The organism is Paenibacillus sp. Paensp111 (assembly GCF_059492195.1).
Genome location: NZ_CP168527.1, coordinates 280,343 through 395,685 on the forward strand (window position 1 = coordinate 280,343; position 115,343 = coordinate 395,685).

Consider the following 115,343-nt stretch of genomic DNA (forward strand, 5'->3'; position numbering starts at 1 on the left):
CTCATCCAGATAAATGCCATCGGCAAAGGTTCCGAGCCCATCGATCAAGCAGTACAGAATCGGGAAAATGATGGCCATAAATCCAATTTGATATTTGATGTCGATATGTACTGAACTGTTCAGGAGCGCTTTGTGCTCAGCTCTCTTTTCCAATATGGCGATCCCAATAACTCCGCAAGTAATGATCACCACGCCCATTATTTCGATGAGGCTCAGATCGTGGGTGAAGAATATGAACAAGAGGATGGCTGTAACGGCTCCTGAAGAATTCTGCACGGGAGACGCCAGTGAGAGCTCCATATATCTGAGCCCGATATAACCGATCGTCATCGACAAGATGTACAGTGCAGAGACGGGGAAATAGCGAATCAAGTCCACAGGATTAAAGCTTAATCCTTGAATGAACATATAAGCGGTGGCGTGAATCCCCATCACCAAGCCTACCATAATGACGATTCGGATATGACTGAGCCGGTCATGGCTGTCACTGCCTTTTTTATAAAATAAATCTGCACCTCCCCAAGTTAAAGCTGTCAGTACGGCAAATAAAAACCACATCGTTCACTCTCTCCTTGTTACTAAATTCACAATATAGATTGCCATGCTTCATACCTTTCCTTTCCTGTCTTTTCCAGTGTATCATGAAAAGATATGGAGCTGTGCAGCCATGTTTCCCTAGTAAATATCTCTGAATAAGCAGGAGGAATACATGATGGATTCCAAGGCTAAGAAAATTCTAATCAACACACATTGGACCTCCGGCCGCTGGAGAGATGGAGAGTTCGTCTGCTCGGACGAGGATTTCCAGTATGCAAAAAGCAAGGGGCTTATGTTCGATCCGGTGACGATATCGCATGACGAGTGCGTTCGAAGACTGAGAGAACTGCACGAGATGAGCATTACGAAGAAAAAGGTGGCCCGCGCCTTCCTCCATAGTCTATCTACACGCAAAGTTTACTGGCGGAGCGCCTTGTCCAGCTATGCGCTTACGCATGACTTATCTATACATACCTATGCGCAGCGGCAGCCCGAAGGGCCGTCTTACTCCGCTTGCGGAGTGTGCAATGATAACAAGCTGATGGCGGACGAGCAATACACCGACGAAGATTGGAATGTTCTTAATTTTGAGCGTGTGAAATGGGGCGGCGTTCGGCTTAACTATTTGATCTACTGCTTAATGGACCTTGAAATTCTCGCCAAGGAAGAAGAATTCGAGGTTAGCGAGGAGGACATTGCCATTCTGAAGCGGATGCTTGAGGCCGTGGAGGCCTGCGGCGATGGGGAAGCAGCCCGGCAGCTCGAGAAGCGCTGGAAGGAGATACTGCCGTCCAATCCATATGAGCGGGATACCGTGATGGAGATTTGGGGGTTCGCCGGACTGCTGCAAGCTAAGGATGATGATCGCCCGGATCGCGGGCGGGGGACGGATTTTGTATCGATGGCAGCCTGGAGGGGCGAGGATGGGTACAACCGTGAAAGAGTGGAGTTCTATTTCGGGGAGTATTTATAACGTACTAACTCTAAGGCTGAGAAGTGGCATCCAACGAGTGAGATTTTTTTTCATAGAGATATCGAATCTGTTCATAGTGTGTCTTAACCTTTTCCAGTGGGAGGGCGTTACCGTTGAGCGAAGCTGTAGAGACTTTTCTGAATGAGGTATGGAACGAAGTGATGGCAATTTACGCCAAGGAGAGCCGTAGTATGGGTCAGGTCAAGAACCGCAGCAGACTGCAGGCCGGGATAAGGGATTACCTGCGGGTAGCCTGGAGAAAAGGCAAATTCAACTGGGCAGAGGGGCACATCCACATCGACGTGTCTGAACCCTTCTCTTGGAGCGACAGCTCGTACCAAATTGAGGCGGGTCCTTATATCGAGGAGTTGACCAATGAGCAGCTTACGGACGAGTTGTTCCCGGCGTTGTGCGGGCGAATGGATGAGCTGCTTCGGTCGGATGAGTTCGGCGCGCAATTTTTCGACTACCGGCTGGATGTCGTGTTCTTATTTGAACGGGAAAATTCAACTATTACTCTTCATCGCAGGCTGGTGAATGAGTCCAAGCTGGCTGAGCTGCGGAAGTCGCTGGAGCATTTTATCGAGTCCAAAATCATGTCCGACTTGCCCGTGCTGCCGGGTGACCATGATCTGTTCTTTTTTGCCCGGTATTTGATCAATCCGGAATTGATGAGTCAGGACGAGAAGGTGATTGACCCGCTGCTTCGGCAGCTGTCGGGCAAGCTGCATAACTTCCCGAAGCGCAGAGACGCGTGGAACCGGCAGTGTGCTTCGGCTTTTAGACAGTGGGCGGAGGATTATTTGCTTCCGCAGTATTTTGAGCGTGAGGGCGATTATGGGCATGATTGGATATTGAAGGGAGAGCCGGATCCCGCCGGAGTAGACCCTGTGGAATTGGATTTCTTCCTGTATGCGGCCCTGCAGATTGGTCTCACCGAGCCGGATACCCGGCAGAAATATCTGGAGCTTGCAGTGAGTTTGGGCTCCAAGCGGGCCCAAGATTATCTGCAGACCGGCAGCGGCAAGTTCAATAGCATCCACGCTAGTGAGCGGATGGAAGGCAAGAACAATGACGTGACACAGACGATCGATATCCGGATTCTATCTGAAGAGGAGCAGGCCTACGGGGAAGCCCTGGATTATATAACCGGCCTCTTGCGGCAGGGGTTCCCTAAGGGTTACCAATTGAAGCTGAAGAGCAGCCAGAAGCATTTACTGCCCGTCAAAAAGCTGGCCAAGTCCAAGCTGCACCAGTTCTTTGCCAATGCGCTAAGCTACCCGGGGTTATATCCCAAGCTAGCAGAGTATGCGGACACCGCGATGGAGGAGTTCGCGTGGTACGGGGATGTGGAACCGGGCGAGAAGTCAGTGATGCCGGGAACCTACGCCGTAATGGGCCTTGGCCTATACAGCGAAGCTTATTTTCCATTGGTATGCCGCTACATGGAGCTGGTGGATACAGAGCACCAGATGGTGCAGGACGGTTATGCGGAGGCATTTATCCAGGCCCATGGTGTACAGGCGGAGCACATGCCGGTGATCGTATCGATCCTGCTGGGCGGGAACGAGGAGGGCAGGCAGGTCAAGAATTTGCTGATTGACCGCCCTGAGCTTGCGGATGCACTTGTCCAAGCGCTGCAAGGTAAGGAGGATCATCAAGCCCAGCTGGTGCTCAGCCGGATCTTCGGGAGCCCGAAGAAGCTGGCCGGAGCCGCGCGTCAAGCGCAGCCGCCGCTGCGGGAAGGACTGGAGGAGCTGCTGGGGTTTTGGGGTTAGGACGCGAGTTGCCTGAACGGCTGCTGGCGCTTTGAGGTTAAGCAAGAGGCTGGAGCAGCAGCTCCTTCTCTGATGTAAACTTTATTGAGACGGTAAAAGACAGGAGCCCGCGTGGTACGCGGGCTCCTATTGTAGTTGACCAGCAACGGGTTGACTAGCCAAGCGTTAGCCTAGCGCCTGTTCATGCAATTCAGGCCTGCTCCAGCTGCCGGATCAGCTCGGCTTCGGCCTCAGCCGTCAAGCTCAACCGGCCCTGCTCTTCGGCAATGCGTCCATCGCGTATACGCTGGTCCAGCCAGTCGGTAATCCACCCGGGCGCATAACCGCCTTGGCTAAATTCACCGCCGAAGGCAATCATTTTCGGATAGACATCCAGGTACTGCTGGCGTCCGGTATCCGGGTAGGACCTCGTATAGAGCCAGAACTGCACGTCATACATCAGATAGGACAGCGGATCGTTATGGAACGAGAAATGCCCTTTATCTTCAACAATGCGGGTACAGATACGCCGGATTGTGGACTCGATCTGCGGCACTTCCGTGACGTGAGCGCACAGCTCCTTCAGCAAGGGGGAGAAATCCCCGGTGGCCACCCTGTGGAGATCGGCCTCTTTATCCTCTTCAGCAGTATCGAATTCCTCCTCGCTCACCAATCCTTTGATGAACGTCTCGAAATTATCAGCCAGAAACGTGATTTCATAATCACTCTCCTGATCCACATGAATGACCGAGGGCTCACCATCCCGTCCGCAGGCTCTGTAGTCCAGCATGACCACGTCATGACCGGCAGATGGACAGTCGCAGATGACGACCCCAATGTCAGGATAGCCCCAGTCTTCAATCATGAACCGGCTGCCGGTGTCTCCGCATAGGGAATAGCTTTTCTCCCGGCCGATACCCATGATGCTGGTAATGGCAATATGATCCTCAGCCCAAGAGGTCGCTTCATCGGTAGGGAAGCAGGTATTCTTCGGAACCCCGCCGTTCTGCTGCTTCATCAAAGCGATATACGATGCGGGCAGCTTGTATCCCAGCTCTTCTTCAACCGAGGCGATCATCTCATCCGTTGGCGGTTCGCTAACGTAGGCCTTCCTTGCATAGTCGCTGTCTTCCCAGAACTCGCTCATGAACTCATCCGTAAAGGGAACAGCATCTCCATTCGCGCGCCCCGGCTCTACCGCAGCTGCAGCCCGTCTGGCTGCCATTCGCTGCTCCTCTCTGAGCTGCTTTCCGGCTTTTCGCTGGCTCGACTTCAGCATCCACTCGGTGTCCGGATCGCCAGGCTCCAGCTTGTCCGCAGCACCAAAAGCCTGCGCCGCCTCACCATACCTGCACAAATAATAAAGAGCATATCCAGCACGGTACTGCCACAGCGGGTCCTGCTGCCCCGCATCTGCTATGGTGGCCAATTGCGAGAGAGCTTCTTCATAGAGCTCCAAGTTGTTATAAGCCCTTGCCAACCGGCTGACCGCTTCATAATCCCGTTCCTCTTCGGGAATGGCCAGCAGCGTATCGACGATCCGCTGATGTTCGTCTTCTTCATGCCACTGGGTTAACTGATCGATTAGTGTCTGGTCCATTGGTGAGCCTCCGAATATAGATTTACTTGTCATGTTACTTGCGGATATCGCTTGTATATGTAGTTACATGGTGCCCATAAGGAAGTGCTAGCGGCGTCTACTCTCCAGCACACGGGCATGATCTAGGAGCACCCACTGATTCAGTTCGTCATAGCCTTTCACGGTCGCAGTGAGCTTATATCCGGGATACATCTGTTCCTGGGGAGTGGTGTGGTCAAGGGCAGTGGTATCCCAACATTACCCGTGTAGACAAGTCTATTGTATATGTCGCAGGTATGTAGGTGTCAAATGTTATGAATCTGGACGGACAGGACGATTGTTGTCTATCAATCTCTTAATAACTGTCTATTTTTCCTTTGGGGTATAAGTATGGTAAAACTTATATAAACATATATAGGAAAAGGAGGGACTATAATGAATTCGCATATGCAGGAAGAATTCCGTTTTCAAGTCGATCTCAGCGGAATGATTAACATATTATCCAATCATCTATACAGCAGTCCCAAGGTGTTCTTACGGGAGTTACTGCAGAACGCGGTTGACGCCATCACTGCCATGCGGGAGAGGGATGCCTCTTATCCAGGGCAGGTGAGGGCAGAAGTCATCGGAACAGGCAGCAGTGCAACGCTGGCTATGGAGGATAACGGGATCGGCCTTACTGAGGAGGACATTCACGAGTTTCTGGCGATGATCGGGCAATCCTCCAAGCGAAAAGACGGAAAGCTGGTGGGGGAAACCTCATTTATCGGCCGGTTTGGCATTGGCTTGTTGTCCTGCTTCATGGTTAGTGATGAGATTGTGCTTCTAACCCGGTCGGCCAAGGGAGGTCCCTCACTAGAATGGCGTGGGAAGCCGGATGGTACATATAGTATACGTAAATTGGAGAACGAGCTGTCGCACGGAACTAAGGTCTACCTAAGATGCAAGCCGGGTTGCGAGCTCTACTTCGATCCGGCCAATCTCGAAGAATGGCTTGGTGATTATGGGGCCCTGCTCCCTTACCCTGTTGTGCTCGAGTCGGAGGGCATCAGCAAAACGATCAATATCCCGCATCCGGACTGGATGAACGATTTGTCTCTTGTCCGGAGAAGACGCGAGGAGGTTCAGAAATTCGGCGAGCAGCTGCTTGGGGAGGCGGTTCATGATTTTATCCCTTTAGCCTCATCCTCCGGTCGGACCTCTGGAATTGCCTACATTCTGCCATACTCCGTTAATCTGAACGCCAAGCGTTCGCACCGTGTATACCTGAAGCATATGCTTGTCTCTGAATCGGCGGAGAACATTCTTCCGGACTGGGCCTTTTTTGTCAAATGCATCATTTGGACGGATGAGCTGCAGCCGACAGCTTCGCGGGAGCATTTCTATGAGAATGAGAAGCTGGAGACGGTTCGTACAGAGCTAGGGGAGTCGCTGCGCCGTGAACTTATGAATCTGGCAGAACAGGACCCCGAGAGGCTCAAGGGGATCATCCAGCTACACGCCTTGTCGATGAAAGCCTTGGCAGTCGAGGATGAGACGTTCTTCCGAATGATCCACCGGTGGCTGCCTTTCGAGAGCAGTTATGGCCGTAGGGATCTTGGCGAGCTGCTGGATGAGAACGATGAGCTGTATTTTACACTTACACTGGATGAGTACAGACAGATTATGCATGTCGCCGCCGCGCAATCGCTGCCAGTGATCAACGGGGGATATGTATACGATGCCGGGCTGCTCGAAGGTGTACAGAGGCTGTACCCGGGGAAAAAGATCGAGCGGCTGCTGCCGGAGGATGTCTCCTTCTCCTTTACCGACCTTACGCCAGGGGAGCGGAGGCAGTACTACGAGCTGATCAGGGAGGGAGATATTGCGCTGCAGCCATTCCGCTGCAGGGTTCAGCTTCAGCGGTTCAAGCCGGCCGCGCTTCCTTCTCTGTTCACCCTGTCGAAGGAATCCTCCGATCTGCGGAGCCTGATTGCTGCTGAAGAAGTGAGCACCACGGAGCTGTCGTCGATTTTAAACAGCTTGGGTGCCTCCCATCAGGAGCAGGTATACTCCACACTGTATCTGAATTTGGACAATGAGGTCATCGCACGGGTCTTCGGCTCTAATCATCACGGTATACTCAGGGCGGCGATCGAAATGCTGTACGTGAATGCGCTGATGATGGGGCATTATCCGCTGAACCGCAAAGAAATGCAGGTGCTGAATGAGGGCATATTGAGGTTTATTGATCTGGGATTATCGCAGGCTGACAAGGGAGGAGACAACGAATGAGTATGGAGCTTGAGTTTGAGGATTTGCTGGAGGAAGCCATGGACCTGCCGGATTCCCCGGCTAAGATTGATTTGTTAGAGCGGGCTATCCGGTTAGCCGATTCCGCGGGAGACATGGAACAGGGATATGAAGCGCGCAGCATGTTGGTGAATACGGCTTCTTTTAGCGGATATCCGATGAAGGCACTGGTTGCCTTCTCTTGGCAGCTGGGGCAATACGATAAACACCCTGAGCTGTTCGAGTATGATCTGCATAGCCTGTTATGGTCCTACAAATGGATTCTGGACGATCTTCCTTCGTTCCCGGACATTCAGCTTGGCCAGATTTATAATTTGCTGGAGGACTTCAAGCTCCGTATCAAGAAGGCGGGTCATACCGAGAGAACGTATGAATACTATCATTTCCGTGTGGCGATGTTGACGGGAGAGCTTGGGCAGGCCGGCGAATATCTGGACAAATGGCGACCGGTTGATCGCGATTCCCTGAGCAACTGCCAGGCCTGTGAGCAGGATGTGCTCGTTGAATATTATTTCATGTTGGGTGATTATGAGCGGGCACTGGCTGAGGCGAAGTCCATCATGAGCGGCCACATGTCCTGTGCTGAAGTACCCCATGTGACCAACCCTAAGCTGCTCATGCCGCTGTACCGTACCGGGCGGCGGGATGAGGCGGCCAAGCTGGAACGTGATAGCTTCCGGCTGATTAAAGGCAACCGCGACTTTATCAAGGCTGCGGGACAGCAGATCATTTACCTGACCCATGCGGATCCCTTCCGGGGGCTTGAGGTCTATGAAGCGTTCGCATCGCTGACTCATAATCATGAGAGCCCGATGTTCCGCATGGCCTTTGATATTGCGGCAGCTGTCCTGTTCAAGCGCCTTGCCCGGGAACAGGTGAAGTTCAATGTCCGCCTGCCCGCGTATATTACGGAGGCCGGTGCGGCAAGCAATGTGTCGCGCCTGTCAGAAATCTACGCCGGTCTGGCCTTTGACGCCGCTGGTAAATTTGATAAGCGCAACGGCAACCGCTTCTACACCGATGAGATGGAGTGCTTGTTGGCACAGGTGAAGGAGTAGGCTTGGGGAAGGGGAACTTGATCCCAAATAGCGATAGGGTAATGGTCTCATCTCGAGCTGATCCTCTGACTCGGGTGCCGGGAATGTTGGTATTAGGTGGAAAGCAAGAAGACGGCGGAAGAATTGAACAAGATTCCGAAGTAGACTTCGTTCCATTAAGGATTATTGACGGGCTGCCTCTCTGAGGCAGTCCTTTTTGTTTGAGAGCAAGCTCACCGAAAGAAAATGTAGAAGGGATGTGATAGGTTTAGACCTTTTCACTCGTATTACCTAATAGGTACCGGGAACAAAGTGAGGGAGGGCAGCTTTTCTTGAATACAATATCTGAGGACGACCTTGTAGAGCAAATTAAGAACCGCGATGAGAGAGCGATCGCTTCTATTATTCAGACCTGTGGAGGGCAGCTTTCGGCCATTATCAGGCGTTATGTCCACTACAATCAGCAGGAGTACGAGGAATGCCTGGACGATGTGCTGCTGGCGGCATGGCAGAATATTAGCTCTTTTGACCCTGAGAAGAATACGTTCAAGCAGTGGATTGCGGCGATTGCGAAATACCGAGCTATAGATTATCAGCGCAAAATAATAAGAAACCAGAGCCAAATCACCCATACTGAGATAACGGATGATTTATATAGGGCAGAGCTGGTGCCGACGCATCAAGATGTTGATGAGGTGCTGCGCCACTTGTCCCAGGTAGAGCGGGAGATTTTCGTGAAATATTACTTGGAGGGCGTGCCTTCCCGCGAAATGGCAACTGAGATGAAAGTAAAAGAATCCTGGATCCATAACAAGCTTTCGCGCGGACGGAAGAAGCTGAGACAGCTGTTCATTTCAAATAAAGAGGTGTAGTAGATGTCCTTATATGAAGATTTAAATAATGTACGGATCGATGTGTCGGGATATGAGGAAGAGACGCTAACAGAGATTGACCGGAAAAGATGGGAAAAGCGCGTGCTCCGCAAGCTTCCTAAGCGCAGAACGCCTTCCATGATCAAATGGGCGGGACTGGCAGGCGCCATTGTCTTAACAGCAAGTCTAGTAATCCCGCTGGGGAGTACAGCGCTGGCTAAAATGCCACTAATTTACCAATTAATCGAGAGTTTCATCCAAGTGGATCACCCGCCTGATCTATCCAATTATAAGACGACCGTTGGCGAAACGGCCGAGAATGCCTATGGCAGGATGACCTTGAACGAAGTGCTGGTCGATACGGATCGGCTGTTGATTAGTGCCACATTGGAGCCTGCAGAAGGTGTGAACACGGACTTGGACAAGGTGTTATCCCTAGCTCCTAGTATCTCCGTTAACGGAGAGGAAGCTCCGCATCCGTTTTGGAACCAAGGATTTGGCGAAGAGAACAATGACACTTATACGATATCTGGGGATGTGCCATTAAATACTCTGCCTCATTTTCCTAAGGGGGAACTGCTTCAGATTAAAATTTCTTATAACTTCTCGGGGAAAGAAATGCGTGCTCAAATGGATAAACCATGGGTATTTGATGTTAATGTATCCACAAAGCAAATGCAGAAGGATACCGTCACCTATGAAATCAATAAGCCTCTTCCTCTCAAGCATGGAGGAACGGTTACAATTAATAAGGTTGTGAGTTCCCCTATCTCGACAATACTTTATTACGATGTAAGCCAAGCTCAGCTCGGAACCTTCTGGATTAGACTGGTATCCAAAGGTGGAACGATAAAGGAACTTCAATCTTATGAATCCAAATTTAGTGGAGAACGCACCTATCATCGCTATGGCCCCCTGGATCTAAAGAAAGAGACATACTGGATCGTGGCCGAGGATAAGAACGGCAAGGAAATCAGCCCCCGTGTTCCAATTAAATAAGCACGAATAAGCCCGCTCCTAGAGCGGGTTTTTGCCATCTAATCGGCTAACTCTCTCTTCTCATATCTTTGGCCGTGTTAACAAATTCTCATTCAATTCTACCGAGGGTTTGCTATAATCTTTGAATGACAGAACATTTCAGCATGAGGAGGAGATTACTTGAGCGCGCAGAAGATAGGAGTTCCGTTGGAAGGTTTTGCTGATTTCAGTAGGCAGGTAGCCGCAGAAGGTGCTGTGCTGTTAAAGAATGACGATCAGGTGCTTCCGATACAGGAAAGTGAAAGCGTTTCAATTTTTGGCAGAACCCAAGTGAATTATTATCGCAGTGGTACAGGGTCGGGCGGAAGTGTGAACGTCCCCTACACTACGAATCTATTAGACGGCCTTCGGAGTAACAAGAAGATTACCGTTAATGAGAAGTTGGCAGCGTCTATGAAAAGTGGATCGAGCAGAACCCGTTCGATAATGGGGGAGGCGGCTGGGCTGCTGAGCCTTGGCACCAGAAGGAAATGCCGTTAACCGATGAGTTCGTAGCCCAGGCGAGGCAGGAGTCGGACAAGGCCATCGTTGTCATTGGACGTACAGCCGGCGAAGATCAGGATAATGCGAATGAGCCGGGGAGTTACCAGTTAACTGATGATGAGAAAGAAATGCTCAGACTGGTAACTACGAATTTTGAGCGGACCGCCGTAGTGCTGAACGTATCCAATATAATGGATATGAGCTGGTTGAACGATGAGCGTCATATCCATCCGATCGGATGTGTCATTTATGCTTGGCAGGGCGGGATGGAAGGCGGCAACGCGATTGCTGACGTCCTCTCAGGCAAGGTAACTCCGAGTGGCAAATTAACCGATACGATTGCCTACTCCATCGAGGATTATCCGTCCACCCGCAACTATGGACATGAACTTCGGAACTTTTATCAGGAGGATATTTATGTCGGGTATCGGTATTTCGAGACCTTCTGTCCCGATAAAGTTCAGTTCGAATTTGGCTTTGGCTTATCTTATACCGAGTTCAAGCTTGAGCCTGAAGAAGCCAAGCTGACGGTCAAAGACGGAGAACCGCATTTAGAAATCGGCGTTACCGTCACCAACGTGGGGACGAGCTATGCTGGCAGGGAAGTCGTGCAGGTCTACTATGAGGCACCGCAGGGAAAGCTGGGTCAACCGACTAGATCTCTATCTGCATTCGCAAAAACGAAACCGCTTTCGGCCGGAAAGTCACAGCATCTTTCCTTAAGCTTCGCCGTGCGTTCCATGGCCTCTTATGATGACAGCGGAGTGACCGGACATCCATCCGCTTATGTTTTGGAAGCTGGAACGTATAAGCTTTTTGTAGGGAGTAGTGTCAAGAACTTGGCTCAGGTCGGTGTGGAAGGAAAAGACGGGCACGAAGTGGCGCAGCTTCAGGTGGTGGAACAGCTGCAGGAGGCGCTGGCGCCAACGGAGAGCTTTACACGCATGATGCCGGGCGTACGTAAGGAAGACGGCACCTATGAGCTCATCTTTGCCGATGTACCGACACAGAAGACCTCGCTGGCGGAGCGGATCGAGAAGAATCTACCGGTGACGTTGGAGCAGACCGGGAATCAAGGCTACACATTAAAAGATGTGTATGACAGCACTGTCACGATGGAAGCATTCATCGCCCAGCTTAGCGATCAGGATTTAGCTGCCATCGTTCGAGGAGAAGGCATGAGCAGTCCGCTGGTCACACCGGGTACGGCCTCCGCCTTTGGCGGTGTAAGCGACAGTCTGCTGGGGTACGGCATTCCGGTCGGCTGCACGGCAGATGGACCCTCCGGGATTCGGATGGACACCGGGCAGCAGGCGACGCAGGTAGCGATTGGGACTTTGCTGGCTGCAACCTGGAACGTGGATCTGATCGAAGAGCTGTATGTTCTGGAGGGCCAGGAGCTGCTGAGCAACAACATTGACACCCTGCTGGGGCCAGGTCTGAACATCCGGCGCAGTCCGCTAAATGGGCGCAACTTCGAGTACTTCTCGGAGGACCCGCTGATTTCGGGAGCATTTGCCGCTGCGTGTACACGGGGGATGATGAGAGGCGGCTCTAACGCGACGCTGAAGCATTTCGCCTGCAATAACCAGGAGAAGCACCGCAGCAAGGTGGATGCAGTCATGTCGGAGCGGGCCCTTCGGGAGATCTATCTGAAAGGCTTCGAAATTGCAGTACGGGAGGGCGGAGCCAATTCGATTATGACCTCCTACAATCCCGTTAACGGGCATTGGGCCGCATCTAATTATGACTTGAACACGACCATTCTTCGCGGAGAATGGGGCTTTAAAGGCATTGTTATGACGGATTGGTGGGCGGTTATGAATGATGTGGTCCATGGAGGTCCGGCAGACCGCAAATTCACGAACTGGATGGTTCGTGCACAGAACGATCTATATATGGTTGTCAGCAACTATGGCGCTGAGATCAATGCCTATGATGATAATACCCTGGAATCCTTGGACAATGGTACGTTAACCCGTGGAGAACTGCAGCGTTGCGCCATGAATATCTGCGAGTTTCTGATGAAGGCGCCGGTATTCTCGAGAGACCAGATGATTGAAGAAGCGGTAAATGCATTCGTGGCGAATCCGGCTCTATCACCGGAGCAGGCGCAGTCCCTATCCAAGGAGGCACGGATCAAGCCTGTCCCAGCGGGTTCTACCCTCATCGAGGTAAGCCAGCCCGGACTTTACCGGGTTTTTGTCAGCATCATGTCTCCAGAAACGGAATTGGCTCAGAGTGCCTGCAACGTAATGTTGAACGGTCAATTGATGACGACGATTCAGACTAACGGGACAGATGGCCAATGGATCAAGCAGAAGCTCGTCAAAGTTGAGCTAGAGGCCGGTCTCTATGAGATGAAATTGGACTTCATCAAGCCGGGTCTGCAGATCGACTGGATCGAATTCAAACAGGTGTAAGACAGAAGATTCTTGAGCACGCAAAGATCCACAATCGCGCCTGATTGTGGGTCTTTTGCTTTCTATCCCAGCACTGTGAAGCTCTTAAGTATACAGAGCAGGGGAGTAAATATAACAAGTTACAAACTTTGTTCAAATGTTCGTTCTTAGGAAGGTTATTTCAAAATGAATACGCATTTGATACAATGTACATACGTAACAAAGTTATAACTTTACTACACTGTATTACTTATTATTTCCAGAACATACTATAGGAGGAGAAAATCAATGAATGGTGTGATTAAAATGAATGAAAACAGTCCCCAAAGGGTTCGTATTTCTCGAAAAGTTGGAAAAATGGGAAATAGTCTTGGGATTAGTTTGCCTAAGAAGCTTGCAGACAAGCTGAATATTGTACATGGGGATGAGATCGAGTTCATTGAAAACGATCAAGGGGATATTTTGATTAAAAAGGTTCGGCAAATAAAACTTCCCGAGAATGTTAGACCTGAAGTGCTTGAAGCTTTTTACGATGTTTTTGAAGAGGACCAAGGGATACTTGCTGATCTGAGGGACCGCTAACCATGATAACTTTTCTGTCGATAGAAGAAGTGGTCTCTGCCCATTACTTTATGATGAGGAGAATGAATGACGAAGCGCAAGCAGGGGTGAAAGATTATGCATTACTCGCCTCTGCGGTACATAGACCCCAGCAAAGTCTGTTTGGAGAAGATTCATATCCCTCTTTGTTCGATAAGGGGGCAGCCTTGCTGGAATCTCTAGTCAAGAATCATTGTTTCCACAATGGGAATAAACGAACAGCCTATCTGGCAACCAAATCATTTTTAATGGTGAACGGCTGGCACCTAAGACTCGAACGTATGTATGCAGTAGAGTTTGTTGTTGATATTGCAAAAGGGCTGTACTCATTGAATGCTATAAGCGGAATTTTAAAAGAACATTCTGAGAAAAAGGGTAATTAGACATCTCATGTTAGTAAATACATACCTTCAAATCCTAGAACAAGACTACCTCAGGGAGAATTAACATGCCAAAACGACTCACCCTCTCTATTGTAGTCATATTTATTCTTGTCCTCATACTGGACTATTCCAATAAAGGCGTCATCTCCTTTCAGCTCTTAAAGCCTAAATTGGAGGAGCTCCATACGACGATCACGCCCGCCGCAAATAATGAGCAAGCCTTCAATACATTGAAGAACCTGCCTGAAGGCGGACGGCCCCCGGATCTTATTACGCTCCAGGACCCCGCGAAGCTGGGTGATCCGTCAGGATACACCTTCGTAACCCTCACCCTGACCATAAGAAATACAGATTATATCAAGATGAAGAACCTGTATCTCGATCTGGAACACACCGCCGCCAATAAAGACCAGATTATTCTTTATTCCAGAGATCTGCAGTATATTGAAATATCTCCTTTCGGGGCGTCTTCGGTCTCGCTCACTGCGTTAGTGAAGACGAATAACTCAAGCAACAAAGAGAAAGAGATCAACCAAATTCTGAATCACAGCCATGTACGAATAAGGTGGGGGAACAATCATAATTTAGCAGTTGAATTGCCTTGGAATAGTTAGTTAGCACCTGCAACAATGGAGGAGGAACAATCTATGGAAATTTTGAGCTGGATTATTGGCATTATTCTATTTGTATTAAGCGGAATACATATCTATTGGATATTTGGAGGGCGATGGGGAACGACCGCTGCGATTCCGAGCAGGGGAGAGGAGCCACTATTTCGCCCATCCGCAATAAGTACAGGCGTGGTAGCACTCCTGCTGGCCTTGGCGGCTTGGCTGGTATTGGAACTGGGGGCAATTACGCCTGTCCTGTTCCCGGAAGTTTTGCTGCGGATCGGAGGATGGCTTCTTGGAGCCGTGTTCACGCTCAGGGCCATCGGAGATTTCCGCTGGGTGGGTTTCTTCAAGAAGACGAAAGGGACGACCTTTGCCCGCATGGACAGTGTTTTCTTTTCCCCGCTGTGCTTGTTCATAGGGGTGTCTGTTCTGCTTATAGCCGCATGGCGGTGACCGGCTTCTATCAGAAATAACAACTAATTCATATATATTTATCGAATAGATCGGTTAAATAGACGTTAAGGGGGCTGGCACATGTTGAATTTATTCATACGAAATGAATCCCAGCAGGAATGGCTGGACAAGCTGCATCAGAAGGAAGCTGCGTTCAAAGAGAGGGCGGACCGGATCGATAAGCAGGGGATTTTCCCCGTGGACAATATTCAGGAATTAACGGAGCTTGGGTATACACGGTCGACTCTGCCCGCTTCCTACGGAGGCTACGGGCTGGGGGTATATGATATGGTTCTTCTCCAGGAGACACTGGCGAGCTACGATGCTTCCACGGCACTGTCTCTTGGCTGGCACCTGTCCGTGGTGGGGGAGCTGTTCGAGAAGCGTCTCTGGACACAGGACAAGCTGGAATTCATCGCGCAGGAAGTCCAGAATGGGGCCCTGCTTAACCGGGCCGCCAGTGAGGCTCAGACCGGAAGTCCAACAAGAGGCGGGCGTCCGGGAACCACAGCGGTGAGGAAAGACGACAAGTGGGTGATCTCAGGACGCAAGATTTTCACGACCTTGTCTCCGGTGCTGACCTATTTCATTGTATCGGCCTGGATTGAAGAGGAAGGGACGATCGGACAGTTCCTGCTGCACAAGGACCTGGCTGGACTGCGCATCGAGGAGACGTGGGATACGATGTCGCTCCGGGGAACGGGAAGTCATGACCTCGTTCTTGAAGAGGTTACCGTGGGTGAGGATCAGCTTGTTGAGCTTGGGCCTAAGCGCGTACCAGCAGGTCCGGGAGGCCAGCTGAATGCCTGGCTGCTTCATATTCCGGCCTGCTACCTGGGCATTGCCCAGGCGGCTCGGGACTATGCGCTGAACTTCGCTAACGAGTATACGCCGAACAGCATTAGCGGACCGATCAGCCAGCTGCCGAACGTGCAGCATCTGCTAGGCGAGATCGATCTGGAGCTAATGAAGGCAAGGCATTTCTTGTATAGTGTGGCCGAGGCCTACGACGATGAAGCCCGCAGAGCGCATCTGAGTACGGAGCTGGGCGCCGCCAAGCTCGTCGTCACCAATTCGGCCATTTCCGTCGTGGACAAGGCGATGCGGGTTGTGGGCATTCGCAGCTTGCAGAATGATAATCCGCTTCAGCGCTACTACCGTGATGTAAGAGCCGGGCTGCACAATCCGCCGATGGACGATGCTACCTTGAACAAAATTGCCCTATCCGCCATTGAACAGGCGAGGAGATAGCGGATAGTAACCTGCGCTTAATAACGATGGGTTCCCTACCCCAATCACATTTGCTTAAGCACATACAAAAAGCTTGGAGATCTCCAAGCTTTTTGTCATTATTTTTTGACATCTACTAATTCAAAACGTTCACACACCAGCATCATATCCTCGGAGAATTCAAGGCCTACAGCTCGTAGTTCTTTGGTGAAAAACCTCTCGTGGGCTCCCCTCCAGTAGGCATAAGTCCTGTCTCCTTCACCTTCGGCCACAGCAAAATCCTCCGGAACCTCATTCATGGGCATAATCTTCACCTCAGTTGTTCTGATTATTGCCAAAGGCTCATCTGTACTGCTCAAGATAATGCTGTAATCCTCAGCGGAGGGCAGCGGTTCGTTATCAAGCTCGTAAAAGATCAGACCGGAACAGGTGGCTGTCTTCACCCCGTCTATAACCAACCCAGCCAAATGGTCTGGACTTCCCCCAAATTGCCAAGCGCTTACCTTTTCAGGATGCTCTTGACCCTGGGACTCCCAATATTTATTCCAATAGGTGTACGAAGCAGTATTCATATCTCCCCTCCTAAAACCACTAAGGACGAACGATCTCAAGTTAAGTATATCAGGTCCATTTTACAAAGAGGAAGGGAGTACGTGAAGGCAGCGGCTTTGCCTGAGACAGCTCAACATTGCCGCCACGGGCTTTTATACGGCTGGAATAAGGCTGTCCGGCACTCCGCGCATTACCTTCCGGGACGGGCCTTGCCGCAATTAAGGGGATAGGTACGCCCGTAGGCCTTACCATAAGCCACAATCCGGTTAATCAGGGACGAGTCCGGCAGCAGGGTAAAAGGGCAGGGGTCCGGGCGGGTATTGACTTCGAGAATCCACGGCTTCAGCCTGTGGTCCACAGCAATATCGAGACCCAGCTCGTTCATGAACGGGTACCTTTTGGCCATCTTGGCCGAGGTAAGCAGAGCCATCCGGTCCATTCGCCGCAGCAGTCTCCTCGCTCCGCGCCTGCCCGCCGGGCGGCGCAGCAGCTCTTTAGGGTCGTAGATGGTACCTCCTTGACTGCCGTTCGTCACGGCTTTGCGGGGATGCGCGACCCTGCCGGCTGTGCCTGTAGGTTCCCAGATGCGGTCAGGTCTGCGCTGAATCATCACACGGAAGTCAAAGGGTCTTCCATGGTGCCGGAGCACATGGATCCCCTTTTGGATCAGGTACCGCTTATGCCGGGTAATCCTGTGCAGCTGGGCGGCGAGCGATCTGAACGAGCGGCATTTCACGGGATGGGTCCCCTGATGGTAGCTGTAGTATCCTTTGCGGACTTCAACCCGGATAACCCCTACGCCCATCGAACCGTTGTCCGGCTTTACATAGACCATTCCATAGCGGTGAAGCATCTCCAGCAGCGCCCTCCGGGAGTAAGGACGAATCGCCGGAAGGTGACGGGCAAGCTCGCGGCTGGAGAGCAGAATGTGGTGTTTAAGCAGCTTGCTCTTAACACGTCTTTTTGATTGGCTCAAAAATGGTCAGCCCCTTTCCTGATCCTAACAAAATAAGTTGAACTCAACCTATATGGCTTAGCCGATTGGCCATTGTTCATCTTATGGGGGCGGCAGCTCGTATGTGTTAGACCAGAACCTAGCGGGAAGAGTCTGCATACGCTACAAAGTGAACGAAAGTGAGCCTTAAGGAGTGTTCAGTGATGAATATGCCCGCCTGGGTGGTGGAGACATGGAATACAATGAGCAGATCGTTCCCTTGGATTCAGGCGCGCCGGGGGAACCCGGATAGGAGAGACAGACCTTTTAGTGAATCGGAGCCTCCGCCTCTGGTGACGGCAGAGGATCTGGAGACGTACTACTATGGCCCGGAATTCCCCCTCCCGGTGCAGAAGCCGCTGCATATGTACCAGACGTCCGGCACAAGCTCCGGGCGGCGTAAGCGAATTTACTATTCAGACGCCGATGAAGCGGCCTATCTCTCCATCAAGGAAGATGTATTCCGGGCTGTGCTGCAGGGAAGGAGCTATCGGAGCGCGCTGTCGGATATGGGGACAGGTCATGCCGAGGCAACGGCGCTGGCTGTCTTCAGAGGACTTGGAATGGAGGCGGATTCAATCTCCTTCCGGCTGCCTGTAGCACTGCATCTTGAGAAGCTCTCGGCTATGAAGCCGGAAGTGCTGTACGCGATGCCGTCCATTCTTGACCGTATTCTGGATGCATCGGATAACCCTGCTTCCTATGGGATCCAGCAGGTCATCCTGGTTGGGGAGATCGCTTCGCCGGGCTGGATCCGAAGAACCGCACAGCAGCTCCGAATCCCGGTAGACCGGATTACTGATACGTACGGCTCCATTGAAGTCGGAACGATCGCTTATTACTCCTATGCCCATGATCGTTACCTCGTGACAGAAGGGTTATGGGCGGAGGGAATAGATACGGGAGAGCTAGGTGAGGATCTTCAGCCCCTGCCTGAGGGCGAACAGGTGCTGGTTCTGACCTCTTCAGTAAGGGAGGCTTTCCCGGCTGTACGGTACGTCACCTATGATGTGGTCCGGGATCTGCGGCCAATCCTGGTAGACGGGCAGCTTCGGCAGAGCTTCAAGAGCCTGGTCCGGCGAATCGGCCCGGATCTGAAGCACGGGGAGAAGATCAGTATCTATGACATTGAGAACGTTGTATTTGGCTATGCGGGCAAGGCAGGGTTAGCTGTAGAGGTTGCGGGAAATGCACTCCGATTGCATATTGATGGCCCCGAGCTTAGCCCGGCGCTTATGAAGCAGATCCGCCAAGAGGTCGAGGGCCGTATTCCGGAGCTTGGACAGATGATCCGATCCGGTATTCTCGGTGAAATTGAGATTATCCATGGCAAGGGCCCGGCCGCTCGCGGCAATAACAGTGCGGTAAAAGGCAAACGAATCTGGTACAGCTAAAAGGGGGCTTTGTATCATGAGGCTGAGTGGAGGTATTGCCGACATTATTGGCGGCACACCCCTGATTCATATGGATAGGCTGTTCAAAAATGAGCCTTATACAGTCTATGGCAAGCTGGAGTGGATGAATCCGGGCGGAAGCGCCAAGGATCGTCCGGCTCTGTTCATGCTGAGAGAGGCGATTCTTCGCGGGGACATCACCGAGGAGAGCGTAGTGGTTGAGTCGAGCTCGGGCAACCTCGCCATCAGCCTGGCCCAGTTGTGCGGTTATCTGGGAATCCGGTTCATCTGCGTGGTAGATCCGAGAACGACTGAGCAGCACAAGAAAATTATTCGCGCGCTGGGCGGCGAGATTGATCTGGTTACCCAGCCTGACCCGGCTACCGGGGAGTATCTGCCGGCAAGACTCCGGCGGGTACAGGAGCTGCTTGCGCAGATTCCTCATGCATACTGGACCAATCAATATGCCAATCCGGATAATGCGCTGGCCCACAGCAGGACTACCATGAAGGAGATCGCCGACCGGATTGGACCTATCGATGTTCTCTTTTGCGGCGTGAGCTCCTGCGGCACACTCCATGGATGTGCGGATTACATCCGTGAACAAGGTTGGTCCACCCGAATTATAGGGGTGGATGCGCTGGGCAGTGTAATCTTCGGAGGGGACAAAGCCCCCCGGAAATTTCCTGGTCTCGGATCTGGCATTGTACCCGGCCTGTACCGCAGTGATCTGGCGGACGAAGTCGTGTATGTGACGGATCAGGACTGTGTCCAGGGCTGCCGGGAGCTGGTAAGCAGGGAAGCCATCTTGGCTGGAGCTTCGTCGGGAGGCGTCATCTCGGCTGTCCGTAAGCTGAAGGCATCCATTCCCGATGGCGCTATCTGTGTATGTCTTTTGCCCGACCGGGGAGAACGTTATCTGGATACGGTATTCAATGAGGAGTGGGTGAAGCAGGAGCTTGGAATGCCTCCGGCAGGCTCCGGGGAGGCTGCGGCTCATGCTATATCTGAATGATGGCCATATCCGGAATATCGGATGGGATTGGTTCCGGCTGACAGATATCATTCGACAGGTGGTTGCCCTGCAGGATCAAGGGAAGACCGTGCATCCTCTTAAGCCGTACCTGCGGTTCGGCGATCCAAGCAACCGGATTATCGCCATGCCTGCCTATGTCGGAGGGGGGCTTCAGCTGGCCGGCATTAAATGGATCGCCAGCTTCCCGAAGAATCGTATAGCTGGCCTGCCCCGCGCCCACAATACGATCATTCTCAATGATACGAATACCGGTAAGCCGCGGGGATTCCTGAAGAGCAGTCTGCTCAACGGTACCCGGACAGCGGCCGTCAGCGGAGTAATGCTCCGAAGTTACCTCGAGGCCCGTGAGCCAGGAAGCGTCAGCATCGGAATCGTCGGGTGGGGGCCGGTTGGACGGCTTCATCTGGAAATGTGTGCGGCGCTGCTAGGCAGCCGGTTGAAGCAAGTCTATCTGTATGATCTAGAGCCTATTCAGCTGGACTCGGTTCCTGAAGACTTGCGCTCCCGAACGGTAATTGAATCCAATTGGCGTCAAGTATATCGGCAGTCGGATGTGTTCCTCACCTGTACTGTGTCCGATCACCGCTATATTGATGAGCGTCCGAGAGAAGGTATGGTGCTGCTCCACGTCTCGCTCCGGGACTACCAGCCGGAGAGTATCCGGGATCTTCAAGCTCTGGTTGTAGACGACTGGCAGGAAGTGTGCCGCGAGAATACCGATCTGGAACAGCTTCATCTGCGCTATGGCCTGCAGCAGCAGGATACGATGGACTTGGCGGATGTGGTTCTTCGTCAAGGCTTGAATAATTACACTGCGAGTGAGCCGATATTATTCAGCCCTATGGGTCTTGGGATATTTGATCTTGGAGTAGCCGGGTACTATCTTGAGCAGGCCGAGCAGCTTGGACTCGGAACGGTCCTGGAGGATTAGCGCTACCGCCTGATTACAGGCTTTGTGGAGTCCGTGTCTGTATAGGTAAACCAGGATGGTTCTGGTATAGTAGATATAGTCAAGAATCGTATTGGCTCGGATAAGGAAGGTTGTCCATCTATGCAGGTATTCGAGGACTTCAATTTAAAGGTGAAGAAGACTTTTAAAGCAACAAGTAAGGAAGACGTTCTTACCGTAACCGAAGCGGGGAGCAGGTTAGGCCTCTCCAAAGATCAAATGAAAGCTTATGCGGACAAAAACAATCTGACCAAGGTTCCGATTATGCGCAGCGTGCACAGATATCTTTTGCTTGAGCGCGAAGTGGATGATATAGTAAATAAACAATTATAAAACAATCTGTCTTACCTAAGCTAAAGGGGCCGCCCCGCAAGATTCTGTCTTGCGGGGCGGCCCCCTTTGTGCTGCTTCGAGACGCTGCGACACAAATATCCTTTTCTCCTGAGCCGCTGCTGTCCTGAAATCTGCTGAAGACATATTTCTATTTATAGCATGATGTACAGCTCATGCCTTCATGATGAACTTCTTCCGCGGGAAGAGGAGCTCAATCCGAGTCCCCTCTCCCAACCGGGAGTGGACCTGAATCACGCCGCCATGCACATCGACGATCCATTTGGCTATGGACAGACCGAGGCCTGTGCCTCCCTCCGTGCGGGATCTGACCTTGTCTGCACGGTAGAAACGGTCGAAGATATAAGGCAAATCACTCTCCGCTATTCCGCATCCGCTGTCAGAAATGCTGATGTACACCTGATGGGATTGATCATATCCCGTCACCCTAATCACACCCGAATCCGGCGTGTACTTTAACGCATTGTCCAGCAGGACGATCAGCAGCTGGCGTATCCTGCTCTCATCACCCCACATCGACAGAGGCTGTTGAAGCTCGATTTGCATCTCGATCTCCTTGGTGGCAGCCAGCAAGCTGAACTGACGGGTCAATTCCCTCAGCAGGACATCCAGCTGGAAGTGAGACGGCTGAATCTGCTGCTGATCCGAGTCTGAGCGGGCGAGGGTTAGCAGATCCTCCAGCAGCTTGCTCATTCGCTTGCTCTCCTTGAGGATTACGGCAATATCGGGGCTTCGCTGCTCGATAGAATCGGCTGGGTGCCGGAGCAGTAGCTCGGTCTGAGCCTGGATGATGGCGGTCGGCGTCCTCAATTCGTGTGAGGCATCGGCAACGAAGCGCTGCTGTTTGTCCCACGATCTCCGTATCGGAATCAGGGCCCGCCCAGCCAGGAATAAGCCGGCAAATACAAGGATCCCAGCACCTGCAGCCATTCCTGCGCCCAGATCCCACAGCAGGGAATCCAGGGTCCGCTGCAAATCATTCATGTTCTTAACCAAAGTGACCGAGACGACTCCGTCCTGCGGGTAAGCGAACTGAAGGATCCGATACGTGGAGCTGTGAACCTCAAGGGTCCGGTAGGCTTGTACATTCACAGGTCCTGCGAACTGACTGGCGATGTCGGGTGTGAAAGACTTCTCAGGGAGCTGACGGATCAGCTGGCCTTGGGCACCCCAGAACAAATAAGTGATGGTATCGTCCTGTTCGGGGTCCAGCTCATTAGACTTAACCTGCTGCGCGGGATCCTGGATGGAATGAATCCGCTCCTTGGATTCTGCCAAGGCTTCATCCGTGTCATGGAGTAGCCGGTACTGCATGTGGAAATACAGTATCGTGCTTAGAACAGCCAGCACGAGTAGGAATACCGCGGCGTTCAAGATAACTAATTTCCGGCGGATATTATTGAACATGAGGCTCACCCGTTAACATATAGCCGACCCCGCGAACGGTGCGCAGGCAGCTGTCGATGCCGTGAGGAACGAGTTTTTTGCGCAAATGATGAATGTACACGTCCACTGCGGAGTTAGCAGATCCCGAGTCAAAGCCCCACACCCGGTCAAAGATCTGCTCACGGGTTAGAATCTGATCTTTGTTGCAGATGAAAAATTCAAGCAGGGCATACTCGGTTGCGGTCAGATTCAGCGGGGTGTCCCCGCTGATGGCATCTTTGGCGGCCGGGACCAGCTGAATCGCTCCGTAAGTCAGCTCCCCCTCCTGGCCAATCGTGCCGCGTCTTCTCAGGACTGCCCTTGATCTGGCCAGAAGTTCGGAGACCGCAAAGGGCTTGGTGATATAGTCATCCGCACCCAAGTCCAGGCCGGCTACCCGATCCTCCACAGCATCCTTGGCCGTCACGAGAATAATGGGGATGAATATGGATCTTGACCTTAAATTTCTCATGAGGTCTACACCGCTTAGTCCAGGCAGCATAACATCCAGAATAATCAAGTCATGGATGCCCTGCTCTGCCAAGTAGAGCCCTTCGTCACCTGTCTCTGCACCATCAGTTATGAAGTTCTCGCTTTCGAAGATGTCCCGGATCACCTTGAGCAGAGAGATATCATCTTCCACCACCAGAATGCGCATAGGAATTCCGCCTTTCTTGTTATAGGGGCCTTGTGTCGATAGAGTTGATTTTAAGAAAATTTAAATAATACCTAATTATACTGAAGCTGTCGCAGGACAGATATAGAAATAAGCATGATGGAGGTATTAATTTGCCATGGCGAAAATGGACAAAAAATGGGTCGCTTTATGTTCAGCAGCACTTGCAGCCGTATATACGGCCGGGTACTATACAACCGAATCCGAAGCTTCCGAACCGCCGTTGCTGTCCGCTCAGGTGATGGTGCAATCCGGTCCCCTTGCTAAATCGGCAGCTCCAACAACAGCCTTATCCGGAGCCGGGGCGCAATCTTCATCCCATAATACACGAACCCATCAGACTCGAACAAATCGTCTCTATAAGGATGGAACTTATTCGGGAGAAGGAACCAATCGGCGCGGGGCGATCCAGGTAACGGTCACAACGAAGAACGACAAAATAACCGATGTGGAAATCAGCCGCTTTGCGATGCACTATTCAGAAAGTGATGTGGTGGATCTGCCTGGGGAAGTACTGAACAAGCAAAGTGCGCAGGTTAAAAATGTATCGGGAGCAACGTACAGCACAAGAGCTTTTAAAGCTGCCGTACAGGCTGCGCTGGCGAAGGCGCAGATCAGCTGATATGAGAAAAACCAAACTTTATATGGATACCGTAGTAGATATCCAAATCGTAATAGGCGATGTCCGCCGGCGTGAAGAGGCCGAAGCTCAGATGACCCGGGCCTTCGAGGCCTTTCGGAGGGTTGAAATGACGTGCAGCCGATTCAGCCCGGACAGTGAACTCATGAGAGCATGCAGACAGATCGGAAGTCCGGTCAAGGTGAGTGCACTGCTGTATGAGCCTCTCAAGTTCGCACTCGAAATGGCGGAGTGGACACAAGGTATATTCGATCCTGCCGTAGGCGGATGGATGGAGAAGCATGGCTTCAATATCCATTATCTCACGGGTGAGGCGATCCAGACTCCTGCCTCGCGTAAGGTTACCTATCGGGATATTATACTTGATGACCGTGAACATACACTGCTGCTCAAACAGCCTCTGGTAATGGATCTTGGAGCGGTGGCGAAGGGCTTGGCTATTGATCTGGCAGCCAGCGAGCTGAAGGGATTTCCTGGCTTTATGATTAATGCCGGGGGAGACCTGTATGCGGGTGGAGTGAATGCACTAGGGAAGCCGTGGACCATTGACATTCAGCATCCGGCTGACCCAGCCAAGACCATACACTCGCTAGATCTTACCAATCAGGCTATCTGCACTTCAGGCAGCTATGAGCGCATAAGCGCTGTGGTGCCTCATACTCACCATATTATATATCCAGAGACAGGAGTATCTCCCCGGGACTTAGTCAGCTGTTCTGTCATCGCGCCTTTCGCCATGATGGCGGATACGTTCTCCACCGCATCGTTTCTGCTTGGGGCAGAGGGTGGGAAGAGGCTGATCGAAGAAGCTGGCCTAACTGGAATCTGGGTTACAGATGATCTGCATATGGAGCAGACAGGAGGAATAAGGAATGACAATTAGACAATGGATCAAATCTCCAAAGGCCTATGTCATGGCGGCCATGCTGGTCTGTCTGATTCTGGCTTCAGCCGGGTCACAGGATTTGGAGGGTATTCGTAATGCGGGAATAGCCGTGGGGGTCTGTGGAGTTGTGGATGTTCTTCTTGGCCTCATTGAGAAAAGAAAAAGACTGCTGCCTGACGGCGCCGTGGTGACAGGCCTGATTATTGCCCTAGTCCTGAGTTCGACCGCGTCCTGGTTCGTCGTTGCGGCAACTGCCGGCATCTCGATCCTATCCAAGCATCTGCTGGTGTATCGCAGGAAGCCGGTCTTCAATCCGGCAGCCTTCGGTCTGCTCGTGTCCATCCTCATCTTCGATAGCGGACAGAGCTGGTGGGGGGCTTTTGGAGATCTGTCTCCGTGGGTCGTCCTTCTTCTTCTGGCCATGGGGTACCCTGTGGTCAGCCGGGTGAATAAATACCCCCAGGTGTTCTCTTTCCTCGGAGTAACCTTCCTGCTGTTACTTGGGATGGGCATGCTTCATACAGGAGATGCCTCGGATGCGCTGCGTGCTCCTTTTATCAATGCGACCTTGTTCTTTGGGCTGTTCATGCTTACAGATCCCCCGACATCACCGGCTAAAGTGAAGGACCAGATCGTCTTCGGCGTCCTTGCATCGGTTACAGGAGTAGTCATTTACGGACTTTTTGGCGGATTAATGTACTTGTTTATCGGACTGCTTATCGCCAATCTGTACCACTTGCTGAGAACCCGGACGTCCTTGAAGGCAGCCCAGCGGCAGAAGCCGGGCAGGAAGGAGACCGGGGGAATCACCGTGTAATTCTATAGACCTACCGAACATTTCCTGTTTGGCCCACCCCTCTTTTGGTTATTCTCTACTTAATACTGTGTTAACATATGTACGGAGGAGACAAGCTGATAGGGGGAGAGATAGAGTTGGATTTAAGAAAGTGGGTTAGGCAGGGGATACTGGGGTTATTAGGCTTTGCTCTTATATGTGGAACGTTCGTGGGAATAGGAGGGAAGCCAGCCGCAGCTGCAGATCAATATGGTGCTTTCAGAAATGCGTCGGTTAAAGGGCCGCCTATTGCCGGTCTGGGGAATGGAAGCACATGGGTGCCGCAGGGTCTTGCCCTTGTCCCCTCGAAGGACTGGGTGATCACCTCCCACTACCGCGGGCAGGAGAACAGCTGGCAGGTATCGGGGATTGTGATCACGAGCACCAAGACGAAGAAGCGGATCAAGACGCTGTATCTCTATGATAATCCGATCATTCCGCACATGGGGAATGTCGGAGGGCTTGCGGTAAGCAAGGACCATCTGTGGATCGTCTCGGGCTACACTATTTACAAGATCCCGCTCAGTACCCTTTCGGAGAAGAAGGACAACAGCCGGGTAATGATGACAGGTTACCCTGTGAAGCATAAGGCTTCCTATGCCGCATACTCGGACGGGGTGCTGTGGGTTGGCGAGTATATGGACGGCAAGGATAGTGGGAAAACAACCTGTGACGCTGGTCCAAGCGGCAGATTGTACGGCTACAAGCTGAATTCCAGCGACGACCTTCCGGTTAATCCGAAGGCTTCCTACACCCGGACTACCCCGGACCGGATCCAGGGAATGGCCGTCTCGAAGGATTACATCGTGTACAGTCAATCCTGCGGCCGGGACGTGTCCAGCAAGCTGTTGTTCTACTCGGCAAGCATGCCCGTTAAGAAGCTCCGCTCTGTGACTCTGCCTCCTATGGCTGAAGGAATCGCGTTCTTCGGCAGCGAGCTCTATACCCTGTTTGAATCTGGGGCGTCCAAATATCAAGGAAGCCCTTATCCGCTTAAGAATATATATCTGATCAATATTAAAAAGCTAAAACTATAGATATCAAACAAACAAAGGTGTTCCAAGGAGCCATGGCTATGGCTGCTTGGGACACCTTTTTTAGTCTGCTTTCAAATAGTCGATCATTATATTCTTCAAGATCACAAGCTGCCGGGTTGATTCCAGGTCGGACTCTAGCACGAGAAAGCTGGCTTTAAGTGAAAGCTTCTTGGAGAACAAGCCGAAGGCGTTAATGACGGTAAGCAGGGTCTCCTGGGTGGAAAGATCTGAACGAATGGAACCGTCCTGTATTCCAGCCTGAATAATTTTTGAGAACTCATCGGCAATTTTCTGGTTAAGTTCTTTGAATTTATCCATGTCCTCAAGCGGTTCGCTGGTGTGAGAAGCATAGCTTTCAAAGTCACTCATTAATTTAGTGCCGGGATTCTGATGATCTTCGATAAAATAGTCAAATAATTCACTCAGCTTGTCCAGACTGGATATGGACAGATTGGCAATTTCAGCGAATCGTTGAAGAGTCGGTTCAAGCAGCTTGGTGGCCACCGCGACAATGAGCTTCTCTTTTTTGGGGAAATACCGGAACAGCGTGGCAATCCCGATATTAGCCTCCATGGCTATGTCCTGCATGGTAGTCTTGTCGATTCCTTTAAGGGTAAATACCCGCTCGGCAGTCTCCAAAATAACCGCAGTGCGATTCTGCCTGCTGATTGTGCGTTCCTTCGCATATCTGGCTTTGGGATCCATTGGCTAGCGCCTCCGTTCATTCCTTATAGACAACTTATTATATCCACCCATTAATTCACATACAAGAGCAAATTGAGTTTAGCAACCCAGAATGATATGATGTATATCACAGTGATATTATGACTATCATTAAATTATAATTTTCCATTAAAGGGGATATTTAATATGGGTCGTCTTACGAATAAAATCGCGATTGTAACAGGAGCTGGAAGTGGAATGGGCCGCGAGGAGGCCTTGCTGCTTGCTGCAGAAGGAGCTACAGTGGTGGTTACAGATATCAATGAAGCCGCCGTGCAGGCAGTTGCCAAGGAAATTAAGGAAAGCGGCGGAAAGGCTGCAGCTTATGCGCACAACGTAACTCTTGAAGAGGATTGGAAGCATGTGGTGGAGGACAGCATGAAGTCTTTTGGGAAAGTGGATGTACTCGTGAATAATGCGGGTGTTTCACTTGCTGTGGGCCTGCTGGACACCAGCCTTGAGCAGTGGAACAAAGTCATCCACATTAACCTGACGAGCACTTTCCTGGGGATGAAGTATGTGGTTCCGCACATGATCGAGAATAACGGGGGATCGATTATCAACATTTCCTCGATTGCAGGACTTACAGGCAGCAGCGGAGCCGGCGCTTATACAGCTTCCAAGGGCGGAGTCCGTATGCTCAGCAAAGCAGCGGCTGTGGACTTCGGTAAGCATAACATCCGGGTCAACTCTGTTCATCCGGGCTTTATCGAGACGCCAATGAGCTCGGAATTTGTTCATAACGAGCAGATGCTGAAATGGTTCTTATCCCAGACTGCGCTGCCTCGCGTGGGCCAAGCCTCTGAAGTTGCTCAAGCGGTGCTGTTCCTCGCCTCCGATGAGTCGGCCTATATTACAGGGATTGAACTTCCTGTTGATGGCGGTGTAACTGCGAAGTAACCCTCGGTCCTGCGGGAAGCAGGCAGGAACAAGGGATGGAGACAAGCCCGGTATTTGGCAGGTGGCCAAGTACCGGGCTTGTCTCGTCTTATTAAATTACATAAGGAGTAGCTTCCATCGTCTCGGCCTTGGCTACAGCTTCCTCGAGTGACATGCCGGTGAAATTCTGTGCATGCAGGAAGCGGCCGCTCTTCTTGTCATCCACGAATGCGCCTACAGCGATCCCGGGGATAACGGTATCCACGGAGTTCGGAGCCTGAGGGCCTCCAAGATCCGTTCTGCACCAGCCCGGATCCGTCAGGCTGATTACGACATCGGTTTCGTCAAGCCGGGAAGCCAGGTCCTTCGTGAATTTATCAAGAGCCGCTTTGCTAGCTGCATAACCAGCCTGCTCAGGCTCATTCTTGATTCCACTGGTGGTATTGATCACCCGTCCGAAGCCGCGTTCAATCATCTTAGGAATTAAGCGGTTACAGATCGTGGCAATGGAGATGAAGTTAATCCGGAAGCTCATCTCGAAATCCTCGGTAGGTGTGTTCCAGTAGTCTTCTCTATAAGCAATTTGCACGGCAGCATTGTTGAAGACAATATCTACAGGGGTACCCTTGGCTTCTATCTCATCCAGCATGGCTACCACTTCATCGTGATTGGCAAGTTCAGCTTGTACACTATAGGCTTCTACGCCAAGCGCCTTCACCTCTTCTTCAACCTTGCTCGAATGCTCAAGACTTCGGCTGTGAAGGATAAGATTACAGCCCTGCTTGGCCATGAATAGGGCGGTCTGATAACCAACACCCCTGCTTGCTCCTGTAATAAGGGCCCATTTACCTGTTACATTTACCATCATTAAGATCTCCTTTGATATGGATTGAACTAAAGACTGAGTGATTGATGACTTCATTAGTTCATTCCAAATAGTTAGTATGGTTCCTGGCAGTCTAGATCTTTATAGATATTAGAGCAGTAAGTAAGCACTTACATTTCAATAGTATTGTAGCATATTTAATGTGTGGGATGTTAGGAAGGGGAGTAGGAAACCAGACTAGGGTTGACGAACTATAAGTATAGGCTAAATATGGAAAAGGCCCTATTCTCTCAAAGGATGTGCGAAATGAAAAAGGTACTGTTAAGATTGGGGATTTTAAGTATTGTATTAATGGTGAGTATGGGTGCAGCGAGTCCGAAGAACCCTTTGGATATTACCCAGAACCTGCCTATCAAGGATGACCGGGGTAAGCCGTGGGTCTTAAAGAATTCAAGTGAATACAAAATGAAATGGTCCATGACCGATCCAAGTCCCTTTCAACATTACGAATTAAACGAAGGACCTAAAGGCTTGGTGTATGTCAATGATTTTGATGAGTTAATGTTAGTTAATCCCTTGACTGGGTCTGTAGTATGGAAGAAGCCCTTTAAATGGGATAGTCAACTTCAACCTACAATCGGCAGTGATCATACGTACTATACAGTTTCTTCCACGGAAGGTGACCGCCTATCAAAAGATGTCTATCGCACAAATGTTACGCGATATGACGTTTCAGGTAATATGACAACACTATCCTCGGTTGATATGCGAGTCGTTCCATGGTTCGAGGATGAGTCAGCCTTTTCAATCATAGATGCAGGCGATTCCAAAGGGAATTATCTCGTCATTACAGATAAAGGCCTGTTATCTATTAAGCCAGACGGTAAGACCAACTGGTTGCTAGCAGAAGTTCCTACCAAGAATGGGAGTTTAGACACAACTCAAGCTCAATCGATCCTTACTGACAATGAAGGAAATATTTATTTGAAGATAGATGAGACTCTTGTGTCACTAAGTGTAAATGGAACTGTAAATTGGGCGCGTGATTATCAGTTGAAAAATAGTAATACATTCTACTATGCCGATGGAGCAAACATCTTGGGTGAATATACCTACTCTGATGACTTTAGTCTTCAGCACACGAAGCTTTATAAGATGACCGAACAGGGTCTCGTGCAGATAACAGACCCGGCAATTATCAACCAAAAATTATCACATAGTGATCGCCATGGTGGGAGTTATAAAATCAATGAGAAGAGTAATGTCCTCACCAACGAAAATTACTTCACAGGCAAGCCTAAATGGACTTACCAATTAGGTAAGTTTGAGAGAAATAGTGGGATGAGCTTATTCAGTGGCAGCTTGGATTCCGACAACAAGGGAAACGTATATTTTGGAACTAATGCGGGAGCGGTGTACTCGCTTGATTTTACTGGAAAGCCAAGGTTTGTGCTCTGGATGTATAACAATGATTTGTCCTACCCCGAGATTTATGCGGTTAATGAGAATCTGGTAGTCATGAGCATTAATAACCATGTCATATGTATCGAGAAGAAAACCAAGAAATAAGGATAACTAACAAAAGGGACGTCATCATGACGTCCCTTAGTTGTTCTGCATCAGATGCAGAACGGTCTGGCTTAAATCGAACCGGGTTCAGCTGACTCATTCTTCAAGCTTCACCCCAGGTCCGGTCGCCCGTAAGATACTTCTCGGTTAGTACGGACAGCAGCTGAATGCCGACTTCATTCTCCCCGCCTTCAGGGATGATCAGGTCGGCGTATTTCTTGGAAGGCTCGATAAAAGCCTCATGCATAGGCTTGACCGTAGCCAGATACTGCTGGTGGATCGATTGAATCGTTCTGCCGCGCTCCTCGATATCCCGCAGGACCCGGCGCAGGATTCGCACATCGGGATCGGTGTCGACGAATACTTTAATATCAAGCTGCTCGCGGAGCTTCTCATCAGAGAGGACATGTAGTCCCTCGAGAATGACGATATTGTTCGGCCTCAACTCCACAGTCTCTACAGTGGAACGGGCATGTACAGTGAAGTCATATACCGGAGCCTGCGCGGGCTTGCCCTCCTTCAGAAGAAGAAGATGCTGGGTAAGCAGCTCGTTATCAAAGGCGAAGGGATGATCATAATTGATCGCTTCCCGTTCGCTCATACTGAGATGCGAATGGTCCTTATAGTAGTTATCCTGAGATATAAAGGTGACTTTATCTGAGCCAAGACGGTGGATGACTGAGCGGGCAACGGTTGATTTGCCAGAGCCGGTGCCGCCGGCGATACCAATGATAAGCATGGTGATTCGATTACCCTCCCTAAGATGTTGCAATTCCAGTATTGTAGCACACCGCTGAGCTTTTTTCATCTCGTCAGAGACCGGGGAGCATGGCAGTTTTTTGAATATTATCGGTGACCTGGAGGATACTGGTTATCGGCTGCAGGAATAGGACCAGCGGTTTTGCTTATCGCTATAAGGTGATTTACGATATAGAGGAAGAGCGAATGATTAAGTTAATGAAGAGGGGATATAACCATGAGCGTTATAAGCTTGGCGGAGGCCTTTGCGAAGACAGCCTATCCGGTGCCCGGGCATGGCTTAAGGAACGTTGACGTGCTGAAGGAGGCACTTGCCCATATAGATGGAGACCTGGACAGTGATGTGTATGGGACAGGCGGAATTATAGAAGATTTCCAGAGTAAAATAGCGTCTTATCTCGGCAAAGATACTGCCGTATTCTTCCCAAGCGGAACGATGGCCCAGCAGATTGCCCTGCGGATCTGGTGTGATCAGAAGGGGCTTCGGCGGGTGGCCTATCACCCGCTTTGTCATCTGGAGATTCACGAGCAGGATGGCATGAAGGAGCTTCACCATATTGAACCGGTTCTGCTGGCGGATAAGGACAGGCTGATTAAGCTCGAAGATATCCAGAATATGAAGGAGGACATTGCCTGCCTCCTGCTGGAGCTGCCTCAGCGTGAGATTGGCGGAGAGCTGCCGGCATATGAGGAGCTCGAAGCGATCGCAGCCTACTGCAAGGAGAAGGGGATCAAGCTGCACCTGGACGGAGCCAGGCTGTTCGAGATCGTGCCTTACTATCAGCGGTCCGCGGCCGAGATCTGCTCGCTATTCGACAGTGTGTATGTCTCCTTCTACAAAGGTATTGGCGGCATCGCCGGAGCTATCTTGGCGGGAGATCAAGCCTTCACAGAGCGCTCCAAGGTATGGAAAAGACGCCACGGCGGCGATCTGATCAGCTTGTATCCTTACATCCTCAGCTCCGACTATTATTTCGACCAGCGCATCGGCCGAATGGAACAGTATTATGAGGAAGCCAAGGAGCTTGCAGCCTTGTATAACCAGTGCCACGGCATCTCAACCCGTCCATGCATACCTGTCTCGAATATGTTCCATGTACATGTAGAGCTGGACAAGGAGAGGCTGGAACCTCTGTTAATCAGTCTTTATGAAGAGACCGGGATTGGACTGACGGCGAATCTTAAGACTTTGCGCGAGAATGGCTGTTATTTCGAGATCAGTGTAGGTGACCGGTACCCGGGAGTGCCGAAGGAAAGGCTGTCGGAAGCTTTCCGGCTGCTGGATGAGAAACTAGAAGAAATCGGACGGACATGACACAGAGTCAGCTCAGAACGATAATATCCTCTTGTAAGGTCTAGATAGCAGGCAAAGGTGATCCAAAGTATATCGAATCTATAAAGAGAAGCCGTCTTCTTTCAAATGGTGGGTCGCAATTCCACTTTACTAAGATACGGTTTCTTTTTGTTTTATAATTTTGAGAACAGGGACAACCATCGTAAATTTACATTATTGTTATTATTTACAAAGTAACCTATAGGTTATATTATGGTAAATACAGGTTACATTATTAATTTGAAATTATGGAGGAGTTCGTACATGGTGGTAAGTAAAGAACAGCTGCACCGCAATCGGATGGTGATCGTGATTGGTTGTCTTGTTGGTTTTGCCTTGTGGCAGCTTCCCGACCTATTGAGATGGTTCATCCCGGACATAATTATTCATCCTGCTGTAAGAATAACGATCACTGTAATATCCTTAGCAGGCTGGTTAGTCTGGTTGGTATACCTGATTAAAGTAGTGAGGCTTAACTTTTTTTTAAGACGAAATCCTGAGTTAGCGCGTCAGATCAACGATGAGTTCATCCAGCATATCAGCTTGAAATCTTATGCGGTTGGATTCTGGGTTTTACTTGTGCTGCAAGGGATTTTATTAGTGGCTTTACCATTTCTGAGCATCCCGATTAATGCTGTTCCGTCGATTAGCATTTTTGTAGCCGTAGTGAGTTCGTCATTCGCATTCATCAAATTTGAGAGATCTTACAATTAGAATGGGGTAGTTGAAGTTGGCTAATGAGATTCTGATCAACACGATCAAGATAGAACGTGCCAAACGGAATTTGACGCAGGAGCAGTTATCCAATCTGGTGGGTGTAACTAGAAAGACCATTAACACCGTGGAGGTTGGAAAGTTTATCCCCAGCACGGTTCTTGCTTTAAAACTTGCTAGGGTCTTCGGAGTACCTGTGGAAAATCTATTCTCGTTACAGACGGAAGAACAATCAGAGTCCTACTGATTTTTGCAATTGCCCATTTATCCTGACTATACTATTTATACCAAGTCTTAACAGACATGGACTTTAGTAAATAAATCGTGTACGGGAGGGGAATAAGCGTTGAGTTCAAATGAATCCGTAGCCAGTTCTCTATTTACGAAAGAATTTACGAAGAATCCTTATCCGGTCTATGCCCAGCTGAGGGAGATGGACCCTATTTACAAATGTGTTTTTCCACAAGGCACTGAAGGCTGGATGATCACGAGATACGAGGATGCCGTAGAGGCCTTCAAGGACCCGAGACTCAGCAAGGATGTGGTCAAGCACGGGGGGCAGAATGGAGAGCAAAGTATCTTCTCCCGAAGTATGCTGTTCTCTGATCCACCGGATCATAAGAGGCTCCGGGGGCTTGTGCAGCAATCCTTCACCCCCGTCATGATCGAGGGAATGAGAGGGCGGATACAGGAGATTACGGATGAGCTTCTGGATGGATTTAGCGGAAGAGACGAGATCCATCTGATTGATGAATTTGCCTTTCCTCTCCCGATTATTGTGATATGTGAAATGCTGGGGATTCCAGCTGAGGACCGTGACAAATTCCGCCTCTGGTCCAACACCTTAATCGGAGGCTACAGTGAAGAAAATGCCGGCAAGTTGAAGCAGCACATGGATGAGTTCATTCAGTATTTGGGGCAGCTGTTCGATCGGCTGCGGACAGAACCGGGACAGGATATGATCAGTCAGCTTATCGCAGCCGAAGAGGAAGGCGACAGGCTTACGGAGCAGGAGCTGTACGGCGTTGTCGCACTGCTGATTATCGCTGGGCACGAGACGACAGTGAATTTGATCGGCAACAGCATCCTCTCCTTGCTTCAGCACCCGGATCAGCTTGAGCTGCTTGTTCGTCAGCCCGAGCTTATTCATACCGCAATTGAAGAATCCCTTAGATTCAATGGCCCGGTTGAATTTAGCACTGGGCGATGGGCAAGGGAGGATTTTAATTTCAAGGGGAAGGAATTCAAGAAAGGTGACCTCGTTATCATTGCGCTGAATTCAGCCAATCATGACCCAAGTCAGTTTGAGTCCCCGGATGTATTTGATATCACCAGGGAGAAGAGCCCTCATCTGGCGTTTGGGAAGGGCATCCACCTCTGTCTTGGAGCACCGCTGGCCCGGCTTGAAGGCGAAATCGCAATTAACAGTCTATTGCAGCGTTACCCTAATATGAAGCTGAATGCCAAGCCTAGTGAACTGGAATGGAGACCGGGTATGATTGTAAGAGGGGTACAGGAAATTCCGCTTTCGTTATAGCTCAAATACCCGTTATCCATTTTTCGCAAGCACTTATTATGCATACCAAGAGACACCCGGATTTCCGGGTGTCTCTATTTGTTATGAATGATGGCTACTCTATTATGCCTGTAGAGTCCCTGAAGATCGGCTCGGTCCGTACGTGAGTGATCTGGTAAGGATGAGAAGGATCCTTGACCCTGGATAACAGCATTTCCGCAGCGGTAATGCCCATTTCGTTATTGAAAATATGCACCGTAGTCAGGTGAGGCTCTACAATTCGCGACTCGGGCGCGTCATCGAACCCGCATACCCTAACCTCGCCCGGGATTTGTACCCCTCTATTCTTCAGCGCCTTCATTAAGCTCACAGCGAGGAAGTCATTGGCACAAATGAAAGCGGAGGGCAGTTCTTTCATGCCTTCTAATTGTTCACTTAGCCAGCTGTCACTAAAGAAACGGTCCTGATCAATAATGCAGTGAGACAAATTAAGCTGCCGCTGCGCTTCAATCAAAGCCCGGTTGTAACCAACCCATCTCTCATTGAAGGACTTGCAGTGGTTGTAGTCCCCTACGAACCCTATCGTATGGGAACCGCTTTCAATAAGCTTCCGGGTCATGAAGTAGGTACTATGCTCATTCTCCATGAGCAGCAGATCGGCTTTGAGATCAGGGTAAAAGATATCCGCAGCACAGTCTATAAAAATCGTTGGCAGCCCTAAGCTGCTAACGAGTTCGCTATATTTGCTGTTGAACATCTCAATGCAGATGATGCCGTCCACTTTGGAAGTCTCAAAGTTGTTGGGCAACGTGAGCGTATTGATTTCGGCTTCCCGAACAATATGAATCGATAAGTTATAACCTTCTGAGCTAATTCTCTTCTCTAGTCCGCTAATCAGAAATGAACCAAAGTGCGAGCTGTTTGGCAGGTTACATGTCAACAGGGCGATGTTACCGGGATTCTTAGGGAGAATGTTCTCCGTTTCTACATAAGCAAATTGCTTATATTTCAGCTCGATGGCCCGCTTGATCACCTTATTGCGGGTCTCGGCAGGGATACTGTCACTCCCATTCAGTGCTTTGGATGCGGTATTTCTGGATATCCCCAGAGAATCGGCAATATCCTGTATCGTAATTTTTTCTTTGGCCATAGTTAGATCTTCCACCTTTACTAATAGCAACCGTCGAGTATGGCTAACAATTATCTATGTTAAATGTATAATAGTTCAGGTTAAATAGCAACAAGAAAGTTACAAATGCACAATTCGATATTACATATAGAATCCATAATTATATAACCGGTTTTATTTTACAAATGTTTGCTTTGAGTCTCAAAAAATCTCCAAAACGGATGAACTGAACCATGTTAAAACCAAGAAATCTAGGTGTTTCTATCTAAATTTGAGTGAAATATAAGAAAATAATCGAGAAAATCTCTTATAAATGAACAAATCAACTTGTCAAATGTGTAAAAATAAATTTACAAAAATGTATTGACTGTTGAATTTATATTTGGTAAATTGTAAAAACAGAAGCGAAATGAAAGCCCTTTCTTGTGTTCAAATGTAAACCTGATGATGAAGATTGGAGGTAAGGGGATTGCAAAACTTGGTGGAAGTCGATAAAAGAGCGGCTGTACCTAAGAGTGAGAGAGCTGTCCGAAGTAAATTAGCATTTATCCGGAAGAACTATTTTCTGTATGTGCTGTTAGCACCCGCATTAATCCTTACGCTTATTTTCAAGTATGTTCCGATGTACGGGGCCATTATTGCGTTTAAGGATTTCAGTCCGATCAAGGGGATACTCGGGAGTGATTGGGTTGGACTCAAGTACTTCGAGAAGTTTTTGAACTCACCTAACTTTGAGGTGATTTTCCTTAATACTTTAAAGCTTAGCTTATACGGACTGATATGCGGGTTCCCAGTGCCCATTATTCTGGCCTTGATGCTGAATCAGCTTCGTAAATCCGGGATTAAGAAGAATGTTCAGCTTGTCCTTTATGCCCCGAATTTTATTTCGGTTGTGGTTATTGTCGGCATGCTGTTCATCTTCCTATCCCCAACGGGTCCTATCAATCAAATCTTTATATCTCTAACCGGGAAACCTGTCATGTTCATGACGGAACCTGAATACTTCAGGTGGGTCTATATCTTGTCAGGTATATGGCAGGCTGCAGGCTGGTCGTCCATCATCTATGTGGCTGCCCTGGCTAATGTGGATCCCGAGCTGCATAATGCGGCAAGCCTGGACGGTGCCAACATCCTGCAGCGTATCCGTCATATTGATCTGCCGACGATCAAGCCAATTATGGCTATTGTGTTTATCTTGGCTGCCGGGGGCATTATGTCGGTGGGCTTCGAGAAGGCTTACCTGCTGCAGACTTCAATGAACCTGCCTACATCTGAGATTATACCGACCTATGTATACAAAGTAGGTCTGCAAGCCGGGGATTATGCTTATTCCGCTGCAGTCGGCCTATTTAACTCGGTAATTAATGTGATTTTGCTGATGACGGTGAACTTTATTGTCAAGAAACTCAATGAGGGAGAGGGCCTTTACTAGGAAAGGAGCTGCCATATGAATATTAAATACTCCCGAATGGACCGTGTTGTTTTAACCATCAATAACATCCTGATTTGCCTGGCTGTTCTGATCGTTGTGATTCCCCTGATTTATGTCGTTATAGCTTCATTTATGAATCCGAATGTCCTGTTGACCCAAGGGCTTTCCTTTAAAATATCGGACTGGAACGTGGAGGGCTATAAGCTGATCTTGTCCAATCCGGCTATGGTTCGAGGATTTGTGAACGCGGTGTTCTACTCCGTAAGCTTCGCCTTGATTACGGTTACCGTATCTGTCTTTGCGGGGTACGCGATGTCCGTGGATGGACTGGTAGGCAGGAATCTTTTTATGACCTTATTTGTCATCACGATGTTCTTTGGCGGGGGGTTAATTCCAACGTACCTGCTTGTGAAGAATCTGGGTATGCTCGATACCGTATGGGCGATCTTGATCCCTGGTGCCGTGAACGTATGGGATATTATTCTGGCCAGAACGTTCTTCAAGGGTGTACCTAACGAGCTGAAGGAAGCGGCCAACGTGGATGGCGCATCCGAGTGGACGATCTTCTTCAGAATCGTGCTTCCCTTGTCCAAACCAATTATATTCGTCATTGCTCTATATGCGTTCGTCGGCCAATGGAACTCTTACTTCGATGCCATGATTTATCTGGAGAATCCGAATCTGCATCCGCTGCAGCTTGTTCTAAGATCGATATTAATTCAGAACCAGGCGGCTTCAGGTATGATTGGCGATCAATTGGCCATGGCCGAGCTGAAGCGTCTTTCTGAAATGATTAAATACGCATCCATTGTGATTTCAAGTCTTCCGCTGCTGGTAATGTATCCATTTTTCCAAAAGTATTTCGAGAAAGGTGTCATGGTAGGTTCATTGAAATAATGAACGCCTTAGACATAAAGCTTGAGTGTGTTGTTACTTATACAATTGGAGGTCATGGTATGAAAAATGTAAAAACAGTCTCCGTATCTGTTCTCGCAGCAATGCTGCTGCTCTCCGGCTGCAGCAGTTCGTCCAATGAGAGTGATTCCAAAGATCCGAATGGTAAAACAACGCTTAACTTTCTGACCCAAAGCTCAGCACTTGCACCTGCAGACCCGAATGAGAAGCTGATTAATCAGCGGTTGGAGCAGAAGACAGGGATCCATATCAATTGGAAGAACTACACGAATGATGTCTTCGTAGAGAAAAGAAATCTGGCGGTTGCCAGCGGAGATCTTCCGGATGGAATTTTTGCAGCAGGCTACTCAGACTATGATCTGCTTAAGCTTGCCAAAGACGGCGTGATTATACCGGTTGAAGATTTAATAGAGAAGAGCATGCCTAATCTTAAGAAAGTGCTGGAAGCAGCCCCAGAATACAAGTCCATGATGACAGCTCCGGATGGACATATTTATTCGTTCCCGTGGATTGAGGAGCTCGGTTCAGGGAAAGAAGCGATTCAAGCCGTGGATGATCTTCCCTGGATCAATGTGGAATGGCTTAAGAAATTAGGACTGAAGATGCCAACGACTACGGAAGAATTGAAGCAGGTTTTGATTGCCTTCAAGACCAAGGATCCGAACGGGAATGGAAAAGCGGACGAAATCCCGCTGTCATTCATCGATAAGCCGGGAGGCGAAGATCTGGCCTTCTTATATGGTTCATTTGGACTTGGCGAGAATGGGGATCATGCGGTTGTGACGAACGAGGGCAAGGTTGTATTTACTCCGGCTGAGGATGGATACAAGGAAGCCGTTAAGTACATCCATGATCTATATCAACAAGGTCTGATTGATGTTGAATCTTCCCAGCAGGACTGGAACACTTATCTGGCTAAAGGTAAAGACAATCGATATGGCCTGTACTTTACTTGGGACAAAGCTAATATCACCGGAATGAATGATAAATATGATGTTATGCCACCCCTCGCAGGTCCGGATGGCCATGTTAACGTAACAAGAACTAACGGAATGGGCTTTGACCGCGGAAGCATGGTCATTACAAGTTCGAATAAGAAGCTGGAGGAAACCGCGAAGTGGATCGATCAGCTCTACGATCCGCTGCAATCTGTTCAGGACAACTGGGGTACCTACGGGGATACCAAGCAGCAGAATATTTTCGAGTTAGACAAATCCAAGAACATGCTGAAGCATCTGCCTCTTAAGGGTACGGCACCGGTCGAATTAAGACAAAAGACAAGTATCGGCGGCCCGTTGGCTATCCTGGACGAATATTACGGTAAATTCACTACCAAGCCGGATGACGCTGCATGGAGAATGGATATCTTGAAAAAGGTTATGGTTCCTCATATGCAGGCTGACAACAATTATCCTAGAGTATTCTTCTCGATTGATGAGCTTGACCGATTGTCTGCAATCGAAACGGACTTGTTCGCCTATGTGCTGAGAAAACGCACAGAATGGTATCAGAACGGGAAGGTAGACGAGGAATGGCCGGCTTATTTGAAGGAGCTGAACCGTCTGGGCCTTCAAGAATGGCTGAAAATCAAACAAACGGGTTATGACAGAAACGCGAAAAAGGCATAATCCGTACGAAGGAGCAATCATACATGAGTGTTAGTTCAATACAGAAGTACCGCCCGGCGTATCACTATTCTCCCGCTGAAGGATGGATGAATGACCCAAATGGAATGGTGTATTTCAGCGGGGAATACCACCTGTTCTATCAGTATACGGCTCATAGAGCGACGCCGGACTTCGCTAATATGCACTGGGGACATGCGGTGAGCAAGGATTTATTGCATTGGGAGGAGCTTTCAGTTGCTCTAACGCCCGATGACAACGGAGCGATTTTCTCAGGTAGTATTGTCGTGGATCAGGATAACAGAACCGGCTTCTTTAATGAGGAGGGTTCAGGTCTGGTTGCTATCTATACGAATGCTGGAAATAAGATCATACCAGGAAAGGATCAGGTCCAAAGTATCGCTTACAGTAAGGATAACGGAAGAACTTGGTCTAAGTACGATGGAAATCCAGTACTGCTTCCGGCTGATACTGCCGATTTCCGGGACCCCAAAGTATTCTGGTATGCCCCGTCCTCGGAGTGGATTATGACGCTTGCAGTTAAGGACAGAGTGGAGTTCTATAAATCTCCGAACTTGAAAGAGTGGTCCTACGCCAGCTCATTTGGAGCTGAAGTTGCAGGTTCTCATCGAGGAGTGTACGAATGTCCCGATTTGATCCAGATTCCGGTTGACGGGAATCCGAGCAATACAAAGTGGGTGCTGATCGTCAGTGTAGGTGACCGCAATGGAATCAACGACAGTGATCCCGAGCCTCCGGCAGGCGGATCAGGCATTATGTATTTCGTAGGTGAATTTGACGGAACGACCTTTATACCGGACGATCAGGTGACATCAGGTGACGATATAAAGTGGGTGGATCACGGCTCCGATTGTTATGCCGCCGTCACTTGGAGCAATATCACTACTGAAAGAGGAAATCCACTCTGGTTAGGCTGGATGAGTAACTGGAGATATGCGAGCCTCACTCCACTCGTGAGTTGGAGGGGGGCTATGACGATCCCGAGAGAGCTTGCACTGGAGACAAGAAGCGGGAAGGTAACCCTCGTTCAGCGGCCTGTACAGGAACTTGGACAATTAGGGCCACCGGTTGTGTCACTTAAGGAAGTTAGGGCCTCCGAGGCGCAGTCTGCATTATCTGCACTGCAGCTGGACAGTTATGCAATTAAAGCTGTGTTCGATTTGAAAGAGTCCCTTGCCTTCAAAGTCCGGACTTCGGCGGACCAGGAGACGGTTGTCGGGTATGACTCTGGACTCAAGGAGCTGTATGTGGATCGGACACGGGCGGGTCAGTCCGAATTTCATGAGGACTTCGCTGGTCGCCATACAGCGGCGGTAGCTGAACCGGCAGACGGAAGGCTTGATCTCTTAGTGTACGTGGATCGCTTATCCGTGGAGGCATTTGCGAGCGGCGGGCAGGCGGTGATCACGGATCTGATCTTCCCGGATCCGAATGCTAAGGGACTCGGACTACTTGCAGAGAAGGGCGACTTCAAGCTGCACTCACTCGAAATTCATGCGCTGACTTCGGAAGCCTGATAGCAGCAGATGTATGAGATGGACTGCCCCATTAGCGGGCAGTCTGTTTCTATTGTTTCTTATATAGCGTTCGGTCACAATGAAAGAAAAGAATTAGAGAGCAGGAGGTATAGGGTATGCGTATAGGTGCTATTGAAGCCGGGGGGACGAAATTCGTCTGTGGGATCGGCAATGAAGAAGGGATTATCGAAGACAGCGTAAGTTTCCCGACGGAACGTCCAGAAGAGACCTTGGACCGCGTCATAGCTTATTTTGAAGACAAGCAGATTGATGCGATGGGGATCGGTTCCTTCGGACCGATTGATCTTGATCCAGCCAGTCCGACTTATGGATATGTGACAACCACCCCAAAGCCGGGGTGGGTTAATTATAATTTTCTCGGAAAGCTGAAGCAATCTTTCCCTGTACCTTACGGCTGGGATACAGATGTGAATGCAGCCGCATTTGGTGAGGCAAAATGGGGGGCAGCTCAGGGGCTGGATAGCTGTGTCTACTATACCATCGGTACCGGCGTGGGCGTGGGTATCTATGCGGAAGGCAGACTGGTCCATGGGCTGGTCCATCCCGAAGGCGGCCATGTGCCGGTGAGACGTCATCCAGAGGATAAATTTGAAGGAATATGCCCATTTCACAGGGATTGTCTAGAAGGAATGGCGGCAGGACCGGCACTTGAAGCACGCTGGAAGGTGAAAGGGCATGAGCTTCCAGAGGGGCATGAAGCCTGGGAGATGGAGGCCTACTATATTGCGGGGGCGGTAACCGGGACCATCCTGATGCTGTCACCAAAGAAAGTTATTCTAGGCGGGGGAGTCATGCAGCAGGCTCAGCTCTTCGGAATGATTCGGGACCAGGTCAGACATAACCTGAATGGTTATGTTAGCTCAGAAGTATTATTGAATCATTTGGACAACTACATCGTTCCTCCGGGTTTAGGGAATAGGGCTGGCTTGGTCGGGGCTTTGGCACTGGGGGCCGAAGCACTTAGACAGGGATAGGAGACGCTTGTCGTCCCTATTTAGTTCCAATAGTCCTGTTTAAATTTTCCTCTTCCGTATTAAATATAATAGGAAAGGGGAGAAGATTGTTGACAACTAAGAAATGGGTAAGACAACAACTGGCCGTTCTGCTGGGCATCGCCTTGATTCTCGGGGCATTCAGCGCATGGCCGAACACACAGGCGGAAGCTGCGAGCAAATACAGCACCTTTGACAAGGTGTCGGTAAAGGGACCTGCGATTCCCGGCTTATCGGGGGATAAGGAATGGGTTCCTCAAGGACTTGCCGTAGTGCCGAGCAAGAATTGGGTAATTACGTCTCATTACTGGGGTGGCAGCGGGAATACAGCTACTGCGATTGCAATTACCAGCACCACAACCAAGAAGCGGATCAAGACCTTATATCTCTATGAATCCAGCACCAAAAAGCATACCGGACATGCCGGCGGACTTGCAGTGAGCAAGAGCAATCTGTGGATCGCATCCGGCAAGACGGTATATAAAATTCCGCTTAGCACCTTGTCCAGCAAGAAGGATTACAGCAATGTGGTCATGAAGGGATATCCTCTGGGGCACAAAGCTTCCTATGCAACCTATGCGGAGGGTGTTCTGTGGGTAGGCGAATATATGGACGGCGAAGATGTAGGCAAAAAAATGTGTGATCCCGGCCCGAAGGGTCGTGCCTATGCTTATAAGCTGAACAGCAAGGACGATCTGCCGTCGAAGCCGAAGGCTGCCTATTCGTGGGTCACGCCTGACCGTGTACAGGGCATGGCAATTACGAAGAACCGCGCCTTATACAGCCAATCCTGCGGACGTAATAACTCTAGTAAGCTGCTTATCTATACACGGGGCGCGTGGGGCAAGCAGGTCAGCTCTTTGACCATGCCGCCGATGTCCGAGGGAATCGCTCTATATGGAAGCCAGCTGTACACGAACTTCGAGTCCGGCGCGCGCAAATATTCGAATGGAAGCATGCCGCTCAAAAACATGTACATTATCTACACCAGCAAATTGAAAATGTGAGTTGCAGCGTGTACATCCGTACCTAAGGATATGCTCAGCTGAGAACTCAAGCCCAAGAAGCTCCAGACCTGGGTGTCTGGGGCTTTCTTCTATATCTGTCCTCTCCAGTAGCAGGTTGTAAATGAATACAAGTTCGTTTATCATAAATGAATGTGATTGATCAATCACTAAAATAATCAATTACTCGAATAGAGTCGTTCACTTAGGAACGATCAATTCCAAGTGCAGGAGGATGTTAAGCTATGCCCAGAGCTGCAGCAGGTTCGGTTAACCGGCGCACGGATATTATCTCGGCGGCGATAGAAGTTTTTGCGGAGACCGGGTATTACCGGGCTACAACGGCCCAGGTGGCTGAGCGGGCGGAAATTTCCCAGCCGTACGTATTCAAGTTCTTTTCCACCAAGGAAGCTTTATTAGTAGAGGCGCTTGAAGTCTCCTGGACCCGGGTACTGGATGCGTTCCGATCCGTAATCGGGAAGGCCAACGCCGATCGTCTGGAGCAGGAGCTAATCGAGAGCTATCAGGCCATTATGGACTCGCACAGGAATGAAGTTTTGCTGCAAATGCAGGCGCATACCATCCAGGAAGAGTCTGTTATCAAGGTTATGCAAAAGGGCTTTCTCGACGTTCAGCACATGGTCTTGGAGGCATTCCAGCAGGCAGGGCTGCATAATCCACAGGAGCGTACTCTGATGTTCCTCGCCAGAGGCATGCTGTGCAATATATCGATGTCGCTGTCTCTGCCTCAGCTGATGTCTACGGAACAGTAGGCGCCTTAGGGGACTTATTGTTCTGCATTATGGTTCCGTTCTAATCCATTGACTGGGAAGCTGCCCATACTTGGCTGACTGTGTTGTTCTGCCTGCTGCTTTACGAGCAGGGCTCGGAAAGATGCTGACTCTAGTGCCCAGCAGCCCGAGTGCAAAATAAATAGGCGAACCTCCGGGTTAATCCGGGGGATCGCCTATTGTTGTGATTAAAGCTTAATAATTTGACCGGTTGCCTGGGATTCAAATGCCGCCAGAATAACCTTGAGTGAACGCAGGCCCTCTTCTCCAGAAATGCTTGGAGGGGTCTGAGTTAGAATCGATTCTACGAAAGCGTCAATGACGCCGCTAGGGACCTGCTTCTCGTTGGTAGCCATGGCGCCGACTTTGTAAGTCTCTACGGTGCCATTGGTCAGCTCCACGATAACCTCGTCACCGTCCACGGTACCAATCTTCATCACGCCATTCTCACACCAGAGCACGGTGCTGTTATCCCCGCCCCGATAATGAGTCCAGCTGGCTACAAGCGTACCAATCGCGCCGCTCTTCATGCGAAGAAGGCAGGCCGCATTGTCGTCAACTTCCGTTCCTTCCTTATCCAGGGTATCGATGAACGAAGCCACCTCAGCTACTTCGTCACTAAGCAGGTAGCGGATGAAGTCGGACTTATGAACGCCGAGGTCACCCATGGCTCCCAGGATCGCTTCATCCTTTTCGAAGAACCAGCTGTCCCGGCCGTCTACGCTCCACGCATCTGGGCCCGGGTGGCCGAATGCCGTGCGGAAAGTAATTACTCTGCCCAGCTTGCCCGAATCGAGAATTTCCTTGGCCTTCACATGCGGAGGCATCAGACGCTGGTTGTGTCCAACCATCAGGTAGACGCCGTTCTTCCGGGCGGCCTCGATCATCTGCTGCCCTTCTTCTTCGGTGGTAGCCATCGGCTTCTCTACCAGAACATGCACCCCGGCGTTCGCAAAAGCAATCGTCATTGGAGCATGCAGGTAATTCGGTGTACAAATACTGACAGCATCAATCTTCTCGTTAGCCAAAATCTCTTCATAGCTGGCGTAAGCCTTGCCTCCATGCTTATCCGCCATTTCCTGTGCCCGCTCGATCTTGGGATCTGCGAAGGCCACAAGCTCTACCTGCTCATTGTTCGCATACTCGGGTACATGACGGCGCTGAGCGATAGCTCCGCAGCCGATCACCGCTACTTTAATTTTGCTCATATATAGAAGTCTCCTTTGACCTGATTAGAATTGGTTAAGATAATTGAGCTTCAGCCAGTTCAAGCTGTTCGCAACGCTCTCTAGCGGCGGATTCTGGCAGAAATCCTGCTCGACGATCAGCCACTGCACTCCTGCATCCGCAGCTGTCTCAATGACAGCGGGAAGGTCTACAGAGCCTTGGCTAAGCTCCAGGGTAACCATTTGGCCCTGCTCATCCTTGCTGAAGTCCTTCAAATGAAGCAGCGGCAGACGGCCCGCATATTTTTGAATATAGGCAATCGGATCCTGTCCGGCAAATTGAACCCAGCATACATCCAGTTCCACTTGAACAGCTTCCGGAGTCGTCTCAGCGAACATGGCATCAAATGCAGTCAGATCGCCAACCTGATCCTGGAATTCGAAGTCGTGATTGTGGTAACCGAAGATCAGTCCCTGCTTGCGAGCCTCAGCTCCTGCCTCTTGCAGGAAGGAGAAGAGCTCTTTCCAGCCGTCGCCCTGCGGACGGTCTTCAGGAGCCAGGTAAGGACAAATGATATACTCGGCACCGATCGTCTTGAGGTAGTCAATTTCCTTCTGAAGGTCTGTACGCATCGCTTGAAGCGGAACATGGCTGCTAATTGCTTTGAGTCCAAGCTCGTCTAAGAGCGCTTTCATTTCATCGGCTGGAATATCGCCGTAGCCCGCAAATTCTACCCCTTCATACCCAAGCTCTGCAACCTTGCGAAGCGTTCCGCGGAAGTCCTCAGCCGTCTCATCGCGAAGCGTATACAGCTGTAAGCCAATACCTAATCTTCTCATGTAACACACCTCATTCTATGGAAATATATTAAGTGCCCTATCTGATTCCAGAATAATTGAAAATAGGCTAAAATGAACATACACAATCTACGCATAACCTGAACTATTTGATTACATTTTTAGGTAGGGGGACAGGAAACATATGGACACAACTCTACTCATCTGCGACTATTCCTATCACTCAAAGCCGTTTGTCCAGAGCTACCGGAGTGGATTAACCAATTATTTGTTCAGACTGCAGACGGAAGGCACCTGCAAGGTATACTTCCGCGGGCAGGAGTACAACATACAGGCTGGAGATTTGATTCTGCTTAAACCCGGGGAGGATTACGCTCTCGAAGTGAAGGACACGGATCATAGCGGCCGGATGTCCAGCGGGGACTATTATATCTTTTGTGAGGGTACATGGATTGATGAGTGGTGGAGCCGCACCACAAGACCTGTAGTCCATCATATCGGAGTCGATGAGAAGCTGCTTCGGCTGTGGCAGAACCTGCTGATCGAGAAGCGGCGGGGACCGCTGGAAGAGAACCCCGAAATCATGGACTATTTGCTAAAGGGACTGTGTCTCTATATGGACAGGGCCATTGCGGAGAATACACAGTCCAACCGGACGGGATTTGCGGCACTCAGGCTGAAGCGGTTCATCGAGGAGCATGCAACAGTCACCTTTAAGCTGGAAGAGGCGGCTAAATACGCCGGACTTAGTCTCTCCCGGTCGGTTCGACTATTCAAAGACTATTACGGAATGACCATGATCGGCTATGCGACCCAGATCAGGCTTAACGCGGCTCTGGAGCGGATGAAATACAGCTCGATGACGCTGGAGAACATTGCGGAGACCTGTGGCTTCTCCAGCTACTCCTACTTCCACCGCGTATTTCGGGCCAAATTCGGGATATCCCCGAATGTGTACAGATCGCAAGAAGGAGGGGGCTAGGGTTAGCTGCGAGATTACAGATCATAATCAAACATCTCAGCAAGGATCAGCGATGGATTATTAGCGAGGAGCCTTTCATGCGGATTCAGAGCTATCGTTCAGATGCATAACTGCTTGGAACGACAGCTCTTTTTTTCGTATTGACAATAATACACCTATAATATTATCATTATCAATAATGATAACAATCTAAAGGAGGTCTGGAGATGGCAAACGCAAAAATGGACCTGATTATGCATCCCATCCGGATGCGGATCATCCAGGCTCTCGTAGCCGGCAAGCCCATGACGACCCAGCAGCTGTCCGAAATGCTGCCGGATGTGCCGCAGGCAACCATGTACCGTCATCTAAATAAGCTGCGTCAAGCCAAGCTGATTCACGTGGTGGAGGAGAAGCAGGTTCGGGGTACGACAGAGAAGGTATATGCTCTTGCGGCAGGCGGTGCAGATGCAACTCCCCAGGATGTGACGAAGTTGTCCGCTGACGAGCATATGCAGCTGTTCATGAAATTTGTGATGAGTCTGCTCGCAGATTTCGATGAATATTTGCAGCAGGATGAATATGACCTTGTCAAGGATGGGGTATCGTTCCGTCAGACTCAGTTCTATCTGACCGATGAAGAGTATATGCAGATGCTGCTTGATCTACGCGGGCAGCTGGCCCGCTATATGGGGAACAAGCCAGGGGATGGAAGGCGCAGACGCATGATGACCACCATCGTCATCCCTGATAAGAATATGACTAACCGTACGCAAATGGAGGAAGAGAATGATGACAACCCAAGTTAGTCCTGCGAAGGAACCTATGGAGAAGTTGATGAAGAAAGGAATGCCTCTGCTACCGGTATATGTACTTGTTCCGGTATTGTTCTGGCTTGGCTTCAGCAGCTTTGGCACGGATATGGTCTGGAAGGCCTTCGGCCTGGGGGCCTTAGGATGGGTGATTGCCTTATTGCTGCGCGGGCCAGTCAGCGCCATAGGACTCAAGCTGCCGAAGGAACGGGCACAGAAGATTATTGTAGGCTCCTCCGGACCTCTGGAGGAAGGCGTTCGGCTTGGCATTCTACTTCTAACCGGCAGCGGCTTTTCTTGGGCGCTCTCTCTGGGACAAGGCTGGGCCGCCGTTGAAGTGCTGTACACGATGATTCAGGTTGTAGCCATCGCGTCGTTGGCCCGTCGTACGGATGAGAAGGCCATGCAAGCCAAGGCGATGCTGGAAGCGCAGGGAACGGTTACGGCGAACCCGTTATGGGGTATCGTCGAGAGAATATTCGCCAGCGCCTTCCATATCGGCTTCACCCTGCTCGTGGCGAGGTATCACTGGCTGGTGATTGCTTTGATTCCTCTGCATAGTGCGGTCAACTTGATTGCACTCGGGCTGGCTAAGAAATCTATTGCGCTGGTTGAGGTGACCATGGCTGTCGTAGGTACCGCAGCACTTGTGGCAGGCATACTCGTCTTTCAGTTATAAATGATGGCTGGCTGGCGGAAGACAGGCTTCTAATTTCGGAATTGAATGGAGACACCTTTCGGGGTGTCTTTTAGCTTTGTGCTAAGATAAAGGGGAAGTGGGCATAAGGGACAATCCCTGCCCAAGCCAACAAAGAAGCCGTGCAAGAGTATAACTTCAACAACAATAATGCAATGACTATATAAGTAGAAATAAATCCAGTCAGGGAGGGATTATGATGTCTTCTTATTCAACAAAGCGTGTGGAGACTGCGACGCTCGGTATGGGCTGTTTCTGGAGCCCGGATGCCTTATTCGGCAGCCTGCCTGGCGTGATTAGAACCCAAACGGGGTATGCCGGAGGAACAACAGCGCAGCCCTCCTACCGGGATATGGGCGATCATTCCGAGATGGTCCAATTGAACTTTGACCCGGAGATCCTCAGCTTTGAAGATATCCTGCGCATATTCTGGAATAACCATAATCCGGTTAATATCAACGATTATAAGGGGCGCCAGTACAGATCTATGGTGCTGTATCACAATGAGCAGCAGAGGGACAAGGTGGAGCAGATCATCAGGGAAAGAGTACAGGAGGGGAAAGGGAAGCCTGAAACGGAGATTTCGCCTTATGCAGCATTCTACCCGGCTGAGGAGCGGCACCAGAAATATTACCTTCACCGTTATCCAAATGCGGTGGATAAGCTCAGCTCTATCTACCCGTCCCACCAGGAACGGGTGGATTCAACTCTTGGAGCCCGGCTGAATGGATTAGCGAAAGGGTATACGAATCTGTCCCAAATTAAGCAGGAAATTGCCTGGTGGAGGATGGACCCAGGTGAGCGTGAAAAGCTGGTGAATCTGATCACGGGAATCAGATGGTAAGAAAAAAATGTGATTCTAATCATATTGTGAAATAAATCACAATATAGGGGTGAGGGGTGTGATATATTTAACTCGTAAAGAAGATAAGGAGTGATTAAGATGAGAACAGTCAATCAAGAAGTCGTAACTAGAAACCTTATGCAGTTCTGTTATACCTGTGAGGATGCACATTTGTGTACTACTGAAGAAGCTTGTCAGGAATGCTGGGCAGCCAAAGGATTGCTTCATCTCGAAGAACAGGACGGCGCTGAAGAGACACGCGCACTGCTACAAGAATACTATGCTTGATTCGTCAACAACCTCACAGTCCACAATAAGGCAAACCTGATCTTACCCGGTAGAGGGAGAGGTCAGGTTTGTTTTTTTATGGGATTGTTATGAAACTTTGCTTAAGCTCTCCTTATACCTTGGCCCGGAATGACTTCCCGAGAGGCTGCCCGAGACCGAAATAGTGCCGAAAGTTATAAATCAAAGGGCTCCATTTGTTCGGATCGATATGATTCTGCTCCAAGATGATCTCTTCGTGTACATGAACCTGGATAACCTCAGTCTCGATGATGGCAAAGTCCGGTTGGTCATCTGGAATGCGAATATGCCTGACTTCTGCCTCAAGTTGAATGGGGCACTCCGCTATTCGATCCGGCTGAACTGAGAACGACCGGACCGCCGTGAGTCCGCTTATAGAATACTTATCCTTCTCATATGTAAACCCTATCTTCCTCTTATCTTGTGGTACGCACTTTTTCCCCGTATATGAAGCCAGCCGCTCAACATGTTCCCACAGCGAGGGTCCTGGCACGTTAATCACACATTCAGGATGCTTTTGCAGGTTCTCGAATGCTTTTCCGCTGACGCCAAGACCCAATACGATACGGAAGCCCAGGGCCCAGGATGATGAGATTGGACTAATGTTCACGGTGCCGTCCCCGTTCAAGGTATTTAGCAGAATGACCGGTGTGCCGTAGTATAGAATACTCGGGTTAATGGTTATGGTCTTCATTGTATGTCCCTCCCAAATTAAGTTCCCCTTTATTGTAGAGCACAGAAGTTTCCATTATTATCGAAGTATGGATTGCACAAGGGAAGCGAAGTAGGAGGAACGTATACGGATCGGGAGCTGATAAAAATGAAAATGAATACGAATGGCAGCGTTGCTCTGGTAGCATCACTGGCAAGCGACCCATCGCGTGCTGCCATATTAACCGCATTGCTGGATGGAAGGCTGCATCCGGCAGGCGAATTAGCTTATATGGCAGGCATTAAGCCGCAGACAGCCAGCTTTCACCTGAGCAGAATGATTGAAGCGGGCGTGGTCTCTGTCACCAAACAAGGAAGGCACCGGTATTACGGCATATCGGATCAGCAGGTCGCCCAGGTGATGGAGTCCTTGTTGTCGATCTCAAGACCTCAGGAGATCAAATCGCTGAGGCAAGCTCAGCAGGATGAGCAGATCCGCAAGGCCAGAACTTGTTATGATCATATTGCAGGGAGACTGGGTGTGCAGATCGCTGATTCACTGCTGAAGCTGGGTGTTCTTGAGGCAGATCAGGAACAGGATCAATTCATATTGACGGAGAAAGGGGAGAATTTCTTCAGCCGCCTGCAGATTGATGTGGCTGAAGTTAAGCGGAGAAGGCGTTCCTTTTCCCATAAATGTCTGGATTGGAGTGAAAGACAGTATCATTTGGCGGGAGCGCTGGGTGAAGCCCTTTTACATAGATTGATTGAGGTGAATTGGATTCAGCGGTTACCTAACACGAGGGCCATCCGCGTTACGGATGAGGGCAGAAAAGGATTTCAGGAGATATTCCTTATCGATATATAAGAGAAAATTTATGCACAGCATGAATATTCTGCCGCCTTATAATGTGATACACTGTAGTGACTTGAGACTAAATGCCTATTTGTTGTGTTGAAGGGGATATATTTGATGAAATTGCGTGATGTTGCTGGTCCGGTTATGGCCGTAATCGTGCCTTTCGTACTATTTGAATTCCTTAAGGCACATCCTTCATGGGATGTCCTCCTGGTTGCACCCAAGGGACATTTCTATGTGGTCAGTTCGGTCGCCATGCTGGCCGTGATGGTAGCTATTGCTGTAGGAATCGCGGGACATCGCGTGCGAAATATAAAAGTAAGCTTCCTGGCACTTGCGTTCATTTCGCTGGGTGAAATATTTACGGTTCATGGATTGTCTACGCCTAATCTGATGATACATGCTTCACATCTTCCCGGAGTTGCAGCACAGGCGAGCACGCTGCTTGCGACGTTCTGGTTATGCCTGTCTTCCATGTCTACGGACTCGGCGCTCATTGTGAGGCTCTCCGGGCTGCAGGGCAGACTGATTCCGATATGGCTCGCCTTTATTGTAGTACTCAGCATTGTAAGCTTTATGAATCCGCATCTAATGAATCTAATCCCGCTGGATCAGAACCCTTTGAGGTGGCCGGTTGCCTGCCTGGTAGCTGCCATGAATCTGAATACCATATACCGGTACTTCCAATCTTACCGTTATTCCCGGTTCCCGCTGCAGAAGGCCATTATCTACAGCTGCTGCTGGCTTATTGTGGCCCAGTATATTATGGCGGCGGGAGAGTTATGGCGTGTTAGCTGGTGGATGTATCACTTCCTGCTTCTTGCATCGATGATTGTCATGATAACAGGACTTCTACGGCAGTATGCTTCCAATCCTTCATGGAATATGACCTTCAAAGGACTCTACTCCACCGATCCGATGGAGCGGATTACGAGCTGCTTGTCTCCGAGCGTAAGGAACCTGATTCATGCAACCGAAGAGAAGGACCTGTATACGGCTGGACACAACTTCAGGGTTACGATGTATGCGATGAAGCTGGGTGAGGAGATGAAGCTGTCACCCGAGGAGCTGCGGGCGATTTCCCAAGGGACCATCATTCATGATGTCGGCAAAATCCATGTTCCCAATGAAGTCCTGAACAAGCCGGGGCGTCTGACTCCGGAGGAAAGGGAGATTATTGAGCTTCATCCCGTCAAAGGTTATGAGATGTGCCGGACGCTTGGATTCATGAAGGATGAGCTGGATATTATCCGATCCCATCATGAGAAGTGGGATGGCACTGGATATCCGGACCAGCTAAAGGGAGAGCAGATTCCTCTGCTGGCCAGGATTGTAGCTGTCGCAGATGTATATGATGCGCTCACCTCAACCAGAGCCTACCGGAAGGCTTGGACCCATGAAGAAGCGATGGCGCTGATCACGAGGGACCAGGGAACTCATTTTGACACGGAATGTGTTAAAGCCTGGATCCGCGTATGCAAGCAGGACCCGGAGGTCTATGAATATCCAGCGCATCTGGTTGAAGACTGGGATCAACAAAGGATGCTGCACCAAGGGGCGGAGAATAAAGGAGCAGGCTCGGTTGGTTAGAGTTAGATCGGCAGCTTTTTGCTTATAAATCGAAAAAGGGGAATCGTCTCGGAATGAAGGATAAGCTGAAAGGGTTAATTGTAGGGATTGTAATTGGGACTATGCTGACGGGAGCTACGGCTGTGGCCTCTGGAGGTACGAGTATCAAAGCACTGCTTCAAAAGGTAAATATCTATGTGGATGGTGCCAAGAAGACAAGCACTGATTCTATTACGTATAAGGGCACTACCTATGTGCCAGTAAGAGCCATTGGTAATTCCATGAGCAAGCAGGTAGGACTATACGGCAGCAACCTTTATATTGGAAAGCAGCCAGCCATTAAGATTACCGAAGACCAAGCTATTGACCTGGTCTATAAGAAGATTAAGAAAGATGCTGACAAATACCATCTACATTTTATGATCGATTCGGATGACAACAATAAATATACCGTCCAGGTCTTTGAAGACATGCAGGACCATATCGCAACTTACGGGTGGTATTACGTTAATAAAACAACAGGGAAAGTAACGAAGATGGATATCGTTTCGGGTGAAGAGGTTGATCTGTAAGATGTGAGTTGCCGGCTAAGTGAAGCCGCTTTTAAGGTTGGAAAATTGAAGGGGAGTCCGAGGCCGGTTATTGCGGCTTACGGGACTCCCCTTTGTATTGTTACTTGGTCAGGTGATAAGGAACGGTGGATACAATGACTTTTCTCCGATACAGCAGCTTGGTGCGAATCACAAGGCCGGACTGATTATGCAGGATGTTGTGCCAGCCCTTCTTGGGAATGAACTGGGGAATCACCACGGTGACCTGATAATTCGATTCACCTGCCTTGCGCTGGACGGTATCTACGAATTTAAGAAGCGGTTGGATGATACTTCGGTAAGGCGAGTATAGGGTGACCAGTCGGACATCAGGCTGCCACTTCATCCATTTGGCCTCAAATTCGTTCTCATCCTGCCGCTCAAAGGATACATACACCGCAATAACCTGGTGCGCGTTAAGCGACTTGGCATAGTTCAGTGTATTCTCAACGACATGAGTAATTCCCGCCACCGGAACGATGATGACATTGCCCTCGATGGGCACCGCCGGCTCACAGGTTGTAAGACGAAGCTGGTCCCCGACAGCTAGATAATGCTTCTTAATCCGGTAAAAGATATAGATGATAATCGGCAGGAAGATCAATACAGGCCATACCTGCGCGAACTTGGTCAAGAAGAACATGATCGTAACAATCAAGCTGATCAGGGCGCCGATGCTGTTAATGATGAGTTTGGACATCCAGCCGCTTGGCTTCTCCCGAACCCATTTGAAGATCATCCCGGTCTGGGACAGGGTGAACGGGATGAACACGCCCACAGCATACAGCGGAATCAGATGCTCTGTCTGTCCTTTGAACACCAGGATTAGCAGGATGGAGCAGACTCCGAGAATAATAATACCGTTAGAGTACCCCAATCGGTCTCCGCGAACCGTGAACATTCTGGGAATGAACTTATCCTTCGCCAGATTGACAGCCAGCAGCGGGAATGCGGAATATCCCGTATTGGCGGCGAGAATCAAGATTAAAGCAGTCGTCCCTTGAATGAAGTAGTACATGAAATTCCGTCCAAAGGTCTGTTCAGCAATTTGTGACACCACAGTAACCTTGGCCTGAGGCGCAACCCCGTAATAGTAAGCCATGAACACGATCCCGGTGAACAGCAGGGCCAGCAGTGTCCCCATCGCCATCAAGGTTTTGGAGGCATTATTTGGAGCCGGATCCTTGAAGTTCGGAATCGCATTGGAGATCGCCTCCACACCGGTGAGCGCCGAGCTCCCGGAGGCGAACGCCTTGAGAAGCAGGAACAGGCTGATCCCCGCAACAGGTGTACCCACAGGGGTATGTAGCGCGGGAGATACATGGCCGGTCAGTATGTTGTAAATCCCTACTCCAATCAGAATGAACAGAGCCAGCACGAACAGATATACCGGATAAGCCAGAATGGAGGCCGACTCCGTCACACCTCGAAGGTTCAAGGTCGTAATGAGCAGCACGAATACAATGGCGATGATCACGGTAAAAGGATGCAGACTGGGAAAAGCTGAGGTGATGGCATCCGTACCGGCCGACACACTCACCGCAACAGTCAGAATGTAATCGACCAGCAGGGAGCCTCCGGCAACCAGGCCGTAGTTCATTCCAAGGTTCTCCTTGGACACGACATACGCCCCTCCGCCATGCGGATAAGCAAAGATAATTTGACGATAAGATAAAATAAGAGCCGCGAGCAATACCAGCACACCCACCGCAATCGGGATGGAATACCAGAAGGCCGCCGCACTAAGGGTAACCAGTACAATCAGGATCTGTTCAGGACCGTAGGCTACGGACGATAGTGCATCGGATGAAAGGATTGCTAGGGCTTTGGTTTTATTAAGCTTTTGTTCGCCAAGTTCGTTCGATTTAAGCGGGCGCCCAATTAGGAATCTCTTGAGAGATGACAATCTTTTCACCACCATTTACGTCAATAATTTTAACAACTCAAGTACACCGTACGAAGTATAAAATGCCCATCAGTCTTATCATAAATACCGTGGGCACCTGGATATTTTCACTTAACCTAAGCTCCACCTTCCTTCTCAAATAACGCTTACGGAGTTAGCTGTCGGATTCGGGCCCTTGAGTAGCCCTACCTTGATAGGATTCACCCCTTGGATTGCTGCGGCAATCCTCTTGAACGGTTCCCCCGTACTTAACAAGTTTCAGCGATTTGGAAATTGAAACCGATGCTTATATTACTCCCCTCCATCATCCTTGTAAACACTTTTTCATCCACATTAAACGGCCTTTCCCGGGGTTGAATTACCACGAATCCAAGCAAGCGGTTTCATTTGTTTGTACATAAGGAAACTTATTCCTCACACATTTTTGCCATAAATTAAGAACCCCTTCCGATAATCCGGAGGGGGTTCGCTTATTAGATATAAGATTAGTTCACTTTCGTAATCCGGTTCTCGATCTTCGCATCAATGTCCTTGCCTGCGAATTTCGTCTTAACATAATCGATAAATGCATCGAGATCCACGGCGCCCGCTTCACGGTTCGTGCCCTTAGTCAGCACGGTGTACCCGTCTCCGCCTGAAGCCATGAAGTCATTCACTGCGATCGTATAGTTAGCTGTATCTTCGAGCGGTGTACCATCAGCTTTCTTGATCTCAGTAATCTTGGAGCCATCCGGCTTGCTGCTATCGTATTTGTAAGTTAAGCCGGAGACTTGACCAATACGGATAGTAGTGCCGTTCCATTGCTGGTTAAGCAGCTCCTTGATCTGTGCTCCGGTCAAGGTTAGCTTCACCAAGGCATTACCGAAAGGCTCTATTCCGAACATATTGCCATAAGTGATATTGCCCTGCGGCAGGTCATTACGGATACCGCCAGAGTTCATGAATCCGAAGTCGGTCTTCATCGCATCACGCATGCTGTCTGCAATCAGATTACCGAGTGCTGACTCGCCGGAAGCATTGGCTGTGCGGGTAATTGCTGCCGCGGTCTTGCCTACAGAAGCGTTCAACACAGGAGCATTCTTCGCTAGATAGTCACTTACCATCTTCGTGATTTCCGCATCCGGAGTGATTCCTTCGTGCTTCGTATCCACGATAGCAGCTTTCTTGCTGATAATATTTTGGGAGGCACGGTCAATTTCCAGATCTAGATCAGAGAAAGCAACGCCGTAAGAATAAGATTCTACGATTAGCTTGCCGTCTACTACGGCGTTCAGGCCGCCATGGTCATGTCCGCCCAGAATCACATCGACCTCATCATCCACACTGTTCGCGAGATCAACCACTTCGCCGGTCGGCGCATCCTTGGAGCCGGAGAAGGGGTCGTGAGCCAGAATGACGATGGATTTGATGCCTTGTGCCTTAAGTTCAGCTACGGCTTTATTCACGGCTGTAGTCTGATCTGTGAAGGTAAGTCCTTTGACACCGGCAGGGCTGACAATAGTAGGTGTAGTATTTGTAACTACTCCGATAAAACCGATTTTTACGCCGCCCACTTCCTTGACCGTGTACGCCGGAAGGAACGGTTTGCCGTTCGCATCAAGAACGTTGGCTACTACATACGGGAAGCTGGCACCTGCAAAGTCATGCCCGTCTTTCGGGTTCTTGCCGCCATGAATTAGGCGCAGTGCTTCTGCTGCACCTTTGTCAAATTCGTGGTTACCTACGGTACCCACCGCGAAGCCGAGGCGGTTAAGGAAATCAATCGTTGGCTCGTCCTGCAGCAGGGCGGACACAGGAGAGCTTGCGCCAACCGCATCGCCTGCATGAACAAGCAGGGTGTTCGGGTTCTTGGCTTTGTACTGCTTCAGATAAGCCGCAAGGTAGTCTGCTCCTCCTACGGTGGAGGTCACTTTGCCTGTGGCATCCTTGTAGTCTTTCTTGTAATCCAGCTGGCCGTGGAAGTCATTGATACCCAGCAGCTGTACGGAAATGTTCGTAATGAGCGTGTCGACTACCTTGGCTGCTTCGGCGCGGTTCGAAGTGGCAGCAGGCTCGAATTTGCCTCCGCTGCGGCCGTTCATCACACCGCGGTCAACGATAACGTTGATATCAGCTTTGGCCCAAGCGCTGATCTTGGCACTGTCCGCAAACTTCGCTTCGGTGCTGACCTTGAGCTTCTCGCCAGCTTTGATATCCAGCGCATGCTTCGCCATAACAGCCATCTCTTCGCGAGTTACCGGCTTGTTCGGTTCAAAGGTGGATTTGCTTGTTCCATTAATGAGCCCGTTCTCGTAAGCGGCAATAACAGCGCCTGCGAACCAGCTCTTGTCAGATACATCCTTGAAAGTAGATTTCCCTTTGGCCTTCAGGTTCAGCGCCTTCACCAGCAGGTTGGCGAACTCGGCACGGGTTACCGAAGCGTTCGGATCAAAGGTGGTTGCGGTCTTGCCTGTTACGATCTGCTTGGCGACCAGGTTACGAATATAAGTAAAGGCCCAGTGTACAGCAGGGACATCCTTGAAGATTGGGCTATCTGGTGATGGTGTAGAGGTGCCCGGTTGTTCAGGAGCTGGTACTGGAGCAGCTGACTTGCTCAGATCCAGCTTGAAGATGCCAAAGCCCTTGTCATCGGTCTTGTTCGTATATTGAATGTTGTTCGTCAGCTTCGCGTACGTCTCGGCTTTGGGAGACGAAGTGAAGGTCACATTGACATCGCTACTTATCGGTGCGATAGACCAGTTGTTGTCCGCTGTAGGATTGATTTCTTTGTTGGCGGAAATGTAGTTCATCAGAATCTGGCGGTTCTCATCCGGGCTGTCGATGATGTACTTGCTTCCTTTGACACCAGGGAAGTTACCGCCGCCGCTTGCGCGGTAGTTATTGGTGGCCACGATGAAGTCCTGATTCGGATCCACCGGCTTGCCTTGGTACTGCAGGTTCACGATGCGGCTGCTGTTCGCATCATTCACCGTACCGTCGATGTTATATTTGGCCGGCTTGGTGACATCGACTTGGTAAGTTACGCCATCAATCACGTCGAAGTTATACACCTGGAAGCTCGGGTTCAGAAGCGGCTGCTCGTCCTTCTTGGCAGGATCGATCTGGTTGAACTTGCCTGCGGACATTTCAAGCCATTCCTTAACTACAGAACCCTTAACCAGGATGGCTTTCAGAGTATTGTCATATAGGTACAGGTCACCGGCACTCTTAATAGCCAGAGGACCCTTGGCGATCTCTGTGAATTCTTCAGGACCGTTACGTCCGGCCTTGAATGGAGCCCCTACTGACAGAATTGGAGTCTTGGCATACTCCGGCAGGTTCTTCTTCACATAGTCAGCAACATACTCTCTTTGGGCGTTCGTGACGATTTGAACCGAAGGGTCGTCCTGAACGAGTGCAAAATAGCTGTGGATTGGAGCCGTTGTGGTTCCGATCGGGCTGTTCGCATAGGCCATAGTTGCTTCGTGATCAGGTGTAATGGCATCCACCACAGCCTGGTCAGGCTCGGCGAGTGACTTCTTGTTCGCAGCATCATAAATGGCTTTGGTAGAGGACTGCGAGGAGGATACTTTCCATACCCCGTCTTTCTTCTCCAGAGTCAAATCGATAATACCGAGGTTGCTCCCGCCGTACCCGGCTTGAACAGCCGGAACGCCGTTGATGGTTCCCTTGGTATTGTCCACTTCAGGGAGGACATTGCCGGCCGAGTCCTTGAACAGGGCATCGAGGGCCTTGTCCGTAGCGGCCGGGAACACCTTGTGCGTGTGAGAGAAGGTAATGGCATCAATGCCAGGCACCTTGCTAAGTGGAAGGATGACATCTTCATCTTTCACGTAAGGCTTGGCCTTGCTGTTAAAGCCGGTATGAGCCATCGCGATGACGATATCGGCGCCCGCTTTTCTCATCTCAGGGACGAACTTCTCGGCCGTAGCCACAATATCCTTGGTGATAACTTTGCCTTCAAGATTGGCCTTGTCCCATTCCGTGATCTGCGGGGTAACTAGACCGAGGACACCGATCTTAACGGTCTGATCCTGGCCTGCTTCATCTTTATAGGTTTTGGTGATAATTTCATAGGGCTTGAAGCGGTTGACGTCATTATCCGGGTTGTTGTCTTTATCATCCTTGTAGACGTTCGCATTGATATAAGGGAAATTCGCCTTCTTCACCACTTGATCCAGGAAGTCCAGGCCATAGTTAAATTCGTGGTTGCCGAGTGTAGCTGCATCATAGCCCATCAGGTTCATCGCTTTATAGACAGCATGAGTCTGATCCGGCTTAACAGGGTTCACAAGCGCTTCATATGTACCCAGGGGTGTACCTTGAATTAGGTCGCCGTTATCGACGAGCAGGGTGTTGGGCTCCTCTTTGCGGGCTTCCTTTACTAGAGTTGCCGTTCTCGCCAGACCTACGGTAGGCGCTGCAGCACTCTTGTAATAGTCATAGGACATCAGATTGGTATGAACATCCGTCGTCTCCATGATTCTGAGCTTTAATGGAGAATTTGCTGTGGCTGCGGCATCCGCAGAGGCAAGCACACCGTGGAAAGGCAGTGCAAGCAAGCTTAAAGCCAAGGAAGATGTAATCACTTTGCTAAGTTTTTTTGGTAGTCCCTTGTTCACGTAATTCTTCATCCCTCTCATTGAGTAGTCTATGAATCTATTCATTCTAGTACACCCATATAATAATGGAGATTTATTAAAAGAGATACATATTTTAGATAAATAAGTCATCAGAATGTAAAATTATTGAACTGAGGTTAATTATAAGCTGTGAAAACAAAGCTGCCGGCCTAGATTGGAATCATCTGGAGTAAAATGGAAGTTAATTGTAAACGTCTGGTAATTCATATTGGTCAGGAGTATACATATAAAGAAATCGCCCCTTTGTAAAATGGAAGCACCACACAACCATCACAAAAGGGGCGATTTTTTCTAGAAATGATAAGCTTTGATTAAAAAAGTAACTTAACCCTGCTCTTTCTCCTTGTCACCGCCGAATTGAACGCCCAGATGGCCATTGTGGCTGCCGAGGTTGCCTCCAATGTCAAAACCTACCCCTTTGCCGCCGCCCAAATGGGCATCGCTGTGAATCCCTACGCCAAGATTGCCGCCCACCTTGCCGCCTACGTCATAGCCGACCCCTTTGCCGATGCCAAGGTGTCCGCCGGCGTGTGCGCCAATGCCGTTCTTGCCGCCTACATTGGCTCCGGCCTCAAAGCCGAGGCCCTGCTTCAGGCTGAGGTCCGCGCCGGCATGGGCGCCAATGCCATAGGTGCTGCCGCCTAAGTGGCCCTTGGCCTGGGCACCGATCCCTTGGCCGCCGATGTGGCCTTCGCCTTGAAGCCCAAGCCCGTGGCTGCCGCCAATCTTGGCTCCCGTGTCCACCTGAAGGCCCTGGCCGCTGCCAAGGCTGGCATCGGCATGAACCCCCACGCCGTAACTGCTGCCGCCCAGGTGGCCGCCAGCCTTGAGCCCGGCTCCTTGACCGCCGCCGAGATGACCGGCGGTCTGCAGACCCACCCCATGCTCGCCGCCCAGGCTTCCGGCTGCATCGAAGGCAAGCCCCTGGCCTCCGCCAACCTGGGCATCGGCATGGGCATCCAGCCCGTATTTGCCGCCATACTGGGCTTTGGACTGAAGGTTCAGCTCGAAATCGCGGGGCTTAATCTCGGTGTCATCATTTCTTCCGTGGTGCTGTCCGCCCCCGTGATGGTGCTCCTCCTCGTGATGGGGCCCAATTCCGCCCCCCTGGTGATATCCGGGATAACCTCCGCCAGGGAAATACCCTGGGTACGGATAGCCGAAGTAGGGAGGAAAGGGTGGATATGGAGGATAAGGCGGATATGACGGATAAGGGTAGGGCGGGTATAATTTTGGATAAGGATAGATGTAAAGATAAGGATTAGGGTAAGAATACGGATAAATGGAGCGATAAGCAGGATATCTATTTGGGACATGCTGCGGATACGCCGTCTGAACAGTCTGGCCGATACTCACGTCTCTTCTCATACAGGAACCCTCCAATAATATTGATGATGTAGCCTATTCACAAATGTGCGGAAATGACACCCGCCCAAGAGAACAGAGCCCTCTATTCATACAGGAGGGGGCTCCATTGAAGGATGACCCCAAATCAGATACCATGCTGTATAGGACTAGATCACTTAAGGAGCTGAGAAGCGAGTGGAAGTTACAGAGCAGCAGGTTGCCGAGTGGATGGTCCAGGAGATCAGACACCGAGGCATCCTTCACCAAGAAGAAGCGATTGGGTATGTCAGAGATCATTTCGGGGAACAGTATGTTTTTATCAATGAGAACGGCAATGCCTCACTGTCCAAAGAAGTGAAGAAGGCGTTCCGTAAGCTGCATGGCGGCCGGGTAGCCTGGGACCGGGACGGGTTCTTCTGGGCATGGACCTAAGGTTCGCAGGACCAAAGGACAGATTGGACAATTAAGGAGAGAGAATAGAAGCTATGGCGAGTCAGAAATATTATGTGGTATGGGAAGGCACGACCCCTGGGGTATACGCAACTTGGGCGGAGTGCAAGGCTCAGGTTGATGCCTACAAGGATGCCAAATATAAATCCTATCCTTCCAAGGCAGAAGCCGAGAAGGCTTACCGGGAAGGCTGGAAGAAGCACTGGGGCAAGTCTGCATCATCTGCAGGGGGAAGCAGCCACAGCCGGAGTACACAGAAAGCTGCAGGATCGGCAGGCGGGGCGGCATCCCGGGACCAGATCGACTATGACAGCATATCGGTGGACGTGGGAACCAAGGGCAATCCCGGTCCGATCGAGTACCGCGGGGTGAGCACGCGGACGGGCGAAGTGATCTTTGAACGGGGTCCTATTCCCAATGGGACGAACAATCTGGGCGAATTCCTCGCTATTGTCCATTCTCTGGCCTACTTGAAGCAGAAGGGCAGCAAGATGACGGTGTACAGCGACTCGAGAACCGCGCTCAAATGGGTCCGCGAGAAGCAGGTCGCAACAACACTTGCGCGGAGCGAATCCACCCGCGAGGTCTGGGATCTGGTGGATCGCGCGGTGACCTGGCTGAAGACGAACAGCTATGATAACAAGCTACTCAAGTGGGAGACCCAGGAGTGGGGCGAGATTAAGGCCGATTACGGGCGCAAATAGGCCGTTCCTATATGAAAAAGCTCAGGTTCCTTGTGGAATCTGAGCTTTTTGTAGATTTGGATTACCTGTTATCCTATTCTATTTGAATTTGTTCATATAAGCGGAGAGCCCTGTGCTGAACTGGGAGATTAACTTGCGCCCTGCGGTCAGCTTGTCGTTGGCCTGCTTGATCAGCTTGGAGTCGACTCTCGTAGAATAGAGAGCCTTCTTCACCAGATTCATCCCTTCAAGTTGAAGGGAAGCGCCCTTGATATACAGTCCATTCAGTCTTGCCAGCTCCGTGTTCGAGGTCTTGATGGCTTTAAGCCCGGCGACGAACTTGGTGTAGTTAGGAATAACTGTATTGGCATAAGCCAGGTACGATTCCTTGCGGTTTTTGCTGGTGAAGAAGCTGTACTTATTGGACGTATTAATAGCTTTATCCTCATAAGGCACAAGCTTTTTCAGGGCATCCGCATAATCGTTGATCTGCTGGATCGCCGGGTTGACTGGCGGTTTTGTGACATGAAATGGAATGCTGATAGGCTCATAGCCATATACCGTGATGATTACATTAGCATCGCCCGGGCCTTCTGCATAGACATCAATGCTGCCGAATCTATCATCGGTAGTGACCACTGAAGGGTTATCCGAAGTGGAGTCGACATCTATGGATAGAATACCATTGGCGCATTTGTAATAGATGGTTGTACCCACTTTATAAGGGTCACTTGAGACTACCAGATCATGGGTGTCTACCTGAAACGTACATACATCGTCAGTCAGTGGCTTAAGCTCTGCGGCAGCACTTACCGACGGGAAAGCCAGTACTGCAATCAGAATTGTGGCGAACAGCCACCGGGTGAATCGAAAGTTCTTCATTTCTAAATATCCTCCATAGTTATGTAATATTTCTCTCTACATGGATTGAACTAACGTCCATTTCTTTAGTTCATTCTATGTACATTGTTATTATCGGGAAATTAGTCAAGGTTTTACAGGAAATAATTAACTATTATCTACATAATCATTCTATAATCGAAGTATAGTCAAAAAAATTGCCTCTTGAGGAAACTTTTGACATAGGTCTCGCGTCCAATATTAGCGAACAAGCAACTATAGGTTTGATAGAGGAGGATATTATGAAAAGAGTCGTTACCCTGCTTACGGTTATCGCTTTAATGACTTCATTATCGTGGCAATCGCAGGCTCACGCGGCGGCTGCTTCGCCCATCCGCATTTATATGAACGGGATCAAATTAGCCGCAGACCAGGCACCTATTGAGAAGGAGGGACGCGTTCTGCTGCCGCTGAGGGCTATCTTTGAAGCGCTGGATGCGACAGTGGACTGGAACGCCAAGACGGGCGTGATTACAGCCAAGAAGGGGAGCACTACGGTGACTCTCAAGACGGGCTCGAAGTCGGCAACCCTTAATAATCAGAAGGTTACCCTGGATGTTCCTGCCCAAGAAGTCAATGGGCGCACACTGGTTCCGGTGAGGTTCGTCAGCACGGCACTGGGAGCCGATGTGGAATGGAGAGCTTCTACCCGCAGCGTACATGTTAGCCATTCGGATACTTCGGAGCCGTCCGAGCTGAGTCCGGTAGCTTACGTTACTCCGAGGATTATAAGTCAATATGGGGATGGACGGGATCTGAACGTCAGCTTCTCCAAATCCGCCAATGAAGCCATGGTGAGTCAATACCGAGTGCTCGTTGTCAAAACTAGCAGAACGGGTGCATTTGGCGAGACTACCGCGCGGCAGGTATCCTCAGCGAACTATACTGCAGTAGGGCTTCAAGGGTCAGAGCGCTCTGTGAATCTCTCTTCGAACACACGGGATACGGATGGAGAGCTGCTCCGCTCCGGCCTGTCTTATACCGTATATGTTCTAACGATGGGCAGCAAAGGCCAAAGTGTACTCTCCAATGCATCTCCGGCTGTGACCTTGGGGTCGGGTATGGCAGCCTCCTCCGTTAAAGGAACGGACATTGCTGATTACGGGGACGGCCGGGACTTGTCCGTCAGCTTCACCAAAGCACAGAATGAGTCTAATATTGCGAATTACCGGGTCTTTGTCGTGAAGACCAAGGACGTGAACAGCTTCAGTCCGTCTGCGGCAGGCAGTGCGGCGGTATCGAACTATACTACAGTGAACAAGACGGGGGCTTCCACCCTTAGCGTTACACTAGGCTCCTCGGCAAGGGATACATCCGGGGAATATCTCAAGAATGGCGTCTCTTATACGATCTATGTATTATCGGTAAGCAGCAACCTGAGCATGGCTTCGAATTCATTATCAGCGGGTTCGCAAGCGGTTACCCTTAGCAGCGGCACAGTCACGGCCCCGTATATCACGGCCGTAAGTGATGTTAGTGACTATGGCGATGGGCGCGACGTGCGGATCAGCTTTAACAAGGTCTCCGATGAATCCTTAATCAGTGGATACCGGGTCTTTGCGGTTAGAGAACAGAACGCTTCCAGCTTCACGCTGTCCTCTGCGAATGCGCTGCCCAGCAGCTATTACACTACAATTAGCAAGAGCGGCTACAATATCAGCCAGATGCTTAATTCCAATTCCAGGGATGTAAATGGTGCCCTTATCGCCAATGGAACAGCCTACCGTTTCTTCGTTATGGCTGTAGGCACTGGCAGTTACTCGGGTACGAATACCCTGTCCTCGATGTCCTCATCTCTGACCTTATGGAATAACAACAATGTGAATGCGGTGACGAACCTGAGCGTCAGCGATATGGGGGATTATAACGATGGCCGCGACTTACGGGTATCCTTTACCCGGGCAGCCAACGAGACCAATATCAGTCATTACCGGGTTTTTGTCGTCAGAAGCAGCAGTACAGGTAGCTTCGGTCTTTCTACGGCGAACAACTTGTCCAGCAGCTATTACACCTATGTGGGCAAGACCGGATATAACATCGACCAGCTTCTTCCAAGCAGTGCCAGAGATACGGATGGATATCCGATTCGCAGCGGCATCAGCTACAGGGTCATTGTCCTCTCTGTGGGAAGCGGCAGTTATGCGGGCAATAATGCATTATCCAGTTACTCCTCTGCCCTTACCCTGTATGACAATATGAATGTAAGTGCCGTAACCGGTGTGAATGCAGCAGATGTGAACAACAACAATAACGGCACAGATCTGCGAGTAAGCTTCAATAGAGTCAGCGATGAGTCTACCATTTCGCAGTACCGTATCTTTGTCGTGAATAATGCCTCTGCAGGCAGCTTTAATCTATCTAGTGCTCAGTCCAGCAGCTACTACACCCTGGTGAACAAGACGGGGGCTAACGTGAGTCAGGTGCTTGCTTCGGGGGCCCGGGATACGAACGGGAACTTGATTCAAAATGGTGTGGCTTACCGCATCTATGTTCTCTCGGTAGGCTCAGGCTACTATGCCGGCAGCAACGCCCTGTCTTCGGCTTCAGCTGTAATTACACTTGCCAATACCAGCGTTGCTGCGGTAACGGATGTGGCTGCAGCGGATATCAAGGATTATGGGGATGCCCGTGATCTAAGAGTCACGTTCAGTAAGGCTCCGGACGAGACGGGGTTAACGGAGTACCGCATCTTTGTAGTCAAGAGCCAGTATGCCGGGAATTTTACCAAGGCGGAAGCCGTCTCGAATACGAACTACACTTCTGTAAGCAAGACGGGAGCGGCAATTACCAAGGATCTTGCCTCCGGCGCGAAGGATACGGACGGGAATACGATTCGCAGCGGGATCAGCTACAAAGTGTTCGTCCTTTCCGTGGGAACCGGATCCAGTGCACTCTCTGCCAGTTCCCAGGCGGTTACCCTTATGGACACCTCCAAAGTTGAACCTGCAACCAATGTCACGGCGGCCGTGAACAAGGACGGAGCAGGTAAGGCTACTGGAATCGGAGTTACTTTTGAGCTCTCGGCAACCCCGGCGAATGTTAAGGAATACAGGGTCTTTGTAGTTCCTTCAGGCTCAGGGACGTTCGATTTGACGAAGGCGAATGATAATCCGAACTTTACGAAGAACAGCAGCGGGCAATTAACGATTCCCGTCTCTACTACGGATACTTCAGACCAGCCGATATCTAGCGGAAAATATAAAGTGTACATTCTCGCGGTTTCCTCGCTGCAGGGTATTCCTAATGCCCTGTCGGCTTCGTCAGCCGAGATCACGATTGATGACCCGCCAGCGCAAGTGCAAGCTGCGGTGTCAGTTAAGGCCGTAACCAGTGTTACCGCGGCTTTGGACCAGACCGTACCCAAGCAGATTAATGTGGCTTACACGTTGCCTAACGACAGCAATATTGCATCGTATACGGTAGCTCTTGTACCCGCAGGGGAGACTACTGTGACAGCAGCCAACGTATTATCCCTTGCCGTAGTAAGCCGCAGCGGGAACACAGGAGCCGCTGCGCTATTGGACGCTGCGGTAGTCCCGGCAGGAACATACAAAGTGTACGTTCTGTCTATAGCGGATGGCACGAACGCTACGATAAACGCCCTTTCAGCTCCTTCCTCCAGCGTGTCCATCACGTAATCAGACTAGAGGCTGCCTTGGCAATTGCGCCGGGCAGTCTCTTCATTATGGTATTCTCTGGGTTCTGGGTGATCGCTGGATTGGAGTCTGGATGGAGGAGCAGCTTCAGCTGCTTCCTTCATTCAGTCCTAGACCAAAGTCTAGGAACAATCTTCCCTCCAGATGGAGGTTGAAATTTCCAGTTCGTGTTATCCTGATAACAGATCATAACGGTTAAGGAGTGTTACATAAGATGAATTCAAAGTCGATTTTCGGACCTGTCTTTATTCTGCTGGGAACATACCTGTTTCTAAATAAGACGGGTTCAATGGGACCGGGAACTATTTTTGAATACTTCTGGCCCACCTTGTTCATTATTCCGCTTGGCCTGCTGATGCACTGGCTGTACTTCTCCATGACGGGCCGCAGAGGCGTTGGCTTGCTTGTCCCGGGCGGAGTCCTGTTCACGGTGGGACTGGTGTGCCAGCTGGCTACGTTGTTCGACAGCTGGGGTACGATGTGGCCGGGCTTCATTTTGGCCCCTGCGGTAGGTCTGTTCGAGCTCTACTGGTTCGGCAGCCGCAATAAATGGCTGCTCATTCCGATTAATATTCTCACTGTGATTTCGCTTCTGTTCTTCGCCGTATTCTCCATCGGTTCTATGCTGAGCCACATGGTGCTGGGTCAGCCGCTGATGGCCTTTGTGCTTATCTTGGCAGGAGCCGTACTGATGATGTCACCGAAGAGGAAGAAGGATTTTTAGATTAAGGCCGAAGCGCCCGGGACTCTCAACGAGACCCGGGCGCTATTTTTGTGAGAAGGACAGGGGCTGGATGTTGAAATTCCGTCATGAAGGGGTTCTGCCCGATCTCAGGTAGGGCGCTAGGATCAGGTGCGGGGGAAGCTTGCTGCTATCGGACTATACTCATGAGGTAGTGAATCAGGTATGCTAAATACAAATTGCCAAAATTGGCATATTTCCTCAAAAGGAGTGTTCCCATGAAGAAGAAATGGATTGCAGCCGGTGCGACCGCAGCATTATTAATGAGCACCTCAGCTGGTGTATATGCAGGCGCAAATCTGCAGCAGATCAAGGCTTTTCTTGATCCCTCGATCAAATTCAAGGTGAACGGGAAGCCGTTCCAACCGCAGAATGACAAGGGGGCTGCACTGGCACCCATCACGTACAATGGAAGTACATACTTGCCGGTACGTGCCATTTCTAATGCTCTTGGCGTAGCTATTGATTATGAAGGCAAGACGAATACGATCTTCCTGGGCGAGAAGCTGGACGGTGTTCCAATTGCCGATAGTGCTGGCGGGGATTTCCGGACGAAGGATCCTCAGTTAACAACGTATAACGGCAAGGATTATAAATATGTCTACTTCGATAATGAACCAAGCCGGCGTTCCAGCGGATTTATGTTGTATCCAAAAGGAAAGTACCAGAAGCTGTATCTGCAGACCGCGGCAGTAGGCAAGGATATTGAGGAGTTCTTTGTTAGTGACAGCGATACAGATGCGAAGCTGAAGATCGATAAGGTCAATGTCGCCGACGGACTCAAGACGTACGAGATCGATATCAGTGGGGTTCAAAGCCTATTCGTGCACGCAGACCTTCAGGAGGGCGGGAACTGGTTCGTACCGCTCACAACCTCCTACTTTAAATAAGCAATACACTCACAAGCTGAAGCCGGAATTTCGGGCTTCAGCTTGTTTTGGCTTGAACGGGACAATTCTATATAATTTGAATTTAAGAGTTACTCCCAGGCAAGAGTGAATAGAGTGCAAACGATCTACCCAGCTTTTTTAAATACAAATCTAAAAAAAACACACCTTTCTCCTGAAATCCCCAACTTGTTGGAAGCGCTGTTATCGCTAATAATTAACCATATACTTTTCAAATAAAAGGGGGCTACACAATGGTATACCAACCGTTAAAAAAGACGCTTTCCATTCTTATGGCAGGCGCGCTGACACTCAGCTTAGCTGCGTGCGGGAGCGGGGCCAAGTCCGACTCCGGTTCGGACAGCAATGCATCCTCAGGCGGAGACAAAGCAAGCGACAAAAAAATTACCATTACGTTCCAGAACATTTACCCAGACCCGACAACCCCAACTTATAAAACCCTTCATACGCTTGTTGAAGAGTACGAGAAGGCTAACCCGAACATTCATATCGAACTCGATACCTTGAACACAGACCAGCAGAAGATGAAGCTGAAGACACAGGCTGCTTCCAAGGAAGTGCCAGACATCACGATTGTTAACCCATCCGCACAAATGAAGCCGTTCGTGGATGCCAAATTGCTGGCTCCGCTGAATGATGTGATCGACAAGAACGGATTGAAGGAGACCTACCAGACTGGACTTCTGGACAACTACAGCTTCGACGGCAATGTGTATGCACTACCCGATGGCAACAATATCGAAGTCGTGTATTACAACAAGGACCTGTTCAAGCAAGCAGGGATCGAGAAGGTTCCTACTACGTTTGATGAGTTCCTGGCTGATGTGAAGGCGCTTAAGGCCAAAGGCATCACACCGCTTGCGATCGGGGAGAAAGATTCCTGGACGGGTTCCTTCTTGTTCATGAATATGCTGCTCCGCACGAACGGCGGTCCTGGCTTCTTGAAGGACGTAGTAGCGGGCAAGAAGAAATTTGATGATCCTGCTTTCATTGAAGCTGTTGACCGCTTCCAGGATCTCGTTCAAGCTGGCGCATTCCCTGACGGAGCAACCTCCATTGATGCCAATGCGGGCGGTAACATCTTTAAATCCGGTAAAGCTGCAATGTGGGTGATCGGAACCTGGGAGACAGGCGCCATTGACGCTTCTTCTGTAGCCGGTAAAGTAGGGGCGTTCCAGTTCCCGACGATTAACGGTAAAGGTGATCTGAACGATTTCATGCTCGCGCCAGGTAGTGGATTCGCCATTTCTGCTAATAGTGAGCATTTGCAGGAAACCAAGGATTTCCTCAACTACTTCACACTTAATTTCCCTAAGAAACAATTTGAAAATAAGAACGCTGTAGGTCTTGGACAAAAGGTAGAAGGTGACCTGAAATCTGGAGGTTACTCTGATCTTGCGATTGAAGTGGCTGGTCTGTTCAACAACATCAAGGGCGGCGATCTGGCCTTTGATAACACGATGAATCCGGCAACCGCACAGGTTCACTTGAGCAGCATCCAGAACCTGTTCGTTCAGAAGACAGACTCCAAACAGGTAGCCGATGAGCACCAGGCTGCATTTGAAGCGAACAAATAACTCAAATGGTGCGAAGTGGCCAAGTGCTTCTTCGCACCAAGCTTGTATTCATAGGGGGCGGAAGTCGTGAATGTGTTGAAAGTGCCCGGACGTACTATTGCCGTCTTCGTACTGCCTTGTCTGCTGCTGTATGTATGTCTGGTGTTTGTCCCGATCCTTGTATCGTTCTATACCGGACTCTTAAGCTGGGACGGCATTACGGACGCCAAGTTCATAGGATTAGCCAATTTCAAGAATATGTTCTATCACGACCCGGTCTTCTGGCCGTCGGTCCGCAGGACTTTAATCTATGCTGTTGCATCCATGCTCGAAATCCCTTTGTGTCTCTTCATGGCCATCCTGCTGAATCGCTATGTAAGAAGAGCAAATTCCTTGGTATCTGTGTATTTTACTCCAGTTATCCTATCGGTCGTAATTATCGGTCAATTGTGGAAAACCATCTATAACCCTACCTCCATGGGCGGGATGCTCAACGGCGTTCTGATCTCCCTGGGACTTCCAAGCTGGGTGCATAACTGGCTGACTGAGCCTAACCTGGCTATGTTCTGTCTGTATTTTGTCTCCTTGTGGCAGTATTTCGGCTATCATCTGTTGATTCAATTTACCGGAATTCAGAATCTGCCGAGTGAAATTTATGAAGCGGCCAAAATCGACGGTGCCGACGGCTTCAAGGCAGATCGGTATATTACCCTGCCGCTGATCGTACCGATCTTCAAAATATCCGTGGTATTAGCTTTCATTGGCTCTTTGCAGGCTTTCGATCTGGTCATGGTTATGACAGGCGGCGGCCCGGCTCATGCCACAGACGTGATCTCCACGCACATGTATAACAGTTCATTCCTGTCCATGAAATATGGTTACGGCAGTGCCATTGCTACCTTCCTGGTGCTCGTCTGCCTGATCTTTACCGTTATCATTAACCTGATCTTCAGCCGTATAGAGAAAAAAGTCGGATAGAAAGGAAGTGCACGAGAATGAGTAAAGTGAAAAAAGGATTCGTGTATCTTCTGTTCGCGATTCCGGTGATTACCCAGCTGTACCCGCTGCTGTGGCTGTTCCTGTATTCATTGAAGACCAACGAAGAGATCCTGGGCGGCAGCTTCTTCGCTCTCCCGAAGACATGGCAGTGGCATAACTATGCCGAGGCCTACAAACAGGGCAGTTATTTGAAGTATTTATCCAACAGTGTTCTGGTCACTGTCGTAACGATGGTCTGCGTTATCCTGCTAAGCTCCATGGTAGCTTACGCAATCTCGCGGTTCCGGTGGCGTTACGGGAATGTCATCCTGCTTATTTTCATGATGGGACTGATGATCCCGATGCAGGCCACCCTGCTGCCGCTGATGATTATTTTCAAGAATATCCATATTCTTAATACGCATTTATCGCTCATTCTGCCCTATGTGGCCTTCTCGACCCCGATCGCGGTGTTCATTCTGAGTGGATTCATGAAAGGGCTCCCGCATGAGATAGAGGAGTCGGCCTTTGTCGATGGGGCCAGCGTGTACCGGATATTCCGCAGCATTATTATGCCGATTTCGGTCCCGCCGATGATGACCGTGTGCATTCTGACCTTTATCACCATATGGAACGAGTACATTCTTGCCGCTACCTTCATCTCGGCCGAGAAGCTCAAGACCCTTCCGTTCGGGGTATACACATTCGTCAGCCAATTCTCTGTGAACTACGGAGATATCGGAGCCTTCCTGATCATGGGGGCGCTGCCTGTAATTCTTATCTACTTCATTCTATCCGAGCGGATCACCAAAGGCATGGTTGCGGGGGCAGTCAAAGGCTAATTTTGGAATTGCCGGACCCGCCCTGCCCTACTATAATGGAGCTATATAAGTTTAATTTAAAGGAAATTTAAAAGGACAGCAGGACGCTGGATGGGAGGGGGATAATCCTTTGAGAAGAGGTTTTCATTCCATAAACCACCGGTTGTTCCTGCTGTTTCTGTTTTGTATGTCAGGGATTGTGCTGGTGGTGAGCCTGCTCTATTACAACCGCAACACGGAACAGTTCCATGATAAGATAAGCAACCTGGCTCAGAAGAACGTGTCGCAGACGGTCGGACTCTTCGATCTCCTGTATAAAGGCTATGACAGTCTGTCGAAGACACTGAACAATAACTTCGACATGGTTCGCAAGCTGAGTGAGAATTATACAGAGCCCGCCATGGCTTATAGTACCGAGCAGTCCATTACGAATATGATCGGCGCTATATTTTATTCCCGCGATGATATGGTAGGGATACACATCATTACAGACAAAGGCAAAATATATAACTACGGCAACTACATCAACGTGATTGATCCCCATTACCGGGAGCAGGATTGGTACAACCAAATTCAGGCGTCTTCGGGTAAAATGGTCTGGCTCGGCGTATTTCCTCACTCGCTGATTGATGAGAATCAAAGCAGGCCTGTCTTTGCCTTCGGCCGTCAGATCTTCGACCTGGATGAACATAAGCGGATTGGCGTAGTGCTGTATGAGACGAATCCCAAGCCGATTATTGAGGCTTTGAACAATTTGAAGCTGGGGCAGCATTCCAGCGTATATGTCGTCTCCAAAGGAGGCCGGCTGGTCTCTACATCCATCACGCCTCAGGCTGGTCCCAAAGTGCCGATTCCAGACCTCGGAAATGAGAAGAATATGGTGGTACAGCAGGACAATGATCAGCTGCTGATTGCTTCCCGGCTGCCTTTTAACGATTGGTCCGTCGTCAGTATTACGCCGGATAAGGACCTGAATGTCGAGCTGGTGCAGATGAAGCGGTATTTGCTGATCGTCGTCTCTATTCTAATCATCGTCTCGGCCCTGATTGCCTCGATCGTCTCGAAGACGTTCTCATCTCCGCTGAAGCGGCTGATCCGGGAGATGAAGCAGGTCGAAAAGGGGAATTTCCGGGGTGAGCTCAATGTAACCTCTTATCTTGAAATTAACATCCTGGTAGCCTCCTTTAACCGGATGGTGAGGCGGATTGAAGAGCTGATTGAACGGGTGAAGATCTCGTCTGTCAGTGAGAAGAATGCAGAGCTGCATGCACTGCAGTCCCAGGTGAACCCGCACTTTCTCTATAATACGCTCGATATGATCTACTGGATGCTGGATGAGAAGGGAGACGGGAATGAGCAGCTGGGTGAGATCATTCTGTCGCTGTCTCATATGTTCCGGTACAGCAGCCACTGGGAGGAAGGGGCGGACGTCACCCTCGGGGAGGAATTTGAGCAGATTAATCATTATCTGAACATTATCCTGTTCCGGCTGGATGGAAGGCTGAAGGTGGAGACCGAGACAGATCCGCGGTGGATGAACATTCGGATTCCGAAGATGACGCTTCAGCCGGTGATCGAGAATGCAGTAAAGCATGGGCTGGAGTCGCTGGGCGGCAGACAGGGTGTGCTTCGGATAACTGCGAGGGAAGACGGTCGGAATTTGAAAATTATGATTGCGGATAACGGCTGCGGCATGGAGCCGGCTGTCCTGGAGAGGCTCGTGGCCTCATTGGATGAGAGAAGACCATCTGGCAAAGGACCGGGTGGAATCGGGCTGCAGAATCTTCATCTGCGGCTGAAGATAATGTTCGGCGAGGAATCTGGTCTGGGTATTTACAGCATACCCGGGGAAGGAACTACGGTGACCCTTATCATTCCACTGCCACAGAACCAAGGAGGAGAAGAATATGAACACCCTGAATATCCTGATCGCGGATGACGAACGCGCCATCCGGGAGGGGATTAGACGGACGATCGAGCAGATCTGCCCCGATTATAACGTTCATTTAGCCGCCCAGGCCACAGAGGCTGTTCAAATCATGGGGAGTCACCGGATTGATATTGTGCTTACCGACATCTTAATGCCTGGAATGAATGGACTTGAACTCATGAAGATCTCGAAGCACCGCTACCCGCTTGTGAAATGGGTTGTAATCTCTGCACATTCCGAGTTCTCCTATGCCCAGGAGGCGGTAAGATTGGGAGCTCGCGATTATCTGCTGAAGCCCATAGGCAAGAAACGGCTGGTTGAACTGATGGAAAGTCTGGAGACTGAGATCCGGCAGGATAGTGAGAGACTGAGAGAAGAAGAGAAGCTTCGCAAGAATCTGAAGTTCCTTCACGAAGGCATTCTTCGCCGATTGGCATCAGGCCTGGATACGGGGAATCTGGATATGAAGTCCTTCAGACAGGACTATCCGGAATTCTTCCTGGTGATGGTACAGCTCGAAGGGACGGAGAGTCATCACGCCCTGGAGCATTTCATCGTCGAGAACGTGCTGTCTGAACTGATTGATACAAATGGAAAAGGGTTCGTTATCAGCTTTGATTCCAACTGCCTGCTGGGCCTTGTTGTCCTTAACGAAGACCTTGATGTCTTCAGTGGACTGGTCAAGGGATATTTAACCCATTATTTGAAGATTCCTTTCCATATTGCAGTCTCCGGACTCAATCAGGACTTCAACACCATCCCGCAAATCGTCCTGCAGATGAGACAGGCATCCGCCGTACAGTCTATTGAGCGCGTTAAGGGCAGCGGGGAGAAGTCGATTGACGATGCACTTGAATATATTAGGGAGCACTATAACGAAGAGCTCTCGCTCGAGCGTGTGGCTTCCGTTGTCTACCTGAATCCGGCTTACTTCAGCCAGCTGTTCAAGCTGAAGACGGGGCAGGGTTACAAGGACTACGTCATTTCCTTGCGTCTTGAGCAGGCGAAGAAGCTGCTGCTGAACCCGAAGCTGCGGCTGGCCGAGATTGCCGAGCGTATCGGATACCAGGACATGCGGCATTTCACGCAGGTATTCCGCCGGAGATTCGGGGTGACTCCAACCGAGTTCCGGCATAAGCAGAATGTGAATGTGATCTGAACAGATGGTATGGCGGGAACAAAGACTGCCGGATGAATCCGGCAGTCTTTGCTGTGCATGAATTTAAGTTATTTCGCTGGAATTTGAGCCCTCGCTTTGGCGATGATTCCGCTGATCTTCAGCTCTAAAGCGTGAATCCCCTTCTTCTGTTCAAGAGTCTGGCGGGTTAGCGAGACAAGGACAGACAGAGCATCAGCGGTTCGCTTGGCTTCCTTCTTCTTCAGCAGCTGCTTAAAGTCACTCCACTCAGCGGAGTATCGCTTCTTGGGAATATCGGCAGCGCTTTTGGCAGCTTTGATCTGCACTTTGACTGAATCTGTGCCTGCAAGGATAGCCCGAATGTCCTTGATCTTCTTGGCCTTCTCATCTTTGGCGGCTTTCAGCTGCTTCTCCTTCTGCTTGATATCCTCTCTGGCGAGCTGAATGGCAAGCCGCATCTCCACGGTTGCCGATTTGGTGCCGCTGACGGAGCTGTAGAGCACGAACATCGGCTTGTATTTGTCCTTGGTCATCTGAAGCTGCTTCTCCAGCTGAGCGACTTTGTCCGCATCAATCGCCGTGATCCGCTTGCGAACGGCGCTCGCCGCTTCTTCGTTCCCGTAATGTACGTTCTTGATGGTTGCATCGAGTGAGGCTGCCTGCGCAAGCAGTGAGGATAATTCATTGAAGGATGCAGTAATCTGACTCTTTAGCGGCGCATCTGCCAAGGCCGCGGCCTTCTCTACAGATAGCTTAAGCGAATCGGTAAGCTGGGCGGTTGATCCCATTACGGATGAGGGTACCGAAGCGGCAAGTACAGCAGCAAGGACAATGGCCGCCATTGATTTGTTCAGGTTCATAAGTGGGTCCTCCTATAGATTGATGTACTTAAGCGGCAGGGCATGATGGAGAGCCTCTGTTCTGTGGTGGGAACTGCTGCCTTCTGGTGCAGACTGCGGCTCTGGGATACAAGGCCGTTGTTGCACAGAGCCTGATCACGCCAAAAAGCACCCGTAAGAAAAGGCATCTCGCCTGATCTTACGGGTGCTTCCACGTAAGTACATATGTTTGCATTGAATATACAAGATGGCAAGGGAAGTGTCAAGTGCCGACCGGAAACTCATTGAGAATCGGCTTAGGAAGCAGATGCATGACCTTCATTGTCCCAGGCCGGAATGTTGGGATGATCTCACTGAGATACCATAGGCCAGCAAGATTGACGCCCTACCTCAGGAGTTGCTAATATGAATGAACTAATATTCCAGCAGGGGTGTGCTATGACAACGACAATCCATATTGACCATTCAGATGTAAATCAGTATATACGTGCATCCATATCGAACTTAAGTGATACCAACGAGGTACATGAATTAATTTTGCAGACAGCCAGATGGCTTCACAGCAAAGGATCAACACAGTGGGGTGGATTGCTAAATGGACACGATGACCATAATCTTTCTGGTGCGGTCAAGCGTAATGAAGTGATTTGCTTCCGTGATACCCAGACCGGGGAACTGGCCGCATCAGTGATTTTGCAGCAGCAGCCAAGTGAGTGGGACCGCAATTTGTGGGGACTGACACAGGACGATCCCGGATTATCTGTATATCTTCACCGCTTGGTGGTTAACCGCCGCTATGGGCGGACAGGCCTCGGGCAGGACATCCTGACTTGGGTTGAGTCCGGGATTACTTATCCCGGCAAGGACCGGATACGGCTTGATTGCATTGCAAGTAACGAAATATTGAACAGCTTCTATCAGAGGTGCGGATACACTTATAAAGGAGAGGTTAACGGCTTAAATATCTATGAGAAAGTGTTCTCAGGGGAGCTGCATAGAGTCTAACAGGTTTAAGTTAACCAGCCAGAAGACCATCCATTCCGCGATCCTGCTATGCAGCAGCTGGACAAATAGCGGATAACAATTATATTGATAAAGGCAGATCAGGGAGTATCCCCGGTCTGCTTTTTTTATAATCCCCGGCTACTCTAGGGCCTCATTTTTGGAAATACTTAGCATAGTTAGGTGCAATTAGTTCCGTTCTCTTTGCAAAAGTGAAGAAATAACAAGGTGTAAGGGTAATTACATAAGTGGACTAACCGTAGAGGAGAGATATACATGTCTGTTAGGAACAAGAACCTGGGAACCGAGGATAAGCAGCTCGAGAATAGATCATTAGGTCAATATTTGTTCGATTGCCTGAGGGCGGAAGGGATCACGGAGATATTCGGGGTGCCCGGCGACTATAACTTTACCCTGCTGGATACGCTGGAACGATATGATGGAATCCGGTTCATCAACGGGCGCAATGAATTGAACGCCGGGTATGCGGCGGACAGCTATGCGCGGATGAAGGGAATTTCGGCTTTGATTACCACCTTTGGGGTAGGGGAGATGAGCGCCTGTAATGCGATTGCGGGTGCTTATAGCGAGAATGTCCCGGTCGTGCATATTGTCGGGTCCCCCAAATCGATGGTGCAGCAGGCCCATAAGCTGATGCATCATACGCTGCATGACGGCGACTACCAAGTGTTTCGTAAAATGTACAGCTCCATCACCGCCTACACGGCGGAGATTACCCCCGAGAATGCGGCCATCGAGATTCCGGCAGCCCTTCATATTGCCAAGCGCAGGAAAAAGCCGGTATATCTTGTCGTTGCCATCGATCTGGTGATGAAGCCGATCCTCGCCCGGCGGGCTCCGCTCCAGGATCTGCAGACCAGCGAATCCTCGCTGAAAGCGGCTGTTACTCATGCGCAGCAGCTGCTGGGCAGCTCGAAGCGGGCAGTGATCCTGTCCGACTCCATGGTCATGCGTCATAGACTCATGGACCCGGTTCGCGAACTGGCTGAGGGCCTGAGCGTACCCGTGGCCTCGATGCCGCTCGGTAAGGGCGGGTTCGATGAGCATCACCCCAATTATATCGGGATGTACGGGGGAGCCTTTGGCAGCCAGCAGGTCAGCACCATCGTGGAAGAGGCGGATTGCGTAATCGCCGCGGGGCTCATCTGGTCTGACAGCAATACGGCCAATTTCACCGCCAAGCTGGATCCTATGAGGACGATTAATATTCAGCCGGAATCCGTCAAGATCGGAGAAGCGGTATACATGAATATTAAGGCCGAGGATATGCTGCGTGAGCTGCAAAAGGTGGGGTTCAAGCATGAAGGAGATCTGCCAAGCCTCTCTTTTCCTTACGAGCAGGAAGCGGCAGATGTCGCCGCGGAGCAGCCCTTAACCGCCGATGCTTATTATCCGCGGATTCAGCGAATGCTGAAGGAGGGGGATATTGTGGTTGCCGAGACGGGAACGTTCATGAACGGAATCTCCCAGATCAGACTGCCGGAGGGAGCAAATTATATCGCTCAGGCGGGCTGGGAGAGCATCGGGTATGCTACGCCCGCTGCCTTTGGGGCATGCATAGCTGCGCCGGGACGCCGGGTGCTTCTCTTCACCGGCGACGGTTCGCTGCAGCTGACGGTACAGGAGATCAGCTCTATGCTGGTGAATGGCTGCAGCCCGATTATTTTTGTGCTGAATAATGACGGTTACACGATTGAGAAGTACTTGAATGTGAAGACCGAGCAGCAGCGGTACAACGAGGTGCCGATGTGGTCTTATACAAAGCTGGCTGAGGCCTTCGGCGGGAAGGCTTATACCGCACGGGTGCAGACCAATGGAGAACTGGATGAAGCCATGGATCAGGCAGAGGCGGCGCAGGCTCAGGGCCGGCTTTGCATCATTGAGATGATCGCGGCGGATCCAATGGATGCCCCCGAATATCTCCGAAGAACCAGGGACTATCTGAAGGAGCAGGAGAAGCAGCAGAAGTGAGCGGGCCCTCGCGGATAAGCGAGCTTAGTTAAGATAAAAAAACAGCCGTTCCAAGGTGAATACCTGGGGACGGCTGTTTTTTATGACCTTCATTCAATCTAGCTGCTGTGGCTGCTGCTGCGGCTCTGCTCCGCAATAATTTCGTTATCCTCACTGTTATCCCGGGTTACTTTCTGGGTCAGAATGGCCCCTACAGCTACCAGAATCATCACAGCGATATAGTATCCTTTTTCGTTGAGCTGCATGTCGGCATTATAAATCCCGATCAAGAACAACGCGACACCTGCAAAAAATGTGAAATAAGCTAGAAATGTGAACGCAGGCGTATTTCTCTTTCTGTACTTTTGCACTTTGAATCATCCCTTTTTCTCATTTTGATGGAGTTTGAATATCTGCCCTATAGGCTGGTTCTCCTACATGCAAGGCAAATATGGATATATCTTACTATGGCAGATGGCATATTTCTACATATTTTTGCTTCAAGGAGGGATTTGTCCCTAAAAGAATACTCTGTTCTTCTATAGATTGCTGTCCTTCATCAGCTTGCTGAGCTTGGTCTCGGTGTTGGAATCCTGGACCGGGGTATAGACGCTGCACCTTAGATCAGCGGTGCCATGAACCTGAAGGGAGGTCAGGTTGAACAGCATCTTGCCGGCCCGTGCATGCCGGAACTCAATCATCACTTCGGGCGCGGAGCTGACGTCACTTTCGTTCCAGAGCGCTTGAAAGTCAGGGTACTGGCGGGTCATTTTATCAATAAAATCCGAATACCAGGGATCAGCTACGTACTGTCCGTAGTATGCGCGGAAGATGGACAGGAATCCCCGAACAAAATGTTCCCAGTTCACGGCTAGACTGCGGAGCTCCTTCTTGTTGAACAGCAGCTCGATCATATTCCGCTCGGCTACGGGAATCAGGTCGAAATTAAGGAATACGTGCGAGGCCGCAGCATTCCAACCCACAATCTGGCACTTGCGGTCAGAAATGATGGTCGGACAATATTTCAGCTCCTGCAGAATTCGGCCGAGCGAAGGGCTGATGACCGTGCCAGCATCTTCAATTGCAGGCTTCGTATGTGAACCCGACTCCAGGGCCAGATCATATAAATATTTGCGCTCATCGCTGTTCAGCTGAAGTGCCCCTGCAATGGCATCCAGGACAGAGGCAGACACCTTGATATCCCGGCCCTGCTCAAGCCAGGTATACCATGTCGTGCTGACTCCGGCGAGAGCGGCCACTTCTTCCCTGCGGAGTCCAGGAGTTCTGCGCCGCGTACCGGGGGGAAGACCTACGGTATGAGGGTGAAGCTTGGAGCGCTGGGTTTTGAGAAATTCAGATAGAGCTTCGAGTCTTGCTTCCGGCTTCATGGCAATCGTCCTTTACAAGTTTATTCTAGTGCTAATTATACTAGGATAACCACACACTTGTAATAGGATAATGGATGGATAGAATAGAGACAAGATAAACTTAGATCGCAAGGGAGAGATGCCAAGATGGAAAGAGTAGTGATTACAGGAATGGGGATTATGTCGCCCCTTGGAAATGAATTGGATACATTCTGGAATGGTCTTAAGGAAGGGAAATCGGGTATCCGCACGATTGATACCTTTGATGTCTCAGCATACAAGACCCGGATTGCGGGCCTGGTCAGGGGACTTGATCCCGAAGGCAGATGGGGACGCAAGGAAGCCCGCAAGATGGACAGGTTCAGCCAGCTCGGGCTTGCGGCAGCGGAGCAGGCGCTTGAGCATTCCGGCCTGAAGCTGGATCAGATCGACCGGGAACGTCTCGGGGTCTATGTGGGCTCAGGCATTGGCGGCATTGAGACGCTGGTGAATAACGTCGATCTGCTGCGCGAACGCGGTCCGGGCAGAGTCAGCCCTAGCCTGGTTCCGATGATGATCTCCAATATGGCCGCGGCGCTGATCAGCATTCACTTCGGCGCGATGGGACCGACACTCTCGCCGGTCACGGCTTGTTCAATCGGAAATACGGCGATCGGTGAGGCTTGGCGCGTGATTCGCAGCGGAGACGCGGATGTGATTTTTGCCGGGGGAACGGAGGCCGCTGCGCACCCCATTGCCTTGGCCGGATTCGGGAATGCTACGGCGCTTTCCGTCCGAAATGAGGAGCCATCCAAGGCCAGCCGGCCGTTCGATGCGGATCGGGACGGGTTCGTAATGGGCGAGGGTGCGGGTATACTTGTACTGGAATCCCTGACCCATGCCCAGAAGCGCGGCGCGCAAATCTATGGGGAAGTGATTGGCTACGGGGCAAGCTCGGATGCCTACCACATGGTGGCTTCTCACCCGGAGGGCATCGGTGGTTATCTGGCGATGAAGAGCGCCGTCAAGTCGGCGGGTCTTACTCCGCAGGATATCGATGTGATCAGTGCCCATGCGACCAGTACGGAAGTGGGCGACCTGGCGGAGACGCAGGCGATCAAGAAGCTGCTGGGTGAGGCGGCTTACCAGGTTCCGGTCACGGCCAACAAATCCATGCTGGGCCACATGTTCGGAGCTGCAGGCGGGGCCGAAGCCATCGCTCTAGTACAGACATTGCGGGAAGGAATTGTGCCGCCAACGATCAACCTGGACCAGGCAGGTGAAGGCTGCGATCTTGATTATGTGCCGAACACGGCCCGGACGGGCAAGTTCGAGATCGGATTGTCGAACTCATTTGGGTTCGGCGGGCACAATGCGGTGATCGTGCTTAAGAAGTATGCGGGGTGATTAAGTTCTAGACTGTTACCAGATTGAAGCCAAGAAGCCACTCCAATGTCAAAGAAAGACATCGACCTCTAAAGGAAGATGTCTTCTTTTGTGTTACAAGCACCTATTACAAATCCTCATTCTTACTACAACGATCAGGGATTCGGCTATCCAGCTATCTAGAAAATTTCTGTATACTAAGGGTATAGGAAGTAGCTCGACAAATTAGGGGGATAACGGGATGGATAATAACGGATGGACATCTGACAAAATTACAAATCAAGAGGGGAAAATCATTTTAATAACAGGTGCAAACAGCGGGCTTGGACTTGAAGCATCGACTATTTTAAGTGCAAAAGGTGCAAAAATTATCCTGGCAGTTCGTAATCTTGAAAAGGGAAAACACGCAGTTTCAAAAATAATAAATAAAAATAATAATGCCCAAGTGGACTTGATGCATTTGGACTTATCCGATTTTGACTCCATTCATAAATTCTCGAAAGAATTTCACGCAAAGTATTCAAATTTGAATATTTTAATCAATAATGCGGGTATTATGTACCCTAAACAACGAGAAGTAACAAAGCAAGGTTTTGAAACACACTTTGGCACGAATCATTTGGGACATTTCTTATTGACTGGTTTGATTCTGGACGTCCTTAAGAAGACACCTCAATCAAGAGTGGTTACCCAAAGCAGTGCTCTCCACAAATATGGCGGGGATATTCATTTTGACGACCTAAACTTTGAAAAGAGGTATAACAAAGCCAAGGCGTATGCACAAAGTAAATTAGCAAATCTTCTATTTACATATGAGTTAGACCGACGTTTCAAAATTCATAAACAAGATAGTGTGGCTACAGCAGCACATCCAGGCTATACGGCTACCGAACTTCAAAGGTCACAAGGGCTGCTGGCAGCAGCAGCTAACAAGTTAATTGCGCAAAAGATTGAAATAGGAACTTTGCCCGTTTTAAGAGCAGCAACAGAAGAAAACTTAGCTGGGTCTGAATATTTTGGACCGACGAAGTGGTTTGAGCTCCGTGGCTATCCTGAAAAGGTGAATTCAAGTGATAAATCATACGACGCCAAGCTGGCTAAGAAACTCTGGGAAGTTTCTGAAAAACTAGTGGGATTTACGTACAATTTCTAATTAGCGCAGTTTGGAAATGGAGAAGATTTAAATGACCAATAAAAATTTTCAAACTATAAATATACACTCTATTTCGGAATTGCATTATGTACTTGGTATTCAGAAACCGGATCACCCGTTAATTAGTGTCATTAAAATAGAAAATATTCCACGTCTAAACTTTGATTCCGTTAGAGTCTCGTTTGAACTATTTAATATTTCATTAAAAAGAAATGTCAAAAACAAAATCAGATATGGCCAAAACTATTACGATTTTGATGAGGGCTTTATGTCCTTGATGTCACCCGGACAGACCGTTTTTATTGATGACCTTGATAATATGGAGGCTGCCGGGTGGTGGCTGTTTTTTCATCCCGATTTAATAAGGAACTATCCGTTAGGTAAAAGAATTAAAGAGTATGGTTTCTTTTCATACGAAGTAAATGAGGCATTGCATCTATCCGAGAATGAAGAAAAAATGATTGTGAATATTATGGATAATATCCAGCGAGAATACCATTCGCCAATAGACATGTACAGTCAAGATGTAATGGTGTCATATCTTGATGTGCTGCTCAATTACACGAATAGGTTTTATAACAGACAATTCATCACTCGAACAACAGCAAGCATGGATCTGTTGGTACAAATAGACGATCTGTTAACAGAATACTTTAATGGAGAATTGGTGCAGCAAATAGGACTGCCGACGGTGCAGTATCTTTCCGGCAAACTGAATATATCTCCTAACTATTTAAGCGATATGCTGCGAAAAATTACGGGACAGAGCGCACAGAAGCATATCCACAATAAGCTAATTGAGAAGGCCAAGGATTACTTGGTAACTTCAACATTGTCGGTTAGCGAAATCGCATACCTAATGGGATTTGAACATCCTCAATCTTTTAGCAAGCTTTTTAAAAGCAAAACGAATCGATCTCCAATGGATTATAGAAACTCGTTTAACTGAACATCTGATATCATATAAACTTTGCTCATAGCTATTTGGTGGGGTTCCTGTCTGTTAGTTGAAGAGGCTGCCCGTGTTATAGACAAAAGCCCCCGAGGAGCGGACGTTCTCCATGTCCGCACTTCGGGGGCTGCTTGGTCTATGTTGGTCTGAGGAGTGCCGGAAGCGGCGCGGCCTTCCGGCAAGCAAGCGTGGACGTGCCGCGCTCAGACCGGCACGTCCTTGCGGCCCCTGTGCATGGGCTTCCCGCACAGGGGGCAGACCTTCGCGGCGAGGCCATGGTCCCTCGCCGTCACCCGTGTCCAGGCGATACAGCCTGGACCTTGGCACAGCCAGGCGGCGACGCTCTCTGTTCGCGCCGCCGCCGCTGAACTGCCGCTTCGGGCGGGCGAAGCGCCCGAAGACCGGCCCCCGCTGCGGGCGTAGCCTGAGCCCGCAGCCACTTCACTTCGAGCCCGCGAAGCGCTCGAAGGGGTGACCGCGCCTTCGGCTGCCTCGCCGCCGAAGGCCGAGAGCAGAAAGCGGGAGACGGCCGCTTTCTTGCCGCGGTACCTTGCGGGGGAGCTGATGATCAGCTCCTCCTTGGCGCGGGTGATCGCGACGTAGGCCAGCCGCCGCTCCTCTTCCAGGGCGGCGGCCCCTTTGGAGGCACCGCCCGCTTCAGGATAGGCGGTATCCTTCATGCGGTCGGCCTCAATCGCCGAGCTGTGCGGCAGGCTGCCTTCAATGGCGCCGATCAGCATCACGACCGGGAACTCGAGTCCCTTGGACCGGTGGATGGTCATCAGGGCGACACGGTTCCCCTGTTCACGGGACTTGTCGCTGCTCTGCTCCCGGCTCTTCTGGATCACATCGCTGATGAATCCAAGGAAGCTCGCTACCGTATCAAAGCGTTCAGCCGAAGCCTCCAGCTCGTCCAGCATTTCCTTGATCATTTCCTTGTGCTGGGTCAGCAGCTTCCGTTCATCCGCCTCGACATAAGCATTATAGAATTTCTCCCTCATCAGGGCGATGGCCGCCGCAGGCTTCATTGAGGATAGAATGCGGATCAGCTCCAGCCTGTCCTGGATCTTGGTCAACTGGAAGTCCTTAAGCCCGGACAAGGTCAGCAAATGAACCAGCGGGCCTTTCTTGGCCCGGGCAGATTCCTGCTGCACAATATGGGACATTCCCCGTTCCCGGTTGATGTAGAGGGTCGGCAGCACACTCTCCATGGCGGTGAAATCGCGCCGGTTGAGTCCTAGTCTTAAGTGGTCCACCAGGGGAAGTACAAGGGCGTTCTCATAGAGAAGCTGGCCATCCCCATACTCAATATATGGGATTTCACGGATCATCAGCTGTTCCAGAATAGCCCGGTTGTTGCTGGTTGCCCGGTAGAGCACGGCGTAATCACCGTAGGTCCGCTTGCCGGCCCGAACCTCATGCTCGATGCGGTCCAGGGCCAGCCGTGCTTCCTCGTCACTGGTAAGCGGGCGCGTGTACATTGGCCCTGAAGCTCCTGATTTTACAGCCGCCAGCGTCTTGCTTCTGCGGTGCTTGTTATGCCGGATCACTTCATTGCCAAGGCCCACAATCCGGGTGCCGGAGCGGTAATTGATATCAAGCGTAATGACTTTGGCCCTTGGATACGTCTTCTCGAATTCCAGAATATACTCGCTGCGCGCTCCATTAAATGAATAGATCGTCTGATCATCGTCGCCAACGACCATCAGGTGGTCCTGCGGGGCGGCAATCAGCTTGACCAGCTCATACTGCAGATGGTTCGTATCCTGGAATTCATCGACCATTATATAACGGAAGCGATCCTGAATGGTGCGCAGCAGGTTGGGGTTCCCCTTAAGCAATCGGTAGGCCAGGATCAGCACATCGTCGAAGTCCATCTTCTCGTGATCCAGTTTCCATTGTTCATACTGTAGAAGAATCCGCTTGGTCTCCCGCTCGGTCACACTGTCTTCAGGCATATCAGGTATATCAATCAGATTGGTCTTGTACGAGGAGAGCATAGACAGCAACGTCTCCGGCTGATAGGCGTCCTGAAGGCCCATTTCCCGCATCATCTGCTTGAGCAGGATATGCTGTCTGCGGGTCTCACTCCAAATTTCCAGCTCATTGCCCTGCCTGCGAATCAGCTGCAGGAAGAAGGAGTGGAACGTCCGCGCCTGTAGGAGGCGGATATCCTGTGGATGAATGCCGGGCAGTACAGCAATCCGGTCCCGCATCTCCTGAGCAGCCTTGCTGGAGAAGGTTAGCAGTAGGATTTCCCGTGGATCGACACGTCTTACCGAGAGCAGGTAGCCGGTGCGGCAGATCAAGACGGAGGTTTTGCCGGACCCGGCTCCGGCGAGAGTCAGCAGCGGTCCCTTAAAATGGCGGACGGCAGCGATCTGCGAGGCATTCAGCAGGATGTCGCTGGCCTCCAGCGTGCGGAAATAGGCGGCATCCGGATCTCCTGTGCCGACCACCTCGCGGCTGGTCCGGGCTGCAGCCATCCTGGCTTCGGGAACACGCTGCTGGGCGGCGCCCGAAGGTATTTTATTAAAAATGGATTCTCCCATCACATTCACCTTCATTTATACGGTATATAAGTTCGACTTCTATATAAGTTGAATTTAAGAATTACTTATAGGCAAGAGTGTGAAATGATTCCGGAGAAGCGGAGCGTTCGCCTACAAGCTTTCTGAAAGAAAGCTACATCGGAAGCATATTCTTTATGATTAGATTTCCACCTATAAAAATTCAATTAAGAAGTCTGAGGACAACAGCGATCGTAGGAACATTTCATACGGCTGACTAGCATGTAAATCGAGTTCAACTTATATATAAAGTAATCGAATACATATTTTTACTCAGCTTAATAGCATACCTCTATTCTCCCAAACATACAATAAGTAGAGCACTGGGAAGTGAGGTTAGAAGACGGAATGAAGATAGCAAAAGATTGTAAATCTAGCATGGTTAGGTTAAGATGGTAGCGACAACTGCATATCAAGCGGGAGCTCAAGGTTTTGGGCTGAGAGGGTAGGAATTCCACTATCGACCGTTATACCTGATCTGGGTAATGCCAGCGGAGGAATTGAAATGGACGAAGTCTGTCTAATTCAAGAGACCCTTTTTATATATTAAGCGGTCTTGTTATGTCCATTTACACGCTCGGCCTTTCTCGGATAAATCACAGAGGAGGCTTTTTTTGTTATGACCAAAGAGACGATTCAGCTTCAACCTTCTGCCCTGCCGGGCAGCCGCAAGGTGTATGTAGAAGGCTCGCGTCCGGATATTCGTGTGCCTATGCGCGAGATTGCACTCAGCCCTACTTCGGACAGCTACGGCAGTCATGAGAATGCGCCGGTCCGCGTGTATGATACAAGCGGCTTGTATTCTGATGCCGAGGCACAGACGGATATTACGAAGGGGCTTCCCGAGAACCGCCGGGCCTGGATTCGGGAGCGCGGAGATGTCGAGGAGTACGAAGGAAGGCAGATCAAGCCGGAGGATAACGGTTATCTGTCCGATGACCCCCGGGCTAACACCCAGCAGTTCCCGGATTCAGGAAGACGTCCGCTTCGGGCGAAGCCCGGTCAGAATGTTACCCAGATGCACTATGCACGCAAAGGGATCATCACGCCGGAGATGGAGTATATCGCGATCCGCGAGAATGTGTCTGCGGAGTTCGTGCGTGACGAAGTAGCGCGCGGCAGAGCGATCATCCCGAGCAATATCAATCACCCGGAGAGCGAGCCGATGATTATCGGCCGGAATTTCCTCGTCAAGATTAACGCCAATATCGGGAACTCCGCTGTGGGCTCTTCCATTGAAGAGGAAGTGGAGAAGATGACCTGGGCAACCCGCTGGGGCGCCGATACGATCATGGACCTGTCGACGGGCAAGAACATTCATACGACCCGGGAGTGGATCGTCCGCAATTCCCCGGTTCCGATTGGAACTGTTCCGATCTATCAGGCACTCGAGAAAGTGAACGGCAAAGCCGAGGATCTGTCGTGGGAAGTCTACCGCGATACGCTGATCGAGCAGGCCGAGCAGGGGGTGGATTACTTTACGATTCATGCCGGAGTGCTGCTCCGTTATGTTCCACTTACCGCGAAGCGCCTGACCGGTATTGTCTCCCGCGGCGGCTCGATTTTGGCGGCTTGGTGCCTCGCGCACCATCAGGAGAACTTCCTGTATACGCATTTTGAAGAAATCTGCGAGATTATGAAGGCTTACGATATTGCCTTCTCGCTAGGCGACGGCCTTCGCCCGGGCAGCATTGCGGATGCGAATGATGAAGCGCAATTTGCGGAGCTTGAGACGCTTGGGGAACTCACGAAGATTGCCTGGAAGCATGATGTGCAGGTGATGATCGAAGGACCGGGCCATGTTCCTATGCATCTGATCAAGGAGAACATGGATAAGCAGCTGGAAATTTGCGATGAGGCACCATTCTATACGCTTGGGCCTCTGACGACAGACATTGCGCCGGGATATGATCACATTACTTCAGCCATCGGAGCCGCCATGATCGGGTGGTTCGGAACGGCCATGCTGTGCTATGTAACCCCGAAGGAGCACCTGGGTCTGCCGAATAAAGAGGATGTAAGAGAAGGCGTCGTCACCTACAAAATAGCGGCCCACGCCGCAGACCTGGCCAAGGGTCATCCGGGCGCCCAGGACCGGGACAACGCGCTCTCCAAAGCGCGCTTTGAATTCCGCTGGCGGGATCAGTTCCACCTCTCGCTCGATCCGGAGCGGGCGATGGAATATCATGATGAGACCCTTCCTGCCGAGGGAGCCAAGACGGCCCACTTCTGTTCCATGTGCGGACCGAAGTTCTGTAGTATGCGAATCTCGCATGACATCCGCCAGTACTCGAAGGAGAATGGATTTGAGAGTGAAGCTGCGATTCAGGAAGGCATGGAGTTGAAGGCCAAGGAGTTCAAAGAGACGGGCAGCGTAATCTATAAATAATTTTATTCTATAGAAGAGACATAGAAGAGTCCGATGGAGTCTAGCTGATCCTGGGGACTCTTCTTTTTTGTAATGTCGAAAATAATTGGAAATGTCGAAAAATCTACAAAATAATGGTTAAAAGTTCGATATAATAGAAAGTAGACATAGTCTATTAATATATAGCAGGGAATGAGGAGGTAGAGTGTTGAAGAGCAGCAAATTCACTAGGATACTGATGGTGATGCTATCCGCAGTCTGTATCTCGAATGGAGCTTGGGGCGTAGGCTCTGTTCAGGCATCTACGGAGAAGGTCCAGGCTGCCGCACTGAATAGTTCGGATGAAGGGCAGCGGGGCGAGGAGCAATCCCGATTTTATAAAGATATCACATCACCCAGTCTGGGAAGTGACAGCTCGGTGATGAATTTTTTGAAGGAGAACAAGGAGCTTACCGGGTTAACGGATCCTCAGCAGAGCCTCAAGCTGCTTGATAAGAAGCAGGATGATACCGATCAGACTCATCTTCTGTATCAGCAGCAGTATCAGGGGATCCCGGTCTACGGCAAGTACATGCGGGTGCATCTGGATGAGAACAAGCAGGTTGAGGAGGTTGCAAGCCGTACTGAACCGGAGGCGGCGGTTATGCCGGATAACCTCACAGCAGCCATCAGTTCCAGTCAGGCTGTGTCTATTCTCAAGAAGTGGATTGAAGATCAGGAAGGGACGAAGATTAGCTGGAGTCCTCTGAATGCCGGTCAGCAGGTACTTAATACCTCGGCCCCTACAGCCAAGCTGATCATCTATCCCGGTGATCCAGGGTACCGGCTCGCTTACGAGGTTAATGTGACCTACCTGATGCCGCATCCCGGCAAATGGACAGGATACATTGATGCCGCGAACGGCTCTATTTTGGATGAGTACAGCACTTCCTATCAAGCAAGAAGCATGAGCCCATCCAATGTGACGACGGGGGTAAGTACCGGATTTAATGGGGATGCAAAATCTCTTAATCTTTATAAAGATCCTATTTCCGGCAAATATGAGCTGCTCGATATTACCAAACCGATGTGGCAGATGTACACGGATAAGGACCGCGGAGTCTTCACTTACGCCTATGACGGAACGGATAGTTCCGGAAGCATTTACTATAAGGATATCGAAAGCTCTTCAACATCTTTTGCCGATCGTCAAGGGGTAGATGCCCATTTCAATGCGGGTAAGGTTTATGACTACTACTATGGAAAGTTTGGGAGAAACAGCATTGATGCTAGCGGCGGCTCCATTGTCTCCATTGTTCACATCCCTGATCTATGGAGCACGACCAACCAGGGCGGGGCTTGGGATAATGCAGCCTGGTTCGGCGGCTATATGCTGTACGGGGATGGAAGCGGGTCCGCAAGAGGAGGATTTGACTGCTTGTCCTGCGGGCTTGATGTCGTTGCCCATGAAATGACGCACGGCGTGACCGAGAATACAACAGCGCAGCTGGAGTACCAGAATCAATCCGGGGCGCTGAATGAGTCTTTCTCTGATCTGATGGGCGCGTTAATTGAATCGAATTATGATCCGGGTGATACGAAGTGGTGGTTAATAGGAGAAGACCTGAGACTGGACCACCGGGCTTTGCGGAATCTGAAAAATCCGGGCGATCAGACCGTTCTCTCTCCACAGCCCGATCAAATGAGCAAGTATGTGTATCTCCCTAATGACAGTGCCCATGATAATGGGGGTGTTCATACGAACAGCGGTATCCCCAATCATGCCGGTTACCTGATGGTAGCCAATTTGGAATCGCTGCTGGGAACAACAGGAGCCAAGGATGCTGTGGCTTCCATGGCCTATGATGTACTAACACACTATCTTGCGCCTAACTCAAATTTTGTTGATGCGGCTAATGGATACGAAAGTGCTGCACAGAACTATGTAAAGGCGCATCCTGAATATCAGTATGTTAGGCAGCAAATCATCCAAGCGGTTACGGGAGCCTGGAATGCGGTAGGCATCCAGACTGCGGACACCGCGGCACCTGCCTTTAATCAGGGCTATCCGCATACAGGAACGGTGACCGATGTGTCTGCTGAAGTGGTGCTGAGTGTAGATGAAGCCTCCAAGGTATATGCGAAGATTCAGCCCGCTGCTGATCCAGCGCCGACCGTAGAAGGCCTTAAGCAATCTGCATCCCAGACCGCCGCTGCCAATCAGGATATTACGCTGACCTTTGGCAATCTGAATCCGCAGACCTCCTACGCTGTGTACCTCGCAGCTTATGACACGACAGGGAACGTAAGCAGCGTGCCGGCCAAGTTGTCATTTGCAACCAAGCAGCAGGTTAAGCCGGCCGATACTGCGGCGCCGGTATTTGCGGCAGGTTATCCAAAAGCCGGCGTAGTGACAGACAACTCCCTTCACCTGCTCGTGAAGACGGATGAGAATGCGTCAGTGTATGCCCTGCCTGTTCTTGCAGATCAGGCCAAGCCGACCGCAGAGGCGCTGAAGCAGCTTGCACCTTCTGCCGTATCCGCGGGTCAGGAAGCGGATATCTATTTCGACAAGCTGAGTCCGAGTCAGGATTATATTCTCTATATCCTGGCGAAGGATACGGCTGGCAATACCCAGGCAGGTATTACTGAGGTGCCTGTTCATATGGCAGCGCAGTACAGCGGAGGGCCTGTTCTCACCGTGCTGAATCCTGTCATCCAGGAGGACTTAAGCAATGACGGCACCTTGTCCGCTACACAGTCCCTGTATGTGGATCACGGGACATTTGTTCAGGATATGACCGGGGGCGTCGTGCTCGAAGGCCTTCCAGCCGGTCTCGGTTATGAAACGATGAGAAGCAGTGATCAGCTTGTGCTGATTCATTTTACGGGAAAAGCACTCAGCCATACCCATGCAGATGATAAGGTTGTGACAGTGAAAGTTAAGCCTGGTTTCATTACAGGTGTAACAACAGAGACGACAGCAGGCTTGTTCACCATTGACTTCACAGATCCGGTAACTGTTCCGGCTGATTCTACGGGCGGAACTAGCGGAGGCACTTCCGGTGGAGGCACTTCGGGTGGAACTGGCGGAGGCACTTCCAGTGGCGGTACTTCGGGCGGAACTGGTGACTCTGGTGGCGGAAGTTATGGCGGCGGCGGAAGCTCAGGAGGTACTTCTGGCGGTGGAGGCGGTGGCGGTGTGCCGGCAGCTCCGGCAGATGGATCGCAAGCTGAAGGTTCCTTCAAGGATACCGCATCGGGCTTTGAATATGTGCCTGCCTCAGATGAAGTGAAGAGCACCCAGCAGGGAGGACAGCAGGAAGCAACGCTGGACGTGACTGCGGATACTGTCAGCAGCGCAGTGGGGCGGATGTCGTCCACAGATAAAGTCTGGTTGATCAGACTTGGTGACTCAGCGGATTCATGGAAAGTGACTTATCCTCTAAATGAACTGAGAAATGCACCTTCTATACCGGGTGCGGGTATCGAGCTTAGTACAAGTGCGGGAAGCTTCACACTTCCGTTATCGGTTCTTAAGCAGAGTGCGGTAACTGCCCAGGCGGGAAGCTCGGCTGAGGGATGGAGAATTGAAGTTACAGTCAAGAAGGCTGATCTAGTAGACAATGCCATCTGGAGTCAGGCGGTCTCCAAATTAGCAGCAGGTAACCTTCTTCAGCCGGTAGAATTCGAGGTAGCTCTGACTAACCCTGTTCAGAAAGTGACGCTCCAGGATTTCGGCCGGGAATATGCGGCTCGTACGCTAAGGCTTCCTGCAGGAATCGCACAGAACTGGACTGCGGTTACCTTGGACGCGAATGGGGAGCTTCAATTTGTTCCCGCTGTCCGGGTGAAGGAGGATGGCTATGATGCGGTTCAGATTCTGACCACGCATGCCAGCCTGTATGGCATCGTTACAGCCAGCAAGAGCTTCAGTGATCTTAACGGACATTGGTCGAGAAGTGATGTGGAGCTGCTCGCTTCCAAGCTGCTGGTCAAAGGCGTATCGGCAAGCAAGTTCGAGCCGGACCGTCAGATTACACGTGCTGAATTTGCAGCATTAATGGTGCGTGCACTTGGGCTGAACTTGGCACAGAGTCAGACAAGCTTTACCGATGTTAACTCGAGTGCCTGGTACGCAGCTTCAGTTGAATCGGCTTATCAAGCCGGTCTGATCAAAGGAACGGGGGCTAACCAGTTCAAGCCTAATGCCCCGGTTACCCGGCAGGAAATGGCGGCAATGCTTGGATCAGCCATGAATTTGCTGGGCAGACAGGCACCTAGTGGCGGAAGCGGAATCGAGATCTTCAAGGATCGAGGTACTGTAGCTTCCTGGGCGACCTCCTCGGTAGATACGGCTGTCCGCGCCGGGCTCCTGCAGGGAAGCGGCGGTCTGTTCAGAGCGGGCGCCGCGTCTACCCGGGCAGAGGCGTCTGTAGTTCTGAAGCGCCTGCTGGTGTTTGGGCAGCTGATGGAGTAATTTAGGCGACAAGCTTTAAAGTTGGGTTGGTTATAGATGTGAAAAACGGCAGGCCCCCGGTTATCGGGGGTCTGCCGTTTTTGGTATTTTATAAAATTATGACTGCTAAATAAATTTCAGCCACATCCATTTTAAAAAGCCATAAGTAAGGACAATCGCTGCAAACACGACCACGATCCAGAACAGGATGGCCAGCCTGGGTGTGTCTTCTAGAATACCGCGATATATAACAAAGTAGTTGTCTTGAAATGAGAAATCCTCGGTCTTCTTAACATTAAGCATACTGACGACCAAGGGATAATTAATGGCGAGTAAAATGATCTCCACAATAATCGCAAACACACTGCCTTGCAATGGGGTATTTCTAAAACTTCCTCTCACGACCAACGTCCTTTACATTGTTTGATTGTTCTCCTACCGTATTTTACCACAAAGCACGAAAGACTAGGCTGAATAACTGTCCATTTGAAATCATGAATGTATTGACATTAAACAAACGGAATTATAAAATATCTATAAATAAGCAAACGAATTGAGGAAAATAAAAATGAACTCGGAGTTGATTTGGAACTCGTCTTTACTGGAGCTGGAACGGGGTTATATCGAGAAGGATGATTTTTATATATGTATCTGCTGCGGCCGAAGCTTTGAGAAAGGTATTATCTATCCGGAAGATGACGTACTATATGAGACCGAGAAATATGTTCGTCTGCATATTCAGAAGAAGCATGGCTCTGCCTTCGAGTATCTCATAAGTCTGGACAAGAGCTTTACCGGGTTATCTGAAATCCAGAGCAATTTGCTAAAGTTATTTTACGGGGGCAAGAGTGATAAGGAAGTGCAGCAGGAGCTCGGGATTGGCAGCACTTCGACCGTGCGCAACCACAGGTTCGTGCTTAAGGAGAAGGAGCGGCAGGCCAAAGTATTCCTCGCCATTATGGAGCTGCTAAGAACGAAGGATAAGCATGCGCCAGCGATGCTAAAGGTTCAGGGCAGCAGCAAGGATGATCGCTACCGGATTACAGAGACCGAGAAGGAGAAGGTTCTCGCCAAGTATTTTCCTGCAGGAACGGATGGCCCATTGAAGAGCTTCTCCATGCGGGAGAAGCAGAAGCTGATTATTCTTAACGAATTGTCCAAGCGGTTTGAACCGGAGCGGATCTACACCGAGAAGGAAGTTAACGAGATTTTGAGCGCAGCTTTTGAGGATTATGCCCTGCTGCGGCGTTATTTGGTTGAGTATGGATTCATGAACAGACAGCCGGACGGAAGTGAGTATTGGCTTGGCGGGCCGGCGACAGAGCAGGAGGAGAATAGAGTGGATCGCAAACAAGAATTGAAACTGATGGCGAAAGAAATTAAGACTCAGGCGGGCGTGTTCCAGATTAGAAATACTAAGAACGGTAAGGTCTATGTGGACAGTACAGCTAATCTCAAATCCATTAACGGCCAGGAATTCTCGCTCGAAATGGGTTCACATATGTGCAAGAAGCTTCAGCAGGAATGGAGTGAGATGGGCAAGGAGAATTTCGTGATTGAGGTCCTGGAGACGGTGAAGGAGAAGGAAGGCGTGCGACTGGATATGAAGGATACGCTGAAGAAGATGAAGGAGAAGTGGCTGGAAGAGCTGCAGCCTTTTGGGGACAAAGGGTATAACAATTAGGGAGGCCGGACAAATGAGTCAACAGAAAAGTGCACTGCTGATTGTGGATGTGCAGGTAGCTCCATTCATATGGGCCCAGTATGGGGGAAAAGAGCTGTACCAAGGAGAGGAGCTGCTGCATCATATTCAGTCTCTGATTCAGAAAGCCCGCTTGGCTGCATCGCCGATTATATATATGCAGCATACCGAGGATGGAGAGTCTCCCCACAGGCTGGGGCAGCCGTTGTGGCAGATCCATCCCGAGGTAGCTCCGCAGGAAGGGGACCTCACTATGGTCAAGTATCATGCGGATCCTTTTCTGGAGACTGAGCTTCATATGAAGTTACAAGAGCTGGGTATCACACGTCTGATCATTACCGGAGTACAGACGGAGTACTGTGTGGAATCGGCGTGCCGAGCTGCCTACAGCCTCGGGTATGTTAACGTTCTAGTCTCGGACGGACACAGCACCTTCGATTCAGAAATTCTAACAGCCCAGCAGATCATTGATCATCATAATACAGTTCTTGGCAGCCAGTTCGCTGAGCTACAGCGTACGGAAGAAGTTGTGTTCTAGATCATCTCTAGCCGTTCCACGCTAGGGACAGAAGCTGTAATAATTAGAGTTATACAACCAACAATGGAAGAATCCTATATCAAGGCCTCAGGTTCGCTAGGACATGTGGCCTTTTTCGTTTGGAACTAACATTACATAATGAGGGTTAATCCATAAGGGATAGTGTCGAATTTACAAGTTAGATCATTGCTGACTTAATAAGGGATATATTGTATGATGAGGGAATTAATGAACTTAGGCGGAAGGGGCTTTGGGAGAGCCGGATGAGAATTATTTATGTTCTTATGTTTCTGTCACTGTGGACGCTTGGAGCTATTATTCTATTGTCCAGAACAAGGAGCAACGTATGGATTGGACTGACCATCCTGCTGGGGAGTTCAGCCAGCTTTGCCTTTGCCATGCATTTGTCGATCATGCCGATGATTCAGGATGCCCAGTGGCTTCATCCTTTTCTAAGTATGCTGCTGTACGTATCTACCGTAATTGCTATGCATATTTACTTCTACGTGCTTCCGTATGTATTTTTCATGGGCGGGCTGTGGTTGAATCAAGGGTTATCCTCTCGCCTGAAGGTGGCCTTATCGCTAGTCCTTCTACCGGGCCCCGTAGCCATGACGGCTATCCATCTGGCTGCAGAGCCGTGGAATAGCTTCAGCTTGGCCTGGTTCAGGTGGTGGGATGGTGTCTATGTGCTGATGGGATGTGTCTGCTATTATCTGGCTTATTTCAAGGAAATGAATCCGGAGCGGAGGCAGAGCCTGAGGCGGGCAATGTTGATTTTCCCTACAGTCATGGTCTGGGCTTATACATCCGATTATGTGAATTTCGATTCCCTGAAGCTTGGAATGTGGTCGTTCGAGCTGGACAGCAACGGTATGTGGCAGGCGAATTTCATCGCCATATTAGGAACGGTTGGATTAATCCTTACATATTCGATTCGCAACGGCTTCCTTGGCATTAAGCTGAGGATCGAGCGTGAACGGCTGGATCACTCCATAAGGACACTAACCATGGGCGTCTCGATTCTGAATCATTCGATTAAGAATGAGATCCAGAAGATCGACTATCTGGCAGAGAAATGCAGCACCTTGATCCGGTCCGGCCAGGCCGAGAAGGCAGCCAGCACGATTGATCAGGTACATCATTTAACCGGACATCTGCTTCACATGGTGAACCGAATTAAGGAGAAGGCCGAAGACGTAGTCCTTGACGAAGATCTGCACGATGTTCGATCGTTGGTGGAATCGGTTATGGACTCGGCTAGAACGTTAACGGAGAATAGGCCGGTGGAGCTATCTGCCAGATATGAGGCGGAGGGAACGCTGAAGTGTGATGCTGTCCATATTAGAGAGACGCTGTCGAATCTGATTCGTAACGCACTGGATGCCATGCCGGATAGCGGCGGGGAAATTACACTGAGAACCGCTGCGACAAGGAAAGGGTTCAGGATAGAGGTCAGGGACAATGGTGCCGGAATCCCCAAGGAGCATTTAAGCAAAATATTTGAACCCTTCTTCACGACCAAAAAGAATGCGCTTAACTACGGTCTGGGGCTCTCTTATTGTTCAAGTGTGATGTCAAAGCACGGCGGCAAAATGATGGCAGCCGCAAATGAATACGGGGCAGGTGTTACGCTGACGCTGCACTTTCCCGCGTTCAAGTTCAGGCCGCTGGCCAAAGACGCCAGGCTGACCCGGGAGGCTAGCAGTCTGGATCATCCCCATCCATCCTGAAATGAGTCAGCTTATTCTTGATGCTCCTTAGCTGCGATTTGATTGTATTCGTGGACTTGTGAAGCTGTTCCGAGATTTGACGCTTGCTAAGCCCGTTCTTGCGGAGATCGAACACCTCGCGTTCCGAGGAAGTGAGCTCCATCAGCTGAACCTCACTGCGCATAATACGAGCAGCGTCGGAATGGATGGCGGCTCGGCCAAGGTGGGCTTCACGAATGGCGTGAAGCATGTCTTGAAGACTGGATTTGTTGATATAATTCAGCGCGCCGAGCCGGAAGGACTTCATGACAACCTCAGCATCTGTAATGGATGTGAGCATGATAATCTTGACCTGCTCCCTGCCGGGCAGACGAAGGATCTGTTCGACGGCTTCCAGGCCGTCGAGGTTATTCTCACTTAAGTTAATATCCATCAGAATAATATCAAGCTCATACTTGGAAGCCATATCAATGGCTTCTTTTTTTGTTGCGGCAATCGCTTTTACCTCAATATCGGGCTCGTCTGCCAAATCTGCACTGATATTCTCCCGCCAGAACGGGTCATCGTCTACAAGCATGATCCGGATAACACTCACTTCACAATCCTCCCAGCTGCTGCTTACCAGATACTTACAAGTTACATCCAGTATAACAATAGGCCTAGGCTTCGCGATAGGGTGAAAAGTTATCACCCCTGGTTAAGAAAGTTCATCCTCCCCAGACCCGGAAATTGGGCTCTATAATTCGTATTGCAGCGGCGGCAGCTTAGGCCGTATGTGTATGAACGGTTGAGAGGGGGAAGTAAAGTTCCGCCTGATGTGTCATGGGCAGCAGCCGGAAAACAGTTCTAAAGGGGTGAAGTTAGTGTCACTTGCCGATGAGGTGCAGGGTATTGCCGATGTAATCAAATCCAGGTTCCCGGATACGCTCGTTCATTCCTATCAGGAGCCTATCCCTGCGGAGAGGAAGAACGGCCAGTTCGTCATTATCCTGAAGCAGGATATTCGCCGGAGCGAAAGCCTCTCCCAGACATCGACGCAGCGGCAGTACAGCGTAATCGGTTATGGAGAGGATGTACAGCAGGCGGTTAGCCGTATGGAAGCGTTAAGCCGGTTCATGATGAATGAGCAGGGCTCTGGCTTAATTCCAGCTGCGGGAAGAGCGCTCAAGATTGAATCCTTCTCCTTCGATGGAGCGGAGCAAATGGAGAGCGGCCTCCAGAGATGCACTGCGGTGCTTCAATTGCAGTACCGGGAGCCGGTGGTAACTGAGGAGTTCACGAAGATGAGCCATATAAGAGTTAGAACAGAATACAATTCGAAAGGTGGTCATTAATATGGGTGGAACATGGGATCCGATTACTCTGCCGGTTCGGCCGGGTCTTTATATTAATTTTGTGGAGGCAGCCGCAGCTCAGATCAAGGGCGGAACCAGAGGTACGGTTGCACTTCCGCTGTTCCAGTACGGTACAGCCGAAGCTGGTCAGTTCTATACGATTGAGAAAGAAGCCGAGGCAGCGAGTCTGTTCGGTCTGGCTAATGTAACGGCGATTCGTCTCATCTTGCAGGGCGGCGCTAAGGAAGTTCTGGTGTATACGGTTCCGGCATCACCGGCCAAAGCCAAGAGTGATGCTGAGGTCTACCTGGCACTTAGGGACGCATTCGAGTCACGCAGCTTTAATGTGTTTGTCTTTCCAGGGGAACTTACGGCAGAGGAGCAGGACAATACACGGAACTGGTGTATTCGCAACCGCGGGGAAGGGAAGCACTTCCTGACGGTATTTGGGGGTTCGGCCGAGGAGGATCTGAATCCTGAGCTCGGAAACGCGCGGACAGATCGGCTGGCAGATGACTATGCGGTTAACTTGATTACCGGCGCCAGAATTAACGGAGAGGCTTACAGCTCAGCCCAGTATGCTCCATACATTGCCGGTCTCATTGCGGGAACAGGCATTAATAAGTCTATTACTTATACTCCGGTCCGTGCTACGGATGTGATGAAGCGGCTGAAGAACAGCGAAATTAATAACGCACTCAAGAAAGGCTCGCTGGTGCTTGTCCATGACGGGGAGAAAGTGAAGGTGGAGCAGGGGCTTGTGACCAGCAAAAAGAAGATTCGTGCGATCCGTGCAAGGCAGGCGGTGGCTACAGATATTCCAAAGGCGGCTGCAGATTCCTACATAGGCAAGCTTGATAACAATGCGGATGGCCAGGCGGCCCTGATTGCCGCTGTCAAAGCTTACCTGGAGCGCCTTGAACTGAACAATGTGCTTACCAATATCGTGGTCGGGCTTGACCCTGACCGCAGATCCGAAGGCGACAGCGTCTTCTTGTTAATCAGCTTCACCGAGATTGACAGCATGGAGCGGATTTTCCTGACCATCAAGGTGTAATGCCCGAGTTAGTTCCAAATCATCAGAACATTATTAGGAGGGATTTGTCTTGCTGGATGCAACCCGTGTAATCAATGGAACTTATGGATATGTGTATCACAACGGACAATGGCTGACCAATATCAAGACGGCTGAAGCCAATGTGGAAATCACGAAGGAGGAGATCAAGCGATCCGGGACCCGCTGGACAGCGCACAAAGTAACCGGACTGAGCGGAACCGGCACGATCTCCGGGTATAAAGTGACTTCGGAATTCGTAGAGCTTATCGGCCAGGTAGCCGATGATTCCAAGGGCACATTCATCACGGAACTGATTCTGAAGCTCGAAGACCCAGAATCTTACGGAGCTTACCGTGTGCGTCTGAAAGGGGTTATGTTCGACAAAATCCCGCTCGTGCATTTTGAGGTAGGTTCACTTGTGGAGGAGGAGCTTCCCTTCAACTTCACCGGGTATGAACTGCTCGATGTCATTCATGCCGAGTAAGGCTGTTTCCTTCGCAATTTTTTCAAAAAAGCTCAATCCATTCTAGATCAAGGAGATGTATACATTATGGCAGTTACAGATACAAGACAGAGCGCGGTGCTTCACGCCCTGCTTAGCATTGACAGCAAGCCCCAGAGGGATATTCCTATGAAGCGGCTTGGGGTGGATTTTCAAATTCAGGCGCTGGATGGCAAGACCATCAACCGGATTCAGGAGCAGTGCACGCATTATACAGGCAAAGGTCCGAAGAGGGAGAAGGTGCTGGATGAGGAGCAGTTCGGTGCCCTTGTGATCCAGAAGGCATGTCTCATTCCCGATTGGACCGCCAAGGAGCTGATTGAGAAGTACGGAACACCTACAGAGGCGATTCTCGGTCTGCTGCTGGCTGGGGAAATTGCCAAGTTATCCACGGAGATTCTGGAGATCAGCGGCTTTGACAGCGACGATGAAGAAATAAAAAACTGATCAAGGCGGGCGGCGAGGCCTTCCTGGTGCATCTCATCTTTCAGCGGCATCATATTCCGCCCGATGAGGTGTACAACAAGGATGAAGGAACCAAGCGCTTCATGTACGCGTCCATGCTGCTTCAACTGGAAGAAGAGGAGAAGGCGCGAAAGGCAGAGAGGCAGGCCGCCCGCAGAGGAGGCTAGCAGGCCGGATCAGCGAGGAGGTGAAGAATCTTGAGCAACAACCTATCGAGCGCGGAAAAGCTGAGTAAGCTGCTTGAGAAAATAACACAAATGACCGCGAATCTGTCCAAGCCGGCCGTGTACACCAAGATCAGTGAAGGCTGGCAGAAGGCCGCAAAAGGGCCCGTCCTTGCGGCTGCCATGCAGCTGGAGATGGCACGCGGTGGCAGAAATGCCGTCAAGAAAGCCTACGCCGTGCGAGCCGAAGCGGCCAAGCAGGAAGCGGCCAAAGCGGCCAAGGCCGCAGCGGAGCAGGCCGAGGCGATTGAAGCGGCTTCGATGAAAGCCGCTATTGCTGCGGCGGCTGCCGGCAAGGGCCGGAAGGCCAAGCGCAAGCTTGAACGGCTGCAGGCGATGCAGGAAGCGAAGGAGAAGGTTAGCGCCGCAGCCAAGGCGGCCCAGGCCGCGGCGGCACAGCCTGGCGGAGGGACAACTGCTGCCCCGGAGAAGAAGGGGCTGATGGAGCGGCTGAGGAGCCAGTTCACCCGTCAGCCGGTCAGCATTCGTGATCGGATCAAGACCAAATTTGATAATCCGCCAGGTGCGCTGCAGCGCGGGTACAGAAGGCTGCGCAAGCCGCTGGGCGATGACCCGATCCATGTCGCCATGGAGAAGAACAAGGGGGCGGTCTCGGCCATTACCGGGACGGCCAGCAGCTTGTTCACCCTGGTCAAGGATCAGTCCATAGAAGCTGCCAAGAAGTACAGCGAAGCTTTTGGGGTGCTTCGCTCAACCTCGGGCGCAGCGGCTATGGACATGGAAGTGCTTGTCGGGTCCTTCAAGAAGGTGGGAGGACAGGTACCGCAAAGCCTCACCGAGGTGGGCAAAGCGATGGGGATTCTGAACCGGGACACAGGACTGACCGGTCAGAAGCTTGAGGATATGACCAAGACGCTGCTGGATGCTTCCCGTCTTACCGGTACGGACAGTGCCGCGGCGGCAGACTCCGCCGCCAAAGCGATGGGAGTATGGGGAATTGCAACGGATGGCAGCAAGCAGATGATGGAGAAGTTCTTTGCGGCGAGCCGTGCGGGTGAAGTCTCCATGGGTGATCTGATGAAGCGGATGGGTCAGGCGAGCGATCCGATGAAGCAGATGGGGTTTGGGTTCGACCAGACGATGGTCCTGATGGCGAAGTGGCAGAAGGAAGGGATTACCCCGATTGAAGATGCCATGAAGAAGGGCTTTCCTACCGGCGGGATTACGGAGGTTGCGAATCAAATCCGCAGCGCGGCTACGGAGGCCGACGCCGCCAGAATAGCAACCGAGAGCTTTGGAAGCAAGGTCAGCGGCGATCTGGTCACCGCCCTTCGAGGCGGTCAGGTAGAGTTCAAAGGAATAGCGGACGCCATGGGCGCGTCCGAGGGCGGCATACTCAAGCACTCCAAATCGGTGGAGAGCTTCGGCGACCGGTTCGCCACACTTCAGAACCGGATTACCTTGGCTCTGGCCCCGCTTGGCGAGGCGTTGATGCCGTTCGGTGAAGCCATGGTCAGCGTGATGGAGTTCATCACGAACCAGGCAGATATTCTTGTCCCTGCCATCACCGGCATGGCGGCGGTACTGATCGGCTTGTTCGCGCCAGCTTTGTGGGCCTCGGCTGTGGCGGGGTGGGCTGCGGTTGCGCCTTTCCTGCCTATCATAGCTGTAGTCGCCCTGGTGGGTGCCGCGATTGCGGGGCTGGCCTACCTGTTCAAGTACCATATGCAGACCATTCTGGATTTGGTAGAGACCGTATCTACGGCGGTATCCTCCTTCTTCGGCGACCTGTTCGGCAGTGACAAGAATCTGTCAGCGACCGTACAGGTGCAGGGCAATGTCGCGGCACAGGCGACCGCAGGCAGTGCGCCGCTTCAGAATCGCTATCATGGGCTGGATTATGTTCCTTATGACGGCATGCAGGCCAGGCTGCATAAGGGTGAGCGCATTATGACCGCCAGCGAGAACCGAGCGTTCTCTGCTGCTGGATCTGGTGGAAGCTCCATTTCAATCACTGGCAATACGTTCAATGTCCGTCAGGATTCCGATATTGATGCCATTGCAAGAGCTCTTGCCCGTGAGATCAAAAGTGCGGGAGGATTGATGGCCTGATGGCTTCACTGGAATTCTGGTTATCTACACTGGATATGAAGGAGTGGCTGTGGCTGCCCGTTAACCCGGAGCAGCTCTCGGTCAAGAGCTCCCATGCTTATGAAGATGTGAAGGTGACCCAGCTTGGGGAGTACACCATTATTGGAGAGGCCGAACTCAAGATATACTCGTTCGCTTCCTTCTTCCCCCGTGACTATCATCCCGGCTATTGCGAGTATGAGGATCTCATGAGTCCGTGGAAGACAGTGGAGCTAATTGAGGGCTGGATGGCTGCGCGCAGACCGATCCGCCTTAGTATTACGGGAACTGAGATCAAGAAGCAGGTGACCATCAGGTCGTTCCAATATAGTGAGCGCGCTGGGAGTCCAGGCGATGTGTATTATGAGCTTGAACTGAAGCAGTATGAAGAAGTCCAGTTCCGGCAGATCGAGAAAAGCGGGGCTGGCAGTGCCGTAGTGGCTGAGGGCAATCCCCGCCCGGACTCCAGGATTCCGCCCAAGGCTTATGTCGTTATTCCCGGTGATACGCTGTGGAAGATCGCCCAGCGGACACTCGGGAAGGGTGACCGCTGGAGCGAAATTTACAGCTTGAATCAACTCACGATCGGGAAGAACCCGAATTCGCTCTACCCGGGTCAGAAGCTGGTGATTCCATCATGAACTGGAGTGTTGTCTACATCGAATCCGGGGTTCAGACTTTCCTTGACCCGATAGTCAAGTCAGTTCAATGGTCCGGGGACAGCAAGCAGGCTTCCCGTAAGCTGGTCGTTGAGCTGTCGAATACAGCGGATATGCGCAGCCGGCTTCAGCTGCCAGAGAAGGGAAATGAGCTGCGGCTGATGATGGGCGAGAAGAAGGAGCTGTTTCGCGGCGTTATTTTTGCAGATTCGATCGATGCGGAGGGGCAAATGTCGCTGACGGCCTATGATGAGAATATTTATTTGACGAAGAACAAAGACACGAAGATCTTCCGCAGTATGAAGGCATCCGACGTGGTCAGGAAGCTGTGCAGCGAGTTCTCTGTAGATATGGGCGAGATCAAGGATACCGGATTTGTAATCCCGAAGCTCGTATTTCGTGACAAGACCTTGTTCGAAATGATGGTGATGGCCCTCACGGAGACCCGCAAGCAGACAGGGGAGCAGTTCTATCTGACTTCCCGGGAAGGCAAGCTGCATCTCCTCCCCCGCAAGGAGCAGGAAGTGAAGTGGGTGCTTGAGAACGGCGTCAACATCCTGGGTGCCAGCTACTCCCAATCGATTGAAGAGATGAAGACACAGATCAAGGTAGCCGGTGGGGACAATAAGAAGAAGGAAATGACAGCAAGTGCCAAGGATGCAGAGCTGATCCAGCGCTTCGGCATTATGCAGCATTTAGAGAAGCCGGATCAGAGTATGACAAGGTCCCAAATGGAGCAGCGTGCCAAGCAGCTGCTGAAGGAGATGGGCACCATTGACGATGAGGCCCATATCGAGTGTCTGGGCATCGATGAGGTGGTGTCGGGTTCAGCGGTATACGTCAAGGAATCCATGACCGGGATTCTTGGCGGCTACTATGTATCTTCGGACGATCATTCCTTTGAGGGCGGAACTCACAAGATGTCGCTGACCCTGTCGGCTGCGGACGAACTGCCCAAGATGGAATACAAGGAGACTAAGGAGGCCTAGCCCATATGGAGAGAATTGAAGGTTCCGGAGCAAGCCAGCTGGTCCAGTTAATCCGGGCGATCGGGTACAACTCGGATGTCTCCATAGAGCTGGCGACGGTTACGAGCGCGCCTCCAGAGCTCAAGATCAAGGTGGATCATATGAACGTGGAATTGGAAAAAGACGACCTGATCGTTGCCCAGTCGCTTACCAAGCACAAACGCACGATCAATCTGAAGAGCAGCGGAGGAACGAAGATCTCCGCCAGCAGCCCGCCCTTACCGGCTCCGCCGACAGGTCTGAAGGTGGGGGTGACCATGGTGCAGATGCCCCCTGGGCCGCATGATCACCCCTTGTCATTCACCAGTCTCGACTTATCGGATGCGGATCAGACGGTGGAGGAAGCCGAGCTTGAGTTCGTGGATGAACTGAAGAAGGATGACCGGGTGCTGGTTGCCGGAATTCAGCAGGGGCAGTTCTATATTATTTTGGACCGGGCGGTGATGTACTAATGGCTCTATCTCCGCTGAGGAAGCAGGAAGAGAGATTTGTTCTGTTGAAGCCGCAGCCGCGAGCCTCGCGGACCTACGCCCTTGATTTCGATTCTGGAGAGATTACAGGGCGAATGATAGAGGGAATGGAAGCTCTGCGACAATATATCCGTAAGGCCATTATCACCGCACGTTACCGGTATCTTATCTATAACGGTCAATACGGTTGTGAGCTGGATAGCCTGCTGGGCCAGGACATTTCCCAGGAGCTCCTGAAGAGCGAGATCACAAGAGTAATTACCGAAGCGCTAAGCTATGATGACCGGATTGAGGGGGTTAGCCGCTTTCAGGTCGTCCGTAAGGCGGATGAGCTCCACGTGACTTTTATGGTGCAGACAAGTGAAGGCCTGATCGAACAGGAGGTGAAGATTTAGCCATGTATGAGAAAGAGACTCAATCTGCCATTTTGCAGCGGATGCTCGCCCAGATCCCGGATGATATTGATAAACGCCAAGGGGCGGTCACTTATGATCTGCTCGCTCCAGCGGCGATTGAAATGGCTCACGCCTACATAGAGCTGGACAATGTACTTCGGTTCGGATTTGCCGGACCTCAGCAGCCGTCAGAATATCTGGAGCTTAGAGCTCAAGAATTCGGGCTGGCCCGGCGTCCCAGTGTGAGAGCTCAGGGAATGCTTGAGTTCAGTGGAGATAACGATATAACGGTTCCAGCTGGAACGGTGGTCTCCACCGACCAAGAGGAGCCGGTGAGCTTCGTGACTACGGAAGCCGGAAAGATTCAATCGGGTACTCTGCAGGTCCATGCAGAGGCTGTATTGGGAGGAAGCAGAGGCAACGTGGCCGCACGCCAGATTAAGCTGGTGCTCGGCAATCTTTCGGGGATCGTGAATGTAACGAATACGGAGGCCTTCATCAACGGGGCTGATCTGGAGTCGGATGAATCGCTGCTCGGGAGATATCTCGACAGAGTGAGAAGACCGGCGACCAGCGGGAATGTCTGGCATTACCGGCAGTGGGCGCTTGAGGTGCCGGGAGTCGGGGATGTGAAGGTGTTCCCCGTCTGGAAGGGGAACGGGACGGTGAAGCTTGCTCTTCTATCCGACGACAAACGGGCACCGAAGCCTCCTATTATAGAGAACGTCCGGGTGGCCGTCGAAGAGCGCAGACCGGTTGGAGCCAAGGTTACAGTATCTCCTGCTGTTGAGATTCCGATCGAGGTAGTCGCCAAGGTGACTCTTGCTGGTGGAGCCTCGCTTGCGGAGATTAAAGAGTTGTTTCTTAAGGAACTGACTGAATATCTGGCCGATTTGGCATTTCAGGAGTCGACTGTACGCTATAATCGGATCCTTGGCTTATTGCTGAATATTGAGACGGTTATTGATTTTGATGATTTGACCCTCAATGGCGAGCCCGGAAATCTTCACATGGAAGAAGACCAGGTTGCTGTGCCCGGGGCGGTGAACTTTATTGTTACGTAATATTGAGCTAGACATGCACGATTATCTTCCGAAGTATTATTCGGATTCCAGGATTGTGGATCATCTGCTCGGAAGGGAATCGGCCGAATTAATCCGCTATCACGAGCAGGTACAGGATGTGCTTAACCAGTTCTTTGTGGATACAGCCACCTGGGGTCTGGCGAAATGGGAAGAGATTTGCGGGATTCCTGTTCAGGAGAGCAAGCCGAACGACCAGCGGCGTTCCCTGATCAAGTCCAAACTGCGCGGATCTGGTACGGTAACCGTAGCCGGGATCAAAACGGTGGTTGATTCGTTCCAGAACGGGGAAGTCGAGGTTAAGGAGAATTTTGCCGACTACGAAGTCGTCATTACATTCATTGGCAGAAGAGGCGTTCCGCCCAACCTGAATGATGTGAAAGCGGCCGTCCGCGAGATCGTGCCCGCCCATCTGAATGTGAAGTACCAGTTCACCTATCTACGGTGGGAAGAGCTCGATAAGGCGGAACTCACATGGGACGAATTGGAGGCGCTGCATAAGAATTGGGATCAGTTGGAGGTATGGAAGCTATAGGAAAGGGAGTGACGATGGATGGGAAATTTGCCAACAGGGCTTAAGACATTTGAAGCTACAGATACGGTTAGGCGGTTAGCACAAAATGAGAATATCCAGGCTATAGATGCCTTGTTCAGTGATACCAAAGGGCACCGTCATACCGGGAAGCCGGGTGATGCGCCCCAGATCGGCAAGGAAGGGATTGCTTCTGGAGCAGTCACCAGCGAGAAAGTAGCGGCGGGTGCCATCCTTGGCGACAAGATCGCGAAGAGCTCAATCGAGCGCCAGCATCTGCGTTCGGGAGGCCTTAGTTCTAACATAGCCAGATATAAGTCAGTTACGATAACCGGAGGTGAACTCACAGGGGTTCCGACGACACCCTATACGTTCCAGTGGGGCAGCAAGGGGGATAATCATCTGTGGTCGCTTCCCAAAGAGGCCGTTCTCCCCCAGTCCATTACAATCTTCTTGGGCAAACGGCATATCCAGGTAGAGGGCATGTCCTTCGGCTCTTGGGTTGGCTCGGATCTGAGCACAATGCCCAAAGGATTTACGATCGAGGTCAGTAACGATGCAGCGACCTGGACCCCGGTATTTACGTTCGGGGGAGGCATGTATGAGCCGTTTAGCGTGATTCCTTTTAATCAAAGCCAGGATGCAACCTATGTAAGGCTGACGGTTACGGCCCATGCGGTATCAACAAGAACGGTCATTTCCTGTCTGGCTGTCTACAGCAGATATCACGGCCAGGCTGATGGGGATGCACTTGAGGATATACGTCCTTGGGGAGTGAATGCGAGGCTTCAAGGACTGAGTATTATGGCCGAAGGCAATGTGACCGACAACGGAGCCGGTGTGCTTACACTTGAGAGGGAAATCATCGTGATGAACGGACCTGCGGGGACTTATTTTCGCGTAAAAGCCGGCACGTACCAGATTCCAGACTGGGGTTATCTTTATGTAGATATCCCTTATGAACATGCGGTTACTGTGCAGCCCTCGGTCGGCCGGTGGAACGAAGGCCTGCGGAATTATGACAACAAGGACCGGTTAGTTCTGGCCCAGCGTAACGGGAACAAGACCATTTATCTGAATGCCTCGATCCAGTCCAGATTATCAGGGGACCTGCCGCAGGCCGAGAAGGTGAACGGGATTTCCCTGCGGGTGGATAACGGGAACTTTCAGTTCAATGACGGATTGGGGTGGAGAGGTGTGGGGATCAAGAAAGTACAGCGGGGAAGAGGATTTCTTCGTGCAGATAGCAGCACAGGGGAATATACCAACTACAGGGAAATTATCATTGATGCCGTGGATATGAACAAAACATTTATTAACGTGCATTTTACCGGGTTTCAATCAAGACCTGAATGGGGCAGTACTCGTCTGGAATATACAGAGACGGATCTGGTCGCGGAGCTGGTGTCTTCTAACAAACTAACCGTGCAATCCACGCTCAGCTTCCCGTTTGCATATAACTCATACGCATGGGAGGTTATCGAATTTGCCTAACTATTATGCTCAAATAGACGCTAAGGGAAGAGTAGAGGGGCTAAGTGAGTTGTCCGGGGAAGTTCTGTCGGAGCTGCTGATCCCGATTGATGAGGAGTCCTATAAGAATCCTAGCCTGATGTTCACCCGTTATGTTCATGGTGCCTTTGAGGGGGTACATTCGGATATCAAGGCGGATAAAACTACGATTACCGGAGACGGCAAGGATGTGTTAACCCTGCAGATTGTAGTGTCTGACTGGAAGGGTCAACTCCTGCGCGATTATAACGAACCCATTCTTGTTGAAGTTAGTGGAATCCAGCAGCAGGTGAAATGTTCGGATGGCGCAGCCGAAATTACGATTACAAGTGAAGAGCCAGGCGAGTTCCGTGTCAGAACCTTGGGGCTGGACCGCAATGCCGAGATGAAGGTGGTGGTGAATAGTGGGAACTAAGAAGGATAGCTCGCTGAAAGCGACCATCTCCTCAGAGAATAAGCCGGGTACAGAAGAGCAGGCGGAAGAGCTTGCGTCATCTAAAGTATTGAAATCCCCGCTTCCTGCCAAGAAGCCTAGATCAGGTGCGAACCACTTCCATATAGCCGCAGATCCTTTGCGGGTCAAGTCTGAAGAGATCTGGCTTCGGCAGTCGAAGCGCACCCAGGGCTTGCAGGCAACAGAAGTCTCCAATCAGGTTCTCTATGAGATGCTCTCGGATATCCTGGATAATCAGGCGATTCTGGAAGCCAAGCTTCAGAGGATGATGGGAACTAGAGGCTGAAGGGTGATATCATTGTAATGGCTTGGCCTATGGGGCCAGGTCTTTTTTGTTGTTACATAGGGCATATCTCAAAATGCATTAATAGGCAGAATATGTAGTCTATTACCTATACATTAGCGGGTTGCGGTACACTAGAGGTAGCGGAATTAAGACAGGAGGATAGGCGATGTATCAATACACTGATCAAGAGTTTAACGAGGTAGACTTCAGCCGGACGGATCAAAGAGACGGGGAACTGACCCGGTGCACCTTCGTGCGCTGCCGGTTCATCGGAACTTCGCTGGAGGAGACTACCACGGCGGGCTGCCGTTTTATAGAATGTGACTTTACTGCCGCGCATCTGAATGCGTCGATACATACGGAGTCGGCATTTGAGAACTGCATCTTCCATGATGCTAACCTGTTTGTATCGAAATTCACCGAGTGTAAAATGACGGGCTCCGACTTCACCAAAGCCCAGCTGGATGGAATCACGATCTATAAAGGAGACTGGTCCTATACCAATCTCAGATTTGCCGGTCTGACCAAGCAGGACCTGCGGGGTGTTCGTCTGATTGAAGCCGACCTTACAGGTGCAAATCTGGAGAAGGTGGATCTTAGAAAGGCGGAGCTGACCCGGGCGCAATTCGCCAAGGCGAAGCTGAAGGGAGCCGATCTGCGCGGAGCGGAGATGGACGGAGTCGATTTCAGGTCTTTTTCCGTGGAGGGAGCCAGGATGGATGGGAATCAGGCCGTGTCCTTCATGCGGGCTTTCGGGGCGAAAGTAGACTAGGGGCTCGTCACAAATAAAGCACCACCCTCTCAGGAGTGGAATGAACTTCCTGAGAGGGTGGTGCTTTTGTTTAATATAATAACCACGTTATAAAAGTCGTGTAGATTACAGCTCTATGCTCAGAATCTCGCGGATATCCTGCTCGGAGAGGGAGGATAACGACTCCTGCCCCGGCTGAATGACTTCTTCGATCAGATTCTTCTTCCTCTGCTGAAGCTCGTACATCTTGTCCTCTACCGTACCCTCGGATACGAGGCGGATTACTTGCACGACATTCTTCTGTCCGATCCGGTGCGCCCGATCGGCAGCCTGCTGCTCGACCGCGGGATTCCACCATAGGTCGTACAGGATGACAGTGTCCGCTCCAGTCAGGTTCAGACCAGTCCCGCCGGCCTTGAGGGAGATCAGGAACAGGTCGCCTTCCCCTTCATTGAACCTGCTGCACAGCTCCACCCGCTCCGCGCCCGGTGTCTGGCCGTCCAGGTAGAAATGCGGCACCCCTTGATAACCAAGCTCCCGCCGGATCAGGCCAAGCATCTGGGTGAACTGCGAGAAGATCAGCATGCGCTTGCCTGCACTTCGGCAGTCATCGATGATCTCTAGCAGCTGCTCGAATTTGGCGGAGCTTCCCTTATACCCTTCGACGAACAGGGCTGGATGGCAGCAAAGCTGGCGAAGCCGGGTCAACCCGGCGAGGATCTTGATCCGGTGCTTCTGCAGATCATCCTCCTTGAGGTGCTTCACGGTCTCCGCCTGCAGCTCGGCGAGGTAAGCCGTGTAGAGCTTCTTCTGTTCAGGGAGCAGCTCGGAGGACTGCACGGTTTCGATTTTGTCAGGCAGCTCCTTCAGGACATCGGACTTCAGGCGTCTAAGCAGAAAAGGACGAACTCGTCTGGCTATGGTCTCCCGCGGGAGGTCATTGAAATCCTGACGGTTCGGGAACAAAGCCGGGAATACGGCGCTGAAGATGGACCACAGCTCTTCAAGCCCATTCTCGACAGGTGTCCCGGTAAGGGCGAAGCGGTACTTCGCCTCGATCAATTTGACAGACTGTGCGGTCAGCGTACCGTGATTCTTGAATGCTTGAGCCTCGTCCATAATCAGGGTATGGAAGGGCTCATCTGCATACAGATCCTTATCCTTCCGAAGAAGCGGATAGGAAGTGATGATGACCTCTGCGCCAGACTTCCGGCCAAGCAGCCGGCTTCGCTCACTGGGGCTTCCGTCAGCAATGACGGTCCGTACTTCCGGCGCGAATTTGCCCAGCTCATTTCGCCAGTTGTAGACAAGCGAAGCGGGAGCCACGACCAGGATCGGCAGACCCTGGCTTCTGGCCTCGGGCAGCACCGAGACGATAAAGGCAATGGCCTGCAGCGTCTTGCCAAGTCCCATATCATCGGCAAGAATCCCGCCGAAATGATAGTGGGCGAGCGTCTTCATCCACTGGTAACCGTATTTCTGGTAATCCCGAAGAACCTTATCCAGTGTGGCGGGAACAGGGAACTCTAGATTGTCCGGATTACGCATATTCTCAAGAAGGCGCCGGAAGGACTTGCCCAGGATTAACGAGCTGCGCTGCTCATGAGCATCCAGCAGATGGAGGCCCCGGACAGCCGGAACCCGAACCTGCGACCCCTCGATATCACCAAGCCGGATGCCGACCTCGTTGATCAGCCTAACAATTTCCTGGAATTCCTCGCTTTCGAGCGGCAACAGGGAACCATTCGGCATCCGGTAATATTTGCGTTTCTCGCCCAGCGACCTGAGCAGGTTCCGAATTTCGGATTCCGGAATGCCTTCCATATCGAAGCGGAACTCCAGCCAATCGGTACGTTCATTAAGATCGGCGCGAATTTTGGGCGGGGTGGAAGGTGCTATTAATCTGACTTTGACTGCAGAAGTGGCGAATACCTCCACCAGCTTCTCCAGCTGCGGGACAAGATGATACAGGAATTCATACTCTCCGTCCTCGTCCTCCATGAAATAGCCGCTGTCGCTCTTCGCGAAAGCGCTTTGCTCCATCAGGTCCAGAATCTGCCGCTCCTTCTCGCCATCGCGCATAAGAATACGGCCTTCTCCGCGCTGAGAGCCCCCCACCTCAAGTGGATTAATCACGATATCGCCATACTGGAATTCAAGCCCTGCAAGCAGCTTGTCTCTAATCCGGTCAAGATACAGCCTGGCTTTGAGTGCTGTCTTCATAATTCGGTCAGACACCGCATCTGCAATATGAACCTCTCCGAGCTTCATCAGGCCGGGAACGACCCTCTCCATAAAAGGTTCCATTTGCTGCGTGGAGATCTGAATTCGGGATCCGTTCGAAGTGTCCAGCATCTGCTTCAGCTCAAGGAGCCGCTTGCAGCGTCCGGCTGGCAGCTTCAGCAGCTTTCCTTCGGAAAGGACAATTCCGTAGGATTCAAGTATAGTAAGGTCATCCAGACCCTCAATATCCAGCTGGTAGCCTTCAGACGCAGCTTGATCGAACTCGAACCGCAGCGGCAGACCTTCACCTGACAGATGAATTCCTTCGTAGGTTCGTTCCTCCTGAATCAGCTTCACCGAAGGAGCGGCTGCCAGATGAGGATAGAGGGCTTCCCAGAACGAAGGAGGAACCGGCAGCAGCCGTTCGCCGCTGGACCTGTTCGTATAGGCCGGGTGGCTGCTTAAGGTCTCGCGGTACATGCGCTCATGCTGATAGATGCTGATCAGCTGCTGAATCACAGCATCATTCTCTGGACTGAAGCTGTGCAGCTCCGGAACGTAGCTGAAATGCTTGGAGAACATCATCGAGTCCCGCCGCTCGATGCGGTCCAGGAAATCTCTTATTTTCTGAACAATATAGAGTCTCTTCGAGCCGACCTTCATCTCGACTCCGAACATATATTTATTATGGCTATAGGCAAAAGGCCGGCAGATGAACTCCACCTCCAGCTGCTCCCTGGGATCGAACAGACGCGTGGCACTTGAGCGCACGGGCTTGTCGCGGAATAAACCGAGCAGTTCACCAGCCAGCCGGGAATCCCCGTGTGAATTCCTCTGTGAATCCTTGGGCGATTCAAAATGCTCCGAGCCTTCGAAATGGTATACTCGCAAGGGCTTTCTCACTCCGGATTCCTCCACCGCACCGGGACTCACATTTCCACCGGACTGCATAGGGCGAACCGGGGAGTAACCGCCATGCTCGGTCTGGTGAATCGTCAGCAGGACCGCCGCAATATGTTTGCAGTACTGGAAGCTGGAGTAATATGCCGAGCAGGTGCATTTGGCATCGACATCACTGTTGCTGTCGATTTCGACCTGTATGTTATAGCTCATCTTGCCGTGGACAACGGCCGCGAAGCTTCCGGATTCCGGGTCATATTTCTGAAAAGCGACCCGTCTCCCTCCGCAATAGGCCTCGCCCTGCTCAAAGGATTCCGGCCCGCATAGCAGTTTGATAATTCGCTGTGTCAGCTGAAAAGTCATTAGGGTTGTCCTTTCTATGGGGTAAGGAAATGCTGCTGCAAAAGCTTATATAAATGATCCACGGACTGCATCGCGTACTCGAACCGGACAGGCTCTCCATCTTCAAGTAGAACCAGACACGGCACACTGGAGATTCTCCATTGCTCCCGCAGTACCGGGGCGTAATTGATGTTGATTTTACTAATCTGGATAGATGGATCAGCAGCCTGCACAATTTCCAGCATCCGTTCGCCTAAATGGCAGGTGCCACATAGAGCTGTATAGAAGAAGACAGCATCGCGGCCGCTCTGCGTGCCGGTTCTGCGGACAAGCTCCTGTTCCTTCACTTCTAGAAGAGGCATCGCTGCACTCCCTTTCCTTACGTAGATATAACGAATTTCTATAGTGGTAAGTTGACGTACGCTTAATTACAATACTACCAGTATAGGCTTGATCAAGCGGAATTACGAGTCCTGACTCACGAGAGCCCTAGAGGCTTACGGACTCAATTTCCTTGAAAAACCATACAGATTGCTATTTGGCATGAACTAAGTTAACTTGTTTTGGATCATTAGTAACCCTAAAGAGTTAGGAGAGGAACAAATTATGGCCTTATCTTTATTAATTTTTATGATTGCAGGACTGGCGGAGATTGGCGGAGGGTACCTGATTTGGCTGTGGATTCGTGAATCGAAGCCGGCTTGGTACGGTCTCATTGGTGCGTTGATCCTCATTGTCTACGGGATCATCCCTACATTTCAGAAATTCCCTTCCTTTGGCCGCGTCTACGCCGCATACGGCGGACTGTTCATCGTCCTGGCTCTGCTGTGGGGATGGCTGGTTGACCGCCGTAATCCGGATCTGTACGACTGGATCGGGGCGGCCATCTGCATGATTGGGGCATCTATTATTCTGTGGGCTCCGCGAAGTTAGAGCAGACTCCGAAGTTAGAAGCGGAGTATGGGAAAATAAACAAAGCCGTCGGCATTACCGGCAGTCAGAGGATCCATCTTAGCCGGAGACAGAAGCTGCTCCGGCTGTGATGGAAAGTCTGCCACAGTCTTGAGCAGCATATATCCGGCGGCCTGACTGCAAATTGGCCATGTAACTTACTTAGTGTTGTTACTTACACCAGGAACATGGCCACTACTGTCGTTACGCCCAGGCCGATCAGCACCGGCTTCAAATTCCGCCGGGCCAGCTCGAACGGGCTCACGCCGCAGATTGCTGCGGCTGGAATCAGCGCCCAGGGAATCAGGGTACCTCCGCCGACCCAAATGGCGGCCACCTGGCCAAGGGCTGTCAGGGTTGCAGCACCTGAACCTATGGCTGTAGCGAAGAGGTGGGCAATGGAGCC

Annotated in this window: 103 protein-coding genes, 1 pseudogene and 2 riboswitches (2 of these 106 running past the window's edge); of the genes and pseudogenes, 78 read left to right on the forward strand and 26 right to left on the reverse strand. The window is 50.7% G+C overall.

Annotated elements, in window-relative coordinates; all coding sequences use genetic code 11:
- Window positions 1-558, reverse strand: partial view of an EamA family transporter gene (locus ACEN86_RS01485; RefSeq protein WP_495632620.1) — the 5' portion only. It extends 351 nt beyond the left edge of the window; only the first 558 of its 909 coding nucleotides appear in the window; its start codon is at window positions 556-558; the stop codon falls past the left edge of the window.
- A 154-nt stretch (window positions 559-712) separates the two neighbouring features.
- Here ACEN86_RS01485 and ACEN86_RS01490 point away from each other — a divergent pair, with 154 nt between their 5' ends.
- Both ACEN86_RS01490 and ACEN86_RS01495 read left to right on the forward strand, forming a co-directional pair.
- The gene (locus ACEN86_RS01490; protein WP_495634185.1) at window positions 713-1,510 is read left to right on the forward strand and encodes a hypothetical protein; all 798 of its coding nucleotides are present in this window, start codon (window positions 713-715) and stop codon (window positions 1,508-1,510) included.
- A gap of 113 nt (window positions 1,511-1,623) precedes the next feature.
- Complete coding sequence (locus tag ACEN86_RS01495; protein WP_495632621.1) at window positions 1,624-3,288, forward strand: DUF6138 family protein; 1,665 nt, start codon at window positions 1,624-1,626, stop codon at window positions 3,286-3,288.
- 190 nt (window positions 3,289-3,478) lie between these two features.
- Here the strand turns inward: ACEN86_RS01495 and ACEN86_RS01500 are convergent, their stop codons facing one another.
- Window positions 3,479-4,867 (reverse strand): SMI1/KNR4 family protein, encoded by a 1,389-nt coding sequence (locus ACEN86_RS01500; protein WP_495632622.1) that lies wholly within the window; start codon window positions 4,865-4,867, stop codon window positions 3,479-3,481.
- Between the two features lie 414 nt (window positions 4,868-5,281).
- Between ACEN86_RS01500 and ACEN86_RS01505 the strand changes: the two genes are divergently transcribed.
- The 10 genes and pseudogenes from ACEN86_RS01505 (at window position 5,282) to ACEN86_RS01550 (ending at window position 16,271) form a co-directional block, all read left to right on the forward strand.
- Complete coding sequence (locus tag ACEN86_RS01505) at window positions 5,282-7,120, forward strand: HSP90 family protein (protein WP_495632623.1); 1,839 nt, start codon at window positions 5,282-5,284, stop codon at window positions 7,118-7,120.
- On the forward strand, window positions 7,117-8,196 hold the full coding sequence (locus ACEN86_RS01510; RefSeq protein ID WP_495632624.1) for a hypothetical protein: 1,080 nt from the start codon (window positions 7,117-7,119) through the stop codon (window positions 8,194-8,196). Before ACEN86_RS01505 ends, ACEN86_RS01510 begins: the two co-directional genes overlap by 4 nt.
- Before the next feature lie 311 nt (window positions 8,197-8,507).
- Window positions 8,508-9,047, forward strand: coding sequence for a sigma-70 family RNA polymerase sigma factor (locus ACEN86_RS01515; protein WP_495632625.1), 540 nt, complete (start codon window positions 8,508-8,510; stop codon window positions 9,045-9,047).
- Between the two features lie 3 nt (window positions 9,048-9,050).
- Entirely contained in the window at window positions 9,051-10,046 is a 996-nt protein-coding gene (locus ACEN86_RS01520; protein ID WP_495632626.1) for a DUF4179 domain-containing protein, read from the forward strand.
- A gap of 159 nt (window positions 10,047-10,205) precedes the next feature.
- A pseudogene (locus tag ACEN86_RS01525) lies at window positions 10,206-12,991 on the forward strand (glycoside hydrolase family 3 C-terminal domain-containing protein).
- A 267-nt stretch (window positions 12,992-13,258) separates the two neighbouring features.
- Window positions 13,259-13,552 (forward strand): AbrB/MazE/SpoVT family DNA-binding domain-containing protein, encoded by a 294-nt coding sequence (locus ACEN86_RS01530; RefSeq protein ID WP_495632627.1) that lies wholly within the window; start codon window positions 13,259-13,261, stop codon window positions 13,550-13,552.
- Between the two features lie 2 nt (window positions 13,553-13,554).
- Complete coding sequence (locus ACEN86_RS01535) at window positions 13,555-13,953, forward strand: type II toxin-antitoxin system death-on-curing family toxin (RefSeq protein WP_495632628.1); 399 nt, start codon at window positions 13,555-13,557, stop codon at window positions 13,951-13,953.
- Between the two features lie 65 nt (window positions 13,954-14,018).
- On the forward strand, window positions 14,019-14,567 hold the full coding sequence (locus ACEN86_RS01540; RefSeq protein ID WP_495632629.1) for a hypothetical protein: 549 nt from the start codon (window positions 14,019-14,021) through the stop codon (window positions 14,565-14,567).
- Window positions 14,568-14,600: 33 nt separating this feature from the next.
- Window positions 14,601-15,020 carry a DUF3995 domain-containing protein gene (locus ACEN86_RS01545; protein WP_495632630.1) on the forward strand — a complete coding sequence of 140 codons (420 nt, stop codon included), beginning with the start codon at window positions 14,601-14,603 and terminating at the stop codon, window positions 15,018-15,020.
- An 84-nt stretch (window positions 15,021-15,104) separates the two neighbouring features.
- Window positions 15,105-16,271 carry an acyl-CoA dehydrogenase family protein gene (locus tag ACEN86_RS01550; RefSeq protein WP_495634186.1) on the forward strand — a complete coding sequence of 389 codons (1,167 nt, stop codon included), beginning with the start codon at window positions 15,105-15,107 and terminating at the stop codon, window positions 16,269-16,271.
- Between the two features lie 98 nt (window positions 16,272-16,369).
- Here ACEN86_RS01550 and ACEN86_RS01555 read toward each other — a convergent pair whose 3' ends face one another.
- On the reverse strand, window positions 16,370-16,822 hold the full coding sequence (locus ACEN86_RS01555) for an ASCH domain-containing protein (protein ID WP_495632631.1): 453 nt from the start codon (window positions 16,820-16,822) through the stop codon (window positions 16,370-16,372).
- Window positions 16,823-16,992: 170 nt separating this feature from the next.
- The gene (locus ACEN86_RS01560) at window positions 16,993-17,778 is read right to left on the reverse strand and encodes a YheC/YheD family protein (protein ID WP_495632632.1); all 786 of its coding nucleotides are present in this window, start codon (window positions 17,776-17,778) and stop codon (window positions 16,993-16,995) included.
- 182 nt (window positions 17,779-17,960) lie between these two features.
- Here ACEN86_RS01560 and ACEN86_RS01565 point away from each other — a divergent pair, with 182 nt between their 5' ends.
- From ACEN86_RS01565 to ACEN86_RS01580, 4 genes are all read left to right on the forward strand, one after another.
- The gene (locus ACEN86_RS01565) at window positions 17,961-19,190 is read left to right on the forward strand and encodes a phenylacetate--CoA ligase family protein (protein ID WP_495632633.1); all 1,230 of its coding nucleotides are present in this window, start codon (window positions 17,961-17,963) and stop codon (window positions 19,188-19,190) included.
- 16 nt (window positions 19,191-19,206) lie between these two features.
- Window positions 19,207-20,205 carry a 2,3-diaminopropionate biosynthesis protein SbnA gene (sbnA, locus tag ACEN86_RS01570; RefSeq protein WP_495632634.1) on the forward strand — a complete coding sequence of 333 codons (999 nt, stop codon included), beginning with the start codon at window positions 19,207-19,209 and terminating at the stop codon, window positions 20,203-20,205.
- Entirely contained in the window at window positions 20,189-21,157 is a 969-nt protein-coding gene (locus tag ACEN86_RS01575) for a 2,3-diaminopropionate biosynthesis protein SbnB (protein ID WP_495632635.1), read from the forward strand. Before sbnA ends, ACEN86_RS01575 begins: the two co-directional genes overlap by 17 nt.
- A gap of 120 nt (window positions 21,158-21,277) precedes the next feature.
- On the forward strand, window positions 21,278-21,508 hold the full coding sequence (locus ACEN86_RS01580) for a DNA-binding protein (RefSeq protein ID WP_495632636.1): 231 nt from the start codon (window positions 21,278-21,280) through the stop codon (window positions 21,506-21,508).
- 171 nt (window positions 21,509-21,679) lie between these two features.
- Here ACEN86_RS01580 and ACEN86_RS01585 read toward each other — a convergent pair whose 3' ends face one another.
- Together ACEN86_RS01585 and ACEN86_RS01590 are read right to left on the reverse strand one after the other, a co-directional pair.
- The gene (locus ACEN86_RS01585; RefSeq protein WP_495632637.1) at window positions 21,680-22,933 is read right to left on the reverse strand and encodes a sensor histidine kinase; all 1,254 of its coding nucleotides are present in this window, start codon (window positions 22,931-22,933) and stop codon (window positions 21,680-21,682) included.
- On the reverse strand, window positions 22,923-23,609 hold the full coding sequence (locus ACEN86_RS01590) for a response regulator transcription factor (RefSeq protein ID WP_495632638.1): 687 nt from the start codon (window positions 23,607-23,609) through the stop codon (window positions 22,923-22,925). Before ACEN86_RS01590 ends, ACEN86_RS01585 begins: the two co-directional genes overlap by 11 nt.
- A 136-nt stretch (window positions 23,610-23,745) precedes the next feature.
- Here ACEN86_RS01590 and ACEN86_RS01595 point away from each other — a divergent pair, with 136 nt between their 5' ends.
- The 4 genes from ACEN86_RS01595 to ACEN86_RS01610 all read left to right on the forward strand — a co-directional run bounded on the left by ACEN86_RS01595 (window position 23,746) and on the right by ACEN86_RS01610 (window position 27,025).
- Entirely contained in the window at window positions 23,746-24,249 is a 504-nt protein-coding gene (locus ACEN86_RS01595; protein WP_495632639.1) for an FMN-binding protein, read from the forward strand.
- Window position 24,250: 1 nt separating this feature from the next.
- The gene (locus tag ACEN86_RS01600) at window positions 24,251-25,150 is read left to right on the forward strand and encodes an FAD:protein FMN transferase (protein ID WP_495632640.1); all 900 of its coding nucleotides are present in this window, start codon (window positions 24,251-24,253) and stop codon (window positions 25,148-25,150) included.
- Window positions 25,140-25,970: an RnfABCDGE type electron transport complex subunit D gene (locus tag ACEN86_RS01605; protein WP_495632641.1), complete on the forward strand. Its 831-nt coding sequence runs from the start codon at window positions 25,140-25,142 to the stop codon at window positions 25,968-25,970. The genes ACEN86_RS01600 and ACEN86_RS01605 overlap by 11 nt, the downstream gene beginning before the upstream one ends.
- Window positions 25,971-26,086: 116 nt before the next feature.
- On the forward strand, window positions 26,087-27,025 hold the full coding sequence (locus tag ACEN86_RS01610; protein WP_495632642.1) for a hypothetical protein: 939 nt from the start codon (window positions 26,087-26,089) through the stop codon (window positions 27,023-27,025).
- Between the two features lie 60 nt (window positions 27,026-27,085).
- On the opposite strand, the gene ACEN86_RS01615 is transcribed toward ACEN86_RS01610, so the two are convergent.
- Window positions 27,086-27,730, reverse strand: coding sequence for a TetR/AcrR family transcriptional regulator (locus ACEN86_RS01615; protein WP_495632643.1), 645 nt, complete (start codon window positions 27,728-27,730; stop codon window positions 27,086-27,088).
- Between the two features lie 165 nt (window positions 27,731-27,895).
- On the opposite strand from ACEN86_RS01615, the gene ACEN86_RS01620 reads away from it, so the two are divergent.
- Window positions 27,896-28,648, forward strand: a complete 753-nt coding sequence (locus tag ACEN86_RS01620) for an SDR family NAD(P)-dependent oxidoreductase (protein ID WP_495632644.1) — start codon at window positions 27,896-27,898, stop codon at window positions 28,646-28,648.
- 91 nt (window positions 28,649-28,739) lie between these two features.
- Here ACEN86_RS01620 and ACEN86_RS01625 read toward each other — a convergent pair whose 3' ends face one another.
- Window positions 28,740-29,495, reverse strand: coding sequence for an SDR family NAD(P)-dependent oxidoreductase (locus ACEN86_RS01625; protein WP_495632645.1), 756 nt, complete (start codon window positions 29,493-29,495; stop codon window positions 28,740-28,742).
- Window positions 29,496-29,759: 264 nt separating this feature from the next.
- Here ACEN86_RS01625 and ACEN86_RS01630 point away from each other — a divergent pair, with 264 nt between their 5' ends.
- Window positions 29,760-31,022, forward strand: a complete 1,263-nt coding sequence (locus tag ACEN86_RS01630) for a hypothetical protein (protein WP_495632646.1) — start codon at window positions 29,760-29,762, stop codon at window positions 31,020-31,022.
- 103 nt (window positions 31,023-31,125) lie between these two features.
- On the opposite strand, the gene udk is transcribed toward ACEN86_RS01630, so the two are convergent.
- Window positions 31,126-31,761 carry a uridine kinase gene (udk, locus tag ACEN86_RS01635; RefSeq protein WP_495632647.1) on the reverse strand — a complete coding sequence of 212 codons (636 nt, stop codon included), beginning with the start codon at window positions 31,759-31,761 and terminating at the stop codon, window positions 31,126-31,128.
- 237 nt (window positions 31,762-31,998) lie between these two features.
- Between udk and ACEN86_RS01640 the strand changes: the two genes are divergently transcribed.
- The 4 genes from ACEN86_RS01640 to ACEN86_RS01655 all read left to right on the forward strand — a co-directional run bounded on the left by ACEN86_RS01640 (window position 31,999) and on the right by ACEN86_RS01655 (window position 35,365).
- Window positions 31,999-33,096 (forward strand): threonine aldolase family protein, encoded by a 1,098-nt coding sequence (locus tag ACEN86_RS01640; protein ID WP_495632648.1) that lies wholly within the window; start codon window positions 31,999-32,001, stop codon window positions 33,094-33,096.
- 282 nt (window positions 33,097-33,378) lie between these two features.
- Window positions 33,379-33,828 carry a hypothetical protein gene (locus ACEN86_RS01645; protein WP_495632649.1) on the forward strand — a complete coding sequence of 150 codons (450 nt, stop codon included), beginning with the start codon at window positions 33,379-33,381 and terminating at the stop codon, window positions 33,826-33,828.
- A 16-nt stretch (window positions 33,829-33,844) separates the two neighbouring features.
- Window positions 33,845-34,075 carry a helix-turn-helix transcriptional regulator gene (locus ACEN86_RS01650; RefSeq protein WP_495632650.1) on the forward strand — a complete coding sequence of 77 codons (231 nt, stop codon included), beginning with the start codon at window positions 33,845-33,847 and terminating at the stop codon, window positions 34,073-34,075.
- Between the two features lie 99 nt (window positions 34,076-34,174).
- Window positions 34,175-35,365, forward strand: a complete 1,191-nt coding sequence (locus tag ACEN86_RS01655; protein ID WP_495632651.1) for a cytochrome P450 family protein — start codon at window positions 34,175-34,177, stop codon at window positions 35,363-35,365.
- Window positions 35,366-35,459: 94 nt separating this feature from the next.
- Here ACEN86_RS01655 and ACEN86_RS01660 read toward each other — a convergent pair whose 3' ends face one another.
- Window positions 35,460-36,494 (reverse strand): LacI family DNA-binding transcriptional regulator, encoded by a 1,035-nt coding sequence (locus tag ACEN86_RS01660; RefSeq protein ID WP_495632652.1) that lies wholly within the window; start codon window positions 36,492-36,494, stop codon window positions 35,460-35,462.
- 457 nt (window positions 36,495-36,951) lie between these two features.
- Here ACEN86_RS01660 and ACEN86_RS01665 point away from each other — a divergent pair, with 457 nt between their 5' ends.
- The 7 genes from ACEN86_RS01665 (at window position 36,952) to ACEN86_RS01695 (ending at window position 44,773) form a co-directional block, all read left to right on the forward strand.
- Window positions 36,952-37,905 (forward strand): ABC transporter permease, encoded by a 954-nt coding sequence (locus ACEN86_RS01665; protein ID WP_495634187.1) that lies wholly within the window; start codon window positions 36,952-36,954, stop codon window positions 37,903-37,905.
- 15 nt (window positions 37,906-37,920) lie between these two features.
- Window positions 37,921-38,802 (forward strand): carbohydrate ABC transporter permease, encoded by an 882-nt coding sequence (locus ACEN86_RS01670; protein WP_495632653.1) that lies wholly within the window; start codon window positions 37,921-37,923, stop codon window positions 38,800-38,802.
- 59 nt (window positions 38,803-38,861) lie between these two features.
- Window positions 38,862-40,448: an ABC transporter substrate-binding protein gene (locus tag ACEN86_RS01675; RefSeq protein WP_495632654.1), complete on the forward strand. Its 1,587-nt coding sequence runs from the start codon at window positions 38,862-38,864 to the stop codon at window positions 40,446-40,448.
- Between the two features lie 23 nt (window positions 40,449-40,471).
- Window positions 40,472-41,983: a glycoside hydrolase family 32 protein gene (locus tag ACEN86_RS01680; protein WP_495632655.1), complete on the forward strand. Its 1,512-nt coding sequence runs from the start codon at window positions 40,472-40,474 to the stop codon at window positions 41,981-41,983.
- Between the two features lie 116 nt (window positions 41,984-42,099).
- The gene (locus ACEN86_RS01685; protein WP_495632656.1) at window positions 42,100-42,978 is read left to right on the forward strand and encodes an ROK family protein; all 879 of its coding nucleotides are present in this window, start codon (window positions 42,100-42,102) and stop codon (window positions 42,976-42,978) included.
- An 89-nt stretch (window positions 42,979-43,067) separates the two neighbouring features.
- The gene (locus ACEN86_RS01690) at window positions 43,068-44,003 is read left to right on the forward strand and encodes a hypothetical protein (protein WP_495632657.1); all 936 of its coding nucleotides are present in this window, start codon (window positions 43,068-43,070) and stop codon (window positions 44,001-44,003) included.
- A 242-nt stretch (window positions 44,004-44,245) separates the two neighbouring features.
- Window positions 44,246-44,773, forward strand: a complete 528-nt coding sequence (locus ACEN86_RS01695) for a TetR/AcrR family transcriptional regulator (RefSeq protein ID WP_495632658.1) — start codon at window positions 44,246-44,248, stop codon at window positions 44,771-44,773.
- A gap of 206 nt (window positions 44,774-44,979) precedes the next feature.
- Here the strand turns inward: ACEN86_RS01695 and ACEN86_RS01700 are convergent, their stop codons facing one another.
- Together ACEN86_RS01700 and ACEN86_RS01705 are read right to left on the reverse strand one after the other, a co-directional pair.
- A complete protein-coding gene (locus ACEN86_RS01700) occupies window positions 44,980-45,999 on the reverse strand; it encodes a Gfo/Idh/MocA family protein (RefSeq protein ID WP_495632659.1) in 1,020 nt (339 codons plus the stop codon).
- Between the two features lie 24 nt (window positions 46,000-46,023).
- Window positions 46,024-46,797 carry a sugar phosphate isomerase/epimerase family protein gene (locus ACEN86_RS01705; protein ID WP_495632660.1) on the reverse strand — a complete coding sequence of 258 codons (774 nt, stop codon included), beginning with the start codon at window positions 46,795-46,797 and terminating at the stop codon, window positions 46,024-46,026.
- Window positions 46,798-46,939: 142 nt separating this feature from the next.
- Between ACEN86_RS01705 and ACEN86_RS01710 the strand changes: the two genes are divergently transcribed.
- The 5 genes from ACEN86_RS01710 (at window position 46,940) to ACEN86_RS01730 (ending at window position 50,357) form a co-directional block, all read left to right on the forward strand.
- Entirely contained in the window at window positions 46,940-47,737 is a 798-nt protein-coding gene (locus ACEN86_RS01710) for a helix-turn-helix domain-containing protein (protein ID WP_495632661.1), read from the forward strand.
- A 206-nt stretch (window positions 47,738-47,943) separates the two neighbouring features.
- Entirely contained in the window at window positions 47,944-48,525 is a 582-nt protein-coding gene (locus ACEN86_RS01715; protein ID WP_495632662.1) for a helix-turn-helix domain-containing protein, read from the forward strand.
- Complete coding sequence (locus tag ACEN86_RS01720; RefSeq protein WP_495632663.1) at window positions 48,506-49,207, forward strand: hypothetical protein; 702 nt, start codon at window positions 48,506-48,508, stop codon at window positions 49,205-49,207. The genes ACEN86_RS01715 and ACEN86_RS01720 overlap by 20 nt, the downstream gene beginning before the upstream one ends.
- 214 nt (window positions 49,208-49,421) lie before the next feature.
- Complete coding sequence (gene msrA / locus ACEN86_RS01725; RefSeq protein WP_495632664.1) at window positions 49,422-50,069, forward strand: peptide-methionine (S)-S-oxide reductase MsrA; 648 nt, start codon at window positions 49,422-49,424, stop codon at window positions 50,067-50,069.
- A gap of 99 nt (window positions 50,070-50,168) precedes the next feature.
- Window positions 50,169-50,357 carry a hypothetical protein gene (locus tag ACEN86_RS01730; protein WP_495632665.1) on the forward strand — a complete coding sequence of 63 codons (189 nt, stop codon included), beginning with the start codon at window positions 50,169-50,171 and terminating at the stop codon, window positions 50,355-50,357.
- Window positions 50,358-50,469: 112 nt separating this feature from the next.
- On the opposite strand, the gene ACEN86_RS01735 is transcribed toward ACEN86_RS01730, so the two are convergent.
- Window positions 50,470-51,069 carry a flavin reductase family protein gene (locus ACEN86_RS01735; protein WP_495632666.1) on the reverse strand — a complete coding sequence of 200 codons (600 nt, stop codon included), beginning with the start codon at window positions 51,067-51,069 and terminating at the stop codon, window positions 50,470-50,472.
- Window positions 51,070-51,201: 132 nt separating this feature from the next.
- On the opposite strand from ACEN86_RS01735, the gene ACEN86_RS01740 reads away from it, so the two are divergent.
- The 3 genes from ACEN86_RS01740 (at window position 51,202) to ACEN86_RS01750 (ending at window position 54,026) form a co-directional block, all read left to right on the forward strand.
- Window positions 51,202-51,894 carry an ArsR/SmtB family transcription factor gene (locus ACEN86_RS01740; RefSeq protein ID WP_495634188.1) on the forward strand — a complete coding sequence of 231 codons (693 nt, stop codon included), beginning with the start codon at window positions 51,202-51,204 and terminating at the stop codon, window positions 51,892-51,894.
- 105 nt (window positions 51,895-51,999) lie between these two features.
- Complete coding sequence (locus ACEN86_RS01745; RefSeq protein ID WP_495632667.1) at window positions 52,000-53,475, forward strand: HD-GYP domain-containing protein; 1,476 nt, start codon at window positions 52,000-52,002, stop codon at window positions 53,473-53,475.
- 53 nt (window positions 53,476-53,528) lie between these two features.
- Window positions 53,529-54,026: a hypothetical protein gene (locus ACEN86_RS01750; protein ID WP_495632668.1), complete on the forward strand. Its 498-nt coding sequence runs from the start codon at window positions 53,529-53,531 to the stop codon at window positions 54,024-54,026.
- Window positions 54,027-54,126: 100 nt separating this feature from the next.
- Here ACEN86_RS01750 and ACEN86_RS01755 read toward each other — a convergent pair whose 3' ends face one another.
- The 3 genes from ACEN86_RS01755 to ACEN86_RS01765 all read right to left on the reverse strand — a co-directional run bounded on the left by ACEN86_RS01755 (window position 54,127) and on the right by ACEN86_RS01765 (window position 61,961).
- A complete protein-coding gene (locus tag ACEN86_RS01755; RefSeq protein ID WP_495632669.1) occupies window positions 54,127-55,950 on the reverse strand; it encodes an APC family permease in 1,824 nt (607 codons plus the stop codon).
- Between the two features lie 127 nt (window positions 55,951-56,077).
- Window positions 56,078-56,224: riboswitch (cyclic di-AMP (ydaO/yuaA leader) on the reverse strand.
- A gap of 211 nt (window positions 56,225-56,435) precedes the next feature.
- Window positions 56,436-60,572 carry a bifunctional 2',3'-cyclic-nucleotide 2'-phosphodiesterase/3'-nucleotidase gene (locus ACEN86_RS01760; protein WP_495632670.1) on the reverse strand — a complete coding sequence of 1,379 codons (4,137 nt, stop codon included), beginning with the start codon at window positions 60,570-60,572 and terminating at the stop codon, window positions 56,436-56,438.
- A gap of 345 nt (window positions 60,573-60,917) precedes the next feature.
- Window positions 60,918-61,961, reverse strand: coding sequence for a hypothetical protein (locus ACEN86_RS01765; protein WP_495632671.1), 1,044 nt, complete (start codon window positions 61,959-61,961; stop codon window positions 60,918-60,920).
- Between the two features lie 174 nt (window positions 61,962-62,135).
- Between ACEN86_RS01765 and ACEN86_RS01770 the strand changes: the two genes are divergently transcribed.
- On the forward strand, window positions 62,136-62,372 hold the full coding sequence (locus ACEN86_RS01770; protein ID WP_495632672.1) for a DUF6953 family protein: 237 nt from the start codon (window positions 62,136-62,138) through the stop codon (window positions 62,370-62,372).
- A gap of 53 nt (window positions 62,373-62,425) precedes the next feature.
- The gene (gene rnhA / locus ACEN86_RS01775; RefSeq protein WP_495632673.1) at window positions 62,426-63,094 is read left to right on the forward strand and encodes a ribonuclease H; all 669 of its coding nucleotides are present in this window, start codon (window positions 62,426-62,428) and stop codon (window positions 63,092-63,094) included.
- A gap of 78 nt (window positions 63,095-63,172) precedes the next feature.
- Here rnhA and ACEN86_RS01780 read toward each other — a convergent pair whose 3' ends face one another.
- The gene (locus ACEN86_RS01780) at window positions 63,173-63,955 is read right to left on the reverse strand and encodes a hypothetical protein (RefSeq protein ID WP_495632674.1); all 783 of its coding nucleotides are present in this window, start codon (window positions 63,953-63,955) and stop codon (window positions 63,173-63,175) included.
- A gap of 260 nt (window positions 63,956-64,215) precedes the next feature.
- Between ACEN86_RS01780 and ACEN86_RS01785 the strand changes: the two genes are divergently transcribed.
- From ACEN86_RS01785 to ACEN86_RS01820, 8 genes are all read left to right on the forward strand, one after another.
- Window positions 64,216-67,611 (forward strand): stalk domain-containing protein, encoded by a 3,396-nt coding sequence (locus tag ACEN86_RS01785; RefSeq protein ID WP_495632675.1) that lies wholly within the window; start codon window positions 64,216-64,218, stop codon window positions 67,609-67,611.
- A 232-nt stretch (window positions 67,612-67,843) separates the two neighbouring features.
- Window positions 67,844-68,353 carry a hypothetical protein gene (locus ACEN86_RS01790; protein ID WP_495632676.1) on the forward strand — a complete coding sequence of 170 codons (510 nt, stop codon included), beginning with the start codon at window positions 67,844-67,846 and terminating at the stop codon, window positions 68,351-68,353.
- 236 nt (window positions 68,354-68,589) lie between these two features.
- The gene (locus ACEN86_RS01795) at window positions 68,590-69,261 is read left to right on the forward strand and encodes a stalk domain-containing protein (RefSeq protein ID WP_495632677.1); all 672 of its coding nucleotides are present in this window, start codon (window positions 68,590-68,592) and stop codon (window positions 69,259-69,261) included.
- Window positions 69,262-69,512: 251 nt separating this feature from the next.
- Window positions 69,513-70,856, forward strand: coding sequence for a sugar ABC transporter substrate-binding protein (locus tag ACEN86_RS01800; protein ID WP_495632678.1), 1,344 nt, complete (start codon window positions 69,513-69,515; stop codon window positions 70,854-70,856).
- Window positions 70,857-70,922: 66 nt separating this feature from the next.
- Complete coding sequence (locus ACEN86_RS01805; RefSeq protein WP_495632679.1) at window positions 70,923-71,813, forward strand: carbohydrate ABC transporter permease; 891 nt, start codon at window positions 70,923-70,925, stop codon at window positions 71,811-71,813.
- Window positions 71,814-71,830: 17 nt separating this feature from the next.
- Complete coding sequence (locus ACEN86_RS01810) at window positions 71,831-72,655, forward strand: carbohydrate ABC transporter permease (RefSeq protein WP_495632680.1); 825 nt, start codon at window positions 71,831-71,833, stop codon at window positions 72,653-72,655.
- 109 nt (window positions 72,656-72,764) lie between these two features.
- On the forward strand, window positions 72,765-74,573 hold the full coding sequence (locus ACEN86_RS01815) for a cache domain-containing sensor histidine kinase (RefSeq protein ID WP_495632681.1): 1,809 nt from the start codon (window positions 72,765-72,767) through the stop codon (window positions 74,571-74,573).
- A complete protein-coding gene (locus tag ACEN86_RS01820; RefSeq protein ID WP_495634189.1) occupies window positions 74,551-75,723 on the forward strand; it encodes a response regulator in 1,173 nt (390 codons plus the stop codon). The genes ACEN86_RS01815 and ACEN86_RS01820 overlap by 23 nt, the downstream gene beginning before the upstream one ends.
- Before the next feature lie 68 nt (window positions 75,724-75,791).
- Here ACEN86_RS01820 and ACEN86_RS01825 read toward each other — a convergent pair whose 3' ends face one another.
- On the reverse strand, window positions 75,792-76,562 hold the full coding sequence (locus tag ACEN86_RS01825) for a hypothetical protein (RefSeq protein ID WP_495632682.1): 771 nt from the start codon (window positions 76,560-76,562) through the stop codon (window positions 75,792-75,794).
- Between the two features lie 384 nt (window positions 76,563-76,946).
- Between ACEN86_RS01825 and ACEN86_RS01830 the strand changes: the two genes are divergently transcribed.
- Window positions 76,947-77,546 (forward strand): GNAT family N-acetyltransferase, encoded by a 600-nt coding sequence (locus ACEN86_RS01830; protein WP_495632683.1) that lies wholly within the window; start codon window positions 76,947-76,949, stop codon window positions 77,544-77,546.
- Window positions 77,547-77,819: 273 nt separating this feature from the next.
- The gene (locus tag ACEN86_RS01835; RefSeq protein WP_495632684.1) at window positions 77,820-79,535 is read left to right on the forward strand and encodes an alpha-keto acid decarboxylase family protein; all 1,716 of its coding nucleotides are present in this window, start codon (window positions 77,820-77,822) and stop codon (window positions 79,533-79,535) included.
- A 98-nt stretch (window positions 79,536-79,633) separates the two neighbouring features.
- Here the strand turns inward: ACEN86_RS01835 and ACEN86_RS01840 are convergent, their stop codons facing one another.
- Entirely contained in the window at window positions 79,634-79,885 is a 252-nt protein-coding gene (locus ACEN86_RS01840) for a YiaA/YiaB family inner membrane protein (RefSeq protein WP_495632685.1), read from the reverse strand.
- A gap of 168 nt (window positions 79,886-80,053) precedes the next feature.
- Window positions 80,054-80,902 (reverse strand): helix-turn-helix transcriptional regulator, encoded by an 849-nt coding sequence (locus ACEN86_RS01845; RefSeq protein WP_495632686.1) that lies wholly within the window; start codon window positions 80,900-80,902, stop codon window positions 80,054-80,056.
- A 126-nt stretch (window positions 80,903-81,028) separates the two neighbouring features.
- Here ACEN86_RS01845 and fabF point away from each other — a divergent pair, with 126 nt between their 5' ends.
- The 3 genes from fabF to ACEN86_RS01860 all read left to right on the forward strand — a co-directional run bounded on the left by fabF (window position 81,029) and on the right by ACEN86_RS01860 (window position 84,348).
- A complete protein-coding gene (gene fabF, locus ACEN86_RS01850) occupies window positions 81,029-82,267 on the forward strand; it encodes a beta-ketoacyl-ACP synthase II (RefSeq protein ID WP_495632687.1) in 1,239 nt (412 codons plus the stop codon).
- Window positions 82,268-82,487: 220 nt separating this feature from the next.
- A complete protein-coding gene (locus tag ACEN86_RS01855; protein ID WP_495632688.1) occupies window positions 82,488-83,399 on the forward strand; it encodes an oxidoreductase in 912 nt (303 codons plus the stop codon).
- Window positions 83,400-83,430: 31 nt separating this feature from the next.
- Window positions 83,431-84,348 carry a helix-turn-helix domain-containing protein gene (locus ACEN86_RS01860; protein ID WP_495632689.1) on the forward strand — a complete coding sequence of 306 codons (918 nt, stop codon included), beginning with the start codon at window positions 83,431-83,433 and terminating at the stop codon, window positions 84,346-84,348.
- 206 nt (window positions 84,349-84,554) lie between these two features.
- Here the strand turns inward: ACEN86_RS01860 and ACEN86_RS01865 are convergent, their stop codons facing one another.
- Entirely contained in the window at window positions 84,555-86,903 is a 2,349-nt protein-coding gene (locus ACEN86_RS01865) for a UvrD-helicase domain-containing protein (protein ID WP_495632690.1), read from the reverse strand.
- A 424-nt stretch (window positions 86,904-87,327) separates the two neighbouring features.
- Window positions 87,328-87,438: riboswitch (TPP riboswitch) on the forward strand.
- Between the two features lie 102 nt (window positions 87,439-87,540).
- On the opposite strand from ACEN86_RS01865, the gene thiC reads away from it, so the two are divergent.
- The gene (gene thiC, locus ACEN86_RS01870; RefSeq protein ID WP_495632691.1) at window positions 87,541-89,310 is read left to right on the forward strand and encodes a phosphomethylpyrimidine synthase ThiC; all 1,770 of its coding nucleotides are present in this window, start codon (window positions 87,541-87,543) and stop codon (window positions 89,308-89,310) included.
- 187 nt (window positions 89,311-89,497) lie between these two features.
- Window positions 89,498-93,748: a M4 family metallopeptidase gene (locus ACEN86_RS01875; protein ID WP_495632692.1), complete on the forward strand. Its 4,251-nt coding sequence runs from the start codon at window positions 89,498-89,500 to the stop codon at window positions 93,746-93,748.
- 105 nt (window positions 93,749-93,853) lie between these two features.
- On the opposite strand, the gene ACEN86_RS01880 is transcribed toward ACEN86_RS01875, so the two are convergent.
- Entirely contained in the window at window positions 93,854-94,129 is a 276-nt protein-coding gene (locus ACEN86_RS01880) for a hypothetical protein (protein ID WP_495632693.1), read from the reverse strand.
- 166 nt (window positions 94,130-94,295) lie between these two features.
- Here ACEN86_RS01880 and ACEN86_RS01885 point away from each other — a divergent pair, with 166 nt between their 5' ends.
- From ACEN86_RS01885 to ACEN86_RS01895, 3 genes are all read left to right on the forward strand, one after another.
- Window positions 94,296-95,411 carry a DUF2087 domain-containing protein gene (locus ACEN86_RS01885; protein WP_495632694.1) on the forward strand — a complete coding sequence of 372 codons (1,116 nt, stop codon included), beginning with the start codon at window positions 94,296-94,298 and terminating at the stop codon, window positions 95,409-95,411.
- Window positions 95,412-95,424: 13 nt separating this feature from the next.
- On the forward strand, window positions 95,425-95,967 hold the full coding sequence (locus ACEN86_RS01890; protein WP_495632695.1) for a cysteine hydrolase family protein: 543 nt from the start codon (window positions 95,425-95,427) through the stop codon (window positions 95,965-95,967).
- A gap of 263 nt (window positions 95,968-96,230) precedes the next feature.
- Window positions 96,231-97,700 (forward strand): sensor histidine kinase, encoded by a 1,470-nt coding sequence (locus tag ACEN86_RS01895; RefSeq protein WP_495632696.1) that lies wholly within the window; start codon window positions 96,231-96,233, stop codon window positions 97,698-97,700.
- Here ACEN86_RS01895 and ACEN86_RS01900 read toward each other — a convergent pair.
- Window positions 97,669-98,274, reverse strand: a complete 606-nt coding sequence (locus ACEN86_RS01900; protein ID WP_127199204.1) for a response regulator transcription factor — start codon at window positions 98,272-98,274, stop codon at window positions 97,669-97,671. The two genes, ACEN86_RS01895 and ACEN86_RS01900, sit on opposite strands and share 32 nt — an antisense overlap.
- A gap of 268 nt (window positions 98,275-98,542) precedes the next feature.
- On the opposite strand from ACEN86_RS01900, the gene ACEN86_RS01905 reads away from it, so the two are divergent.
- The 16 genes from ACEN86_RS01905 (at window position 98,543) to ACEN86_RS01980 (ending at window position 110,542) form a co-directional block, all read left to right on the forward strand.
- Window positions 98,543-99,013: a hypothetical protein gene (locus ACEN86_RS01905; RefSeq protein ID WP_495632697.1), complete on the forward strand. Its 471-nt coding sequence runs from the start codon at window positions 98,543-98,545 to the stop codon at window positions 99,011-99,013.
- 1 nt (window position 99,014) lies between these two features.
- On the forward strand, window positions 99,015-100,070 hold the full coding sequence (locus ACEN86_RS01910; protein ID WP_495632698.1) for a phage tail sheath subtilisin-like domain-containing protein: 1,056 nt from the start codon (window positions 99,015-99,017) through the stop codon (window positions 100,068-100,070).
- Between the two features lie 49 nt (window positions 100,071-100,119).
- The gene (locus tag ACEN86_RS01915) at window positions 100,120-100,554 is read left to right on the forward strand and encodes a phage tail tube protein (RefSeq protein ID WP_127199201.1); all 435 of its coding nucleotides are present in this window, start codon (window positions 100,120-100,122) and stop codon (window positions 100,552-100,554) included.
- Between the two features lie 66 nt (window positions 100,555-100,620).
- Window positions 100,621-101,019: a phage tail assembly chaperone gene (locus ACEN86_RS01920; protein ID WP_127199200.1), complete on the forward strand. Its 399-nt coding sequence runs from the start codon at window positions 100,621-100,623 to the stop codon at window positions 101,017-101,019.
- Between the two features lie 26 nt (window positions 101,020-101,045).
- Window positions 101,046-101,204 (forward strand): hypothetical protein, encoded by a 159-nt coding sequence (locus ACEN86_RS01925; RefSeq protein WP_221886012.1) that lies wholly within the window; start codon window positions 101,046-101,048, stop codon window positions 101,202-101,204.
- 30 nt (window positions 101,205-101,234) lie between these two features.
- Complete coding sequence (locus ACEN86_RS01930; RefSeq protein ID WP_495632699.1) at window positions 101,235-103,334, forward strand: phage tail tape measure protein; 2,100 nt, start codon at window positions 101,235-101,237, stop codon at window positions 103,332-103,334.
- A complete protein-coding gene (locus tag ACEN86_RS01935; RefSeq protein WP_495632700.1) occupies window positions 103,334-103,993 on the forward strand; it encodes a LysM peptidoglycan-binding domain-containing protein in 660 nt (219 codons plus the stop codon). The genes ACEN86_RS01930 and ACEN86_RS01935 overlap by 1 nt, the downstream gene beginning before the upstream one ends.
- A complete protein-coding gene (locus ACEN86_RS01940; protein ID WP_495632701.1) occupies window positions 103,990-105,000 on the forward strand; it encodes an XkdQ/YqbQ family protein in 1,011 nt (336 codons plus the stop codon). The genes ACEN86_RS01935 and ACEN86_RS01940 overlap by 4 nt, the downstream gene beginning before the upstream one ends.
- Before the next feature lie 5 nt (window positions 105,001-105,005).
- The gene (locus ACEN86_RS01945; RefSeq protein ID WP_495632702.1) at window positions 105,006-105,491 is read left to right on the forward strand and encodes a DUF2577 family protein; all 486 of its coding nucleotides are present in this window, start codon (window positions 105,006-105,008) and stop codon (window positions 105,489-105,491) included.
- Window positions 105,491-105,904 carry a DUF2634 domain-containing protein gene (locus ACEN86_RS01950; RefSeq protein WP_495632703.1) on the forward strand — a complete coding sequence of 138 codons (414 nt, stop codon included), beginning with the start codon at window positions 105,491-105,493 and terminating at the stop codon, window positions 105,902-105,904. Before ACEN86_RS01945 ends, ACEN86_RS01950 begins: the two co-directional genes overlap by 1 nt.
- 2 nt (window positions 105,905-105,906) lie before the next feature.
- Complete coding sequence (locus tag ACEN86_RS01955) at window positions 105,907-106,968, forward strand: baseplate J/gp47 family protein (RefSeq protein ID WP_495632704.1); 1,062 nt, start codon at window positions 105,907-105,909, stop codon at window positions 106,966-106,968.
- Complete coding sequence (locus tag ACEN86_RS01960; protein WP_495632705.1) at window positions 106,958-107,521, forward strand: YmfQ family protein; 564 nt, start codon at window positions 106,958-106,960, stop codon at window positions 107,519-107,521. The genes ACEN86_RS01955 and ACEN86_RS01960 overlap by 11 nt, the downstream gene beginning before the upstream one ends.
- Window positions 107,522-107,539: 18 nt before the next feature.
- Entirely contained in the window at window positions 107,540-109,012 is a 1,473-nt protein-coding gene (locus tag ACEN86_RS01965; protein ID WP_495632706.1) for a discoidin domain-containing protein, read from the forward strand.
- The gene (locus ACEN86_RS01970; RefSeq protein WP_495632707.1) at window positions 109,005-109,445 is read left to right on the forward strand and encodes an Ig-like domain-containing protein; all 441 of its coding nucleotides are present in this window, start codon (window positions 109,005-109,007) and stop codon (window positions 109,443-109,445) included. Before ACEN86_RS01965 ends, ACEN86_RS01970 begins: the two co-directional genes overlap by 8 nt.
- Window positions 109,435-109,770: a hypothetical protein gene (locus ACEN86_RS01975; protein ID WP_495632708.1), complete on the forward strand. Its 336-nt coding sequence runs from the start codon at window positions 109,435-109,437 to the stop codon at window positions 109,768-109,770. Before ACEN86_RS01970 ends, ACEN86_RS01975 begins: the two co-directional genes overlap by 11 nt.
- Window positions 109,771-109,936: 166 nt before the next feature.
- On the forward strand, window positions 109,937-110,542 hold the full coding sequence (locus ACEN86_RS01980; protein WP_495632709.1) for a pentapeptide repeat-containing protein: 606 nt from the start codon (window positions 109,937-109,939) through the stop codon (window positions 110,540-110,542).
- Between the two features lie 105 nt (window positions 110,543-110,647).
- On the opposite strand, the gene ACEN86_RS01985 is transcribed toward ACEN86_RS01980, so the two are convergent.
- Both ACEN86_RS01985 and ACEN86_RS01990 read right to left on the reverse strand, forming a co-directional pair.
- Window positions 110,648-114,007 carry a DEAD/DEAH box helicase gene (locus ACEN86_RS01985; protein WP_495632710.1) on the reverse strand — a complete coding sequence of 1,120 codons (3,360 nt, stop codon included), beginning with the start codon at window positions 114,005-114,007 and terminating at the stop codon, window positions 110,648-110,650.
- 14 nt (window positions 114,008-114,021) lie between these two features.
- On the reverse strand, window positions 114,022-114,348 hold the full coding sequence (locus ACEN86_RS01990; protein ID WP_495632711.1) for a thioredoxin family protein: 327 nt from the start codon (window positions 114,346-114,348) through the stop codon (window positions 114,022-114,024).
- A 244-nt stretch (window positions 114,349-114,592) separates the two neighbouring features.
- Here ACEN86_RS01990 and ACEN86_RS01995 point away from each other — a divergent pair, with 244 nt between their 5' ends.
- Entirely contained in the window at window positions 114,593-114,919 is a 327-nt protein-coding gene (locus ACEN86_RS01995; protein ID WP_495632712.1) for a YnfA family protein, read from the forward strand.
- 193 nt (window positions 114,920-115,112) lie between these two features.
- On the opposite strand, the gene ACEN86_RS02000 is transcribed toward ACEN86_RS01995, so the two are convergent.
- A protein-coding gene (locus ACEN86_RS02000; RefSeq protein ID WP_495632713.1) for a hypothetical protein crosses the window boundary here: on the reverse strand, window positions 115,113-115,343 show its 3' end. It continues 1,212 nt past the right edge of the window; 231 of the gene's 1,443 nt are visible here — the last part of the coding sequence; its start codon lies beyond the right edge, outside the window; the stop codon is at window positions 115,113-115,115.

What these genes read in the sequence shown, in the direction of transcription:
- ACEN86_RS01490 (WP_495634185.1), top strand. Translation starts at nt 713, where the DNA reads ATGGATTCCAAGGCTAAGAAAATTCTAATCAACACACATTGGACCTCC.
- ACEN86_RS01500 (WP_495632622.1), bottom strand. Translation starts at nt 4,867, where the DNA reads ATGGACCAGACACTAATCGATCAGTTAACCCAGTGGCATGAAGAAGAC.
- ACEN86_RS01505 (WP_495632623.1), top strand. Translation starts at nt 5,282, where the DNA reads ATGAATTCGCATATGCAGGAAGAATTCCGTTTTCAAGTCGATCTCAGC.
- ACEN86_RS01510 (WP_495632624.1), top strand. Translation starts at nt 7,117, where the DNA reads ATGAGTATGGAGCTTGAGTTTGAGGATTTGCTGGAGGAAGCCATGGAC.
- ACEN86_RS01520 (WP_495632626.1), top strand. Translation starts at nt 9,051, where the DNA reads ATGTCCTTATATGAAGATTTAAATAATGTACGGATCGATGTGTCGGGA.
- ACEN86_RS01530 (WP_495632627.1), top strand. Translation starts at nt 13,259, where the DNA reads ATGAATGGTGTGATTAAAATGAATGAAAACAGTCCCCAAAGGGTTCGT.
- ACEN86_RS01535 (WP_495632628.1), top strand. Translation starts at nt 13,555, where the DNA reads ATGATAACTTTTCTGTCGATAGAAGAAGTGGTCTCTGCCCATTACTTT.
- ACEN86_RS01540 (WP_495632629.1), top strand. Translation starts at nt 14,019, where the DNA reads ATGCCAAAACGACTCACCCTCTCTATTGTAGTCATATTTATTCTTGTC.
- ACEN86_RS01545 (WP_495632630.1), top strand. Translation starts at nt 14,601, where the DNA reads ATGGAAATTTTGAGCTGGATTATTGGCATTATTCTATTTGTATTAAGC.
- ACEN86_RS01555 (WP_495632631.1), bottom strand. Translation starts at nt 16,822, where the DNA reads ATGAATACTGCTTCGTACACCTATTGGAATAAATATTGGGAGTCCCAG.
- ACEN86_RS01565 (WP_495632633.1), top strand. Translation starts at nt 17,961, where the DNA reads ATGAATATGCCCGCCTGGGTGGTGGAGACATGGAATACAATGAGCAGA.
- sbnA (WP_495632634.1), top strand. Translation starts at nt 19,207, where the DNA reads ATGAGGCTGAGTGGAGGTATTGCCGACATTATTGGCGGCACACCCCTG.
- ACEN86_RS01575 (WP_495632635.1), top strand. Translation starts at nt 20,189, where the DNA reads ATGCTATATCTGAATGATGGCCATATCCGGAATATCGGATGGGATTGG.
- ACEN86_RS01580 (WP_495632636.1), top strand. Translation starts at nt 21,278, where the DNA reads ATGCAGGTATTCGAGGACTTCAATTTAAAGGTGAAGAAGACTTTTAAA.
- ACEN86_RS01585 (WP_495632637.1), bottom strand. Translation starts at nt 22,933, where the DNA reads ATGTTCAATAATATCCGCCGGAAATTAGTTATCTTGAACGCCGCGGTA.
- ACEN86_RS01590 (WP_495632638.1), bottom strand. Translation starts at nt 23,609, where the DNA reads ATGCGCATTCTGGTGGTGGAAGATGATATCTCTCTGCTCAAGGTGATC.
- ACEN86_RS01595 (WP_495632639.1), top strand. Translation starts at nt 23,746, where the DNA reads ATGGCGAAAATGGACAAAAAATGGGTCGCTTTATGTTCAGCAGCACTT.
- ACEN86_RS01600 (WP_495632640.1), top strand. Translation starts at nt 24,251, where the DNA reads ATGAGAAAAACCAAACTTTATATGGATACCGTAGTAGATATCCAAATC.
- ACEN86_RS01605 (WP_495632641.1), top strand. Translation starts at nt 25,140, where the DNA reads ATGACAATTAGACAATGGATCAAATCTCCAAAGGCCTATGTCATGGCG.
- ACEN86_RS01615 (WP_495632643.1), bottom strand. Translation starts at nt 27,730, where the DNA reads ATGGATCCCAAAGCCAGATATGCGAAGGAACGCACAATCAGCAGGCAG.
- ACEN86_RS01620 (WP_495632644.1), top strand. Translation starts at nt 27,896, where the DNA reads ATGGGTCGTCTTACGAATAAAATCGCGATTGTAACAGGAGCTGGAAGT.
- ACEN86_RS01625 (WP_495632645.1), bottom strand. Translation starts at nt 29,495, where the DNA reads ATGATGGTAAATGTAACAGGTAAATGGGCCCTTATTACAGGAGCAAGC.
- ACEN86_RS01630 (WP_495632646.1), top strand. Translation starts at nt 29,760, where the DNA reads ATGAAAAAGGTACTGTTAAGATTGGGGATTTTAAGTATTGTATTAATG.
- udk (WP_495632647.1), bottom strand. Translation starts at nt 31,761, where the DNA reads ATGCTTATCATTGGTATCGCCGGCGGCACCGGCTCTGGCAAATCAACC.
- ACEN86_RS01640 (WP_495632648.1), top strand. Translation starts at nt 31,999, where the DNA reads ATGAGCGTTATAAGCTTGGCGGAGGCCTTTGCGAAGACAGCCTATCCG.
- ACEN86_RS01645 (WP_495632649.1), top strand. Translation starts at nt 33,379, where the DNA reads ATGGTGGTAAGTAAAGAACAGCTGCACCGCAATCGGATGGTGATCGTG.
- ACEN86_RS01660 (WP_495632652.1), bottom strand. Translation starts at nt 36,494, where the DNA reads ATGGCCAAAGAAAAAATTACGATACAGGATATTGCCGATTCTCTGGGG.
- ACEN86_RS01670 (WP_495632653.1), top strand. Translation starts at nt 37,921, where the DNA reads ATGAATATTAAATACTCCCGAATGGACCGTGTTGTTTTAACCATCAAT.
- ACEN86_RS01675 (WP_495632654.1), top strand. Translation starts at nt 38,862, where the DNA reads ATGAAAAATGTAAAAACAGTCTCCGTATCTGTTCTCGCAGCAATGCTG.
- ACEN86_RS01680 (WP_495632655.1), top strand. Translation starts at nt 40,472, where the DNA reads ATGAGTGTTAGTTCAATACAGAAGTACCGCCCGGCGTATCACTATTCT.
- ACEN86_RS01685 (WP_495632656.1), top strand. Translation starts at nt 42,100, where the DNA reads ATGCGTATAGGTGCTATTGAAGCCGGGGGGACGAAATTCGTCTGTGGG.
- ACEN86_RS01695 (WP_495632658.1), top strand. Translation starts at nt 44,246, where the DNA reads ATGCCCAGAGCTGCAGCAGGTTCGGTTAACCGGCGCACGGATATTATC.
- ACEN86_RS01700 (WP_495632659.1), bottom strand. Translation starts at nt 45,999, where the DNA reads ATGAGCAAAATTAAAGTAGCGGTGATCGGCTGCGGAGCTATCGCTCAG.
- ACEN86_RS01705 (WP_495632660.1), bottom strand. Translation starts at nt 46,797, where the DNA reads ATGAGAAGATTAGGTATTGGCTTACAGCTGTATACGCTTCGCGATGAG.
- ACEN86_RS01710 (WP_495632661.1), top strand. Translation starts at nt 46,940, where the DNA reads ATGGACACAACTCTACTCATCTGCGACTATTCCTATCACTCAAAGCCG.
- ACEN86_RS01715 (WP_495632662.1), top strand. Translation starts at nt 47,944, where the DNA reads ATGGCAAACGCAAAAATGGACCTGATTATGCATCCCATCCGGATGCGG.
- ACEN86_RS01720 (WP_495632663.1), top strand. Translation starts at nt 48,506, where the DNA reads ATGATGACAACCCAAGTTAGTCCTGCGAAGGAACCTATGGAGAAGTTG.
- msrA (WP_495632664.1), top strand. Translation starts at nt 49,422, where the DNA reads ATGATGTCTTCTTATTCAACAAAGCGTGTGGAGACTGCGACGCTCGGT.
- ACEN86_RS01730 (WP_495632665.1), top strand. Translation starts at nt 50,169, where the DNA reads ATGAGAACAGTCAATCAAGAAGTCGTAACTAGAAACCTTATGCAGTTC.
- ACEN86_RS01735 (WP_495632666.1), bottom strand. Translation starts at nt 51,069, where the DNA reads ATGAAGACCATAACCATTAACCCGAGTATTCTATACTACGGCACACCG.
- ACEN86_RS01740 (WP_495634188.1), top strand. Translation starts at nt 51,202, where the DNA reads ATGAATACGAATGGCAGCGTTGCTCTGGTAGCATCACTGGCAAGCGAC.
- ACEN86_RS01745 (WP_495632667.1), top strand. Translation starts at nt 52,000, where the DNA reads ATGAAATTGCGTGATGTTGCTGGTCCGGTTATGGCCGTAATCGTGCCT.
- ACEN86_RS01750 (WP_495632668.1), top strand. Translation starts at nt 53,529, where the DNA reads ATGAAGGATAAGCTGAAAGGGTTAATTGTAGGGATTGTAATTGGGACT.
- ACEN86_RS01765 (WP_495632671.1), bottom strand. Translation starts at nt 61,961, where the DNA reads ATGAGAAGAGACGTGAGTATCGGCCAGACTGTTCAGACGGCGTATCCG.
- rnhA (WP_495632673.1), top strand. Translation starts at nt 62,426, where the DNA reads ATGGCGAGTCAGAAATATTATGTGGTATGGGAAGGCACGACCCCTGGG.
- ACEN86_RS01780 (WP_495632674.1), bottom strand. Translation starts at nt 63,955, where the DNA reads ATGAAGAACTTTCGATTCACCCGGTGGCTGTTCGCCACAATTCTGATT.
- ACEN86_RS01785 (WP_495632675.1), top strand. Translation starts at nt 64,216, where the DNA reads ATGAAAAGAGTCGTTACCCTGCTTACGGTTATCGCTTTAATGACTTCA.
- ACEN86_RS01790 (WP_495632676.1), top strand. Translation starts at nt 67,844, where the DNA reads ATGAATTCAAAGTCGATTTTCGGACCTGTCTTTATTCTGCTGGGAACA.
- ACEN86_RS01795 (WP_495632677.1), top strand. Translation starts at nt 68,590, where the DNA reads ATGAAGAAGAAATGGATTGCAGCCGGTGCGACCGCAGCATTATTAATG.
- ACEN86_RS01800 (WP_495632678.1), top strand. Translation starts at nt 69,513, where the DNA reads ATGGTATACCAACCGTTAAAAAAGACGCTTTCCATTCTTATGGCAGGC.
- ACEN86_RS01810 (WP_495632680.1), top strand. Translation starts at nt 71,831, where the DNA reads ATGAGTAAAGTGAAAAAAGGATTCGTGTATCTTCTGTTCGCGATTCCG.
- ACEN86_RS01825 (WP_495632682.1), bottom strand. Translation starts at nt 76,562, where the DNA reads ATGAACCTGAACAAATCAATGGCGGCCATTGTCCTTGCTGCTGTACTT.
- ACEN86_RS01830 (WP_495632683.1), top strand. Translation starts at nt 76,947, where the DNA reads ATGAATGAACTAATATTCCAGCAGGGGTGTGCTATGACAACGACAATC.
- ACEN86_RS01835 (WP_495632684.1), top strand. Translation starts at nt 77,820, where the DNA reads ATGTCTGTTAGGAACAAGAACCTGGGAACCGAGGATAAGCAGCTCGAG.
- ACEN86_RS01845 (WP_495632686.1), bottom strand. Translation starts at nt 80,902, where the DNA reads ATGAAGCCGGAAGCAAGACTCGAAGCTCTATCTGAATTTCTCAAAACC.
- fabF (WP_495632687.1), top strand. Translation starts at nt 81,029, where the DNA reads ATGGAAAGAGTAGTGATTACAGGAATGGGGATTATGTCGCCCCTTGGA.
- ACEN86_RS01855 (WP_495632688.1), top strand. Translation starts at nt 82,488, where the DNA reads ATGGATAATAACGGATGGACATCTGACAAAATTACAAATCAAGAGGGG.
- ACEN86_RS01860 (WP_495632689.1), top strand. Translation starts at nt 83,431, where the DNA reads ATGACCAATAAAAATTTTCAAACTATAAATATACACTCTATTTCGGAA.
- ACEN86_RS01865 (WP_495632690.1), bottom strand. Translation starts at nt 86,903, where the DNA reads ATGGGAGAATCCATTTTTAATAAAATACCTTCGGGCGCCGCCCAGCAG.
- thiC (WP_495632691.1), top strand. Translation starts at nt 87,541, where the DNA reads ATGACCAAAGAGACGATTCAGCTTCAACCTTCTGCCCTGCCGGGCAGC.
- ACEN86_RS01885 (WP_495632694.1), top strand. Translation starts at nt 94,296, where the DNA reads ATGAACTCGGAGTTGATTTGGAACTCGTCTTTACTGGAGCTGGAACGG.
- ACEN86_RS01890 (WP_495632695.1), top strand. Translation starts at nt 95,425, where the DNA reads ATGAGTCAACAGAAAAGTGCACTGCTGATTGTGGATGTGCAGGTAGCT.
- ACEN86_RS01895 (WP_495632696.1), top strand. Translation starts at nt 96,231, where the DNA reads ATGAGAATTATTTATGTTCTTATGTTTCTGTCACTGTGGACGCTTGGA.
- ACEN86_RS01910 (WP_495632698.1), top strand. Translation starts at nt 99,015, where the DNA reads ATGGGTGGAACATGGGATCCGATTACTCTGCCGGTTCGGCCGGGTCTT.
- ACEN86_RS01920 (WP_127199200.1), top strand. Translation starts at nt 100,621, where the DNA reads ATGGCAGTTACAGATACAAGACAGAGCGCGGTGCTTCACGCCCTGCTT.
- ACEN86_RS01935 (WP_495632700.1), top strand. Translation starts at nt 103,334, where the DNA reads ATGGCTTCACTGGAATTCTGGTTATCTACACTGGATATGAAGGAGTGG.
- ACEN86_RS01940 (WP_495632701.1), top strand. Translation starts at nt 103,990, where the DNA reads ATGAACTGGAGTGTTGTCTACATCGAATCCGGGGTTCAGACTTTCCTT.
- ACEN86_RS01945 (WP_495632702.1), top strand. Translation starts at nt 105,006, where the DNA reads ATGGAGAGAATTGAAGGTTCCGGAGCAAGCCAGCTGGTCCAGTTAATC.
- ACEN86_RS01950 (WP_495632703.1), top strand. Translation starts at nt 105,491, where the DNA reads ATGGCTCTATCTCCGCTGAGGAAGCAGGAAGAGAGATTTGTTCTGTTG.
- ACEN86_RS01955 (WP_495632704.1), top strand. Translation starts at nt 105,907, where the DNA reads ATGTATGAGAAAGAGACTCAATCTGCCATTTTGCAGCGGATGCTCGCC.
- ACEN86_RS01965 (WP_495632706.1), top strand. Translation starts at nt 107,540, where the DNA reads ATGGGAAATTTGCCAACAGGGCTTAAGACATTTGAAGCTACAGATACG.
- ACEN86_RS01980 (WP_495632709.1), top strand. Translation starts at nt 109,937, where the DNA reads ATGTATCAATACACTGATCAAGAGTTTAACGAGGTAGACTTCAGCCGG.
- ACEN86_RS01985 (WP_495632710.1), bottom strand. Translation starts at nt 114,007, where the DNA reads ATGACTTTTCAGCTGACACAGCGAATTATCAAACTGCTATGCGGGCCG.
- ACEN86_RS01990 (WP_495632711.1), bottom strand. Translation starts at nt 114,348, where the DNA reads ATGCCTCTTCTAGAAGTGAAGGAACAGGAGCTTGTCCGCAGAACCGGC.
- ACEN86_RS01995 (WP_495632712.1), top strand. Translation starts at nt 114,593, where the DNA reads ATGGCCTTATCTTTATTAATTTTTATGATTGCAGGACTGGCGGAGATT.